Source organism: Rhizobium album, assembly GCF_003122325.1.
Classification (GTDB): domain Bacteria; phylum Pseudomonadota; class Alphaproteobacteria; order Rhizobiales; family Rhizobiaceae; genus Metarhizobium; species Metarhizobium album.
Genome location: NZ_QFBC01000016.1, coordinates 1 through 115,343, shown reverse-complemented (window position 1 = coordinate 115,343; position 115,343 = coordinate 1). Strand labels below are relative to the sequence as shown.

General features: G+C 57.4%; 94 protein-coding genes and 4 pseudogenes (1 of these 98 running past the window's edge). 47 read left to right on the top strand and 51 right to left on the bottom strand.

Annotation, left to right across the window (positions count from 1 at the left end; genetic code table 11):
* Positions 1 to 1,588, bottom strand: the 5' portion of a protein-coding gene (locus DEM27_RS26060; protein ID WP_109461164.1) for a methyl-accepting chemotaxis protein. Its footprint begins 86 nt before the window's first position; 1,588 of the gene's 1,674 nt are visible here — the first part of the coding sequence; its start codon is at positions 1,586 to 1,588; its stop codon lies beyond the left edge, outside the window.
* A gap of 351 nt (positions 1,589 to 1,939) precedes the next feature.
* Between DEM27_RS26060 and DEM27_RS26055 the strand changes: the two genes are divergently transcribed.
* The 3 genes from DEM27_RS26055 (at position 1,940) to DEM27_RS26045 (ending at position 4,256) form a co-directional block, all read left to right on the top strand.
* Entirely contained in the window at positions 1,940 to 2,386 is a 447-nt protein-coding gene (locus DEM27_RS26055; protein WP_109461163.1) for an ester cyclase, read from the top strand.
* Between the two features lie 10 nt (positions 2,387 to 2,396).
* Positions 2,397 to 3,320, top strand: a complete 924-nt coding sequence (locus DEM27_RS26050; protein ID WP_109461162.1) for an NADP-dependent oxidoreductase — start codon at positions 2,397 to 2,399, stop codon at positions 3,318 to 3,320.
* Positions 3,321 to 3,479: 159 nt separating this feature from the next.
* The gene (locus DEM27_RS26045; RefSeq protein WP_109461219.1) at positions 3,480 to 4,256 is read left to right on the top strand and encodes a siderophore-interacting protein; all 777 of its coding nucleotides are present in this window, start codon (positions 3,480 to 3,482) and stop codon (positions 4,254 to 4,256) included.
* A gap of 275 nt (positions 4,257 to 4,531) precedes the next feature.
* On the opposite strand, the gene DEM27_RS26040 is transcribed toward DEM27_RS26045, so the two are convergent.
* The 4 genes from DEM27_RS26040 to DEM27_RS26025 form a co-directional block, all read right to left on the bottom strand.
* Complete coding sequence (locus DEM27_RS26040) at positions 4,532 to 5,566, bottom strand: IS110 family RNA-guided transposase (protein WP_109461161.1); 1,035 nt, start codon at positions 5,564 to 5,566, stop codon at positions 4,532 to 4,534.
* Between the two features lie 473 nt (positions 5,567 to 6,039).
* On the bottom strand, positions 6,040 to 7,209 hold the full coding sequence (locus tag DEM27_RS26035) for a M20 aminoacylase family protein (RefSeq protein ID WP_109461160.1): 1,170 nt from the start codon (positions 7,207 to 7,209) through the stop codon (positions 6,040 to 6,042).
* A gap of 2 nt (positions 7,210 to 7,211) precedes the next feature.
* Positions 7,212 to 7,850: a GntR family transcriptional regulator gene (locus DEM27_RS26030; RefSeq protein WP_109461159.1), complete on the bottom strand. Its 639-nt coding sequence runs from the start codon at positions 7,848 to 7,850 to the stop codon at positions 7,212 to 7,214.
* A 190-nt stretch (positions 7,851 to 8,040) separates the two neighbouring features.
* A complete protein-coding gene (locus tag DEM27_RS26025) occupies positions 8,041 to 8,871 on the bottom strand; it encodes a helix-turn-helix transcriptional regulator (RefSeq protein ID WP_109461158.1) in 831 nt (276 codons plus the stop codon).
* Between the two features lie 95 nt (positions 8,872 to 8,966).
* Between DEM27_RS26025 and DEM27_RS26020 the strand changes: the two genes are divergently transcribed.
* Positions 8,967 to 9,866, top strand: a complete 900-nt coding sequence (locus tag DEM27_RS26020; protein ID WP_109461157.1) for an SDR family oxidoreductase — start codon at positions 8,967 to 8,969, stop codon at positions 9,864 to 9,866.
* Positions 9,867 to 10,444: 578 nt separating this feature from the next.
* Here the strand turns inward: DEM27_RS26020 and DEM27_RS26015 are convergent.
* Positions 10,445 to 11,473, bottom strand: coding sequence for a Glu/Leu/Phe/Val dehydrogenase family protein (locus DEM27_RS26015; protein WP_109461156.1), 1,029 nt, complete (start codon positions 11,471 to 11,473; stop codon positions 10,445 to 10,447).
* A gap of 83 nt (positions 11,474 to 11,556) precedes the next feature.
* Between DEM27_RS26015 and DEM27_RS26010 the strand changes: the two genes are divergently transcribed.
* Positions 11,557 to 12,048 carry an Lrp/AsnC family transcriptional regulator gene (locus DEM27_RS26010; protein ID WP_109461155.1) on the top strand — a complete coding sequence of 164 codons (492 nt, stop codon included), beginning with the start codon at positions 11,557 to 11,559 and terminating at the stop codon, positions 12,046 to 12,048.
* Between the two features lie 292 nt (positions 12,049 to 12,340).
* Here the strand turns inward: DEM27_RS26010 and DEM27_RS26005 are convergent, their stop codons facing one another.
* Positions 12,341 to 13,348: a zinc-dependent alcohol dehydrogenase family protein gene (locus DEM27_RS26005; protein WP_109461154.1), complete on the bottom strand. Its 1,008-nt coding sequence runs from the start codon at positions 13,346 to 13,348 to the stop codon at positions 12,341 to 12,343.
* A gap of 503 nt (positions 13,349 to 13,851) precedes the next feature.
* On the opposite strand from DEM27_RS26005, the gene DEM27_RS26000 reads away from it, so the two are divergent.
* Entirely contained in the window at positions 13,852 to 14,754 is a 903-nt protein-coding gene (locus tag DEM27_RS26000; RefSeq protein ID WP_109461153.1) for an AraC family transcriptional regulator, read from the top strand.
* Positions 14,755 to 14,893: 139 nt separating this feature from the next.
* On the opposite strand, the gene tnpC is transcribed toward DEM27_RS26000, so the two are convergent.
* The 4 genes and pseudogenes from tnpC to DEM27_RS25980 all read right to left on the bottom strand — a co-directional run bounded on the left by tnpC (position 14,894) and on the right by DEM27_RS25980 (position 18,454).
* Entirely contained in the window at positions 14,894 to 16,474 is a 1,581-nt protein-coding gene (gene tnpC / locus DEM27_RS25995) for an IS66 family transposase (RefSeq protein WP_109461218.1), read from the bottom strand.
* A gap of 66 nt (positions 16,475 to 16,540) precedes the next feature.
* A complete protein-coding gene (gene tnpB / locus DEM27_RS25990; protein WP_109461152.1) occupies positions 16,541 to 16,888 on the bottom strand; it encodes an IS66 family insertion sequence element accessory protein TnpB in 348 nt (115 codons plus the stop codon).
* A gap of 214 nt (positions 16,889 to 17,102) precedes the next feature.
* Positions 17,103 to 17,237 (bottom strand): annotated as a pseudogene (locus tag DEM27_RS35290) (transposase); the annotation flags it as partial.
* Between the two features lie 305 nt (positions 17,238 to 17,542).
* Entirely contained in the window at positions 17,543 to 18,454 is a 912-nt protein-coding gene (locus DEM27_RS25980) for an NmrA/HSCARG family protein (RefSeq protein WP_109461150.1), read from the bottom strand.
* Positions 18,455 to 18,571: 117 nt separating this feature from the next.
* Here DEM27_RS25980 and DEM27_RS25975 point away from each other — a divergent pair, with 117 nt between their 5' ends.
* Positions 18,572 to 18,994: a winged helix-turn-helix transcriptional regulator gene (locus DEM27_RS25975; RefSeq protein ID WP_109461149.1), complete on the top strand. Its 423-nt coding sequence runs from the start codon at positions 18,572 to 18,574 to the stop codon at positions 18,992 to 18,994.
* Between the two features lie 162 nt (positions 18,995 to 19,156).
* On the opposite strand, the gene DEM27_RS25970 is transcribed toward DEM27_RS25975, so the two are convergent.
* Positions 19,157 to 20,287 carry an FAD-dependent monooxygenase gene (locus DEM27_RS25970; protein WP_109461148.1) on the bottom strand — a complete coding sequence of 377 codons (1,131 nt, stop codon included), beginning with the start codon at positions 20,285 to 20,287 and terminating at the stop codon, positions 19,157 to 19,159.
* Between the two features lie 82 nt (positions 20,288 to 20,369).
* Here DEM27_RS25970 and DEM27_RS25965 point away from each other — a divergent pair, with 82 nt between their 5' ends.
* Positions 20,370 to 21,011 (top strand): TetR/AcrR family transcriptional regulator, encoded by a 642-nt coding sequence (locus DEM27_RS25965; protein WP_109461147.1) that lies wholly within the window; start codon positions 20,370 to 20,372, stop codon positions 21,009 to 21,011.
* Positions 21,012 to 21,095: 84 nt separating this feature from the next.
* Here the strand turns inward: DEM27_RS25965 and DEM27_RS25960 are convergent, their stop codons facing one another.
* A complete protein-coding gene (locus DEM27_RS25960; RefSeq protein ID WP_109461146.1) occupies positions 21,096 to 22,031 on the bottom strand; it encodes an NmrA family NAD(P)-binding protein in 936 nt (311 codons plus the stop codon).
* A 73-nt stretch (positions 22,032 to 22,104) separates the two neighbouring features.
* Between DEM27_RS25960 and DEM27_RS25955 the strand changes: the two genes are divergently transcribed.
* Positions 22,105 to 22,929: an AraC family transcriptional regulator gene (locus tag DEM27_RS25955; RefSeq protein ID WP_109461145.1), complete on the top strand. Its 825-nt coding sequence runs from the start codon at positions 22,105 to 22,107 to the stop codon at positions 22,927 to 22,929.
* A 500-nt stretch (positions 22,930 to 23,429) separates the two neighbouring features.
* Here DEM27_RS25955 and DEM27_RS25950 read toward each other — a convergent pair whose 3' ends face one another.
* Complete coding sequence (locus DEM27_RS25950; RefSeq protein WP_109461144.1) at positions 23,430 to 24,368, bottom strand: LysR family transcriptional regulator; 939 nt, start codon at positions 24,366 to 24,368, stop codon at positions 23,430 to 23,432.
* A 77-nt stretch (positions 24,369 to 24,445) separates the two neighbouring features.
* Between DEM27_RS25950 and DEM27_RS25945 the strand changes: the two genes are divergently transcribed.
* From DEM27_RS25945 to DEM27_RS25935, 3 genes and pseudogenes are all read left to right on the top strand, one after another.
* The gene (locus tag DEM27_RS25945) at positions 24,446 to 25,342 is read left to right on the top strand and encodes an MBL fold metallo-hydrolase (protein ID WP_109461143.1); all 897 of its coding nucleotides are present in this window, start codon (positions 24,446 to 24,448) and stop codon (positions 25,340 to 25,342) included.
* 12 nt (positions 25,343 to 25,354) lie between these two features.
* A complete protein-coding gene (locus DEM27_RS25940; protein WP_109461142.1) occupies positions 25,355 to 26,347 on the top strand; it encodes an alpha/beta hydrolase in 993 nt (330 codons plus the stop codon).
* 199 nt (positions 26,348 to 26,546) lie between these two features.
* Positions 26,547 to 27,693 (top strand): annotated as a pseudogene (locus tag DEM27_RS25935) (IS3 family transposase).
* A 512-nt stretch (positions 27,694 to 28,205) separates the two neighbouring features.
* Here the strand turns inward: DEM27_RS25935 and pyc are convergent.
* The 5 genes from pyc to DEM27_RS25910 form a co-directional block, all read right to left on the bottom strand.
* Positions 28,206 to 31,670 (bottom strand): pyruvate carboxylase, encoded by a 3,465-nt coding sequence (gene pyc, locus DEM27_RS25930; RefSeq protein ID WP_109461217.1) that lies wholly within the window; start codon positions 31,668 to 31,670, stop codon positions 28,206 to 28,208.
* Positions 31,671 to 31,798: 128 nt separating this feature from the next.
* Positions 31,799 to 33,334 carry an amidase gene (locus DEM27_RS25925; protein ID WP_109461141.1) on the bottom strand — a complete coding sequence of 512 codons (1,536 nt, stop codon included), beginning with the start codon at positions 33,332 to 33,334 and terminating at the stop codon, positions 31,799 to 31,801.
* A gap of 63 nt (positions 33,335 to 33,397) precedes the next feature.
* Positions 33,398 to 34,246, bottom strand: coding sequence for an ABC transporter permease (locus DEM27_RS25920; protein WP_109461140.1), 849 nt, complete (start codon positions 34,244 to 34,246; stop codon positions 33,398 to 33,400).
* A complete protein-coding gene (locus DEM27_RS25915) occupies positions 34,243 to 35,079 on the bottom strand; it encodes an ABC transporter ATP-binding protein (protein WP_165823606.1) in 837 nt (278 codons plus the stop codon). The genes DEM27_RS25920 and DEM27_RS25915 overlap by 4 nt, the downstream gene beginning before the upstream one ends.
* 56 nt (positions 35,080 to 35,135) lie before the next feature.
* Positions 35,136 to 36,182 (bottom strand): ABC transporter substrate-binding protein, encoded by a 1,047-nt coding sequence (locus DEM27_RS25910; RefSeq protein WP_109461139.1) that lies wholly within the window; start codon positions 36,180 to 36,182, stop codon positions 35,136 to 35,138.
* A 343-nt stretch (positions 36,183 to 36,525) separates the two neighbouring features.
* Here DEM27_RS25910 and DEM27_RS25905 point away from each other — a divergent pair, with 343 nt between their 5' ends.
* Positions 36,526 to 37,182: a GntR family transcriptional regulator gene (locus DEM27_RS25905; RefSeq protein WP_245446120.1), complete on the top strand. Its 657-nt coding sequence runs from the start codon at positions 36,526 to 36,528 to the stop codon at positions 37,180 to 37,182.
* Between the two features lie 69 nt (positions 37,183 to 37,251).
* On the opposite strand, the gene DEM27_RS25900 is transcribed toward DEM27_RS25905, so the two are convergent.
* From DEM27_RS25900 to DEM27_RS25890, 3 genes are read right to left on the bottom strand one after another with little or no spacing between them, the layout of a single operon-like run.
* A complete protein-coding gene (locus DEM27_RS25900; RefSeq protein ID WP_109461138.1) occupies positions 37,252 to 38,748 on the bottom strand; it encodes an amidase in 1,497 nt (498 codons plus the stop codon).
* A 39-nt stretch (positions 38,749 to 38,787) separates the two neighbouring features.
* Entirely contained in the window at positions 38,788 to 39,531 is a 744-nt protein-coding gene (locus DEM27_RS25895) for an enoyl-CoA hydratase/isomerase family protein (protein ID WP_109461137.1), read from the bottom strand.
* Positions 39,524 to 41,131 carry a CoA-transferase gene (locus DEM27_RS25890; protein WP_109461136.1) on the bottom strand — a complete coding sequence of 536 codons (1,608 nt, stop codon included), beginning with the start codon at positions 41,129 to 41,131 and terminating at the stop codon, positions 39,524 to 39,526. The genes DEM27_RS25895 and DEM27_RS25890 overlap by 8 nt, the downstream gene beginning before the upstream one ends.
* A gap of 303 nt (positions 41,132 to 41,434) precedes the next feature.
* Between DEM27_RS25890 and DEM27_RS25885 the strand changes: the two genes are divergently transcribed.
* The 5 genes from DEM27_RS25885 to DEM27_RS25865 all read left to right on the top strand — a co-directional run bounded on the left by DEM27_RS25885 (position 41,435) and on the right by DEM27_RS25865 (position 46,278).
* On the top strand, positions 41,435 to 42,709 hold the full coding sequence (locus tag DEM27_RS25885; RefSeq protein ID WP_128755572.1) for an urea ABC transporter substrate-binding protein: 1,275 nt from the start codon (positions 41,435 to 41,437) through the stop codon (positions 42,707 to 42,709).
* Between the two features lie 167 nt (positions 42,710 to 42,876).
* The gene (locus tag DEM27_RS25880) at positions 42,877 to 43,740 is read left to right on the top strand and encodes a branched-chain amino acid ABC transporter permease (RefSeq protein WP_165823604.1); all 864 of its coding nucleotides are present in this window, start codon (positions 42,877 to 42,879) and stop codon (positions 43,738 to 43,740) included.
* 9 nt (positions 43,741 to 43,749) lie between these two features.
* Positions 43,750 to 44,838: a branched-chain amino acid ABC transporter permease gene (locus DEM27_RS25875; protein WP_109461133.1), complete on the top strand. Its 1,089-nt coding sequence runs from the start codon at positions 43,750 to 43,752 to the stop codon at positions 44,836 to 44,838.
* Positions 44,838 to 45,563 carry an ABC transporter ATP-binding protein gene (locus DEM27_RS25870; RefSeq protein ID WP_109461132.1) on the top strand — a complete coding sequence of 242 codons (726 nt, stop codon included), beginning with the start codon at positions 44,838 to 44,840 and terminating at the stop codon, positions 45,561 to 45,563. Before DEM27_RS25875 ends, DEM27_RS25870 begins: the two co-directional genes overlap by 1 nt.
* Before the next feature lie 10 nt (positions 45,564 to 45,573).
* On the top strand, positions 45,574 to 46,278 hold the full coding sequence (locus tag DEM27_RS25865) for an ABC transporter ATP-binding protein (protein ID WP_109461131.1): 705 nt from the start codon (positions 45,574 to 45,576) through the stop codon (positions 46,276 to 46,278).
* 199 nt (positions 46,279 to 46,477) lie between these two features.
* Here DEM27_RS25865 and DEM27_RS25860 read toward each other — a convergent pair whose 3' ends face one another.
* The gene (locus DEM27_RS25860; protein WP_109461130.1) at positions 46,478 to 48,046 is read right to left on the bottom strand and encodes an FAD-dependent oxidoreductase; all 1,569 of its coding nucleotides are present in this window, start codon (positions 48,044 to 48,046) and stop codon (positions 46,478 to 46,480) included.
* Positions 48,047 to 48,088: 42 nt separating this feature from the next.
* Between DEM27_RS25860 and DEM27_RS25855 the strand changes: the two genes are divergently transcribed.
* Positions 48,089 to 48,580 (top strand): MarR family winged helix-turn-helix transcriptional regulator, encoded by a 492-nt coding sequence (locus tag DEM27_RS25855; protein ID WP_245446117.1) that lies wholly within the window; start codon positions 48,089 to 48,091, stop codon positions 48,578 to 48,580.
* Positions 48,581 to 49,040: 460 nt separating this feature from the next.
* On the opposite strand, the gene DEM27_RS25850 is transcribed toward DEM27_RS25855, so the two are convergent.
* The 7 genes from DEM27_RS25850 to DEM27_RS25820 form a co-directional block, all read right to left on the bottom strand.
* Positions 49,041 to 49,910: a DUF3313 domain-containing protein gene (locus DEM27_RS25850; protein ID WP_109461128.1), complete on the bottom strand. Its 870-nt coding sequence runs from the start codon at positions 49,908 to 49,910 to the stop codon at positions 49,041 to 49,043.
* An 89-nt stretch (positions 49,911 to 49,999) separates the two neighbouring features.
* Positions 50,000 to 51,325 carry an MFS transporter gene (locus DEM27_RS25845; protein WP_165823602.1) on the bottom strand — a complete coding sequence of 442 codons (1,326 nt, stop codon included), beginning with the start codon at positions 51,323 to 51,325 and terminating at the stop codon, positions 50,000 to 50,002.
* 168 nt (positions 51,326 to 51,493) lie between these two features.
* Positions 51,494 to 52,657, bottom strand: a complete 1,164-nt coding sequence (locus DEM27_RS25840) for a patatin-like phospholipase family protein (RefSeq protein WP_109461214.1) — start codon at positions 52,655 to 52,657, stop codon at positions 51,494 to 51,496.
* A gap of 200 nt (positions 52,658 to 52,857) precedes the next feature.
* Positions 52,858 to 54,117, bottom strand: a complete 1,260-nt coding sequence (locus DEM27_RS25835; protein WP_109461126.1) for an MFS transporter — start codon at positions 54,115 to 54,117, stop codon at positions 52,858 to 52,860.
* 703 nt (positions 54,118 to 54,820) lie between these two features.
* The gene (locus DEM27_RS25830; protein WP_109461125.1) at positions 54,821 to 55,573 is read right to left on the bottom strand and encodes an SDR family NAD(P)-dependent oxidoreductase; all 753 of its coding nucleotides are present in this window, start codon (positions 55,571 to 55,573) and stop codon (positions 54,821 to 54,823) included.
* Positions 55,574 to 55,768: 195 nt separating this feature from the next.
* Positions 55,769 to 57,112, bottom strand: coding sequence for a 3-carboxy-cis,cis-muconate cycloisomerase (gene pcaB / locus DEM27_RS25825; protein WP_109461124.1), 1,344 nt, complete (start codon positions 57,110 to 57,112; stop codon positions 55,769 to 55,771).
* 185 nt (positions 57,113 to 57,297) lie between these two features.
* Complete coding sequence (locus tag DEM27_RS25820) at positions 57,298 to 57,858, bottom strand: type 1 glutamine amidotransferase domain-containing protein (protein ID WP_109461123.1); 561 nt, start codon at positions 57,856 to 57,858, stop codon at positions 57,298 to 57,300.
* Positions 57,859 to 58,047: 189 nt separating this feature from the next.
* Between DEM27_RS25820 and DEM27_RS25815 the strand changes: the two genes are divergently transcribed.
* A complete protein-coding gene (locus DEM27_RS25815; RefSeq protein WP_109461122.1) occupies positions 58,048 to 58,941 on the top strand; it encodes an AraC family transcriptional regulator in 894 nt (297 codons plus the stop codon).
* A gap of 349 nt (positions 58,942 to 59,290) precedes the next feature.
* Here DEM27_RS25815 and DEM27_RS25810 read toward each other — a convergent pair whose 3' ends face one another.
* The 17 genes from DEM27_RS25810 to DEM27_RS25735 all read right to left on the bottom strand — a co-directional run bounded on the left by DEM27_RS25810 (position 59,291) and on the right by DEM27_RS25735 (position 78,388).
* Positions 59,291 to 59,827, bottom strand: coding sequence for a methyl-accepting chemotaxis protein (locus DEM27_RS25810; protein WP_280954537.1), 537 nt, complete (start codon positions 59,825 to 59,827; stop codon positions 59,291 to 59,293).
* On the bottom strand, positions 59,740 to 61,101 hold the full coding sequence (locus DEM27_RS25805) for a methyl-accepting chemotaxis protein (RefSeq protein ID WP_109461121.1): 1,362 nt from the start codon (positions 61,099 to 61,101) through the stop codon (positions 59,740 to 59,742). Before DEM27_RS25805 ends, DEM27_RS25810 begins: the two co-directional genes overlap by 88 nt.
* Before the next feature lie 241 nt (positions 61,102 to 61,342).
* Positions 61,343 to 61,564: a hypothetical protein gene (locus DEM27_RS33685; RefSeq protein ID WP_128755571.1), complete on the bottom strand. Its 222-nt coding sequence runs from the start codon at positions 61,562 to 61,564 to the stop codon at positions 61,343 to 61,345.
* A 123-nt stretch (positions 61,565 to 61,687) separates the two neighbouring features.
* Positions 61,688 to 63,403: a GMC family oxidoreductase gene (locus DEM27_RS25800; protein WP_205908963.1), complete on the bottom strand. Its 1,716-nt coding sequence runs from the start codon at positions 63,401 to 63,403 to the stop codon at positions 61,688 to 61,690.
* Between the two features lie 84 nt (positions 63,404 to 63,487).
* Positions 63,488 to 64,507, bottom strand: a complete 1,020-nt coding sequence (locus DEM27_RS25795; RefSeq protein WP_109461120.1) for an ABC transporter permease — start codon at positions 64,505 to 64,507, stop codon at positions 63,488 to 63,490.
* A complete protein-coding gene (locus DEM27_RS25790) occupies positions 64,494 to 65,486 on the bottom strand; it encodes an ABC transporter permease (RefSeq protein WP_109461119.1) in 993 nt (330 codons plus the stop codon). The genes DEM27_RS25795 and DEM27_RS25790 overlap by 14 nt, the downstream gene beginning before the upstream one ends.
* The gene (locus DEM27_RS25785; protein ID WP_109461118.1) at positions 65,483 to 67,024 is read right to left on the bottom strand and encodes a sugar ABC transporter ATP-binding protein; all 1,542 of its coding nucleotides are present in this window, start codon (positions 67,022 to 67,024) and stop codon (positions 65,483 to 65,485) included. Before DEM27_RS25785 ends, DEM27_RS25790 begins: the two co-directional genes overlap by 4 nt.
* Positions 67,025 to 67,078: 54 nt before the next feature.
* Positions 67,079 to 68,245 (bottom strand): ABC transporter substrate-binding protein, encoded by a 1,167-nt coding sequence (locus DEM27_RS25780; RefSeq protein ID WP_109461117.1) that lies wholly within the window; start codon positions 68,243 to 68,245, stop codon positions 67,079 to 67,081.
* Positions 68,246 to 68,353: 108 nt separating this feature from the next.
* Positions 68,354 to 69,802 (bottom strand): aldehyde dehydrogenase family protein, encoded by a 1,449-nt coding sequence (locus tag DEM27_RS25775; protein WP_109461116.1) that lies wholly within the window; start codon positions 69,800 to 69,802, stop codon positions 68,354 to 68,356.
* 81 nt (positions 69,803 to 69,883) lie between these two features.
* The gene (locus DEM27_RS25770) at positions 69,884 to 70,633 is read right to left on the bottom strand and encodes an SDR family oxidoreductase (protein WP_109461115.1); all 750 of its coding nucleotides are present in this window, start codon (positions 70,631 to 70,633) and stop codon (positions 69,884 to 69,886) included.
* A 108-nt stretch (positions 70,634 to 70,741) separates the two neighbouring features.
* On the bottom strand, positions 70,742 to 71,455 hold the full coding sequence (locus DEM27_RS25765; RefSeq protein ID WP_109461114.1) for an ABC transporter ATP-binding protein: 714 nt from the start codon (positions 71,453 to 71,455) through the stop codon (positions 70,742 to 70,744).
* 26 nt (positions 71,456 to 71,481) lie between these two features.
* Entirely contained in the window at positions 71,482 to 72,648 is a 1,167-nt protein-coding gene (locus tag DEM27_RS25760; protein ID WP_245446116.1) for an ABC transporter substrate-binding protein, read from the bottom strand.
* Between the two features lie 28 nt (positions 72,649 to 72,676).
* On the bottom strand, positions 72,677 to 73,705 hold the full coding sequence (locus tag DEM27_RS25755) for a branched-chain amino acid ABC transporter permease (protein ID WP_109461113.1): 1,029 nt from the start codon (positions 73,703 to 73,705) through the stop codon (positions 72,677 to 72,679).
* 2 nt (positions 73,706 to 73,707) lie between these two features.
* Positions 73,708 to 74,622, bottom strand: coding sequence for a branched-chain amino acid ABC transporter permease (locus tag DEM27_RS25750; RefSeq protein WP_109461112.1), 915 nt, complete (start codon positions 74,620 to 74,622; stop codon positions 73,708 to 73,710).
* Positions 74,622 to 75,362, bottom strand: coding sequence for an ABC transporter ATP-binding protein (locus tag DEM27_RS25745; RefSeq protein WP_245446113.1), 741 nt, complete (start codon positions 75,360 to 75,362; stop codon positions 74,622 to 74,624). Before DEM27_RS25745 ends, DEM27_RS25750 begins: the two co-directional genes overlap by 1 nt.
* 141 nt (positions 75,363 to 75,503) lie before the next feature.
* Entirely contained in the window at positions 75,504 to 76,928 is a 1,425-nt protein-coding gene (locus DEM27_RS25740; protein ID WP_109461111.1) for an NAD-dependent succinate-semialdehyde dehydrogenase, read from the bottom strand.
* 11 nt (positions 76,929 to 76,939) lie between these two features.
* Positions 76,940 to 78,388, bottom strand: a complete 1,449-nt coding sequence (locus tag DEM27_RS25735; protein ID WP_109461110.1) for a class II fumarate hydratase — start codon at positions 78,386 to 78,388, stop codon at positions 76,940 to 76,942.
* A gap of 299 nt (positions 78,389 to 78,687) precedes the next feature.
* On the opposite strand from DEM27_RS25735, the gene DEM27_RS25730 reads away from it, so the two are divergent.
* Positions 78,688 to 79,428 (top strand): GntR family transcriptional regulator, encoded by a 741-nt coding sequence (locus DEM27_RS25730; protein ID WP_109461109.1) that lies wholly within the window; start codon positions 78,688 to 78,690, stop codon positions 79,426 to 79,428.
* 42 nt (positions 79,429 to 79,470) lie between these two features.
* Positions 79,471 to 79,895, top strand: a pseudogene (locus DEM27_RS35350) (transposase); the annotation flags it as partial.
* A 150-nt stretch (positions 79,896 to 80,045) separates the two neighbouring features.
* On the opposite strand, the gene DEM27_RS25720 reads toward DEM27_RS35350, so the two are convergent.
* Positions 80,046 to 80,465, bottom strand: a complete 420-nt coding sequence (locus DEM27_RS25720) for an Rrf2 family transcriptional regulator (protein WP_109461108.1) — start codon at positions 80,463 to 80,465, stop codon at positions 80,046 to 80,048.
* A gap of 162 nt (positions 80,466 to 80,627) precedes the next feature.
* Here DEM27_RS25720 and DEM27_RS25715 point away from each other — a divergent pair, with 162 nt between their 5' ends.
* From DEM27_RS25715 to DEM27_RS25635, 17 genes are all read left to right on the top strand, one after another.
* A complete protein-coding gene (locus tag DEM27_RS25715; RefSeq protein ID WP_109461107.1) occupies positions 80,628 to 81,530 on the top strand; it encodes an NAD(P)/FAD-dependent oxidoreductase in 903 nt (300 codons plus the stop codon).
* The gene (locus DEM27_RS25710) at positions 81,527 to 82,237 is read left to right on the top strand and encodes a class I SAM-dependent methyltransferase (RefSeq protein ID WP_205908962.1); all 711 of its coding nucleotides are present in this window, start codon (positions 81,527 to 81,529) and stop codon (positions 82,235 to 82,237) included. The genes DEM27_RS25715 and DEM27_RS25710 overlap by 4 nt, the downstream gene beginning before the upstream one ends.
* A gap of 600 nt (positions 82,238 to 82,837) precedes the next feature.
* Positions 82,838 to 83,881 carry an amino acid ABC transporter substrate-binding protein gene (locus tag DEM27_RS25705; protein ID WP_109461106.1) on the top strand — a complete coding sequence of 348 codons (1,044 nt, stop codon included), beginning with the start codon at positions 82,838 to 82,840 and terminating at the stop codon, positions 83,879 to 83,881.
* A 16-nt stretch (positions 83,882 to 83,897) separates the two neighbouring features.
* Positions 83,898 to 85,148 (top strand): amino acid ABC transporter permease, encoded by a 1,251-nt coding sequence (locus tag DEM27_RS25700; RefSeq protein WP_245446111.1) that lies wholly within the window; start codon positions 83,898 to 83,900, stop codon positions 85,146 to 85,148.
* On the top strand, positions 85,148 to 86,314 hold the full coding sequence (locus DEM27_RS25695; RefSeq protein ID WP_109461105.1) for an amino acid ABC transporter permease: 1,167 nt from the start codon (positions 85,148 to 85,150) through the stop codon (positions 86,312 to 86,314). The genes DEM27_RS25700 and DEM27_RS25695 overlap by 1 nt, the downstream gene beginning before the upstream one ends.
* A 4-nt stretch (positions 86,315 to 86,318) precedes the next feature.
* Positions 86,319 to 87,083 carry an amino acid ABC transporter ATP-binding protein gene (locus DEM27_RS25690; RefSeq protein WP_109461104.1) on the top strand — a complete coding sequence of 255 codons (765 nt, stop codon included), beginning with the start codon at positions 86,319 to 86,321 and terminating at the stop codon, positions 87,081 to 87,083.
* A 147-nt stretch (positions 87,084 to 87,230) separates the two neighbouring features.
* Positions 87,231 to 88,739 carry a M81 family metallopeptidase gene (locus DEM27_RS25685; RefSeq protein WP_205908966.1) on the top strand — a complete coding sequence of 503 codons (1,509 nt, stop codon included), beginning with the start codon at positions 87,231 to 87,233 and terminating at the stop codon, positions 88,737 to 88,739.
* Between the two features lie 4 nt (positions 88,740 to 88,743).
* Entirely contained in the window at positions 88,744 to 89,958 is a 1,215-nt protein-coding gene (locus DEM27_RS25680; protein WP_109461102.1) for a MalY/PatB family protein, read from the top strand.
* A 104-nt stretch (positions 89,959 to 90,062) separates the two neighbouring features.
* On the top strand, positions 90,063 to 91,445 hold the full coding sequence (locus DEM27_RS25675; protein WP_109461207.1) for an amidohydrolase: 1,383 nt from the start codon (positions 90,063 to 90,065) through the stop codon (positions 91,443 to 91,445).
* A gap of 155 nt (positions 91,446 to 91,600) precedes the next feature.
* Positions 91,601 to 93,187, top strand: a complete 1,587-nt coding sequence (locus tag DEM27_RS25670; RefSeq protein WP_109461101.1) for an ABC transporter substrate-binding protein — start codon at positions 91,601 to 91,603, stop codon at positions 93,185 to 93,187.
* A 62-nt stretch (positions 93,188 to 93,249) separates the two neighbouring features.
* Positions 93,250 to 95,112, top strand: a complete 1,863-nt coding sequence (locus DEM27_RS25665; protein ID WP_109461100.1) for an ABC transporter ATP-binding protein — start codon at positions 93,250 to 93,252, stop codon at positions 95,110 to 95,112.
* A gap of 53 nt (positions 95,113 to 95,165) precedes the next feature.
* Positions 95,166 to 96,656, top strand: a complete 1,491-nt coding sequence (locus tag DEM27_RS25660; RefSeq protein WP_109461099.1) for a M81 family metallopeptidase — start codon at positions 95,166 to 95,168, stop codon at positions 96,654 to 96,656.
* Between the two features lie 39 nt (positions 96,657 to 96,695).
* Positions 96,696 to 97,637, top strand: coding sequence for an ABC transporter permease (locus DEM27_RS25655; RefSeq protein ID WP_109461098.1), 942 nt, complete (start codon positions 96,696 to 96,698; stop codon positions 97,635 to 97,637).
* On the top strand, positions 97,606 to 98,508 hold the full coding sequence (locus DEM27_RS25650; RefSeq protein ID WP_109461097.1) for an ABC transporter permease: 903 nt from the start codon (positions 97,606 to 97,608) through the stop codon (positions 98,506 to 98,508). The genes DEM27_RS25655 and DEM27_RS25650 overlap by 32 nt, the downstream gene beginning before the upstream one ends.
* A gap of 61 nt (positions 98,509 to 98,569) precedes the next feature.
* Positions 98,570 to 99,484 (top strand): LysR family transcriptional regulator, encoded by a 915-nt coding sequence (locus DEM27_RS25645; protein ID WP_109461096.1) that lies wholly within the window; start codon positions 98,570 to 98,572, stop codon positions 99,482 to 99,484.
* Between the two features lie 136 nt (positions 99,485 to 99,620).
* Positions 99,621 to 100,139, top strand: a complete 519-nt coding sequence (locus tag DEM27_RS25640; RefSeq protein ID WP_165823600.1) for an ureidoglycolate lyase — start codon at positions 99,621 to 99,623, stop codon at positions 100,137 to 100,139.
* A 1-nt stretch (position 100,140) separates the two neighbouring features.
* Complete coding sequence (locus tag DEM27_RS25635) at positions 100,141 to 101,337, top strand: pyridoxal phosphate-dependent aminotransferase (RefSeq protein WP_109461094.1); 1,197 nt, start codon at positions 100,141 to 100,143, stop codon at positions 101,335 to 101,337.
* Positions 101,338 to 101,413: 76 nt separating this feature from the next.
* Here DEM27_RS25635 and DEM27_RS25630 read toward each other — a convergent pair whose 3' ends face one another.
* Complete coding sequence (locus tag DEM27_RS25630) at positions 101,414 to 101,800, bottom strand: Rid family detoxifying hydrolase (protein WP_109461093.1); 387 nt, start codon at positions 101,798 to 101,800, stop codon at positions 101,414 to 101,416.
* Between the two features lie 108 nt (positions 101,801 to 101,908).
* Positions 101,909 to 103,489 carry an ABC transporter substrate-binding protein gene (locus DEM27_RS25625; RefSeq protein WP_165823616.1) on the bottom strand — a complete coding sequence of 527 codons (1,581 nt, stop codon included), beginning with the start codon at positions 103,487 to 103,489 and terminating at the stop codon, positions 101,909 to 101,911.
* 177 nt (positions 103,490 to 103,666) lie between these two features.
* Here DEM27_RS25625 and DEM27_RS25620 point away from each other — a divergent pair, with 177 nt between their 5' ends.
* From DEM27_RS25620 to DEM27_RS25600, 5 genes and pseudogenes are all read left to right on the top strand, one after another.
* The gene (locus DEM27_RS25620; protein WP_165823598.1) at positions 103,667 to 104,581 is read left to right on the top strand and encodes a LysR family transcriptional regulator; all 915 of its coding nucleotides are present in this window, start codon (positions 103,667 to 103,669) and stop codon (positions 104,579 to 104,581) included.
* A 120-nt stretch (positions 104,582 to 104,701) separates the two neighbouring features.
* Positions 104,702 to 105,757 (top strand): dipeptidase, encoded by a 1,056-nt coding sequence (locus DEM27_RS25615; protein WP_109461091.1) that lies wholly within the window; start codon positions 104,702 to 104,704, stop codon positions 105,755 to 105,757.
* A 23-nt stretch (positions 105,758 to 105,780) separates the two neighbouring features.
* A pseudogene (locus DEM27_RS25610) lies at positions 105,781 to 107,040 on the top strand (D-amino acid dehydrogenase); the annotation flags it as partial.
* A 363-nt stretch (positions 107,041 to 107,403) separates the two neighbouring features.
* A complete protein-coding gene (locus DEM27_RS25605; protein WP_245446110.1) occupies positions 107,404 to 108,321 on the top strand; it encodes a LysR family transcriptional regulator in 918 nt (305 codons plus the stop codon).
* A 209-nt stretch (positions 108,322 to 108,530) separates the two neighbouring features.
* Positions 108,531 to 109,511 carry an MBL fold metallo-hydrolase gene (locus DEM27_RS25600; RefSeq protein ID WP_109461088.1) on the top strand — a complete coding sequence of 327 codons (981 nt, stop codon included), beginning with the start codon at positions 108,531 to 108,533 and terminating at the stop codon, positions 109,509 to 109,511.
* A 357-nt stretch (positions 109,512 to 109,868) separates the two neighbouring features.
* Here the strand turns inward: DEM27_RS25600 and DEM27_RS25595 are convergent, their stop codons facing one another.
* Positions 109,869 to 110,528: a GntR family transcriptional regulator gene (locus DEM27_RS25595; protein ID WP_109461087.1), complete on the bottom strand. Its 660-nt coding sequence runs from the start codon at positions 110,526 to 110,528 to the stop codon at positions 109,869 to 109,871.
* A 189-nt stretch (positions 110,529 to 110,717) separates the two neighbouring features.
* On the opposite strand from DEM27_RS25595, the gene DEM27_RS25590 reads away from it, so the two are divergent.
* From DEM27_RS25590 to DEM27_RS25580, 3 genes are all read left to right on the top strand, one after another.
* Positions 110,718 to 112,073, top strand: coding sequence for an FAD-dependent oxidoreductase (locus DEM27_RS25590; RefSeq protein ID WP_109461086.1), 1,356 nt, complete (start codon positions 110,718 to 110,720; stop codon positions 112,071 to 112,073).
* A 113-nt stretch (positions 112,074 to 112,186) separates the two neighbouring features.
* Positions 112,187 to 113,509: an MFS transporter gene (locus DEM27_RS25585; protein ID WP_109461085.1), complete on the top strand. Its 1,323-nt coding sequence runs from the start codon at positions 112,187 to 112,189 to the stop codon at positions 113,507 to 113,509.
* A gap of 120 nt (positions 113,510 to 113,629) precedes the next feature.
* Positions 113,630 to 115,171 (top strand): IS3 family transposase, encoded by a 1,542-nt coding sequence (locus DEM27_RS25580; protein WP_109461084.1) that lies wholly within the window; start codon positions 113,630 to 113,632, stop codon positions 115,169 to 115,171.
* The last annotated feature ends 172 nt before the right edge of the window (positions 115,172 to 115,343 follow it).

Sequence of the window (115,343 nt, the reverse complement as noted above, 5' to 3'; positions counted from 1 at the left end):
TCGCTTCCGTTGCGAGCGTCTGACTAGCAATACTTGTGTCGCGGGCCATGGCTCTATTTAATTGCGTTCCCGCGCCAACCGAAGTCATCGCGCTATTGACACTTCTCAGGCTTTCCGACTGCGTTCCAGAAGATGTATCGAGCGCAGCGACGTTTTCCCCAATCTGTTCGATCTGGACAAGAATGCTCTGAAGCGAGGCGCCTGACTGTTCAATGAGGTCTACCCCCTGTGCGACCTCGCCGCCTGAAGAGGTGATCAGTTGCTTGATCTCCCTGGCCGCACTGGCGCACCGTTGGGCGAGTTGCCTGACTTCATTAGCCACGACTGCAAATCCCTTACCTGCGTCGCCGGCACGCGCCGCCTCAACGCCCGCATTCAAAGCGAGCAGGTTGGTCTGAAACGAAATTTCATCGATGACGACGATAATCTGGGCGATTTCTTTTGACGATTTAGCGATAGAGTGCATAGCGCGGATGGTGTCATGCAGAATCCTATGCGATGCGGCGGTGTCTTCTCGTGTCTGTTCAACAAGATTGCGCGCTTCTGACGTTCTGTGGCTCTGCTCGGCCAAACTGCCCGTGACACTTCGCAGTGCCGCGACAGCCGATTCCAAGTCGTCCGATTGACTCTCCGTGCGCTGGGCCAGGTTTTTCGACGCTGTCCTTACACTGGATGATGTGTCAGCGATCTGGAGAGCATTCGCGTTGATGAGGCTAAAGGCTTCATGCAGACGGGCCAACGCAGTGTTATAATCGTCTCTCAGCGGCTCGAGAACGGGAAAGAAGGGCGTTTCGATCTTATTCGAAAGATCGCCTTGCGCAAGCGCCCGCATCCCGGCCGCAAGTGTCCGCACGTTCTGAACGCGCCCGGTCACGTCAATTCCGTAAAAGACAATCTTTCCGATTAAGCCAGCCTCGTCTGTCAGAGGATGGTAAGAGCCCAGCATATAGATAGGCTGGCCATCGGGACGGCGGCGTTCGAATTCGTCGAATATTGTTTCCCCTTTCCGGAGTCGCTCCCAGAATACTTGGTAGACCTGGCTTTCAGCTTGACATCGGTCGCACAGGATCTTGTGATTTTTCCCCGAAATATCGGGCCACTCCACGCCATAAGCTTGAAGAAAGTTGGAATTTGCGTCCAAAATTTCACCATCTGGAAGAAATTCTGCAACCGCTTTCACAGCTGAAATTGTGGCCAGCTTCGCTTCCATTTCTTTTACGACTGCCAGTTCCCGTGAGACAACTTTGCCAACCAAAACCATTCTTCGGCACTCGTTTCGAGCGGTGATCGGCACGAGCATTGCTCTTATCCAGACAAAACTCTCCGTTTCTGTCTCACACCTCAATGTCATCTCAGAGACCGTGGCTTCGCTCCAGATCTGCGCAAACGGTGTCGGTGAGGAAACAAATAGGTCATCGAAACAACGGCCCTTCGCTTCTGCTCCCTTCGGTCCAAACAACAGCGCAAAAGCTTGATTGAAGTAGTAAATTTTTCCGGCGGAATCGAACTCCGCATGCAATGCCGAACCGAAGAGAGCTCGCAGAGCGAGTGCTTGAGAACTTACAGATTTTCCGATGCCAAGAACCATTTCCTATCTCCAGTGAATGCCGTCCGCCCTAAACGATTGATGTCGCGCCCAAGAGCCTGCTAGACGCCCAATCATTTTGAAAAATATTGTTCTCGATTTATCGTTTACAAACTCATAATATTTAGAATTATCTAAGTATAAACTTCTTTTCGGACGATATAACCTTTAGTTATACATAATCGACCACTCCAGACCCCAATTGATGGTTAGTCTGAATGACGAAGCTCCGGATGCTCGCTCGCTCCCATCGCATCACCTTGGTGAATGGCGCCATATATTAGATATCGATTTTTCAAATGAATGTATGGAAGGTAGTTTCATGGGGTCGCACTGGCACGAAAGGAAAACGCCATGACAACCACTACTCCAGCACCGCTCGTCACCGGTGTCGCACCGGAAGATCAGCGGGCGGTCGAAACGCTTTATGCTGCATTCCAAGGAAATCCTCATCTGCTGGATGAAGCTGTAGTCCCCGATTGGGAAGACATCCCACTCGCGCCGCATCAGGCTCCAGGCCGTGACGGCATGAAGCCTCTGATCGGAGAGTTCAACGCGGCATTCCCCGATTTGAAGATCACCATCCGCGAGATGATCGGGGTTCCGGGAAAGGTCGCCGTTCGCGCCCTAATCACTGGAACACACAAGGGCGACTGGTTCGGTGTTCCGGCGACAGGGAAGCGTTTCGAGATGGCGATCCACGAATTCCACTACGTGACGGCCGGCAAAGTGACTCACACCTGGCACCTCGAGGACTGGTTTGGATGGTTCTTCCAAGTCGGCGCCTGGCCGAACAAATAAGGAGCAGAAGATGAAAGCCGTTAGAATCTCTGGCTACAATGAGCCTCTCGTCCTGGAAGACGTCGATATCCCGCAGCCCGGCCCAAGCGAGGTATTGGTGCGTGTTCATGCAGCAGCCCTCAATCCGCTCGACTTCAAGCTTCAGCGCGGCTACATGCATGCGTTTTTCCCTCTAACATTTCCCTACACAATCGGCACGGATTATGCCGGGGTCGTTGAGAAAACTGGCTCGCTGTCCAGCCATTGGCGGGTCGGTGATAGGGTCGTTGTCGGTTCGCAGGCGACGCAAGGCGGAGCTATCGCCGAGTTTGCCATTGCGGATTCAAGCAATCTCGTCCGCCTGCCAGACAGCATTTCCTTCGCTGACGCTGCAGGCATTCCGGTCGCCGCTGGCACGGCATGGCAGGCGCTGTTTGAAATGGCTAACCTTAGCAAGGGCCAGACGGTTCTGATCCACGCCGGCGCCGGCGGGGTTGGTAGCTTCGCCATACAATTCGCTCGTCAGGTTGGTGCTCGCGTGATTGCGACGGCATCTGGGTCGGGCTTGGAAATCGTTCGTAAACTGGGCGCCGATCAAGTTATTGATTACAAGAGCCAAGACTTCCAGGGCATGGTTTCTGACGTCGACGTCGTTCTTGATACTATTGGCGGTGAAACACAGCAGAAGTCTTACGGCGTTCTGCGCACTGGCGGGTCCTTGTTGGCAACGTCAGCACCTCCCGATGAGGCTTTGGCGAAGGCACATAAGGTTTCTGCAACTTTCGTCTTCCATGAGCCCGTTGCTTCTCGCCTTTCAAAGATCGTTAGAAAGGTGGAGGATGGCAGCGCCAAGGTTCTGGTGGATTGCCAGCAAAATCTCGCGGATTTTCAGGCTGCATTCGACCATCAGGCCTCTGGCCGAGCAAAAGGCAAAATTATACTTGCCATCGCCTGATAGCGAGAGCTTGCAGCAGCTGGTTGGCCGAAGGTGTTTGGCCAACCCCTCGTCGCTTGCCTGTTGTAGGCAACATCTGCTGAGGGAGGACAAGGTTGCCGGAACTCTATCAGACGTCAAACCACATTCAGCTTCAACACGTGTCGCAGGAGCATTATGGTGGACAATAAGCAATCTGAACATACTGACGCGCCGTCGATCGTGCGGGTTCATCATGACCTGAATCGCCGCAAGTTGACAGTGGAAAGCGTAAACAACATTACTCCGAACATGCGCCGCATTGTGTTGAACGGTGACGATCTCGCCGATTTTGTCAGCCTGGCGCCTGACGATCACATCAAAGTCATAGTGCTCGATCCATCCGGGGTGGAACAGCGTCGCGATTACACTCCACGGAGTTTTGACAGGTCGGCACGACGCTTGGTGATCGATTTTGCTTTGCATGAAAGTGGCCTTGTCACTCAATGGGCAATTAACGCTCGGCCCGGTTCTACTTTAGAGATTTTGGGCCCGCGCGGTTCTGCGGTTGTTTCCACCGCGGTGAAGCGATGGTTGCTCATCGGTGACGAAACAGCGCTCCCTGCAATCGGCAGACGAATTGAGGAGAGCGACCAAGAGGCGGAGATCGACGTTATTGCCGCTGTTGCCGGAGCGCAGGAGGAACAATCGTTCGCAACAACAGCCTCGTTAGAGGTTCGTTGGATCCACAGGGCCGCTAACGAGGCGACAAATCCCTCATCGCTGATCTCGGCTCTTCGCCACATCGACATTATGCCTCAGACATTTGTTTGGGTTGCAGCTGAAGCGTCGGTGGCGCGAGCAGTCCGAGCTTACCTCTTAGATCACAAAAACTGTCCCCTAAGCTGGATCAAGGCATCAGGTTACTGGATAAACGGCAAAGCGGGAAAAACAGAGTCCGCCGCACTGGAATGTTGACTGCCGCTGAGTACTGAGCCGGGTTAGTTCTCAACGTATGGCCCGCCCTGTTCGCAAGTAGAATTTTAGATCCCTGTACAGTCTGCTTCAACGTATTCGGTCTCACGGTCACGCCGTGGCCAAGATGGATATCCGCACGTCCGGAGCCTCAATAATCAACACGGCTTCAATGAGCCATTGCCACTGCTGGGCTTTCCGCTCGCCGGTCAACTGTCAGGCCATCTACGGTCCTTCTCGCAAACATCATGGGCTGCAGCTGGACGCAGCCAATCTTGTTACGCCGCGGTGGCGCCGTACGCTCGCTCGAATGGGCAGTCCTTTCGTAGTACCGCCCAGGCAATGCGGGCGAGCTTGTTTGCCAGCGCCACGATCACGACATTGCGGTGCATACCCCGGGAAAGCAGACCTCGGAGCCATTGCCCGAGAGGGGTATCACTCCGACTGAGCGTCGGCATGGCCGCTCGCGCGCCGTGCACAAGCAGAGTTCGGAGGTAGACGTTACCACGCTTTGTGATGCCCAGCAGCCGTGGCTTGCCTCCGGTCGTAAACTGTCGTGGTACGAGCCCCAACCAAGCGCCGAGATCTCTGGCACGATCAAAGCCGCTGGCATTTCCAATAGCGGCGATCAGCGCTGTAGCACTCAGCACCCCAATGCCTGGAATAGTTGTCAGCCTGCGCACTGCGAGATTATCTCGGGCCAGCGACAAGAACTCGGCATTGAGAGCTGCAATCTTGGTGTCGAGTACCTTCCATTCGTCTCGAAGCTCGGCAACCAGCCGGTGAACGCGCTCCGATAAGCCACTGGCCCGCTCTTCCAGCAGCGTGTCGACAGCACGCTCAAATTTGCAGCGGCCAGCGGCGAAGACCAGGCCGCGTTCCAGCAGGATCGCGCGCATCTGATTGATCAGTGTCGTTCTTTCCGCAACGAGGCGGGATCGAACCCTGTGCAATGTCTGGATATCTAGCTGCTCCTGGCTCTTCAGTTCAACAAACCGCATCGTCGGGCGAGATGCCGCCTCGGCAATGCCTTCGGCATCTCTGTCATCATTCTTCTGCGCCTTTACATATGGGCGGACATATTCCGGCGACATCAGCCGGATCTCATGACCTCTCGCGGTAAAGAGCCGACTAAGATGGTGAGCACCACAACAGGCCTCCATCGCGATAACACAGGTTGGCAGCTTCTCGACGAATTCGATCAATGTCTCTCGCCGCATCGTTCGACGGACAACCACAGCGGCGCGCTTATCTACCCCAACAACGCTGCAACTGTTCTTCCCGATGTCGATACCCAGTATGGAAATCTGCATGACACGGCTCCCTTCCATTCAAGAGAAGGACATCATACTCGATGTCCTCGGAAGGGCGGGCCATCCCATAATCAACACATCCGTGTCTTCATGACAAAAATCAACTGAATTTGTTATGTTATACCATCTTCCGCAGGATTCTTTTTGGAACTTTCGGGCGGTTCTGGACAGGTAAAGCTTTGCGGGAATGAGATAATGACACTTAGGCCCCATGCCCGGCGATATCGAGTTAAACGTGGTCCCACAGAACAATGCTCTCGTTTGAATCGATGCGCCCTCCCCGCGGGCCAGCGCGGGTCTTCAGCTAGCCTCAGCAATATAGCTGCCCCGACAGTTTCTCAAACGAGAGAAGAAGGCGGCCGTGTGGTGTGATCGAATCCATGGAACTCCAAAAGTTCAAGCGGGCGCAGACCTTAACATGGCCTCTTAAACCACCCGCGCGCCGGTTCCATTAAGACCGTCAGGCGTAAAAACTATTGCGTTCTCGCCTCAACGAGTGAGGCGAAGTAAGAGGCCCCGAACGGAAGCGCTTCGTCATTGAAATCGAACCACGCGCTATGGAGGATGCGACCGTTGCCATCAGAGCCGTTGCCGATCCAGCCATAGCACCCGCGCCGGTCTTCGAGCATGAAGGCGAAGTCTTCGACGATCATCGTCTGCGGCGGATTCGTCTCGACCTTGTTAAACACCAACGATCCGGCCGCTATCGCGGACAGGGTTGCAGCCGTCGAATTGATGAGGGTTGGATATTGCTGGGCGTACGTAATCTTGCATTCAGCGCCAGTCGACAGTGCAATGCCTTTGACGATACGCCGCAGCGCCGGCTCCGCTGCTGTGCGCGCGGCCGGAGAGAACGCTCTCACGGTGCCCCGGATCGTGATCATGTTCGGCAAGACATTATAGGCGTCGCCGCCATGAATCTGCGTGGCGCTGACGACGATAGCGTCCAGCGGGTCGGTGTTTCGGGCCGATATCTGCTGGAGGGCGACAAGGATGTGCCCCGCCGTCAGAACGACGTCGGCTCCCTTGTGTGGCTGTGCTGCGTGCATTCCGGTCGACGTGACCTCGATCTCGAAAGCATCGCCCGACGCCATCATCGGCCCTGCCTTAACGGCGAAGGTTCCGACCTCCATGCCCGGCCAGTTGTGCAAGCCGTAGATCTCGTCGCAGCGAAAATTCTCGAAAAGTCCTTCACGGATCATGCGTGCGGCGCCGCCGTCTTCCCCACCCATCTCCTCGGCTGGCTGGAAGATGAAAACGACACGGCCTGAGAAATTCCGGGTCTCAGCAAGATAGCGAGCGGCGCCGAGAAGCATCGTCGTGTGCCCATCATGACCGCAGGCGTGCATGACGCCCGTGTTTGTCGAGCGATGGGCGAAATCATTGCGTTCCTCGATCGCAAGCGCATCCATGTCAGCCCTGAGCCCGATGGAGCGCTCGCTTTCGTGGTTTCCGTGAAGCACGCCGACAACGCCGGTTCCGCCCACGCCTTCGGTCACGTCGATGCCGTAGGAGCGAAGCTTTTCCGCGACGAACCTGGCAGTTTCATATTCCTGGTAGGAAAGCTCCGGATTGGCGTGAAGATGTTGCCGCCACCGGGTCATTTCGTCGTGGAATTCTGCGATCCTGTTCGTGACGGGCATCTTCAATCTTTCCCTGTTCGTATGTCGTGGTGAGCAAGCTGCAAATGCTCGCCTAGCGCTGCAATCGCACCGGCCTCGTCGCCATTCCGGCAGGCCTGAAGCAACTTTCGGTGCTCGGAAGCAGACTTTTTGGGGCGGACGACAATGGAGCTCGCGATCACCTCGGCGAGAGCCGATGCCTTGTTCAATTGCTCGATGGTCCGCAGTAACATCTGCCGGTTTGACGGACGATAGAGAGCATGGTGAAAATCCCAGTTCAGTGCGGAAAGCCTCGAAAGCTCTTCTTCTGAGTCTGCGGCGTCGAGTGCCATCTCGGCTCTTGCAAGATCGAGCTTCGTAATCTGTGGAAGGGCGGATCGGAGTGCCAGCGGTTCCAAGACTAGCCGCATCTCGAACAGGTCATCGACCATTCCCCGGTCCAGCTCAGCGACCCTCGCCCCCTTATAGCCGATGGTCTCGACCAGCCCCTCTTCGGCAAGCGATTGGAGGGCGTGCCGCAGCGGTGTGCGGCTTACGCTCAACTGTTCGGAAAGCGCTTCCTGTCGCAGCGGCTGGCCAGGCCGAAGCGCGCCATTCAAGATCAGCGTCCTGATCCTGACGGCAATCGTTTCCGACTGCGTCTTGTTGGTATCCGAAATCATGATTGTATCCAATACCGACTTTGTCTCACATTGTCAACTTGGAATGAGCACCGGCAACCCAATAGGTTGCAACGTAATCATAGTGCCGATGGGAGAACCAACATGAGCAACGCGCGCCTTAGTGAGCACCGCAGTCCCCAGCCCCTAGAGTCCGGAATGCTCCAGCCCGCGTGACCTCTTTCGGCCAAGCTCAACAAGCGCCGGTAATCAGTAGGCGAAACTGTTCCATCACCTCGGAGTTTGCCGGACTGTAGATCATCATGTTTAGATCGGACCGGCCTTCGACCGAGAAGGTCGAAAATTCCAGATCGATCAATCCGAGGACGGGATGATGAAGGCGCTTGATGCCTTCGCGTGTACTTGTGATTTCGTTGTCGTCCCACATTACCTTGAATTCCGGGCTGCTGGCGGAGAGTTCGTCGACCAACTTTCGGATTTCCACACCCGCCCCAGCGCGCGCGGCGTCGGCCCGAAATGCGCCAACGAGATAACGAGCGACGGTGCGCCATTCGTCCTGCGCGGCGCGCATGCGCTCGTCGGAGAACATCATGCGAAGAATGTTGCGACGCTCCTTAGGCAACTTGGCATAGTCCGTCAGGATAACGACCGCAGCCTTGTTCCACGCGACCACATCCCATGTGGCCGTTCTGATGATCGCCGGACTGAAAGGCATCGAGTCCAGCACACGCTGCAGCCTGGGAGTAATGCCATCGTATTGGCGGTAGTGGGGCTCGGGCGGATGGCCGAAAGCGAGAATATGCAGATGATCACGCTCAGGCTCGGTCAGCATCAGGCCTTTTGCGATGCGATCGAGCACATGGGCGGAGGGCGCTCCGCCGCGTCCCTGTTCCAACCAGGTGTACCAGGTTGGGCTTATATTGGCGCGCTGGGCGACTTCCTCGCGACGCAGGCCCGGCGTGCGGCGCCGTCCTCTCTGAAAGCCGAATGAAGCCGGGTCGAGGCGCATGCGCCGGTCGCGGAGAAATATGCCAAGAGCATTTTCGGAAGCGTTGTCGCTCATGCGAACCTATTAACAATTATACCATGATAAAGTTACTACTTTAACAGGACAATTTTTCATGAGATCACTTGGCACGTCAATGCAGGAGATTTCATATGCGTGTTTTTCTGACAGGTGCCACCGGTTTCATCGGATCCCGTGTCCTTCGCGAACTGTTGGCCGCTGGCCATGAGGTGATAGGCCTCACCCGGTCCGACTCCGGCGCGAAAGAACTGGCAAGTGCCGGCGCATCCGCTTATCGCGGAACACTGGAGGACCCCGCAGGCCTGGCGAAAGGAGCCGAGAATGCCGACGCCGTCATTCATACGGCGTTCGATCATGACTTCTCCAATTTCGTCGCCAACTGCGAAAAGGATCGCCGTGTCATTGCCGCGCTCGGGTCAGTTTTGAAAGGATCGGACCGGCCGATGTTCGTTACTTCGGGTGTCGGCATCGGCGATCCTGGGGATGGTGAACCCGCTCGCGAGGATGTGTTCGACGCCAGTCATTTCAATCCGCGGATAGCCTCGGAACTTGCTGGCCAGGAACAGCTCGAAGCGGGCGTCAACCTCGGTGTCGTTCGGCTTCCGCAGGTGCACGACACCTTCAGGCAGGGCCTCATCTCGCTCTACATCGACATGGCTCGCGACAAGGGCGTCGTTGCCTATGTCGACCAGGGCGCCAATCGCTGGGCTGCAGGCCATGTGAACGATGTGGCGAAGCTCTATGTCCAGGCGCTTGGTCGCGCCGAGCCTGGCGCCCGCTATCATGCTGTGGCCGAAGAGGGTGTTGCAGCGCGTGATATCGCCGAAGCGGTCGCGATAGGGCTCGGGTTCCCGGCAGTCTCACTCCCGAAAGAAGAGGCGGAAGCCCATTTCGGCTGGTTCACCATGTTCGCTGCGGCGGACATCCCGGCTTCGAGCGCACTGACCCGGGAAAAACTTGGCTGGCTGCCGACAGGACCAAGCTTGCTCGAAGACCTGAAAAACATGGACTATTCGGCGGCACGTGCTTGAAGTCGGGAAATCCTAACTATTGAAGCGAAAGGATGGACCGCGTGCGGCCGACCGCGCCCGGAGGTCTCACTTCAGGCCCGCGGATAAATTTCGGCGGCTAAACTAGAAGTTCGAAACGTATCTGGCGCTGCTCGCAATAAAAGCCGAGTTGCATGTGGTTGGGCAGACGAGGACGCGGCTACACAGGTTGCAACGAACATCACTGCGGCGGGCGCACGCGGCCTCCGCATCGCTGGGAAGCTTTACTCTTCATCGCAAGGCTATAGGCGCAAAAATCTCCCGATTGGGAGTGTAGTCGATGGACATGCCTGATCGAGGAAGACGGTTCAATTGTCCTCGTCTCGGCATCCTTAAAATGCGAGTGCCCTTCCGACTGAGCTCTCGCTCTCATGCGGGAGGCAGTAATGATGGGTTGAATAGCGGCGAGTTTAAGACACCCGCGGGTCAGATTCTCTGCCGCTTCTCGAACTCGACGGGAGCCTGCGGGCCATGTGGGAGCGGCTCACCGGTCATCGTTCGGCTGGTGTCGCTCGCAACAGTCGCCAAGGTCCTTGCTTGCTTTCCGCCGATATCAATAGCTATCCTTGCAGACGTCTACGCGCGAGGCGGTCAGCAGCCACTCCCGTGGGAATGCCCTCGGCTTTTGACATGGCCAAAACTTTGTGCGTCGTCTCGTGGATTGCTGCCACGCGGGACAAGCCTTCTGCCAGCTTGAACTGAACGCCCTTGCGCGCCACCGACAGAACACCACCGGCGTTTACGACATAGTCGGGGCAATAGGTAATACCACGCTCCCAGAGCAGCTTATCCTGGGACGGGGCGCTCAATTGATTGTTCGCAGCACCGGCGATAATCTTGGCCTGGATTTCCGGAATAGTCTTTTGGTTGAGCGTCCCTCCCAGCGCGCAGGGCGAATAAACGTCGGCGTCAGCCAGATGAATTTGTCCTGACGCCACAGCCGTTGCACCAAAGTTTTGCTGGGCGGCTCGAACTTTCTGCTCGTCGAGATCATAAACGATCAAATGAGCACCAGCGTTCTTGAGCAATTCACAAAGCGCCATGCCGACCTTACCCAATCCCTCAACCGCCACCGCGCGGTCGGACAGGTCAGAGAACCCGCGGAACTCAAGAGCAGCCTGGATACCGTGAAAAACGCCCCAAGCGGTACAAAGAGCGCCTTCGCCTCCATCTTCCAAAGGAAGGTTTCGAATATGCTCAGTGACCGAGCTCATCAAACGAACGTCAGCAGTAGAAATGCCGGCATCTTCCGCAGTCGTGTAAAGGCCGCCAAGCCTTTCGATGATGCGTCCGAACGCTAGGAGACGTTCCGTACGTCTGCTGGCATCTAAATCGTCAATGATCACGGCTTTAGCTCCGCCATGCTCCAATCCACTCGCAGCATACTTGTAGGACATCCCCCGCGACAGGCGTAAGACGTCGCTTAAAGCGTCTGCATCACTTCCATAGGCTCTCATCCGACATCCGCCCATGCCAAGGCCTAGGGTCGTGTCGTGGATCGCAATGAACGCGCGAAGCCCTGTAGTCTTGTCCGTGCAATACAGAACCATCTCGTGATCGTCGAAATCAGGGTGTGTCGCGATCTCCACTCAAGTTACTCCTTTGCCGAATAATGTTCGTTACAGTAAAATATTAACAGCAGAATATTCGGAGAAAATGCGGAGACAAGCCTATGGAAAAAGTTACGAAGCACGTTCGGCGAAAAAGGCATCTTGATGATGGGTTAGACGCAATGGACCGAAAACTGTTAAGTCTGTTGGCTGAGAACGCGGAGTTAAGCTACGGCGAACTCGGCAATAAGATCCATCTTTCGCCACCGGCCGTTCATGAGCGCGTAAAGCGGCTCCGAACTGGCGGCTTTATCCGCGCAACGGTGGCGCTGCTTGATGGGCCAAAGATCGGCAAAAACCTTCTCGCATTTGTTCATTTAGAAACTAGCAACTGGGAGACGACGCGCAGGGTTCTAGAAATGACGAGCTCCAGCGCAATCGAAGAGATCCACACTGTCGCCGGTGACACAGCCATGATTCTGAAGGTCAGAACCGAAGATCCTGCATCCCTCGAAAAACTCCTTGGTACGTTTCATCGTCTAGAGGGCTTTAAGAGCGTCAAAACATTTGTGGCTCTTGGTACCTATCTCGAGCGCGGGCCGCAAATCGAGTGATCTCGCCTGCTTCCCGAGGCACAAACGACAGTGGAGCAGGCTCAGCAAAAGGCACGTGGAGAACCTCAAACATGCACGTTTCGGCGATGGGGGGCTCCCTGAGTAGCTCGAACTGTACAGCGGCTTACGGCGGCAATGGCTGCTGCGAGACCAGCCGTCGGGCCAGGACATTGCTCCCTCCCCTACTCAGCTCATCGTAGAAGCGCCGTCGCTGCCATTTGACAATCCCGGGACGTACAGTCCTCAGGTGAAAAGGCGGGCAAATGCATGCCCGCCGTTGGCCAGCATTTGATTAAATATCGATGACGATCTTACCAAAGTGCTGTCCCGACTCCTCGTATCGAAAGGCCTCCGCCAGTTCCTCAAGCCTGAAACTGCGGTCGAGGACCGGCCTGATTTCGTGCGTGGCTAAAAATTCCACTAGGTCAGCTTGGTCTTGCCAACTGCCATTGAGGCAACCTTGGAACCGGATCTGCTTGGCGAACACTGGGATCATCGGGATCTTGGCTTCCAGGCCGCCGAGGAGGCCGATCATCGCTATATGACCGCCGATCTTCACGGCCTCAATCGACTGCGGTAGGGTTGTCGGCCCGCCGACGTCGATAACGTGGTCGACGCCCTTGCCGCCGGTCCATTCGTGCGCAAGGCGACCCCATTCCGGCTCGTCACGATAGTTGATGACATGATCCGCGCCGAGCGCGCGCAGCCGCGCGAGCTTGTGCGAGGAGGAGGATGTAGCGATCACCCTGGCACCGAGCGCCTTGGCGATCTGAAGCGCGTAGAGCGACACGCCGCCCGAGCCTTGCACGAGCACTGTTTCACCGGCCTGAAGAGGGCCATTTACTAGCAACGCGCGCCAAGCGGTCACGCCGGCGGTCGTGATCGTCGCCGCCTCCGCCATGCTGTAGCCGCGCGGTATCGGTGTAAACAGGCCAACTGGCCCTGTGAACGTCTCGCATGCGACCCCGTCTACTCCATCGCCCGGTGTCTGCGAAAAGTCGGAGACTTGCGGCGGCCCCGAACGCCATTGCGGAAAGATGCAGGTCAGCACAGCGTCGCCGGGCAGGAAGTCTGTTACTTCGCTCCCGACCTGTTCGACGATCCCCGCGCCGTCTGCCAGCAGGATGCGACCGTCTTCTGTCGGCGCCCTGCCGCTGGCGACTCCATAATCGTGATAATTGATACAGCCAGCCTTCATGCGGACGCGTATCTCATTGGCGGCCGGTGCACGCGCATCGTCGATGTCTGCAAGACGAATACGATCAAGGCCGCCAGGCGCGTCAAGGATCATGGCTTTCATCTAGTTTTCTCCTGGGATTGGTTGATGGTGTGTCGAACGTCGAGGCGACGTCGGGGATTGTACGTTCGGTGGTCTTTCAACTACGCGACCGGGCAAATGCACTCGTGGACGAGTACGTTGGAGCGGCCGAATCCGACGTTTGCGCGTTGCCGCTTTGGGTTACTACAACCCGACGTAGCGAGGTGCTGTATTCAAACTGGATGCTTCACCATGATCGCCGATGCGGGCTGTTTGGTCGATCGGATGATGACGTTGCGCGGCCCTCGCCGCGACCCCGGGGGGTATTGATGAAATTTTCGAGTTATTGAGCGTGATCATCTCATTCCATGAGCGTGTGGATGAAGGTTAGTCTGTGCAACGGTGGCCCTTCGCATGTCGTCTCAAGCTGTTCCCTCCAAATGTCGTTCCTACCCTGCAATTAAACAACGCCGGATTCGATCCAATTTTTGCCTAATCGGATCATTTGGCTTGTTCACGTCCACGCGTCGAGTTAGATTTGATCGATGCAAGACTTACTCAAAAAAATGCGCGATCGCGTACTGGCCCATTTCGCCGGACCGCAGATGACGACTCCTGTTCCGCGGTTGAGCGTTGCGATATCGCATGGCGTTTGTGATCCAGAAACCACGCTGTGCGGACCGGGTTTCTGCTTGGTGCTTCAGGGGACCAAGCAACTTGTAATCGGGAACGAAACACTGAACCAGGGACCCGGACGATCGTTCGCTTCGCTAATCGAACTACCCGCCACACGGTGCCTATTCGAAACAGCAAACCACGAGCCGTATGTGGCAGTCGGATTTACCGTCGATCCTCTGCTGCTCGGGGAACTGCTTGCGGATCTGCCTCCCCCGGCGCCGAGCCTTCCTGAACCGTCAAGTTTCAGCGTGGCGGAAGGAACGGCGGAACTGCTCGAGGCTTGGAGCCAGCATCTGAGGCTGCTGGATGCCCCAGGAGATATCGCCGCGCTGGCGAGACCAAGGGAGCGTGAACTGCTGTACCGCCTGCTGCAGAGTGCGCATGGTTTAGTGCTGCGGCAGTTTGTCCGCGAGGAAGGCAGTCGGGCGCAAATACGCAAAGCCATCGCTTGGATGCGGTCCCACTTCGATCAGCCTGTCACCGTTAGGACCATCGCCGAAGTCGCCGGTATGAGCGTTCCGGCCTTTAACCGGCATTTCAGATCGGCTACCGCGACAAGCCCGATCCAATATCAGAAAGCGCTGCGACTGCAGGCTGCGCGACAGTTTCTTTCCAAGGGCAATGACGTGACGCGGACGGCGCAAGCTGTTGGTTACGACAGTGTCTCCCAGTTCAGTCGCGAGTATTCGCGCAGGTTCGAGCGTTCGCCCAAACAGGATTCGTTGGCGATGCTGGACAAGCGGGCCCAGCCCCCGGCTGCCATGATCTGACGATAATTTGGTTGCAGCTCTCCGATGAGGAGAACGAGCGCGGACTGAAGCAATACATGGTGATGAGGCCGCCATCACATGACAGCTTTATCGACCTGTTTGCACTGCTGAGACTGGCTGCTTTTCCGTAAGCGTCCGGTCAGGCCATTTCTGACAGAACTTGCAGGTTCCACGGCAGGAGTTCGTCTATCCGGTTGATGGGATGATCGGCGATGCGGGTGAGTACCTCCCGCAGGTAGGCTTCTGGATCGAGGTCGTTGAGCTTTGCGGTCTCGATCAGCGACAGGACTGCAGCGGCGCGTTCGCCGCCCTTGTCTGATCCCGCAAATAGCCAGTTCTTGCGGCCGAGCGCAATTGGCCGGATCGCCCGTTCGGCCGCATTGTTGTCGATCTCGATGGTGCCGTCTTCAAGAAAGCGGCACAGCGATTTCCAGCGGGAAAGCGCGTATCGGATCGCTTCCGCTATTCCGGATTTTTGCGGCAGGCGTTTGAGATTGTCGTCCAGCCATAGCCGCAAGGCTTCGACCTTGGGAGTGCCACTATGTTGCTGTGCAGCTTTCCGCACATCTGGCGGTTCACCACGAATGGCCTTTTCGATGTCGTAGAGTTTGCCAATCCGACGCAGCGCTTCCTCCGCAATCGGTGCTTTGCCCGACTTTGTCAGATCGAAGAACTTGCGTCTTGCATGCGCCCAGCAGGCGGCTTCCAGGATGGTCGGTGGGCCGCCTGGCTTGTGTGGTTCGTAGAGATCACGGAAGCCTGCATAACCGTCGGCATGCAGCACGCCGGAGAAAGTGGCCAGATGCTGCCCGGGATGCAATCCCCTGCGATCCGGACTGAAGAAGTAGCAGACTGCAGGTGGGATCGTGTCACCCCAGGGACGTCCGTCGCGAACATAGGTCCACAAGCGCCCGGTCCTGGTCTTGCCCTTGCCTGGCTCTAGAACCGGAACGGGCGTGTCGTCACCATGAAGTCGACGGCCAGCGAACACATGGTCTCGAAGCTTCGCTAGCAGCGGCTCCAGCAATGTGCTGGCCTTGCCGATCCAGTCGGCCATGGTCGAGCGGTACAGATCGACGCCTTCCCGCGCATAAATCTCGGATTGGCGATAAAGAGGCAGGTGATCGCAATATTTGGCGATCAGCACATGGGCAACCAGCCCCGGTCCCGACTTGCCGCGTTCGATGGGCAGCGACGGCATCTCGGCCTTAACCTGCGTATCGCAACCCTTGCAGGTGAAGCGGGGCTGGATATGACGCACGACACGGAACGAGGCCGGGACATAGTCGAGAACCTCGCTGACGGTCTCGCCTGAACGGATGAAGTCGGAGCTGCCGCAGACTGGGCATGAGCAGCTTGCCTGGTGCGTCACGTCATGGCGTGGCAGATGATCTGGCAATGGCTGGCGGCTCGGCTTGGCCTTTGCTGGACCGGCAGTCGACGACGATGCCTGGACCCCGGAGACTGCCATGGCTTCCGCCTCGGCCGCCTCGATATCTTCCAGCGCCAGTTCGAGCTGTTCAATGGCGCGGTCCATCTTCTCGGACGACGAGCCGAACCGTGCCCGTTTGAGAACCGCAAGCTGCACCTTCAGTTTGTCGATCAGGGTGTCGCGGGATTGAAGCTTTCGAGCCTGTTCAGCCAGCCTATCGGCCTGCGCGGCGATAATGGCTCGCAACGCATCGACGTCATCCGGCAGATTCGAATGGCCTTCTTCCATGCCAAAATCCATACCCGATTTGGCGTCAGAATGCCACCTATCTAACTGTAAAGATTGGCCTCTACTCTACGCAACCCGTATCGGCGCAGATGTCCAAGCGGTTCGCCGCCAGTCGATACCTTCCCACAACATCGACAACTGCGCTGCCATCAGCCGGGCAGTGCCATCGGTCGCGGAGGGCCAGGGAAAGCGGCCCTTCTCTAGGACCTTGTAGTAGAGGCAAAATCCCTGCCCATCCCAAAACAGCAGCTTGATGCGATCACCACGACGGCCTCGAAACGCAGACACCGAGCCGGACGCGGGCTTCTGGCGGAGCGACGATTGCACCAGCGACATCAGGCCGTCGATCCCCTTGCGCATGTCCGTCACACCGCAGGCGAGATAGACGCACACATTTGCGCCTGGCGCAATCATGCGTCTTCAACGAGCGGATCAGTGCCTTTAGGACATCAGGCTCAATGTTGGCTTCCACCTTCAATACACGGCCGCCCTTGCAACCGATCTTGATCCGTATGGGCCGTGCCGAGCGCTTTGTGGTAGGCTTGTCCACTGGTGCCGGACGCTCGGCCTCGTCGCTCGATGGCGTCGCGATCAATGCGACCGGCAGGAAAGATACCACTGGCTCAGCCTGCTCCGCTGCAAACTTCCGTCGCCAAGTGTAAATCTGCTGCGGTTTGATATCGTGACGCCGAGCGACGTCGGCGATCCTGACATCCGGGTCGCCGCCTCTTGCAGTATCGAAAGCTTCTCGTCGTCGGACCAATCACGCCGACGCTCGACGCCTGTCAAAATCTCCATGCGGCCCATAGTTCATCCCTGATGACGTCGCTAATGACGGAATTAGTGACGTAACTTCAGGTGTTCGTGGGAAATCTCAAAGCCTGACTCACCGGGCGCTTACGCTTTTCCTCGTAAACACTGGACCCGATACGCGGTCGCGATGTCATTCTGCCCGCGTCCCCAACCCCAGTTCGCAACATCGCAGCGCGGGACTCAATCTGTCGCGGACATGACGTCAGCGATCAAAGTTCGATACGAAGGCCTATTTGCATCGCTCGCGTTGGCCTCTTAGCGAAGGGCCACCTCAGCCTTGTCGTCCTTGAGGGCGTTTTCAAAGTGCGGTTTTCCAGGCCCGTCGAGCCATTCCTCAAGCGAAGTCAGATGACCAAATTCCCGCTCGATGGCCGGTATATCCGCGGCGCCTGCGAGCAAACCATTTTCCAGAAGTTCCGTCAGACGATTGAGGAAAGGGTTCTTCGTAAGCAATTCTTCAGGAAAGCGCTTGTAAACGATCGGTTTGCCGGCAGCTTTTGTGAATGCCTGTTCAACCTCCTTGCCGGTCACCGATGCACTCGCAAGCTCGATCGCCCTCCCGGCAAAACGATCCGGGTTAGAGAGAATTTCGGCGTTGATCCGGCCGAGGTCGTCCACCGCGATCATCTGCATGGACTGCTCTGGGCGCATGAAGAAGGTGAATTCGCCCTGAGGCAGTCCCATACCGGGCAGAAGCATCATCTCCATAAAGCTTGCCGGACGGGTGATCGTACTCTTGATCGGGAGGCTTCGCACATAAGCTTCAATTTCGGACTTGCTGTCGAAATGACCCATTCCCGTCGGACCTTTTCCCGCTGCCCCGCCGGAAGAATAGAGGAGATGTCCAACGCCCTGCCGAAGTGCGCTGTCCGCAATCGCCTTGCCTTGCCAGACTTCCTGTTCGTCCGTGATTTCACCTGCGGGTGAACTGGTCTGGACACTGAACACGCCGACGATGCCGGCCATCGCCCGATCGATCGAGACAGGATCGAACAGATCGCCAACTGCCAGGGAAATACCTTGGGCAGCCAGAGCCTTGGCCTTGCCGCTTTCCGGATCGCGGACAAAAGCTCGAACCTGTCTCCCCTTCGCTTTCAATGCGCGTGCAACCGCCCCGCCTTGTTGTCCGGTCGCGCCAAACACGAGAAATTCTGCAGTGTGATCCATATTGGTTACCATCCGTAATTAATGACGGTTATCAAATGATACCGATTGCAAATCGGCGCAAGACGGCACATTTTTGATCGTCGGTTACATCATCATAACCATTGAAGGAGTTCATTCGTGCAGCGTGAAATCAATGGCCGCCCCGTTATCGAAACCGCACGGGGCCCCGTCTTGACCCCATGCGCACCCGGCAGCGTGCTGGGCCGTCTCGGCGACAAATGGACTATTCTGGTCGTATCGATGCTCGCCCTGTCACCTGATACACCCATGCGGTTCGGCGCGATCCGACGCGGCATTCCGGACATTTCGCAAAGGATGCTGACCCTCACGCTTCGCAGTCTCGAGCGTGACGGTCTTGTGGCGCGTCATTATTATCCTGAAGTGCCGCCGCGGGTTGAGTATGAATTAACGTCCCGCGGCAGGTCCATGCTGGATCCGTTGGCTGCCTTCACAGGCTGGATCAGGGATACCTGGCAAGATATTGAAGCCTCGCGGAAGGAATTCGATGATGTTGAACGAAGCGGAACAAGCGCGAATTAGTCTTCGAAGTAAAGATCAAAACCGTTTCCGTTCCAAAGCGATCGAAACGCAATAGCCCGCCGCCTCGGCTTGGCTGAGCGCGTGTGTCGCGGGGGGGTGAAGAGGGTTCTGCCCGCTTTGCAGCGTCCACAAGAGCTCGATCGTTTCGCCTAGCGTCACCGGTTATGTCACGGGTAGCTGTTCCATCCTGCGCCGGATGGATTCTTCCGTCTTTGGAAAGAAAATCTCCAGTCCGAAATCGACGGCTTGCATCTGCGTTTCGTCGATAAATGTGCGCAGGCCGTCGTTGTACGCCTCGAAGGCGGATGCGAAGTTGCCGGGGTGCATCTCGAAGGCGTCAGCTAATGCCGCCGCGCCAATTATTGCCAATGATCCGCCCATTCCCGCTGCCGGGGAGGCGCAATAGGCCGCGTCGCCAACGAGTGCGATCCTGCCGCTTGTCCAGCACGGCATTCTGATCTGGCAGAGTTTGTCGAAATAAAAATTATCCGCGGCCTCGATCTCCGCTAAGAGCGCAGGGACCTTCCACCCGAGCCCGCTGAACTGCTCCTTGATGATGCGTTTCTGTTGCGCTTGGTCGCGACGATCGTAATCAAGCTCATTATCGGAACGGAAACCAAGGACAATGTCGGTCTTGCTATCGTAGGCGTTCAATATGACCGACTTGCCAGGCATGCTGAAAACCTGCGTCGTATCCTGCCCGATCATCAGCCTGTCGACGACCGAGATGGAGAAATATGCGCCCAGAAAGTGGCTATAGGTTGCCTCGTCCCCAAAGCTCATCTTCCTGACGACCGAGTGATTGCCGTCGCAGCCGATGACGAGTGAGAATGCGCGTTCCGACCCATCCGCAAACGACGCTCGCACCCCCTGCTGCGTCTCGGTTAAGTTAACGATTGAATTGCCAAAGAGGATCTCGACACGTCCCTCGATCGCCTTGAGCAGCATACCGAGGAGCACGTCCCTTTCTATCTCATATTCCTCCTCGTCCGCTGACTGAGGAGGGAGGCGGCCTTCGATCTCATCGTCGGCATTCTTGAAGATGGTCGGTCTGGGCGGAAGGCGCCGCGATCTGATCTCGTCAAGAAGGCCCATGCGTGCCACGATGCCGATCGTGCGGTCGCGAATATCGACAGGCGTGCCACCTTTCCTGAGGCCTTGAGCGACCTCCACGACGGTGACTTGATATCCGAGCCGGTTCATCCAGTAGGCCGTCGAAAGCCCGGCAAAGCTCGCGCCCGAGACGAGCAGGCTCATCTGCCGGATGCCGGTATCGTCAATTTTCTCTTGCATCAACCACCGCCGATCAGACATAAGGAAAAAGGAGACTCAATCAATATTTATACTCAATACAGATAAGGGGCCGTAGTTTCCAATGTCAATAGTCCCAATCGATCGACGGACCCGCAAGCGGCTCGCCACCCGCCAAGCTATCTCCGATGCGGCCGCGCGCCTGTTCGACGCTCATGGCTTCGATCGCGTGACTGTCGATGAGATTGCCGAAGCCGCGGATGTCGGGCGAATGACAGTGTTCAATCATTTCCCCCGGAAAGAGGACATGTTCTTTGACCTCGACGATGCGGCGCGCGAGCAGGTGCGAGCGGTGTTGCGCCAAAGCGACCCTGAGATTGGTCCGATCGAGACGCTGCGCTTGTTTGCGCATCAGGTCGTGGCGGAGCAGCGCGATTATGTCCGCTTCTTCGACGCGAGCCCGCGCTTCATGCAGACGATCGCTGAGAGCGAGACGCTGAAGGCCCGTGCCAGGGCGATCCGCGATGAGCTTGCTGCCGTGGTCCAGGAAGGACTCGCGGAAAGGGCAGGCCAAGATCGCAGTGATGCAGATGCGCAGTTGGCTGCGAATTTGCTGCTGGCGACTTGGGGCGTCGCGTTCGTCCAGGCCTATCAGACCTTCGAACGCAATCGTGATGAGGCCGAGGCGCAACGGATTCTACTCGCCCTCATCGACCAGGGAAGCATCGGGATCAAGGCCGCGATGGCGGGTTCGCCTTACGCCTGATCGATGCGATCAGCCTGACTAGCTGCCGACCGATGAATCGACGTGCTTATCGAGCCCGTATGACTCGGAATGATCGAAACCGGTCTATCGTCGCGAGCTCCACGTCAGGAAGGTCTCCGGTTTGACGCCATCCGTCCGCGCCTTCTCGATCAGAGGTCTGAGAGTGAACCTGACGAAGTCTGCCATCGTCGTTGGAAGTGCCGGACGATCATCGTGGAACTTTACACGACCGTCGTTAAGAGCCGCCGCGGTGTTTTTGTCATAAACCCACCGATCGAGCGTTCCGAACCTCTCCCGGAATGCCGTTTCAACCTCGCGATCGCTCGGATCGACGAAGCGATAATCCACCTCTCGACCGACTGCCTGACCGATCATCGCGGCGATTTCGGTCATCATGTAATCAATGCCAAGTTGCTTCACCGACCGGTACTGGTCAGGCGGCGTATCGAACTCCTTGGCCGCAAAATCCGCGATGTCTTGGATAGAAACCCAAGGCGCTTTGACATCGGGGGCAAGCGTAAAGCCAATCCTATCGTGCTGCGCGATTGCATCCGCCCACCTGGACAGGTCCTCCATGAACCAACCACCCTGCAGGTGCACCAGATTGATATCGCGTAGCCGGTTGAGAATCTGGTCCAGGATATGAAAGCCCTGGAAATGGCCGGTGTTTCCACTGAGTTCCGACCCCATTGCGGTCAAGCTCACGGCCAATTTGACCGGGGAATCCCGGAGTGCGTCGAAAAACCGAAGGGCTACCGCAGGGTAGTGCCCATGAAAGTCCTCCGCCCCCCAAAGGGTTTTGACCATCAGGAACGCAGCGTCAGCGTCTTCGAAGAACCTGCCAAGCTCACCATCGCCCGTGTCGAAGCTACCGAGAAACGGCTCCGCGCCTTTCGCGACAAGTGCGTTAAGGGCAGGCCCTCCTCTTGAAAGAGCTTTGACTGAATGGCCTTTGGCCAAGAGGTTCTCGGTAAGTCTGGCGCCGATCCTGCCGGTCGCGCCAACCACGGCTATACGCATGGCTATCTCCTAGAGTTGCTAAACTAGGATCCTAAAGGATTGCGGCGCGACCCGGAATTGGAGATAATGCCATATGATCTCGAAATCGGGCCAACCTTCAAATAAGCCACTCTGCAGTACCGCTTGCGATCTCAGCCTCTCGCGTGGGCCGGCGATGGCCATGAGAGTGGACTTCGCCGACTATGAAGCCGAGGGACACCAGCACCAGCACCCGCAGGGTCAGCTGATCCTGGCGCTCCATGGCGCGGTGACATGCACAGCGGAAAGCGGGGTCTGGATTGTTCCGCCCGACTGCGGACTTTGGGTGCCCGGTGGCGTTCCTCACAGCAATCGGGTCACATCCAATGCTCGTCTGACTTACCTGTTCGTCGAGCCCGGTGCGGCCATGCTCCCGGCTGAATGCTGCACGCTTTCGGTATCGCCGATGCTTCGGGAGATGATCCATCGGTTAGCGGACCTGCCAGAACGGGATAGGCGCGACGCGCATGTCGATCGCCTCATGCGGGTCATGCTCGATGAACTCGCGCTGATGCCGCGTGAGAGGTTGGAGCTGCCCGTCTCTGATCATCCAAAGATCGCCCTGATCGCTGCTGCGCTTTTGTCAGACCCGAGCGACCGCCGTACGCTTGGCCAATGGGCCGAGCATGTCGCCGTCAGTGAGCGATCGCTGAAGAGGCTTATGGTCCAGGAGACGGGATTGAGCTTCGGCCGTTGGCGGCGCCAGCTCCATCTCGTCATAGCCCTGCGGGAACTTGCCGGTGGTGCGACAGTCCAGAAGGTAGCAGGCGACTTAGGGTACGAAACCACGACCGCTTTCATCGTCATGTTCAGGAAGGCGCTTGGGACCACGCCATCACGCTACTTTGCTGATCGGCTTTTGAGCGCCGCGCGCGCGTGAGGCGCGTTTCCCATCCGAAGGCACTGGCAGTAGTCTTCGCGATCTCGGCCTGGCGTACAGCAAGTGGCTGGATCCAAGTTTATCCAGTTTGGAGTTCGCTCCAGCGGTTTTGGGCTGATCTAGTCGGGCGGTAGCGGGGAGTTGCGCGGAAAGCCATTCCGGCTGCACAGCACCCATGATGTCGCGGGTTGATTGCCTGAGCGAACCCGGCAGGGGGCATCCGGCGCGGCAATCTGCGCGACGAGGGCATGGTCGCGCCCCCTCTGAGCAAAGACGATCGGCTGATGCCTGTTGCGACCGATACTATCTTGCTCACGCCTGGTTCTTAAGCATCCTCGTGTTGGGCCGAGCACGGCATCCTGATCCCGAGCCGCGCTGCCGCCGTCACTTGGTCGCAACCGTGAAATCGTGCGGATCGACGGACAGGCCAGCCTCGTCCTTGAAATCACCACGGAGGTAAATTCGGCGGTGGCATTACCCCTTAAGCCGGGGAATCACATTCAATCAGCAATTCCGTCAATCAGCGTCGCAACCTGTGAACGAAGCCATTCTGCAGCCGGCTCGCGGTCTGAATGAGCCGACCAGACCATCGCGATGGGATTGACTGTGAGGTCCAGTGGTACGGGGCTTTCTGTCAATCCGAACGTGGACGCGAAACGCCTGATAATACGAGTCGGTAGAGTAGCCAGCAGCGGCGCCATCCGTGCCGTAGCCAGCACGGTCAGGAACTCAGGTGCTGCCATAGCCACGTTGAGCTTCACGCCGAGCTTGTCGAGCGCGTCGTCAAGGCATCCTTCAATGGCGTCTTTTTGGGATACCAGAACGTGCTCTGCATTGAGATATGTCTTCCGGTCGACTGGCCCATCCATATCCAGCAGGTCTTTATTGTAACAACACATCAAAGACTGTTCGAAGAGCTGCCGGTGGCGATGGCGATTGTTGCCCGGGCCATAGCAGCCAACCCCGAGGTCGATCACGCCTTCGTCGAGCATACGGTGAACCTGCTCGGGACTTGCCGCCCGCGCCAGCAATTTAATTCCTGGAGCTGTTTTCCTCAGGATCGCGGTCAACTCCGGCATCAAGATGACTTCCAACTCACTCGAGAAGCCGATGCGAAACGTGTGTGACTCCTGCGACGGATCAAACGCTACTTCCGATATCAGCGCGTTGTGAGCTTGCGTGAGTATCTGCTGGACCACGGGAGCAAGCGAATGTGCTCTCAACGTCGGCTGCATGATTTGGCCAGTTCTGACGAACAGTTCATCTTGAAACAAAAGGCGCAGCGTTGCGAGATTGTGGCTCATCGCCGGCTGTTGAAGCTTCAGGCGCGCGGCGGCTTTCGTCACGCTTCTGTCCCGCATCAGGGCATCGAAGGCGACAAGCAGATTGAGGTCAAAAGACCACAAATTGAAATGATCGATAGAGGTTATTTCATTCATCGATTTGATTGCTAACCTTTTCCGACATTAAAGTCCAGCTTCTGCGGCGACAAACACGCCAGTCAATTGGAGGTAATATGACGCTCCTGCGTAAGGTCCACCGTATCGGTGAAGTGACGATCCAGAAGGTCCTGGAGCAACCGCTTAAAAATGTTCCAAAAAGCTTCGTTTACCCAACGGCAAAACCAGAAGATTTCGAAGGTATCGCGGCACGCCTCGCCACGGTAGACTTGGAGGACAACCGAGATGATCTGGTCCAAAGCGTCCATACTTGGGTGGTTCGCACTCCCCGCCACCTTGTGCTAATCGATACCGGTTCCGGCAATCACAAGCAACGCCCGCTCAACCCTCTTTTTCACGAGCAGGATATACCGTTTTTGGAACGGCTCCGTGACGAGGCCGGCGTGAACCCAGCTGACGTTGACTACGTGTTCAACACACATCTCCACGTAGACCACTCGGGGTGGAACACAGTGCTGGAAAACGGAAGCTGGGTACCAACGTTCCCGAACGCACGTTATGTGTTTCCACGAAAAGAAGCCGAGTACTACGGCAGCCCCGCCAGTCATAACGACGTAAATATTCCAAGCCGTGGCGTGTTTGAAGACAGCGTTCTTCCGGTGATCGAGGCTGGCCTCGTGGACTTCATTGGACCGGATGGCGGAGATTATCTTGATAACTTCAAGTTTATCCCGACCCGCGGCCATAGCATCGGGCATATGTCAATCCAACTGACATCGGGAAATGAAACGGCGATCTTTGGGGGCGATGTGCTCCACCACCCTATCCAGGTCCTCAGGCCACACCTCAACACGGTCTTCTGCGAGTTCCCCGAGGATGCGGCCGCCTCACGAGAGAAGATCCTCCGCACGCTCGCAGACGATCACGCGCTCTACTGTGCAACTCATTTTGCGGGTTCCTCCGCTGGTTACGTGACGCGTGCGGATCACGGTTACACCTGGTCCTACGCTTGAAAGGAAGCGATCATGTCACACAACACAATCGACCTCGAAGAAATCCTATTCGAGGACCATCACATCGCCTGCGATACACCCGGCATCACGCTATACTTGCGCAATAAGCGGCGTCGCGGGGTTGAACGGTTCGGTCCCGAAAGAACCATCGTCATGGTGCACGGTGCGACCTTTTCCTCAGGCAGTCTGTATGACGTCCGACTTGGGGGTATGTCCTACATGGACTTTCTCGCGGCTCGCGGTTTTGACGTCTTTGCGGTTGACGTGCGAGGCTATGGACATTCCACCCGACCGCCTGAGATGGAGCAGGACGGAGCCCTCTCGCCACCTGTGGTTAAAACTGAAACCGGGGTCGTTGATCTCGGTCACGCGGTTGATTTCGTCCTGCGACATCGCGGGCTGGACCGTGTGAACATTTTTGGTATGTCTTGGGGCGGTACCGTCGCTGGTGCGTTTTCTGCGGATAACCCCGAGAAAGTCGTCAAGCTCGCGCTCCTCGCGCCGCAATGGCTCAGCGACAAGCCTATTCCAATCGACACGGGCGGAGAACTGGACGCCTACCGACTTGTTCCGGTCCGCGAATCGAAAACGCGCTGGCTTTCGACTGCACCTGAATATGCGCGGGACAGCTTGGTGCCCGAGGGATGGTTTGAGACTTGGGCTGAGGCGACGCTCGCAGAGGATCCGTGGAGTGGTGGAAATTCGCCGGATCGTCTTCGAGCCTCCAACGGCCCCATCCAGGACATCCGGGACTACTGGCGTCAGGGCCGCGCTTTTTATGACCCGGCTCGAATTGCCGCACCAACTCTTCTGGTGCATGGTGAATGGGATGTCGATGTCACGATCGATCTTGCACTTGCCATCTTTCAAAAGCTGACGGCAGCGTCATACCGGCGTTGGGTCGAGATTGGCGAAGCCACACATCTCGTGCTGATGGAGAAAAACAGAATGCAGGCCTTCGAGGCCATCGCATCGTTCTTCTCAGAACGCTACGCTCCGGAATGAGAGTTGGGGGCGCTGTTAGAGTCGGCTGCCGCTACTTCTACAAATTGATAGGGGCATCTGGGCACCCGGTAGGCTAATTCTGTTGAGAAATCATTCAGCCACATGAGGCCGCGACCATCGCGGCTTCGTCGCTTTTTGGCCTGCTGCCGGTTTCATGGACATCGAGTTAAGATGTTCCTCCTGAAACCGGAGAGCATGAATGCAAAGACGAATATTCAGCCGCGAGTATAAGCTTGACGCAGTGAAGTTGGTCAGGGAACGTGGGGTCACTGTTGCGCAGGCTGCTCGTGATCTTGATGTCCACGAGAATGTCTTGCGCAAATGGGTTCGTGAATACGGCGACGATCCCAGCCAGTCGTTTCCTGGAAAAGGCCAGATGAAGCCGGAGCAGCTTGAGATCGAGCGGCTGCGTCGTGAAGTCGCCAAGCTGAAAGCGGAGCGCGATATCCTAAAAAAGGCCGCAGCCTACTTTGCCAGGGACGCGATATGAAGTTCGCATTCATTGCAAAGCACCGTTCTATCTGGCCGATGGCATGGCTCTGCGAAGCGCTGGGAGTTCTCGTTCAGGTTTCCATGCCTGGCTCAATCGTTCTCCGAGCGAACACGCCCTTTATGATGAGGTCCTGCTGGACAGGATCACGCAGAGCTTCAAATCCAGCGACCGCACATACGGTGCTCGTCGCGTGTGGCACGACGTGTTGGAAGAAGGATTGTCGTGTGGTCTCCATCGTATCGAGCGATTGATGCGCTTGAATGCGCTCAGGGCCAGGCCAAGACGGCGTGGTTGCCAAAGGATGCCGGTGACCGTGCAGTCATCATGCCGAACGTCCTCGGCCGCCAGTTCGTGGCAGACCGTCCGAACCAGAAATGGGTGGCCGACTTCACCTACATTTGGACCGCAGAAGGCTGGCTGTATGTCGCGGTCGTCATTGACCTGTTCTCACGCCGTGTCGTCGGGTGGTCTATGAATGCCAACATGACGGCCCAACTCGTCACAGATGCGCTGACCATGGCGATATGGCGTCGAGGAAAACCAGATGCGCTCCTGCATCATTCCGATCAGGGAAGCCCAATATACGAGCGAGCAGTTCCAGCGCCTCATGGGCGACCACGGCATCACTTGTTCGATGAGCCGCTCTGGAAATGTCTGGGACAACGCCGCAATGGAGAGCTTCTTCTCATCACTGAAAACGGAGAGAACGGCACGCAAGGTATATCGCACGAGAAACGACGCCAGAGCGGACGTGTTCGATTACATCGAGCGCTTCTACAACCCGAAACGTCGACACTCAACACTGGGGTATCTCAGCCCCAATGACTTTGAAACCAAGGTGGGATTAGCTTAACCTCGTGTCCGATAAACCGGCAGCAGGCCATTGCGCGACATGTAGTTCAGCAGATGCTGCACGGATCGATCCATGTCTGACGACCGAGATGAAATAGCGTAGCGAGTTTTTCAGCATTTTCCCGTCGCTGTTTTTACCCAAGGATCCCGGAGCCAGCACCCACTGAGACCTGACGCATGAATGTGCATCTGCCACCTTATCCCCACCTAAGCTACAGGCATACCGGTGGCGAAGTCCATGAAGTAGCGCAAATTCTCGGCCGCTGTATCGTCGCCAACGATGGAGGGTTTCCGATGGAAGCGGTTCATCCTCTCTACTCGTCGCGCCAAAATCTGGAATTCTCTTCGTCACCCCGCATCACAGATGATCTGGCTTGGCCGCGAAACACCAATCGTCGCCGGACGGTCTCGAAGCGGCGAGCAGGCAGCGCTAGCGGGCGCGTGTCACCGCCTGATGTTCCAAATATGGCAACGACAATGCCACGGCTGTCGCGGTTACGAGATAGCGTTCCCCTACCCCTGATAAACGACGAGCAGATCCTTGGCGTCGATCTGGTCGCCGGCCTTGACGAGAACTTCGGCGATCGTACCTTCCTTCTCCGCGTGGATCGCCGTTTCCATCTTCATCGCCTCGATCGACACCAGCACATCTCCGGCATTGATGCCCTGCCCCGGCGAGACGAAGACGCGGGAGATGACACCCGGCATCGGCGCGCCGACATGGGTAGCATCTCCCGGCTCCGCTTTTCGGCGAGCCGCCGCAGTTTGGGCACCCTGGACGCGATCAGGCACCTTGATGCGGCGGGGCTGGCCGTTGAGCTCGAAGAACACCGTGACCATGCCCTGGCTGTCGGTGGCGCTCATCGCCTGGTTGACGATAACGAGCGTCTTGCCCTTTTCGATATCGACAAACAGCTCCTCGCCGTCGCCAAGACCATAGAAATAGGCCGGCGTCGGCAGAACAGAGACCGGGCCGTAGGTATCGGATGTCAGCGCGAAGTCGGTAAAGACCTTCGGATACATCAGGTAGGAGGCGAACTCGAAGTCGTTGACCTCGCGCTCCAGCTTGGTCTCGATCGTCTTGCGCTCCGCATCGAGATCAGCTTCCGCGAGCAATGAGCCCGGACGAACAGTGTAAGGTTTGTCGCCCTTCAGCGCCTTCTTCTGCAGCGCCTCCGGCCAACCGGACGGCGGCTGGCCGAGATCGCCCTTCAGCATCGAGACAACCGATTCCGGGAAGGAGACCTCCTTGTCCGGGCTGACGAAATCGGCAACCGTCAGATCCTGGGAGACCATCATCAGCGCCATGTCGCCGACCACCTTGGAGGACGGCGTCACCTTGACGATATCGCCGAACATCTGGTTGGCGTCGGCATAGGCCTGCGCCACGCGATGCCAGCGGGTCTCAAGCCCGAGCGAGCGGGCCTGTTCCTTGAGATTGGTGAACTGGCCACCCGGCATCTCGTGGAGATAGACTTCAGAAGCCGGTCCCTTGAGATCGCTCTCGAAAGCCGCGTATTGATGACGCACCGCTTCCCAGTAGAAAGAGATGCGGCGGATCCATTCGGGATCGAGGCCCGGATCGCGCTCTGAACCACGTAGCGCTTCGACGATCGAACCGAGGCAGGGCTGCGAGGTATTGCCCGACAGCGCATCCATCGCCGCGTCGACGGCGTCGACGCCGGCATCGACGGCCGCAAGAACGGTCGCAGCAGCGATGCCCGACGTATCATGCGTGTGGAAATGGATCGGCAGGCTGGTTGCCTCGCGCAGCGCCTTGAACAGCACCTTGGCAGCAGCAGGCTTCAGCAGACCTGCCATGTCCTTCAGCGCGATGATATGCGCGCCGGCCTTTTCCAGCTCGACGGCCAGATTTGTATAGTATTTCAGGTCGTACTTCGGGCGCGCCGAGTTCAGGATGTCGCCCGTATAGCAGATCGCCGCTTCGCAGAGCTTGTTCTCCTCGGCAACGGCGTCCATCGACACGCGCATGTTCTCCACCCAGTTCAGGCAGTCGAAGACGCGGAACAGATCGATACCGCCCTTGGCCGCCTGACGGACGAAGTATTTGACGACATTGTCAGGGTAATTCGTATAGCCGACGCCGTTGGCGCCGCGCAGCAGCATCTGCAGCAAAAGGTTCGGCGCCGCTTCGCGCACTTGCGAGAGCCGCTCCCAGGGATCTTCGGTCAGGAAGCGCATGGAAACGTCGAAGGTCGCGCCACCCCAGCACTCCAGCGACAAGAGGTTTGGCAGCGCATGCGCATAGGTGCCGGCAATGCGGGCGATGTCATAGGTCCGCATGCGGGTGGCGAGCAGCGACTGATGACCGTCGCGCATCGTCGTGTCGGTCAGCAACACGCGCTTTTCATTGCGCATCCATTGGCCGAACTTCTTCGGACCGAGCTTGTCGAGCAGCTGCTTGGTGCCATCAGGAATGCCACCACCATTCGTGTAGGGCACGATGGGTTCGGCAATGTCGGCGGATGGCTTCGGCCGGTCCTTGGCTTCCGGGTGACCGTTAACGGTGACATCCGCCAGGTAGGTGAGCAGCTTGGTGGCGCGGTCCTGACGCTTGACCTGCTGGAAGAGTTCCGGGGTTGAGTCGATGAAGCGCGTCGTGTAGCTGTTATCCTTGAAGCTCGGATGCGTGATGATCGCTTCGAGGAAGGTCAGGTTGGTGGCAACGCCGCGGATACGGAATTCGCGCAGCGCGCGGTCCATGCGGGAAATCGCTTCCGAAGGGTTCGGAGCCCAGGCCGTGACCTTCACCAGCAGCGGATCGTAATAGCGGGTGATGATGGCGCCCGAATAGGACGTGCCGCCATCGAGACGGATACCGAAGCCCGATGCCGAGCGGTAGGCGGTGATACGGCCGTAGTCCGGAATGAAGTTATGCTCCGGATCCTCGGTCGTGATACGGCACTGCAGCGCGTGGCCGTTGAGCTTGATGTCTTCCTGCTTGGGAACGCCCGATTCAGGCGTGCCGATCGCGAAGCCGTCGAGGATATGGATCTGTGCCTTGACGATATCGATGCCGGTGACGACTTCGGTGACGGTGTGCTCGACCTGAATGCGCGGATTGACTTCGATGAAGTAAAATTTGCCGGTATCGGCATCCATCAGGTACTCGACGGTACCGGCGCCGACGTAGTTGGTTGCCTTGGCGATCTTCAGCGAGTGGGCGGCCAGTTCCTGGCGCTGCACTTCGCTGAGATAAGGTGCCGGCGCACGCTCGACGACTTTCTGGTTACGGCGTTGAATGGAGCAGTCGCGCTCGAAGAGGTGCACGACATTGCCATGGGTATCGCCGAGAATCTGGCTTTCGACGTGACGGGCGCGCTCAACGAGCTTTTCGAGATAGACTTCATCCTTGCCGAAAGCCGCCATCGCCTCGCGCTTGGCTTCCGTCACTTCGCGAGCAAGATCCTTCGGATCGCGAATGGCGCGCATGCCGCGACCGCCACCGCCCCAGGAGGCCTTGAGCATCACGGGATAGCCGATCTCCTCGGCCATTTTGGCGACGACCTTCATGTCGTCAGGCAGCGGTTCGGTTGCCGGGACGACGGGAACACCGACCGAGATCGCCAGATTGCGCGCCGCGACCTTGTTGCCGAGTTGGCGCATCGTGTCCGGCTTGGGACCGATGAAAATGATGCCGGCCGCGTTGCAGGCATCGACGAATTCAGGGCTTTCCGCCAGCAGGCCATAGCCCGGATGGATCGCATCGGCGCCGGACAGCTTGGCGACACGGATCACTTCGTCGATCGACAGGTAGCTCTCGATCGGCCCGAGGTCGCGGGCAAGATGCGGCCCGCGGCCGACCTGATAGCTTTCGTCCGCCTTGAAGCGGTGCAGAGCCAGTTTGTCTTCCTCTGCCCATATTGCGACCGTTTTTATCCCGAGTTCGTTGGCCGCGCGGAATACGCGGATGGCAATTTCGGAGCGGTTGGCGACAAGAATCTTCGATATGGGCAAGTTGAACTCCAAACTTGGGCACACCGTAGCAAGCAAATTTCCGCCGGATCGCATGCTGAGTGCGGCGAGCCGGCGAAGGAAAACGGTGGCGCGATTTAACGGTAGCTTCTTGGCAGGACGGGAGGATTTTAGGCCTCGTCAGACTGTCTACCCGATTGAGAAATGCCTTGTGTCTCGAAGGCCTTTGCGACGGCTAAAATTGTCTGCTCTTCAAAATGCCGACCGACAATCATCATGCCGACAGGCATGCCTCCAACCGTTGCGCAAGGAATGGACAGGGCAGGATGGCCTGTCGCGTCGAAGGTCGCAGTGTTGGGCATCATGTTAAGCGCAATCTCCATGGTCCGTCCAAGCGAAGCCTCCGGCTCGTGACGTGGCGCGGTGGTGGGTGTCGTCGGCATGACGAGAATATCGACTTCGCTGAGCGCTTGGTCGTAGGCTGCACGGAGCTTTCGCCGAAGATTTTGCGCCTTCGCATAGAACACACCGCCGGTCTGCTCGGCGAGATAGTGCCCGAGTAGAATGACGCCCTTGACGGTAGGCGAAAAGAGCTGTGCTTTCTCAAGCTTGGCTTTTCGATAGAAATCGATGAGTCCGATATCCTGGAGTGCTTGCGAGCCGTAGGCTATGACGTTGTCGCGAACCATGACGCTCCAAGCGCCCTCGGTGGCTATTCCCGTCCAGACATCGAGACCGTGAAGGTGCATCGGGACGGAAACCTGTTTCACTGTCATTCCCAACTTTCGAAAGGTCTCGGTGGCCTGCCGAACGGCGTCGTCGACATCGGGATCCGAGAGCCCTTCCCATCCGAAACCCTCCTTGAGAATGCCGACACGCAAGCCTGCGATATTGGCTTCGAGCGCGGTGCTGTATGAGGGAAGTGCATGGGGTACCTCGATCTGACGGGCATCCAGACCATCCCGCCCGGCGATCACGTCAAGCATCAGGGCGATGTCGTCAACCGTTCGCGCCATAGGTCCGAGGTGATCGAGACTGGGCTCGATGGGAAATGCGCCGGTATAGGGAACCAGCCCCCAGCTCGGCTTCAGTCCGACGACGCCGCACCACGATGCTGGAATGCGAACGGAACCGCCCTGATCCCCTCCTATCGCGATATCACATTCATTCGCAGCGAGAAGCGCGCCGTTTCCGCTCGATGAACCGCCGGACATCCGCTTTGTGTCCAACGGATTGAGTACCGGTCCGGGATATGAGGTATGTGAGCCTCCGGAGAAGCAGAGATTTTCGGAGACTGCCTTGCCTGCGATCTCGGCACCCGCTGCCAGTATGCGGGCGACGACGGTGGCATCCGCTTCGGAAACATAGCCTTCCATTATCTCGGATCCGTTCAGAAGCGGAACGCCTGCAACCGAGATATTGTCCTTGATCGCAATCCGTTTGCCATGCAACGCCCCATCTTCTCGGGTCCGGATCGATGTTTTCCATGCCCATGCGCCATATGCGTTTTTTTCTGGAAGGGGAGCATGCCCATGGTCCCGATCACGCGTTCGGACGGTAGAGTCCGAAAGATTCTCTATCGTTGTGTAAGATGCCAGCGATTTTGCTATCGACTGCTGGAAGGCTCCAATTTCTGCATCGTTCAGAACGAAATGATTTGCTTCCGCAATGCGGTGAAGATCTTGATCGGTCGGTTGTTTCAGCATCGTGCTCCCCATCAACTGGTTATGTCTCGGCCAGCCGCCAGAAGGGTGGCTGGCCGTAGTTTTCTAGCGGCTGCCGGCGCTCTTCCACTTCAGCAGGAAGCGCTCCAAGACACCCACGGCCATGCTCAGGACAAAGGCAAGAATCATCAGGCTGAAGATGCCCAAAAGAACGAGCGGAATGTTGTAGTTCGCGCCTGCAATGAGGATGATGTTGCCGAGGCCTGCCTCAGAGGAAATGTATTCGCCGATCACAGCGCCGATGAGGGCGAAACCTACATTCAGCTTTGCGGCAGCGACGACCCACCCATAAGATGACGGGATGACAACCTTGGTAAAGATCTGGATCTTGGTTGCGCCGAAAGACCTCAGAAGTTTGATGAGATCCTTGTCGACCTGCTGAGCTCCTTCATAGGCCTGAAGAAGCGCGACGATGACGCAGGAGACGGTCGCCAGGATGATCTTGGATTCGATTCCAACTCCAAACCAGATGATGATCAGCGGGCCCAGGGCAAGCACCGGAACCGAGCCAAGAGCGAGAATGTAGACGCCCATAACGCGCGCAACGAAGCGTGAGTACCAGAGACCAAGCCCGATAGCGGTGCCGATCACGCTCCCGAGAAGAAAACCGATGATTGTCTCAAGTCCGGTCACGTAGGCTCCATACAGGAGAGAGCCGTTCTCTATTCGGGCCATCGCCAGTTTTAGAACCTGTGAGGGCGAGCCAAACAGAAACGTGCTTATGCTGCCCGTTCTCGCCCCCCATTCCCAGGCGCCGAAAAGCAAGACCGCGATCAACAATTGAACAACACGAACGAGGACACTTTCACGCCGCTCGCGGCGCTCAATCTCACGGGCCGCATTTCGTTCATCAGTGGCTTTGACGGGGAATTGATTTTGAACAGCGTCCGTCATTGTGCACGCTCCTTCCTCAGATCTGTGACGACCTCGAGCTGATTCCAGATGGCAGCGTAGTGCGTATGGAATTCAGGGTTCTTGCGGGCGTCGATGGGGGATTCACGCTTCATGTTGAGGCGAATGGTTCGCAGATCTCGAACGGTACCGGGACCCTTACTCAAAATGTAGACCTTGTCAGCGATGGACACGGCTTCTTCAATATCGTGGGTGATAAACAGAACCGTGCGCTTCAGTTCCCGCACCATCTCGAGCAGATCGGCCTCAAGGGCGACACGCGTCGGATAATCCAGTGACTGAAAGGGCTCATCCATGAGGATGATGTCCTGCCCCATGACCAGCGTCCGCATGAGCGCGACCCGCTGGCGCATACCGCCCGATAGAGCTGCTGGATAGCTGTCGCGATATTTTTCCAGCCCGAAGAGTTTCAGATAGGCAATCGCTTTCTCCCGGGCTTCCACAGAAGGTTGTCGCTGGATCTCAAGCCCAATAGTGACGTTTTGCAAGATCGTTCGCCATGGAATGAGCAGGTCCTTTTGCTGCATGTATCCCATGCGACCGGCAATGCCTGCTTGGACAGGCGTGCCGTCAACCAGAACCTCGCCAGAGGTCGGATCGAGCAAGCCGGCGATAATATTGAAAAGTGTGCTCTTTCCACACCCGCTGGGACCGACGATGCAGGTGAATTCCTGGTCGCGTGCGACGAGGTCGATATGGCGCAAAGCTTGAACCGTGCCTTCCTTCGTAGCAAATGATTTGGAAACGGATTTGACCTCTACGCGGGCTCGAGGTTCGGTTGACCCGAGAGCCTCAGATTTGTTTTCTGCACTCATGATATTCCCCTCCGAAAGGGCATGTGGGTGCTTTCCCACATGCCTGATCACCGCTGTTACTGGGTTACAGTCTTGGCGATCGGACGGGGCTCGGACCATTCGATCCGCCCCAGCGTGCGATAGGCAGACAAAGCAGCCGTATTATCGAGGCCATCTTCCACCGTTGCTGCCTTTTTGATCGTACCGACGAAGACGTGCATCTTCTGATTGGCCGTGAAGGCGTTGTATTCTGCAAAAGCATGTTCGGGATAAGCCAGTTCGGAGATCATCCGTTCGACTGCTTTACGGACGATTTTCTCGTCAAGGTCGGGAAACTCGCGGATGGCGATTTTAACGGCCTCCTCGGGGTAACGATAAATATACTGGCTCGCCTTCTCAAAGGCGTTCATTACCTTTTGGTGCGTCTGCGGATTTTTCTCAATGAAAGCCTGTGTCGTGTTGAGGCTCGAAAAAAGATACGGCCTGGAAGCTGCAGCAAACGAGAACGCAACGTGCAAGCCTTGGTCCTCCGCCTGCTCTACCACTGGCGGATAGGACAGCCCAATGTCCGTTTGGCCTGCAAATACCGACGCCATTTCGCTGCCGATCGGGACCTGCACGTTCGTGTATGTGCTACCCGACGGCTTGATATCAAGGCGCTGCGCCAGGTCTGTTAGACGAGCCCAGCCGGAGTCCGGCTGTGGTTGTGTCGAAATTTTGTAGCCCTTAGATAGAAGGTCAGAGAAATTAGCGGTCAGCTTGATGTCTGAGTTCTTGGCAAGCGCGTAGATGGTCTCAGCGTTGCAAATGGTGCCGACCACAACACCAGGCCCACCTTGTTCTCGGCTAATAGTCGGGAAAACCGGGTCTTGAATTGAGTAATCAGCACTGCCGCCCAGGACGGCAGACCAGGCCTGCGAGCCGCCGCCACCCGTTGTAACCTTGACATCGACACCCTCCTCTTCGAAGAACCCGGCGTCATGTGCCACGTAGAGGCTGAGGTAGAGCAACGACTGGAAGGCCTGATTGATGCGTACTGACTTGGCTTCCTCTGCCATGGCCGGACTGACAAATACTAGCGCTGCCGACATTGTTGCAGCTGTACATATGGTTCGAATGTTCATAGTTCCCGCTCCGTTTCTTTGTTGATTTCTGCTGAGCTTTTTTCTCGGCGTAAAGGATGCAGCTTGGCCATCTTACGGCCTTCTGAGCAGCGATTTAGACTGAGTGCCTCACTGGGCGACCATTAGTATGTCAGATGATTTTTTGGGCGCAAGGTCTTTTTTAACCTTCGCTGCTGATCTCGCCGCTCCGGGGAGGAGATTTGCCTCTTTCGCGGCGGTCGTCGTGGCAAATGACTAAAAATATTGTCGGTCACTGGACGCCACTGATATACAACTGATAAGCAAAGTTGAGCGATGGCCAACTTGTCATCGGGAAGAAGACGGTGTGAAATTGGAGATGAAGTTGAAAGCAAAGATCGACCAGGAATCGATGGCGGAGAAAGCGTATCGTCGCATCGAAGAAATGATCGTGATGCAGGACCTCTCGCCCGGCTCAATGATTTCAGAAGCGCAACTCGGCCAGGAACTCGGTTGCGGGAGGACTCCCGTTCGGGAAGCTTTGCAGCGGCTGAAGCTTGAGGGATATATTGATGTTCATCCTCGGCGGGGAGCGCTGGTCACCCCGGTCGACGTCTTGAAGCAATTGGAGCTTTTGGAGGTACGACGCTCGTTGGAAGACCTCGGCGCCCGCCTTGCCTCGGTGCGTGCAACTGGTGCAGAGAGGCGCAGGTTGATCGAACTAGCAGACGAGATCGACGCCGCGGCGAGCACTGGCGACCGCGCAAAGTTCTACGAAGCGAACAAAGCCATTCACGAGATGGTGGCAGCGGCGACCCACAACGAGACGTTCGAGAAAACGATCAGGGCCGTCCACGGCCTCTCCCGGCGTTTTTGGTATGCCTATATTGGGGAGGAGCAGATGAAGGGCGCCGCCAAGCTTCATGCCAAAGTCGTCACGTCCATTGCCCACAACGCTCCCGCTGACGCTGCCGAACAAGTTGTCCAACTCATGGACTATCTTGAAAGCCTAACCAGAATGGCAATCGAGCGACGCATCTAAAGCAACCAAGCCCGGGCCGCCGGATGAGGCCTGGGCTTGGTCGTGGAACGCGGTAAGACTGCGGGCGGCCTAAGCTGAGGCCCTCTCAAACACATCGGCGACAGCAAGCAGCTTTTCGTCTTCGAATTTCCTGCCGACGAGCATCATGCCCACCGGTAGTCCAGCGGATGTCCCGCAGGGGACGCTCAGCGCAGGATGTCCCGTCATGTTGAAGGGTGCGGTGTTCGCCACCATGTTCCATCCCGCAAGCACAAGTTCTTCCGGAGACTGGTCCGGATTGTAAATGTGCGCCTTCATTGGCGTTGTCGGCATCAGCAAAATATCGACTTGTTCCAACAACATATCGTACCCTGCCCGCAGCGCGGCTCGCATATTCTGTGCCTTGGCGTAGAAGCGCCCTTGATAGTCTTCACGCAGATAAGTTCCAAGCATCAGATTGAATTTCGCTTGCAGGGGCATTCGATCGCCCCTTTCCTGCATGCCGGTGCCGAAAGCCTGAGAGAGTTCCGGATTGTAGGCACCATCCCAATGGTGCCCATGACCATTGCCCTGGAAGGTCGCCGTCACGCCTTCGGCAAACACCCCCCAAACAATCGGCCCAGCCTTTGCGTGGCCGGGATAGGAAACTTCGATGATCGTCGCTCCAAGCGTTTCAAGCGCTTTTGCTGCGCCTAGCACGGTTGCATCAACGTCTGGCTCGGAGCCGGCCGTGCCAAAACCTTCGCGTAGGATGCCTATCCTGATGCCGCTCAGGTTCTTCCGGTCAAGCGCGCCGACATAGTCGACAACAGTAACCTCCCGCTGTCGCGGATCAAGCGGGTCCTTGCCCGCGATCGCGGCAAGCGTCTCAGCCACCTCTCGCGCCGTTCGGGCCATTGGACCGGTGTGGTCGAAGGTGAGATCGTATCCGAGAATGCCAGTATACGGCACAAGCCCGTAGGTTGGCTTCAATCCGACCACACCGCACCAGGACGCGGGAATCCGGATCGATCCCGCTTGGTCTCCACCGATGGTAATATCGACCTCGCCGGAGAGCAAGGCTGCCGCCGAGCCACCCGATGAGCCACCTGCGAGCCTCGTCTCGTCGTGTGGATTGCGTGTGGGTCCATGTGCGCTGGTATCACCCGCGCCAGAGAAGGCAAGATTATCCATATTTACAACGGCAACGATCTCGGCGCCTGCGGAAAGCAGGCGCGATACGATCGTTGCATCCTGTTGCGGGGTGAACTCGAGAACATCCGAACCGCACGTCATCGGCACGCCAGCGATGCTGATGTTGTCCTTGATGCCGATCCGCTTGCCGTGAAGCGGACCCTCGCTCGCGCCGCGTATGGACAGCTTGCGGACAAAGGAGTTGCAAAAATTCTCATGCGGCGCGGGTCGATGGCCTGGATCTCGCGTCGGCGGGACGCTTTGGGAAACTGGGCTCGCTTCTAGAGCGTCGTACTGCTCGAGAATATGGTCGAACAGCGCCGTATATGAACCCTCCTCTTCCGAACCGATGGAGAAATGGTTGGCGCTTGCAAGTTTGTGAAGCCGGTCGATGCTGGGGCGACGGATGCTCATTGACTATTCTCCCTTTGTCTGTCTGCCGTGCGGTGCCGGCTATTTCTTGACGGCAAATTTTTTCAGCGTAGCTGCGGCCGCCTCATGGGCACAGTTTTCTGCAAATATCTCCCCGGCCTGCGCGTCCCACACTTCTGCCGCCCCCAGTACTTCCGCCTGGAAATAGCGCTTGGTGGATTTTACCGCCACGCGCGGCAGGGCAGCGAGGCGGGCGGCAATCTCCCGCGCCTTTTCAAGGGCCCCATCCGGCGGGGTCAAGTAGTCAGCAACGCCCAATTTGCATGCTGTGGCGCCGTCCAGAACCTCATAACCCCAGACGAGCTGACGAGCTGTCGTCATTCCGACGCGGCTTGCAAGCGCCTTCAGTCCCCAAGGCGGCAGCCATCCGTTGGGGACCTCTGGCAGGCTCCACTTTGCAGTCTCGGCCGTGACGACAAGATCGCATGACATCGCTAGGATAAACCCTCCACCCAGGGCGTGCCCCTCGACGGCCGCGATGACAGGAAGATCGAGAAGCCCGATCGCGCGAGCCATGCGTGCGGTATGGGCTTCGTGGCGAACCATCCCGCTGACGTCCATGGTGCCGAGTTCTTTGAGGTCACTTCCCGCGCAGAAGCTTGGGGCGGCGCCCGTCAGGACGACTGCGCCGATATCGGCATCTCCGCCTAGTTGGAGGAACTTTTCTTCGAGCATCTCGACTAGTTCCGTGCCCAGAGCGTTGCGGCGTGTCGGGCGGTTGATCGTCAGGATGGCGACGCGGTTTTCGATGGCCAGATCAAGCATTGGCTACCTCCTCCGTTTGGGCTACTGCAGCCGTCTGCAGGAAAAGCGAGCGGTCCATAAGTGGCAGCGGATCGGCAATTTCCGCCGGGGCGTAATCCATCCGTTCCAACACATCACGCCTTACATCGACACCAGGCGCGATCTCCGACAATCTTAGCCCGCGCGGCGTGACATCGAACACGGCGCGTTCCGTGACGATCTTTGCGGTCTGCCCTCTGTCGCGTACGCCGTCCAGCACACGATAGGTGACACTTTCAGCCTGTTTCGCAAACTTCGAGATCCGGCCGTCCTGCAGAATCTTGAGTTTTCCGTCCTCGAAGACTGTTTCCAAGCCGCCGGTCGTGAACGTCCCTGTGAAAACAAGTCGTTCAGCATTGTGAGCGATGTCGATAAAACCGCCAGCGCCAGGATTCGCGGCGCCGAATTTCGATACATTCACGACTCCCTCAGCGTCGAACTGGGCAAACGCGAGGGCGGCAAAACGGCATAAGCCGCCATCGATGGCATCGAACTGATAAAGGCCATCCATGATCGCGTCCGGATTGATGTTCGCAGAGAATTGCCATCCGGACATCACGACGCCACCATAGGATCCGTGCTCGGTCGTAAACCAGTAGTCATGGCCTGATGGATCGTCAAGCATGCCTTCTTCAGCCATTACCAGAGGGATGTCCGCAGAAGCGCCGAACCCAAAAATTGATAGCTCCCGCTTGCGCACCTCATGAGCGGCGCGGCGCGCGATTACCTTGTCTGCGGACATGGCCGGTATTGGCAACTCGCTGATCGGGCGCCGGCTACCTGAAAAGTAGGCGGAATCAAACGGAGTGTGTGACGTCATCATCATGTCCGGAACAACGACGACGTCGTCGACGAAATAACCCGGAACGGAGGTTTGTGAGGCGAGCCGTTTACCGGTCGGAACGATCCGCCGGACCTGTGCAATGACCCGCCCCCCCGACGCCTTGGCCGCCAGGACCAAACCGATGTTCGCCGAAACCAAAGCTTCGTCTTCCCATGACAGGTTGCCGTATTCATCGGCGGACGACGCCCTGACGATCGCGACGTCGATCGGCCATGTCGGATAATAAAGCATCGTGCGACCCTCAAAATCGACCTTCCGGATGAGTTCCTCTGTCGCAAGTGAAGTAAACCGACCGCCGCCAAGTTCCGGATCTGCATAGGTGCCAAGACCAACGTCCGTTAGGTATCCGGGACTCTTGCGTGCCACCTCACGCAACCAGTGCATCGACGCACCGATCGGCCATGAATAGGCTTCGATCTTGTTTTCGCGAATGAGCCGCATCAGTTCCGGCCGCTTCCCGGTCACCGGGTCAACCGGATTGATGTAGGATCCAGCGACTATGCGCTTCATTAAGCCTTCCTTGGCGACGTGGTCCATTCCCCTGATGCCCTGCGCATCACCGGTCCCGCATGGGAAGTAAAACGTCAGGCCGTGCGGCGAACCTGTTTCGGCGAACCGATCACCAAGAGCCTTTAAAACTGCGTCCGGCGTTACCCACCCTATTACGCCGACCGAAGCTACTGTTGCGCCGTCGGCTATGCCGGACACGGCTTCCTGTGAGGAAACAAATCTCATCATCTTTACCTTCCAATGAGGACCGAAACAGTCGCGCGAACCGAAATGCACCGCCTTATCCGGTGCGCGCCCCGCGAAACATGCTACTGACATATCAGTGGTGGACAAGGAAAACAATGTCAGACTGCCTAATTTTTAGCTTATTTGCCTCCGAACTTCGGTAATCGCGTGTGTTGCCTGCAGTTCAACCTACCGGAATTTCGACAGCGATCCGTAATGCGTTGACAGCTGATATGTTAACGGGTTATCAAGGGAGGCTTGGCCATTTGGCCGATCGAGCTTCTTCATAACAAAAAGGGGAATGCCATGAACAACGATGAGAATAGGATGGGAATTACGCGCAAGCAGTTCCTCAGGGGGGTAACGGCAATCGCTGCGGGAAGCTTTGCCGCACCCGCCATCCTGAGCGTGACCTCGCCTGCGCAGGCCGCCGGAGAAGGACCAGTCAAGCTAGGCTTCCTGTTCGATCAATCCGGTGGGTTTGGTGAATACGGCCTTCCTGCCGTGCACGCGGCCGAATTAGCGATCGAGGAAATTAACGCGTCTGGCGGCATCAACGGGCGGGAGGTCGAGGCCGTGATCGTCGATACCCAGTCCGATACCTCCCGGTACGTGTCAATGGCGCGGATGTTGATCGGACGCGATAAGGTCGATGCCATCTTCGGTGCCATTGGTAGCCAGGACCGCGAAGCCATTCGACCGATCGCTCATGCAGCGAAAATCCCCTACTTTTACCCTACCTGTTATGAAGGCGGTGTCGCGGACAATTGGACCTTCTGCACAGGCGTGGTTCCGGAGCAGGGCTTTGCCACGCTCATTCCCTACATGGTCGAGCAGTATGGTGCGAATGTCTATGATCTCGCTGCAGACTACGTTTGGGGTCAACTTTCCACGCTCTGGCTGAATAAATATGTCGGCACGGCCAAGGGTAAGTTGGTCGGTTCGGAGGCCGTCCCGCTCAATGTTTCCGACTTCAACTCGACACTTGGTCGCGTCCAGGCAGCAAAGCCGAACTGGATCTACTCATCGCTGACGGGCAAGGAGCAGAGCGCGTTTTTCACCCAGCGCGCGTCTCTCGGCGTCAACATTCCTCTCTCGGATTTTGTCATCACGCTTGCACAGGCTGGCGGCCATCGCCGCATGAAGTCGCCGGTACTCGCGGGCCTGCATGAGACTTTCAGTTACCTGGAGGAATTGCCAGGCGAGCGTAACGCGGATTTCGTAAAACGTTTCCGAGCAAAGTTCCCCGACGAAGTATTCATTAGTCAACCTGCGCAAAACACCTACGTCGCCGTCCAGCTCTATGCGAAGGCTGCTGCTCTCGCCGGCAACGTTACCCCTATCGAGATCGTCAAGGCGCTTGAAACCGGTATCTCCTATGATGCGCCGGAGGGTACGGTCCGTGTGGATCCGAAGTCCCATCACGTCTCCCACAATGTCCATCTGGGGAAGGTCGCTCAGGATCACACGCTCGAAATTGTCAAGAGCTGGGAAAACATCGAGCCTTTCTGGCTTGGCAGCATCGGCGTTGATCTGACGAAGAAGTCGGAAAGCCGCCAGTACTCTCCCCTGGACGCGTAACGCAACTCAGCAACCGGTGTGAATGCGCGCTCGGGATTTTCTGAGCGGGCATCGCCAGGGCGCTTCAGCTCGCAGCTTGGCGGAGCGTCCCTGTTATGTGGCTGCCCACTCGTTTGAGGCCTGCCATTGGACCGACTGCCCCCGCAGGCCCCGACATTGGAGAGATCATGTTTGGACTTTTCTATCAAATACTGGCCACTTTCAGCTTTCTCGTTCTGTCGACGACTGGCCTGGCGATTATTTTCGGCGTGATGAACATCATCAATTTCGCTCACGCGTCGTTCATCATGCTGGGTGCCGTGGTGACCGTCTATCTTGTCAGCGCAGCCAATCTGTCAGTCTTCCTTGCTATACCTCTGGCCGCTTTGATTGCGGCAGCGGTAGGCGCATTCCTGGAAATGACGCTGATCCGCAGGCTGTACAATCGAAAGCTCGACTGCCTGCTTGCGACATGGGCCATCAATATCATCATCGTACAAGCTGTCTTCCTGTGGCTGGGAACCAGCCAGCCAGGCATCGATCAACCCTTTGGCTCCTTTACGGTAGGAGACGCCGCCTATAACTATTATGAGCTTTTCCTTTTCGGATGCGCAGCTCTCGTGCTTGTGGCGGTATTTCTTCTGTTCCGGTTTACACGCTTTGGCCTGAATGTTCGGGCCGCGATGCAAAACAGGGATATGGCGGAGGGGCTCGGCACCAATACGACAGCGATGTATCTAAAAACATTCGCACTCGGCGCGGGGCTGGCCGGTCTGACTGGTGCCCTATACGCCCCTCTCATGCCGGTCTCGCCGTATTTCGGCGACCGCTTCCTGTGGCGAGCATTCACGGTCTTGATCGTTGGGGGGGCGGATCCACTGATTGGGCCCCTGATGTCGAGCGTAGCGCTCGGCAGTGTGTATGGGGGCCTGACGTGGCTTTGGGACTCCGTTGCCGGTTCGATCGGCATTCTTCTGATCACGATGATCTTCATCCGGGTTCTGCCCCAAGGTTTTACCGGCCTCTGGGACATCCTGCGGGCAAAAAAGTGAAATAACGCCATGCGCTCGAAGTTTTTCGACTTTATTACTGCCTTGAATGGCCCCCAAACCGTAGGCTCCTCGCCTCTTTACTGGAGGAGCTTTGCCATTGTCTGTGCCCTGTTGCTCCTGTACCCGATCATTGGCGAGGACTATGCTGTCTCGAACAACGGCTTCCTCATGGTTTGGGTTTTCCTCGGATTGAGCGTGTGTATCCTCTGGGGTTACACCGGGATATTCAGCTTCGGGCAAACAGCCTTTTTCGGCCTGGCTGGCTATGTCTATGGGGTGGTGAGTATCAACATCCCACCCGAATACAGCATGCTTGCGGCCGTTTGCGGCATCGCCCTGATTATGTTGCTGTCCGCGATCGTCGGCTATGTCATCTTTTATGGCGGAATTTCATCGCTCTACATCGCGATCTTTACTCTAATGCTGACGCTGCTTGCCGAAACTCTGCTCAGCCGAACGTCCGGCCCGCAGTTTCGCATTGGATCAGCTTTGCTGGGTGGCTCCAATGGAATGGTCGGCATTCCGCCGCTACAGATCGGCAGTGGAGATTTCGCCATCGTGTTCGTCGATAAACCGTTCTTCTGGCTGGTCGCGGCCCTGCTCATTCTTGTCTTTCTCGGGCTGCGCTTCTTGCTGAATTCCAACTGGGGTTATCTTATGGTTGCCACCCGCGAAGATCCCCTGCGCACCCAGCTGTTCGGTTATGATATTCGTCGAATACAATTGATGACCTATATCATTGCCGGAGGCATTGCCGCTCTGGGTGGCGTACTCTTTGCATCCTGGAATAATTTTATCGCACCATCGTCGATGGGCATGACGGCGGCGACCCTGCCGATCATCTGGGTTGCAGCTGGTGGGCGTGCGAGTATTCAGGCTGTCACGATTTCCACGTTCACCCTTCAATGGATCAATCAGCAACTCGCCTATGGCGGCGGAGAGTATTCGCTGATGTTCTTTGCTATCCTGTTGCTCTGCACTGTCATGCTCTTCCCTCAGGGAATCGTGACGACCATCGAGATGGCACTGGAAGAATACCTTGAACGACGGCGGGTCGCGCGCCTGGAAAAAAGCCCCCTGCTTGGAGGTCGTCTTTAATGTCCGATCTGGTAACAGTCGAAAATCTTCACAAATCTTTCGGTGGCCTGCAAGTGCTACGCGGAATGAGCTTCGGTGTTCCCGAGGGGGAGATGCGTGTTCTCCTTGGTCCGAACGGATGCGGCAAGTCGACATTTCTCAAAACGATGATCGGTCTGCATCGCCCGAGCGCCGGCGAGATAAGGTTAGCGGGCGAGCGCATCGACGGTTTGCACCCGCATGAGATAGCTCGGCTTGGCGTCAGCACCAAGCTTCAGGTTCCGAGCGTTTTCCGGGAACTCAGCGTCTACCAAAACATCCGCATCGCAGTTCAACGCGAGACAGGTCGAGATGCCCGTTCACGCAACATGGTGATCGATGAGACCCTAGATATGATTGGCCTGATAACGCAGGCTGGAAATCGGGCTGGAAATCTTTCTCACGGACACCAGCAATGGCTCGAGATCGGTATGGCGATTGCCAGTCAACCACGCATCTTGTTGTTGGACGAGCCGACGGCGGGAATGACACCCGAAGAAACGCAGCAGACCGCCCAGATCGTGTTGCGCTTGAATAGGCAGAAAGGCATGACCGTCATCATTGTCGAGCATGATATGGCCTTTGTATCCGCACTCGACGCTCCGATCTTGGTACTCAATCAGGGCTCAATCTTTTTTGAGGGAACGCTTCGGCAGGTCAGAACCCACCAAGGTGTGAAAGAAATCTATTTTGGATCCAGAGCATAGGACAGTGGCCATGTTGCAGATGAACGACATTACCAGTGGCTATGGTAGAACAAAGGTTCTGCACAATCTCAGCCTCAGCATTCCTACGGGAAAGGTGACCGCGATTGTAGGGAGAAACGGGTCGGGTAAAACAACGTTGATCCGGACCATAATGGGCTACAACAAACTCCATTCGGGCACCATCAGCATCGAAGGTAAATCGATCGAGCGCCAGGTGACTGCAGCTCGCGCGCGCGCCGGCCTGGGTTATGTTCCCCAAGGGCGGCACATATTTCCTGACCTGACAGTTGCTGAGAATCTCGAAATGGGAATGAATGTCTCGTCCGACGTTCCCAACCGGAAGCTGCTCATGAAGGAGATCCATGCGATGTTCCCGATTCTTGATGAGCGTCGACGGCAAAAAGGTGGCACCATGTCGGGCGGCCAGCAGCAGATGGTCGCGATAGGTCGCGCTTTGGTTGGCAATCCCAAACTTCTTCTGCTGGACGAACCTTCAGAAGGAATCCAGCCGTCCATCGTCGGGGAAATTGAACAACATATTGTCCGGCTGCGCGATCGGATGGGATTGACGATTCTCGTAGCTGAGCAAGATGTGACCCTGATTAAGACCGTTGCCGATATCTGCCACGTGCTTGATATGGGGCGGATCATAGCCACCTTGAAAAGAGAGGAATTTGCTGGGACCGATGCACTCGAGCAGCATCTTGCGCTTTGAGCGAAATTGGTACTGGTCCGCATCAAGGCTTCCTACAAAACCTATGACGTGAAGGCGGATACTCTATCGAGCCGTCGGCCGCCATCAAAATCAGATGGCTCACTAGGCCGGCTCACGTCCTTGTCGCTCAGTGTGGTTATTGTCGCAGGACTAGACAGTCACCACGGTTCATCGGACTCCGCGTGTTCAAGCGGTGGCTTCACCCAATATCGCAATCGCTGAGGGAGCAAGGGGCTTTGGTCGGCGGGTCTTTCAGGTCGGGCGCAAAACAGTCCGCCCTTGTCAGCACTTCTTTAAAGAGCCACTGCAGTTTTGCAGTATCGCTGGAAGCCACGATCGCCCCGACATATCCATCAGGCCGAACGAGCACCCATTCGCCCGATGAGAGTCCGTACGCCTCACGGAAGTGGGCCTTGTCATCTTCAAGTTCGCATCCGTTACCGATCCGATGGATGCGAAGGCCCTTCTGACCGGTTATCACATCACCCACCGTTTCATAGCCAATCAGGGTCCAGTGGGGCCCTTGAAACAGGTCGAAGAGGCGACGGGTAGATCCTGCGGCACCCCGCACCGGCGCATCGGGCGCCCGATCTCCTGCGAGCAGAAGTGCGTCTCTGCCGGGTGGATTGAGCGACAGTGATGACCCTCGATATCCTATATCAAGTTGGCGCACCTCTCGGCCCCGCTGCATTCCGCCTCGTTTCGCTGCCTCGAGCAAACCTGTCGCGAGCCCGAGCATCGCTTCAGCGACGGGGCGACGCTCTTCCTCATAGGTATCAAGCAATTGGTCCGCCGCGCCGCCCAGCACTGCCGCTATCTTCCACCCGAGATTATAAGCGTCTTGTACGCTTGTGTTGAGGCCCTGGCCCCCAGTCGGCGGATGGACATGGGCAGAATCGCCAACAAGGAACACCCGCCCAACCCGGTAACGCTCTGCAAGGCGAGCATTCATCGTATAGGCGGACGCCCAGGATACCGACTGCACCTTAATGTCGCTTCGGCCCGTCTTTTCGGTGATCATTTGTTGCAGCGCTTGGGCGGACAGGTTTACATCGCCCTCCGGCGGAATCGGTGCCTGGATCTGAAAAAGTTCAGTTCCCGCGAGCGGGCAAACTGAAACCATTCGTTGCATATCTCCGCTGTTGAACTGGTGCCAAGCCTGACGGTCAAGCCCCGATAGCGAGACATCTGCTACCAGCGCACGTACACCAAGTGTTCTCCCAGGGAAGTCCACGCCAAGCGAACGTCTTACGAAACTTCCGCCGCCGTCTGCTCCGACAAGATATTCGCAGCGAACGACCTCGTGACCGGATGGTCCAGCAAGGCGGGCGATTACACATTCCTCGTCCTGTTCAAAGGCAACAAGCTCAAGTCCGAACTCGACGTGATGTCCGAGTTCGGCGAGCCGATCACGCATCACCTTTTCCGTGAGAAATTGCGGCACCATCAGAGCGATTTGATAGGGCTCCGCTGGTGTCGGTTCAAATTGCTCGCCCATGTCCTTATCCGAGAACGTGCCATCGTCCCGATACTCGCGCATCCGCGGATAGGTTCCACCTGCCGCGACAATACGATCGATGATTGCCAAGTCCTCGAAGACTTCCTGCGTCCTCGGTTGAATACCTTTGCCGCGCGAGCCCGGGAATGGCTGGTTCATTTTCTCGACGAGGCGGAACGTCACGCCGCGCCGAGCGAGGTCAATGGCAAGCGTGAGGCCGGCAGCGCCCGCACCGCAGATCAAGACGCCGATTACGTTATCAACTTTCATTTTCGCCTCCAATGTGTATGATGCACATATCATCAGGAGGCGTTGCTTGTGTCAACAAAGAAAGTGCAGAATACACATATATTGAAGTCCCTGCCCGAGCTTCATCGTTCTCTCATGGATATTGCCGGGCTGATGAACCGCCCGGAACGGGATGCGCAATTGCTGGAATTGGCAGGCCTTACTCTGGAGCGGGCTTTGTTTCCGCTCCTCGTCGGTATAGAGCGACGCGGACCGATTGGCGTTGTTGAACTTGCCGATGGCATAGGGCGTGACTATACGACCGTCAGTCGCCAAGTAGCGCGTCTCGAGCAACTCGGGCTCGTCGAACGCCGTCCCCTTCCAACCGACAAAAGAGTGCGTGAAGCGATCATAACGGCAAAGGGAAAAGCCGCGACTGACGCTCTCGACAAAGCGCGAGAGAAAATGGCGGTATCCCTCCTGAAGGACTGGACGCGTGAAGACTTCGACCAACTGGTTCGCCTTATGCGGATGTTCGCCGACAGCATCGCCGCCGCGCCCGCGCAAGAAGGTTAGAAGCGACGCCATGTTTGGCAAGTTATCCGAGCCCGCCAGCCCCAGGCCAGTGGGTCAAATCGGTCGGGCGGAGGGTACCGCAAGATTGAACAAGATGGGAAGAGCGGCTAATAAAGATCGGTTCTTTGCATGCCCAAAGGTCGACACGAACGTCGAAGATAAGCTGCCAGTGTCGGCGTGACGGGTCAGGAAGCTCTTGATCGAAGTTCTCCCGCGAGCTCAAAAGCATCGGGCATCGGTCAGTTGGGAGCTTAGTTCATGACAAGGTGGTTCTTGATGATTGATGGCCGTCAGTGAGCGTGCGTTCGTCGCGCGACGGTCGACGCTGCCAGCCTCGCGGTATCGAGTGAAACTTATAGCACTCTGCTGCACAACGGATTGAATGCTGGCCTGGCGCTCCCATGAGAGCCACCAAATGTCACTGCAAGCGTCAGACCACGCGATGCTCGTGCGTTGCCTTCTATTGCGCTTCTGTCGGACGCTGTTTGTCAGTCCAAGACGGCGGCATCCCGACCTGTGAGCCTGCCAAGTCCTTCAGTCCGGGTGACCGGCCAAAAATTTCGCAAGCAGGGTATTTTGGCTTCCCGCCAAGACCCGACTTTATTCGTTGCCCCGACGGGATCTTGGGCAGCCCCTTGAATGGGGTCTTGCCCGTGACCAGCATCTTGGAAAAATCTCCTGCGAAGCTCGCCGCAAGTGAATAAGCGTCGCCAATCTGCGACACTCGCGCATTGGTGGTCACGAAGTTAGCTCCTTTAGCCCATACCATCGCTCCGACCTGCTTGCCTTCTCTCGTCGTGGCTTCTGCCTCGACGGAAAGGCCTCCAAGCCCGAAGGGCAACCTCGGAACAGGCACGCTGGAAAAGACGCTAGCTCCGAGCGACGTCGCTGTAGAGAGACCGGCCACTGTGGGATTGGTTGGGACGATTTGCGTAATGGTTGCGTGAACAATAAGGTCGGCATCGTCCTTCCTACTTACAACCTCGAAACGGTCGCTGACACCGACGCAGAGGGCACGGCTTATCACATTCGCCACCAGCGCTCGATCGGAAGATTTCTTAGCGGATTGAATTGCTGCGCCTGACACCATCGTGGGCTCTATGTAGATTGTTTTAGCGGCGCCGAGATCCCCTGAAGAGACTATATAGTTCGCTTTGGTCGACCGCCCGTTGTTTGGTATCAAGCCTTCGTAGGACGTCAGAGAATTTGCCTGTTCAAGCGGTACAGCCGCGCACCCAACAATCGATAACAGCGACAACGAAAGGATGGCAGACACGATCGGTCGATAATCTGGTGGGATGGTTGCCAAGCCGAGGCAGGGATGTGACATTTCGTTCTCCTGTTGTAATGGTGAAGCTGATGCAACATGGTCGTGCTCAGCGAATGGTCAGCACGCTCGTCTTGAGCCGGCCGTCAACGTCATCTTTCTTCTGGATCGGACTTCTTTGGAAAAAGAGAAAGCAGTCCGACTGCGGCGAGACCCGTTAACGCGAGCGCGACCAGGACCAGGGTCCAGCCGATGTAACTTTGTTGCTTGATCAAAAGTCCGCCGACGATCGGCCCGATGATGTTGATGAGAGAAGCAAGCGATTGGGCGATACCCATGGCGACACCCTGAGAACTGGCGGGCACGATCAGGGTCAGTGCGGCGCCGAGTGTTGGCCTTGCCAGCGCCAGACCCGACGCGGCCGTAAACACGCCCATGGCCAGGCCAGGGATCGTATCGCCGAAACCTATGAGGGCGAAACCGATCGCGAGCAACGCGAATGACGCAGTAGCCAGCGTTCGCTCGTGGAACGTCTTCCTGATGGCGCGCACTAGCACAACCTGAACCAAAATGTTTGTCGCGCCTGCCGCGGTGAACAGGAGCCCGATTTCGGTCGGGCCGAATGGCTCGCCACCCCACTGGTATCGCGCTTGAAGCACGAGCGCGAGTTGTGAAGCGAACAGGCTGAACGCAAGATACAGTATGGCAAGCGCTGTCAGGAGCGCCTTGGCATTGGGAAGCGCGATTAAATCAGCGATCTCACGACAAAATTTCGTCACGCAAAACGGCGCCGCACCAATCGCATCGTCATCCCGATCTTCTCTGCCAAACCAACCTTGGTTGGTCCGACGTTTTCCGTTCGTGTAGGCATACCTATCCAGTCGGCTGAGGGAAGCTTGATCATCCGCGGGAAGGAGAGTTGAAGTCGCTACAATGCTGGCAAGGGAGAGCCCCGCAGCAACCAAGAATGGAATCGCCAGCCCTATCGGGGCGAGTGCGCCACCAAGAGCTGGACCGACCATGGTCCCCAATCCCATCGCCGCGCTTACAAACCCGATTGCTTGTCGGCGGTTCTTTGCTTCGCTCCTATCTGCGACGTAAGCGATAGCTATGGCAACGTTACCCGCCGACAAACCGCCGAGGATGCGGGCCAGGAAAACAACAAGGAGGTTGGGCGACACGGCAAGTAAAAGGAAGCTCGCGCATGTCCCGATCTGACTGACCATAAGTAACCGTTTGCGCCCCGATCTGTCGGAGGCGTTGCCGAGAATGGGCCCAGCAAGAAACTCGCAGATGGCAAAGCTTGCGAATAGAAATCCGATCGTCAGCGGTGTTGCACCGAAATCCTGTGCGTAAAATGGTAGAAGAGGCAGAATGAGACCTGCACTCGCGGTATCCACGACAACGATTGCGAAAATCGGGAGCAAACTCCGCAATTTCTTTCCTGTTGGGCGCTGGACATCAGGTTCGTCTGTCATCGGAGGCTCGCTTTTGATGTAAATCATGCACCGCCTAAGCAGGCATGCACGTGTCAGAGCTAAAGGGCGCGGAACGCACATTTTTGTTGCCGCCTCAGTGTGCGGTTCATTTGATAAGGCACTATCCGAGAACCTTACGAGAGGCGGCCCGCGCTGCGGGTGACGAACTCATTGTGAAACAGGCTGTAATAATTTCAGCGGAAAGATTGGCGTATCCTTCCACAATGCCCCGGAGGTAGTCTGCTCGTAGCCAAGCCTGTACACGGCCTGCATGTAGTTCCTGTCGAGCGGATTAAGCATTGAATAGGGAATCTGCACGTCGATTGATGCTAAATTGAAATTCGCTCCTGTGCGGCGGGCGTGGTTGTATAGCGCGGTCAATTCGCTCTGCGCCTGAGACTTCAGGAAGGTCGCGTATGCTCGGCCCAGAGACGGCACTGTCCTGTTAGGCGTAACGTTGAACTCAGGGATGAGCGCGTTGTTGACGATCACGTACAGATTGACTTTTTGCTGAACGGGCGTCTTGGAAAACAGCGCGTTTTCGACAAGAAGAGGTGGTGTCAAAATCTGGGACGTTGATCCTCCGTCGGAGTGCAGTTCCTGAAACTGCCGTCCGTTTGACGTTGCCTGGATCATGACTGGAGGAAAGACGCCGGGGACACTTGCCGAAGCGACGATAACATCTCGAAACAGCTTCAGGGCGTCCGGGTTCCCGCTTGCAGCAATGGCACCCATGTTCCAGATCACGCCGCGTTGGGTATCGAGGTTTGTCGTGAGAACAAGCAGCCGTCGACCGTTGCGGTGTTCGGCGGCAATCTGGTTAAGAATAGTTGGTGTGATCGAGCGTTCAACATGTTTTTTGAGCGGCTCGGGCTTAAGCAGACTTGAACCTAATACCCCGAATGGCCCATTGATCGCGACAAGCTCCTGGGCAACGCCGCTGGTAAATAGGTGCACCAGCGTCTTGTCGTAAGCCGAACCTAGAAAGGCGTATGGCGCGATCAAGGCGCCTGTACTGACGCCGGTTACGACATCAAAGCGCGGGCGCGTGTTCGTGGCGCTCCATCCAGCGAGCACGCCGACACCGAAAGCGCCGCTGGCGCCACCACCGGAGATCATCAGTATATTTTTGTCATTGGGATGGGTCTTGACCATCCAGTCGCGATGGCTTGCAAGCACTTCATTGCGCGGCGAATAGCGGTAGGCTCGGATTTCACCATATCCCGCGATCGAGGCATTGTCGGCCTCAAGGGCGTTGAGAGCGCGCTCTGGCGTGTGCGTGCAGCCGAAAAGAAACAACGTGGCGAACAAAAGGAGTATCAATGTCCGCATCCACGAGGTGATCGCGAAGCGAGCAGCCAGCGTCCGGGAATAGCTACGAAAGAGCGCATCATACGCGGCGGAAGTCTTCAAGATTTCTCCCGCAGACCCCAAATCGATTCTGTCTTCCAAGATGTTCTGGCTTGTCATTAAGTGGTTACTCTCGAGCCGAATTCGATGAGGAGCGCTGCCATTGACCGAAAACAGGATGTTTATTCATTCGCCTGTCCCTCTGCCTCAGGGTCAGTGAGCGGCAGTCTTGTCCACGCGACTGCTGCGGCAAGCGCAACGAACGCGATGATCGCGCCGGTCCAGACACCATAGAGTGCCTGGGCTATAAGAAAGCCGGCTATTACGGGGGAGACGGTCTCCGTAGCTGCAAGCAGCGATTGCGCGGTTCCCAGCACGATTCCTTGACGTTCGCGTGGAGCATGGACGGAGAGCGCCGAGATGAAGGTGGGGCGCGCCAAGGCGTCACCGACACTTACGCAAAGCAGGGCAAAGACAAGAACCGGAAGCGTCATCGCAAAGGCCACAGTGATGTAGCCGACAGCCACAATGGCGCATATGAGGAGAATCAGCCGGCGTTCCGTGAAGTATCGCCCGAGCCATTGCAGCAGGAATAACTGGACAAGGATGTTGATCGCACCGTCCGCGGCCATTATGTAGCCTAGCTCGCGCGGTCCAAACGAATTGCCTTCACTGGTGAAAGTCGCTTGAAGATAGTTGGCGATCTGGGAGCCATACATACCATAGGCAAAAAAGTAGCAGAGCAGTACGATCACAAGCACTCTGATCAAGGGAGAGCTGATGATCGACCTGATTGAAGCCTTATCGGACGCAGCCCGGCTCTTGACGGTCTCATCGAAGCCGTGGGATGCTACATGACCCTTGATTAAGGCAGCTGTCACGACGAAGCTGGTCGCGGAGAAGCCCATTGCGGCGTAAATTGGAACAGTTAGCGAGATGCCGGACAGGTAACCCGACAGTCCCGCTCCGGCGATACCTCCAAGCCCAACAGCGGCATTTAGGATGCCTATGGCCTGCCGACGGTTTGCCGGGGAACTGTGGTCCGCGGCGTACGCGGCGGCAGCGGTGAATGTCCCGCCCGTAAAGCCGAATAGAACGCGCGCCAACAGAGCGGGAAATACCGCGTTTGCCAGAGCGAGCATGAGGAAGCTGGTAAAAGCAGTCACCTGCGTTGCCAGCAGAATTTTTTTACGTCCCACGCGATCTGAAAGCTGGCCGACCACTGGTCCCGCCACAAATTGAGTTAGCGCTTCAGTGGCGATAACGATACCGAAAACGAGCGGCGTTCCGCCCATCTCTTTGAGATAAAATGGCAGAATTGGCAAGGCTGCGGCCGCACTCGCCGCATAGAGGCTTACGCTGAGAAAGACCGGCAGCATCACGCGCCATTCAAGCTTTGGCGCTGCTGTGTCGTTCTCTGCTGTAGATGCGTCGATGTCCATCTTTCGCGGCTCCCTGCTATTGACCGCACATGAATCGCGGACGCCCAAATACGCTGCGCAGGGATTTTTACATCACCTGATCAATGTGTAATATGCACATAACCGGAAGTAGGAAGCGCGTCAACATGAAAGTGTATAATACACGCTTTCTATGTCTGCGCGATCATGTCTCACGGTGTGATCACGCGAGCCAGAGCCTCAACGCCAGTAGACGAACCAAGCACCTTGAAAGATACCAGTGAAATCGTCCGCTCCAGGGTCCCACTGGGCTGAAGTACAACAGGGATTGGTCGCGGCTGTCCTCAATAATGATCAGAAGCTATAAAGCGAACTGCGTCTGGCTCGCGGCACCTTCTAAATAAGAAATGGTAGATGTGCGGGCCGACTTTCATTCGGAAAGAGCGGATGCAGCAAGTTTCCGATAAATAACTTCAGACCATTTTGGCACCAGAACTGGCGCCGTTGCCTTGGTGAAGGACCCGAAAGCGGCTGGCGACAACACAGGTAATGCCTGATGTTTAGCGCCACGCCAATATTCCGGTCCCGCTTTGCCTATCGCCGCGACAGCGGCAATGGCCTTGGTCCGCGAAGGTTAAAGCTGGCGGCGAATTGCCCTGAGCGAGGCGCTGGAGCCCTGGTGAAAATGCCGTCACCCCCTCAGGGTGGCGGCACCTCGAATTTGCGTCCTTCGAACCCTTGGAGATCAGATGACCTGTCCTCCGGACACCTCGATGCGCTGCGCGGTGATCCAGCGGTTTTCGGGACCGAGCAGGGTTGCGATCATTGGCCCGATGTCCTCGGGAACGCCGACACGGCCAAGAGCTGTCATGCCGGCGAACTGTTTGTTCAGATCAGGCATATCACGTACGGCGCCTCCGAGGAAATCGGTCTCGATCGCACCAGGCGCGACCGTATTTGCCGTGATCCCCCGGCTGGCAAGTTCCTTCGCCATATAGAGAGTGAGAACCTCCACGGCGCCCTTGGCGGCGGAATAGGCTGAAAAGCCTGGGTAGGAAACCCGCGTAAGGCCGGACGAGAAATTGACGATGCGGCCGCCGTCGACCAACAGCGGAAGCAGCGCCTGTGTGAGGAAGAAGACGCCCTTGACGTGGGTGTCAAACAATGTGTCGAACTGTGCCTCCGTCGTTTCCGCCAGGCTGGCCATCTCGCCGTGTCCGGCATTGTTGACCAGATGGTCGAACGTCTCTCTGCCCCACGTAGCGGAGAGGGCCGAGCGGACGCTTTCGGCAAATGCGCCGAAGGATGCAACGTTGGTGACGTCGAGTTGAAGGGCAACGGCCTTTCGGCCAAGCGCCTCGATTTCCGCCACGACGGCTTTCGCCTCTTCCGCACCGTTACGATAGGTCACGATGACGTCGCCGCTGCGCGCGATGCTGATGGCGGTGTTACGGCCGAGGCCACGACTTGCGCCGGTGATGATAGAAATGCTGTTCATGTCGATCTCCTGTTTCTAAAAAAATCTCTTGCCAACACGATCGTTATGCCACCCGCACGCTGAGGCCCGTTGCCGTATCCTCCTCAAGACTTGCCTAATCCGCCGAAGCGAAGCACATCAGGCAATCGAATCACAACGACAGAAAGCATCCGGCAAAACCGGGCGCTTTCCCTAGACATCTCTCGTAAAGAACATTTATCGCCGGGCGAGCACGCGATCGACCATCGCCGGCGCGGCGCCGAGATAGTTGGAGGGGTCCACCAGGTGTCGTAGCTGTTCAAGGCCAAGCGGCATTACGACATCCTGCATTTGGGCCAGAACCTCGAACAGGGGCGTACCGCTCTCGATTGCCTGGCGGCATCCGGTGTAGACGAGGTCATGTGCGCTTTGCCGGCCCGTGATCGGTGCAAGCGCCATCATCACCGCCTCCGCGACGATGAGCCCTTTCGAGGCGTCCAGATTCCTCAGCATTCGGTCTGGATACACTTGGAGGCCTTGCAACATGAAAGCCGCTTGAGTGAGCGCGCCGGAGGTCAGGGCAAAACTTTCAGGTACTGCGGACCATTCCAGGTGCCACGGTCCCGTCGCCCGCTCGAAGTCATGCGCCATGGCGTCGAGCATCAGGCCTGCATGCTGGCGCACCATCTTTGCAGCCGCGGCGATCAGTTCGCAGGAGACCGGATTCCTCTTTTGCGGCATGGTGCTGGACGCTCCGCGATGTCGCGCGAAAGGCTCCGCGATCTCCCCCAATTCCGTCGTCATCATGATCGAGGCATCGAGCGCGATCTTGGCGAGGCTGCCGCAGATGAGCGCTAGCAACTGCACCACTTCGGCCATACCATCGCGGGTGGAATGCCACGTAATGGCAGGGACGGCGAGGCCTAGTATATTCGCCAGCTCCGCCTGAACCGCGAGACCCTCTATACCGAGAGAAGCCAGCGTGCCGGAAGCGCCAGAAAATTGGACGACGAGGACACGTGGACGCACCTGTACAAGGCGCTCGCGATGTCGCTCCAGCGCACTCAGCCAAACCGCCGCCTTATAGCCAAAGGTAATCGGCAAGGCATGCTGGAGATGGGTCCGCCCGGCCATCGGCGTGTCCCGGTGATCGGCGGCGAGCTGGCGAAGGGCCTCGATCGTATCCGCCAACCGTTGTTCTATGAGAAAAAACGCGCTGCGGATCTGCAGAACGGTGGCCGTATCCATGATGTCCTGCGTCGTTGCTCCCCAGTGCAAATAGCGCCCGGCGTCACCGCAGGCATCGGAAAGCTGCTCGACGATAGGCAGGATCGGGTAACCGACGAGTTCTGTTTCCCGACGGAGCCTGTCGTGGTCAAAGTGGGCCGTTTCGGCGGCCTCCGCAATGCCGGCCGCCGCCGCATTGGGGATCAGACCAAGCCGAGCCTCGGCTCTGGCGAGCGCAACTTCCGTTTCAACGCAGCGCCGCACGAAAGCATCGCTTCCAAACACGTCACGCATTTCGTCATCGACGAAGCTTCCCCCGAACAGCGGGGAATCAAGGAGGGAAAGATTGCTCATGGACTGTCCTCAAGTACCGGTTTCGAAGAAACAACCGCCTCTACTTTCCCCGGTGGCGGGGTTAGTCACGTCGACGGCGACATTGTCCGACCCTTCTCGACTGACGCCGTCGACTAGAAGTTGAAACGTGCTGGTCATGGACGTATACTTTCCCGCAATGGCTTATCGCGTTGCGCACGTGCGGCTCAATGCCGGACGAGAGAGGCGACGATCGCCTGCGTGAAGGCTGGAATGTCGGAAGGCATCCGGCTGGTGATGATGTTGCCGTCGACCACCACCTCCTCGTCGACAACCGTCGATCCGGCGTTCCTAAGGTCGGTGAGGATCGAGTACCAGCCTGTGGTTTTTCGGCCGCGGACAACGTCTGCTTCGATCAATAGCCACGGGGCGTGGCAGATGGCCGCCACCGGCTTGCCCGCCTCGACGAAATCCTTGATCAGCGCAATGGCCAACGGCTCCATCCGGAGCTTGTCGGGATTAACCACGCCGCCGGGAAGAATTAGCGCGTCGAATTCCGTGACGTTGATGTCATCGAGCACCATGTCCGGAGTGATTGCCACCTCGGACACGTCAGAGTTTCCTGTCTTGGAATCGTAGTTTACGCCACGGATTTCCGTGAGTGTTGGGGCCGCAAGAACGACCTGCGCAGCAGCATCAAGCAGCGTCTGGCGCGGAATGTACAGTTCGGCGTCCTCGAAGCCGAAGGTGGACATGATCAGAATGCGACGACCGGAAAGCGTGTTCATTAAGTATCTTCTTGGTTTGCCAGGGGCAGCCACCACGGCACCTGCTGCGATTAGGACTATCATTGAACATGAAGATCGAAGGTTGCCGGATTCTCCCAAGAATTTGCCTAATCATCCAGACAGACTTGCGAGAGCCGCCGTGAAGTGGTTTGCTACTTTTCGACAGTTCATCACTGGAGAGTTTTGCAAATGTCCAGCACCCTGCTCGATTGCGTCCGCCGTTTCGCGGATGCCAATGCCGATCGGTTCGGTGTTGCGCGAACGCCCATCCCCGGCGTCTGTGCAATCCGCGCCACGACGCCCAGTGAATTGCAGTATTCAATTTCCCGGCCGCTGGTCGCCCTGATCCTCCAGGGAACCAAGCGCGTGACGATCGCCAACAAGACCTTCGATTTCGGTGCAGGGGAGTCTTTGCTCATTGCCGCGGATGTGCCGAATGCCAGCCAGATCACAAGAGCCAACTTCGGTGTGCCCTACTACTCGCTGGTTCTCGACATTGACCACGCGGTAACGGAATCCCTCGTCTTGGAGATGGGGATTGCCAGCGCTGAATCCGGCGAGCCAGTCCAGGTCGATCCGACGGAGACAGAGGTGGCTGACTCGGCACTTCGGCTCATGCGCCTCCTCGACCGGCCGAGTTCGGTTCCACTGCTTCAATCGCAGTTGATCCGTGAGATGCACTACTGGCTGCTCGCGGGACGGCATGGTTCGATCATCCGCTCGCTCGGCGTTGCGGACAGCCACGCAAACCGGATTGCGCGCGCCGTCGCGGTCATTAGAAGCGACTATGCGCAGACATTGCCCGTCGAGCGCCTGGCGGGGGTTGCGGGCATGAGCAATTCGTCGTTCCACCAGCATTTCCGTGCAATCACATCCCTCTCCCCAATTCAGTTCCAGAAGCAGCTTCGCCTCATTGAAGCGAGGCGAATGATGATCTCGGAAGGCAGCGCGCTTTCGAATGCCGCCTACGCAGTCGGCTACGAGAGCGTGCCGCAGTTCACGCGCGAGTACGGACGCATGTTCGGAATGCCGCCGGCCAGAGACGTGAAGGAAACACGAAACAGGCTTCAGGCCGCCGCGTAGCGGAAAGTGTTTTGGCACAGCATATCGTTCGAAACCAAGCGCACATCTCAGGCTCCGGCCCTCAGATCGTCCGGCCGCCATTGGTAGGGAACCCGACGCCGGTTATTAGTTCGGCTTCATCGGCGGTAAGCTAAAGTCCCGCGGCGGCGAGATCGGTGGGCCGGCACAATCGGTTGAGTGGGCCGGCACAATCGGGTGAGCGGAATGCTGGAGATAAATTTCTGCCGGCTCTCCGGCGTATCCTGAACACCTATCAGAGCGGCGTGGAACACACGATCAAAGTACGCCGCGTCCGCTTCCAGCAGTGGCTGATTGCGACGGGTGATGTTATTCGCCAATGCAGTATCAATCATGCTGATGCACGAATGGTGTCCTGCGGAGCATTCGCGTGATTGCTACCTAACCGAAACTTGGCCACAAGTGCATCGAGGCCTGCAGCTTCGTTGGCCAATGAAGCGATCGAGGCATTCGTCTCCTCTACCATCGCGGCGTTTTGTTGGGTCATATTACCCATTTGAGAAACGGCTCTGTTGACCTCGATCAAAGCGCCAGCCTGAGACTTTACCGACCCTGCTATCGTCGAAATATGTTGATGGATCATTCCCATCTGGGCTTCAATTAATCGCAAGGCATCCCCAGTTTCACCGACGAGTATCACGCCGCCCTGAACTTGTTTCTCCGAGTTTCCGATCAGTTGCTCAATTTCCTTGGCGGCGGATGCCGAACGCTGCGCAAGTTCTCGCACTTCGTGCGCCACGACTGCAAAACCCTTCCCGGCGTCTCCCGCTCGCGCTGCTTCTACGCCCGCGTTAAGGGCAAGGAGATTGGTCTGAAACGCGATCTGGTCGATGACCGTTGCAATACCCGAAATCTGTTTTGAGGACACTTCGTCTTGAAAGTGGATTTGGCGTCAGAGGCCGCGGCCGCAACAATGCGTTCGATTTCCATTGTTCGATCAGAATCGCTGCGAACGGTGTCCGTGATCTCGTTCAAAGCGCGCGACGTTTCCTCTAGCGACCCTGCCTGTCTCTCGGTCCTTATCGATAGGCTCGATATACCGTCACGAAGAGTTGTTGCTCCAGCTGCAATCTGTTCGGTTGAGATGGCAACCGAAGTGAGCGCCGCACAGAGACTTTCGACGGCTGCATTCAGGTCTTCTCTCAGTGCATCAAACTCAGCTGAAAACGGCTCGACGAGCTGGAAATCGAGGAAACCAGCAGCCAGACTTCTCAACCCTGCGGCCAGGCCAGATGTAGCCTTTGCCAGTTTCTCATTGGCAGAACGCTCAGCTTCCGCAGCGAGCTTTACGCGCTCCGACTCCAACGAGTTGCGCGCTTGTTCAGCTTGCTGTTCTATATCCAGCCGCTTGATTGCGGCTTTGCGGAAAATCTCGACAGCACCCGCAATCAAACCGATCTCATCTGCTCTCGCAACATAGGGAATTGGTCGATGCACATCGCCTGCTACAAGATCGTTCATCGACCGAATTATTCGCCTGACCGGGCGCGCTATCTGCAGCAAAACATAGATGGAAGCCGCGATAACAATTCCCATCAAAACGCCGATCATCGCAAGCACAAGTAATTTAGCCTCGGCCGCCGATTTGTTTGCTTGCTCGGCCATTGTTGTCGCACGGTCTTGCACCAGCCGTACGAGTTCTTCCGTCGCCTTGAAACCCGCCTGACCGGCCTCGACCGCATTTGCAAGCATTCCAGTGGCGGCATCCTGCATATTCATATGCGCAAAATTCAATATGCTCCCATCCAATTTCTCGAAGCCCTCAAATCCACTTCGAACGACAACAACGAGCTCCTTTTCCTGCTCACCGCTTATGCCCTTTTCGATGTCACCCAACGCACTTGTAGAATACGTCCTTATTTCCTCGACCTGCTTTTCGGCCACCAGGCGGACTTCGTCCGAAGTACCAGTGATCGACGTAAAATAGGCTGCCTGCAACTGAAGGAATTGAAGTTGAATGTTTTTCGCCGCCGCGAACCGAGGCATCATGTCATTGACCAATGCCTCTGAATTTCTCTGTGCTGCGTTGAGTGCAAGGCTAACCGTCATTGCCACGGCGCCAGAGACAGCAAGAATAATTCCGAATGCGCAAAACAAAGCGATTACAACACCGGATTGTTTTACTCGCCGCCAATACTTCATTTTGAGCCCCTAGATCTGGAAATAATAGGTATGCGCTGACATGGACAGCGACCATTGGTGCGATCATCAAGCCAAATGCGACCTGCGGACCAACGAAGTTCAGGCCAAATACAACAAACAAAGAGGCGAAGGATCTGCACGGCCATGAAGCCGATGACGGTCTGTGTACATCCACCGACGCCGCCAAGCAGTGACGCCCCCCCCCAAGTGCCACCGCCGAGAAGCGTCACGAGTGCCTGGCCTATGGTCGCCATTCCGAAGAACGACGCACTTGTTTTCCGGTTGCGATGCGGCGCGGAGCAATGCCGCATGGGCCGCAAGGGATTAACCAGACGTCACCGGAAGTTCCTTCCTGAGTTTTCTTCGAGAAGCGGATCCGGCTCGAACGCACTGTCAGGACCAGCACCAGGTCTGTCATCGCCCCGAAATTCAATGCCGACAGCAGGTTCGAGATCGGGAACATGGCCCCCGATGAAATCCGGAGCCGCGGGTCCCCGGTTCGAAGCTGGATACGCGATATCAAATCGTCGCTAGTGATGCGACGACTTGATCGGTCATATACCCGCTCGGTCAGGAGCCCCTGAGCCTAAACCGTCTTCGTGATCATATCTCCGCATTTCCAGCCGATCATCATTGACGGAACGTTTGTGTTGGAGGTTGTGATCGACGGCATGATCGACGCATCCGCCACCCGCAGCCCTTCGACACCGTGAACCTTCAATTCCGGATCGACGACCGCCTCCTCGCCGACACCCATCCGGCACGTCGATGTGGGATGAAAGTATGTGGCAAGCGACTTCGCCAGGAAGGCGCGCCATTCGGCATCGTTAAGCTCGCCGTCCTTGCCCGGAAGGCTTTCTCTTTTCCGAAAGGGGTCATAGGTCTTTGCCGCGCCGATCTCCCGGCAGATTTCCGTCGCGCGCTTGTAGGCGACCCAATCCTGATCCTCCTTCAGGTAGTTAGGTTCAACGATAGGCGCAGCCCTGGGATCGGATGAGGCGAGCTTCAGATAGCCGCGCGAATGCGGTCGTGAAACACCGGACAGGATGCAGTACCCATCCTCATAGTCGAGCTTGTGGCCAGACGATGCAAAGGGAAGCGACACATAGAGCATGATCATGTCGGGCGCGGGAAGACGGCTGTCCGAACGCTCCCACATATAGACTTCGGAATGGTTGTAGTGGGAGACCGGAACGGGCGCCTTGGCCTCGTAGTTGACGCCCGCACCCAGCACATGGTCCTGCAGCCCCTGGCCGACAGGCAGATCCACGTGCGGCTTGATGCCGATGGTCTTCAGATCCGCCGCAATGCCGATTCCGGACAGCATCAGAAGCCTGGGGCTATCGATGGCGCCGGCCGACAGAATCACCTCGCGCGCCGCCCTAATCGACACAGCCTCGCCATTGTGAAGATATGTTACACCCCTGCAACGCGTGCCTTCGAGATCAAGCTTCACTACCGGCGCATCCGTCAGGAGCGTGATGTTCCCACCCCTCATGGCAGGACGCAGAAATGCCGTGGCGGACGACTGTCGGCGCTGGTCCTTGATATTGAAGTCAACCCAGGCCTGGCCTTCCATACGGTCGGAGTTGAAGGACGGGGTTTCCTGGTAGCCAAGCGACGTGCAGGCGTCCATGAAGGCGACAGCGCCTTCATGCTTCTTGTCTCCGTTGGGCTGGCTGACAAGGATTGGACCGGAGGTGCCGCGGTTCCGCCCGCCGGGCTCATAAGTTTCCATTGCGATGAAGTGCGGAAGAACCTCATCGAACGACCAACCTGTGTTTCCGGCATAGGCCCAGCTGTCATAGTCGCTTCGGTGCCCGCGCGCGTATATCATGGCGTTGAGCGCCGAGGTTCCGCCGACGACATTGCCGCGCGGCCACCGGATTTGCCGGCTATCAGCGTAGTTTTGCGGCGTCGTATCGAACCACTTCGTGGCATCCGTGCCGAGAGAGTGGGTCCAAAGGCGCGCGTCATGCACCTCATCGAGGTCGTCCTCCCGGCCCGCTTCGAGCACCAGAATACTGGCGCCGGTCTTGGCAAGTTGATACACGACGGCAGATCCTGCAGATCCAGTGCCGATTACGATGTAGTCAAATGAATCTGCCGGCTTCGTGGCGACCTTTGTCGAGGCAGCCAAGGCGGTGCCTGACCACGATGTGGCCAATGCACCCGCCATGCCGGCGCTGGCGCCAAGTGCAAGAGCCCCTCGGACGAAGCCGCGCCGCGTCATCGCGCCCCTTCTATAGGCATCGACCAGCTGATCGAGATCGGACGGTTTGCCGCTACTGAAATACCCCATAGTTTTCTCCTCCCTTTGATACTTGATTGTCGCCAGCGTTCCGGATGTCGTGTCGCAGCCGAAATCACCAGTCGGCGATCGGCGTCAGATCTGCAGCCTTATCTCCGGGCTGCGGGCGTAGATCGCGACCATGGGTACGATCATCAGACCGAAGACCACCTGTTGCGCCGCGAAGCTGAAGCCGAGTCCCACGAGCAGAGACGTCAGCACCTGCAACACCAGAACTCCGATGACGGTTTGCGTGCTTCCTCCCGCCCCACCCAGCAACGAGGTGCCTCCCAGAACGACCGCAGCGATGGTGGTGAACAGATAGGAGTCGCCCACACCGACGAAGCCGCCGCCGGAAAAACCCAGCAAAAGGATTCCCGTCGTTGCGGCGAGAGCGCCGGAAAGGCAGTAGGCGTAGATCCAGTATCGGAATGCCGATATCGACAGTCGTGCCGCGGCGATGCGGTTGCCGCCGACCGCGTAGAAGCCGCGCCCGATCCGTGATCGTCTCATCAGGAAGGAGACCGCAATAGTGGCGCACACCCAGATCAGCACGACCGGCGGGACCGGCAGGCCGAATGTGGTTCCATTGGCGGCCGATATGTGCGCAAGAAGTGCGGGAACAGCTCCCATGACATTGCCGCCATAGGCGTTTCCGATGCTCGTGAGCACCTGGGAAAGCCCCACCAGTGTAAAGCCCACGCCAAGGCTGACAATAAGCGCTTGATTCTGCAGGCTGAAACTCAGAAGCGCGTTCAGCAGGCCGACGCCGGCGCCAACGAGAACGATCAGAACGATGGCGGGGAGTGCGGGAACTCCTGCCCCAAGAAGAGCCGCAAGTCCGATGTTGGCCGAACCGATAACGAACGGAATCGAGAGATCCAGTCCTCCTAACAGCGCCACGAAGGTCTGCCCCATCGCTGCCAGGCCGAGAAAGGCCGCGAGCAGAAGGATCGAGCGGATGTTCGAGCCCGAGAGGAAGCCCGGCACCAGCACGGCGCCGGCAAGGCATAAAGCTATCAGAATGGCAGCGCCAAAGACGACACCTTTGTGCTCTAGATTCCAGGCAAGTGGAAAAGGCCGCGTAACGCCAGGTATGGTTTCATGAACGGCCATCTGAGGCTCCTTTGACAGGTTTCGACCGAAAACGGATCAAGGTTGCAAGGAGGGTCAGCACCAGCACAAGGCCATACACCGCCTGGGTAATGAAGCCGGACATTGCACCGAAATTGAATGAGGACAGGAGGTTGGAGATCAGGAACATGGCGATGGCGCCCAGCGCGCTGCCGGTGGCGCTGCCCCTGCCGCCGGAAAGCGCGGTCCCTCCAAGTACAAGCGCCGTGATGGCCTGCAGCGTTATGCGATTGCCCTGGGTTGGATCGCCCGAACCGATGACTGCCGTCTGGCAGATCGCCGCCATCGCCGCGAGCAGGCCGCCGACGACATAGGCGGCAAGCCGCACACGGTCTGTCGCAAGGCCCGCCGTGTACGCGGTCCTTTCGTCGGCACCAAGCAACTCGATGTTGTCGAACAGGGCCGTGGAACGAAGCAGACCCCAGGCGAACCCCGAGATAAGCAGGATCGCCAGCACCGGCGAGAAGATCTCCGTGCCGAAGCCCCAATCTCCCAGCCATTCCGGCGCGCTGCCGGAGGGTCGAGGCAGAATGACCAGATCAAGCCCCGCGAGCACCATATAGCCCGCAAGCATGACGATGATCGGGCTTACACGGACGATCGTGATGACGGTGGCAAGCAAGGCATACCAGGCGCAGGCGGCAAGCATCGCGTAGGCAAAGACCATGACCGGGGTGCCGAAGCCATGCGGCTGCAGCCACGCGACGATCGTCACATTGATGAAGCCGATCAGCGGGCCGATCGAGAGATCGACACCGCCGCGTCCCGCCATCGCAATCGGCGTGATCGCCATGGCGGCGACAATCAGCGGAGCGCTGACAAGGATCGCGCCGGCTATGCCGTCGATCGTGAAAAGTTGCGGGCTGAAGACAGCCGACAGCAGAAGCAATAGCGCAACCAGACCGAGGGGCATGGCCAGACTCGTCCCCGCTGGCAGGCGTTTGAGAATGTCCGTCATCATGCCATCTCCTCAACCGTTATGGGCGAAACCGCGTCCGCCAGGCGCCCGAACATGGCGTAAAGCAGGGCCTCTTCACTGAGATCGCGGGATGGCAGGCTCCTGTGAAGAGTGGTCTGTACGAACACGTCCACCCGATCGGCGAAGTCGAAGAACTCCTCGATTTCCGAAGAGAGATAGATCACAGCTCCACCTGTCTGGGAGAACGCGACGAGCTGGCGGTAGAGCTCTTGTTTGGTGCCGATATCGACACCTCTTGCCGGATCGTTGAGTACGATCACTTTCGGCTGCGCCGCGAAGGCCCTGGCAATCAGGACCTTTTGCTGATTGCCCCCGGACAGCGAAGTGATTCTGTCGTTCGGCGGTCCCACCTTGATGCCAAGGCGGGCGACCTCTCGGGCGAACGATCCACGCAGCGAACCGGCATCTATCAATCCGGTCCTGTCCCGGTGACACCCATAGGGAGCCATAGCGAAGTTCTCGAAAGTCGAAAGCGCGGGGAAGATGCCTTCCTTCTTCCTGTCACCCGAAACATAGCTCAGCCCGGCGGCGCCAGCCTCTTCGATCGACCGGATTTCAATGGACTGGCCGTGGCTTCCGAAGATAGTGACCGAACCGCTGGAAGGAAGGTCGATACCGGCGACTGTGCGAATGAATTCGGCATGCCCGGCACCATCCAGGCCCGCGACCCCGACGATCTCGCCTTCCCGCAATTCGAAACCGAAAGGCGTCGTCTCGCGGGCCAATTGAAGGGCTTCGCAACGGAGCACAAGCGCAGAGGACGAACGCGCCGTTTTCGACGGATCGAGCTGCACCTTTGCCGGCGGTTTCTCCGCCGACATCAGCTTCAACAGATTCTGTTCGGTGATTTCGAATTTGGACAGCGTTCCCACCGTCCGGCCATCCCTGAGCACAGTCGCCTTGTCGGCGATCCTGACGAGTTCGGCGATGCGATGCGTGACAATCAGGATGCAGGCGCCGCCGTCGCGTAATCGGCGAATTTCCGCGTGAAGTCGCTCCGTTCCAGCGAGATCGAGAGCCGCCGAGGATTCATCCAGTATGAGCACCCTGGGCTGGATGCAAATGGCGCGGGCAAGCACGACCCATTGTTTTAGATGAAGCGGAAGATCTGAAACCCTCGCCGTCGGATCGACCGCCTGGCCGCTCAGCCGCTCCAGCAACGCCTTCGCTTCGGCGTTTCTTGCCTTCGCGGAAAGGGTGCGGCAAAGCAGGCCGTCGCTTCCTGCGAAGACGTTTTCAGCGATCGACAGCTGTTCGGCGAGCATCATTTCCTGAAAAATGGGAGCGACGCCGAGCCGCCGCGCATGGCATGGGTTACCAGGCGTCTCACCCAGCACGTCCACCGTCCCTCCATCGGGTGCGAGAACGCCGGATATTATCTTTGCGAGCGTGCTCTTACCGCTGCCGTTCTCTCCCACGATAGCGTGCACCTCGCCCATGTCAGCCGCGAGGCTTGCATCGGTGAGTGCGCGCGTCTCGCCAAACGACTTGCTGACACCCTGCACGAGAATGCCCGTCATGATCGATTCCTCCATAAAACTGGCGAGCGGGCTGAGACCCGCTCGCGAAAACCCTCAGTTGGTCGGCTTCCAGGTCAAGGGATCGCTGGGGTGCAGGAAATAGTCGGCGGCACGCTCATCGGGGAACCACCTCGAAATGCCGGGTTCGACGAAGGAGGGATCATCGATCGAGCAATCATCCGAAACCTTGGCCGTGTATTCGGCTGCGCTGACCCGGTAGACCGAGCGGATGATCGACTGCACCTTCGGTCCCTGACCCTGTAGGGTTCTCATCAGAACGTTGAAACCTAGTTCCATCTCGTCTGCCGGCGGCCACATGTGGAAGGCGTATTTCAGCCATTCAGGGTTCTTTTTCATGTAGCAGGCCGGTCCTGCCGCGCCCGTCTGCGACATGGGCATAACCTTGCGTCCAGACTGGAGAACCGCTTTGAGGACGCCGGTTTCCTGCGCGCCCTGAGTGATGATGCCGGCAAGCTCGACCGAATTCGTCGCAAGCCATTTCTGGACTTCCGTCTGGGCGATCTGGTCCGTCCAGTTGCCGGCGACCTGGCCGACAAGCTTGACTTCAGGAAACTCCGCGAGCGCTTTGCGGGCGCCATTGTCGAAGGATTCGGATGATGCCGCCCCGGGAATGCCGGAAACCAGCAGGAAATTGCCCTTGCCTCCAGTTTCCTCGATCAGTTGCTTGGCGACCTGGTATCCGCCGTCGGTATAGTTCGCGGAGGCGTTTATCGAATAAGGAGACGTCAGATATCCTGACCAGTTGATAACAGGGACGCCTTTTCTATAGGCATATTCGACAGCCCTGTTCAGTGCGACCGGATTCGAGCAGCATAGGATTATGGCATCCGCGCCTTGATCGACAAGCTGCCGGATTTGCTGGATCTGCGTGGCGTCGTTGAGATTGGACTGCGTCACGATGACGTCGTTGACGAGACCCGCTTCTTTGTATTTTGGGAGAAGCTCCTTCATCAAGCGATCCATGGCGGCGGCGCGATAGGTATTGCCCGCGTACGAGCTCGCATATCCGATGGTCCAAGGCGGCCCCTTGCGCGGTTTGAAGTCGCGATAGGCCGAAGCCCCCGTTGGTTGTTCCGGATCAAGCCCCTGGTAGTAGGCCGCGACATCCGGCGACAGTTCGTCGAGTCCTTCAGCCGCTACCTGACCTGTGACGGAGACTGCGGCAAAGATAGCCAATGCCGAGCGCAAAAGTACTTTCATGGTATTCTCCTCCCCAATGAAACGCGCCGGAGCGCAGACAAAAGTCTCCCCTGAGGCGCCGCATGCCTGCGGCGCCTCTTCCTTGATCGCATCGATGAACCGAATGGATTACTTCTTGAACATCAATGTCTTGGTGTTGGTGAATTCACACAACCCCTCCTCTCCGTTCTCCGCTCCCATGCCAGATTGCTTGTGCCCGGCGAGCGGCAGGGTGACGCCGTGGACCTGGATCTCGTTGACCCAGACGGTGCCTGTTTCCAACTGGTTGGCCACTTCGATCGCTTTCGCACGATCCCGGCCCCAGACGGATCCCCCCAGCCCGTAGTCCGTATCGTTGGCGCGTTCGATCACCTCGTCGAAGGTTTCGTAGGACAGCAGCGGCACGACGGGTCCAAATGGCTCCTCCCGCACGATCCGGCTGTCATCCGGCGGATTGTCAACGATTGTGACGGGGACGAAATTGCCCGCCAGGCTCTCGTCGATCTGGCCACCCAGCAAGACCTCGTAGCCCTTCGCGCGAATGTCAGCGAACATGTCGAGCAGTTTCCCGTACTGCATCTTGTTTTGAATGGGGCCGAGGTCGGTATCCGGCAACATGCCGTCGCCGACCTTCTTTTCCTTGGCAAAGGCAACGAATTTGTCGGCGAACTGACGATAGACCGACGAATGGATGAAAATCCGCTTCGGCGCGATGCACCATTGGCCGGAATTGCCGAACGCGGCCCAGAACAGTTGCGGGACCACTTCATCGAGATCGGCATCGGGCATGACGATGGCAGCGTCGTTGCCGCCCAGTTCGAGCGTGATCCTCTTGAGGTTAACGGAAGACGACGCCATCACCTTCTTGCCCGTCGCCGACGACCCGGTGAAGCTGATCTTGTTGATGCCGGGATGCTCGGTGATCCACTGGCCGAGATCGTTGCCGCCGGACACGAAATTCAAGACGCCCGGCGGGAAAATGTCCTTTGCTATCTCCCCGAACCAGAGTGTGCACATCGGCGTATAGGGAGACGGCTTCAAAACCATCGTGTTGCCTGTCACGAGGCACGGCGCGATCTTCCAGAGGCTCAGGAGAACCGGAAAATTCCACGGCGTTATCGCGCCGACGACGCCCAGCGGAGCGTGCTGCACTTCGACCGTATGCTGTTCGTTGTCTTCCAGAATCTCATTGTGCAGGCGCTGCTTGGCCATTCCCTTCAGCCAATGGATAGCGAGATCGACCTCTCGCGTCGCCAATGTATGCCGCGGCTTGCCCTGCTCGAGCGTGAGCATCGTGGTCAGTTCTTCGCGACGCTGCTCGATGACGTCGGCGAACCGGGTGATGTAGTCGCCCCGTTCGTCCCAACTCAGGCGCGACCAGGACTTGAAGGCTCTCCGGGCGGCGGCAACCGCAGTTTCAAGGTCCTGTCTGGTCGCATCCGGGGCGTGGGCAATGACCGTATTGGTCGCGGGATTGTAGATTTCAAAAAGGTTGTCAGAACCCTTAAGCTCGCCATCGATCAACATGCGGAAATCGTCCGCAATCACGGCTTCGGGCATTTTCGTCGCTACGTTCATTGTTTTCTCCTGTCGTTCACATGAATCGTCATGGATGTATTTCAGTCAGGCTTTCCCTACCGACATGATGGCTTTCCACCCTCAGATCGTCCTGCCGCCATCGATCGGGAACTCCACACCCGTAATGAACTCCGCCTCGTCGGACGCGAGGTAGAGCGCCGCGGCGGCGACATCCGACGGCCGGCACAACCGGCTGAGCGGAATGCTGGAGATGAATTTCTGCCGGTTCTCCGGCGTATCCGGCACCCCCATCAGAGCGGCGAGCAGCGGCGTATCGCCAGCAACGGGGCAAAGGGCGTTCACACGGATTTTCCAAGGCGCGAGTTCGGCCGCAAGCGATCGCGACATCAGGTTCACTGCACCTTTGGAGGCATTGTACCACGTCAGGCCCGGCCGCGGCCTGATCCCGGCCGTCGATCCGACATTGAGAATGACCCCTCCCCCGGCATCCCGCATAAGCGGCACGACCGCCTGCACGAAATGATAGATCGACTTCACATTGACCCTGAACACACGGTCGAAGGACGCCTCGTCCGTTTCCAGCAGTGGCTGGTTGGGATGGGTGGTGCCTGCATTGTTCACGAGGATGTCGGGTGTCCCGAAATGCCTGCTGGTTTCCGACACGACATTGGCGACATCGTCAGCCACGCCAACATCGGCGGCAACGGCAAGGGCGGCTCCACCGATCTCAGAAGCGACGCGCTGTGCTGCCTCCAGCCGCAAATCCGCGATCACGACACGTGCGCCTTCGGCAGCAAAACGGCGGGCCGTCGCTTCGCCGAAACCGCTTGCCCCGCCAGTTACGATCGCAATTTTGTCTTTCAATCTCATCACAGTTTTCCTTTCTCAAAACTTGGCGCTCGCCGGCGAGCGCCGCAGAACAGCGACGGTCCAGCCTCCGGCGAGGCATGATTGCTGGCATTTTTTCGGGATCGACCTTCAGCTCAGATAAAGCCGCTGCAGCCGTTCCTCGTTGATGTCGCCCGGCGGCGCGTGCAGGGCGACACGCCCCCGGGACAGGACGTAGACGTCATCCGCAATCTGCATCAGACGCGGCACGGTCTGTTCGGCAACGATGACCGTCATCCCGAGATCGCGATGCAGCCTCTCCACAATTTCGAAGACGGACTGGACCATCACCGGCGAGAGACCGAGACTGGGCTCGTCCAGCATCAGGAGTCGTGGTTGCAGCATAAGTGCCATACCAATCACCAGCATCTGCAACTGTCCACCGGACAGAAGACCTGCCTGCCGGTCGAGGAATTCCTCGAGGATCGGAAAGTATGACAGGACCAGATCGAGCCGCGCCGAGCTACCATTCGGATGACGAAAGGACGCGGCCCTGAGGTTCTCACCGACGGTGAGATTGCGGAAGCATTGCCGGCCATCCTGCACCAGGGCGATACCCGACCGCGTGATTGCCGCAGGGGGTTTGCCGCTCAGGGACGCGCCGTTGAACGCGACGCGTCCGTCCGAGATATCTCCCTGTTCAAAAGGGAGCATGCCCGCCACCGCTTTCAGCAGGGTGGATTTGCCCGCCCCGTTCGGCCCGAGCAAAGCCACGACGCGGCCTTCCGCAGCCTCGAAATCTATCCCATTCAGGGCAACGATGACGGAATCATAGCGAACGCTCATGCCGCTGACTTTAAGCATTGCGGGACGTCCCTTCCTTGAGATGCTTAATGGGCACCGATCCAGTCGCTTACGGGAACATAGGCACCATCCTTGATCTCCGTGATGCGCGCCTGGGTCGTGCCTTGGTGATTGGCGTAGGAGACGGGAGGGGTAATGCCGCCGGTATCGAGGCCTGTCAGCCCTTCCATCTCGTCGCGCACCGACTTGCGGAAAGCGACGATATCGTCCGGCACGCCGCCGGCCTTTTCGACAGCCTTGCGGATGGCTGCAACCATGGCGATGCCCTCGTACCAGCCCTTCATATAGAAGGGGTCCCGCTTCTCGATCTTGTTGTTTTCTTCGAACTTCTTCATGTCGGCCGTCGCCGGGATATCGGAGCCGAAATCGGAATAGATCTGGATGGCGCGAAAACCCTCGGCTGCCGGGCCAAGCTGTTCGATGATGGCCGGTGCGATGTTGTAGATGTTGCCGGTGAACAGGCTTGCCGGCAAACCGACCTTGGCGGCATCTCGCAGGATCACGAGAACCTGCGGGGTCGATGCCTGGATATAGACCGCATCGGGATTAAGGTTTTTGAGACGCAGGATCTGGCCGGTCAGGTCTTGGGTGTCGAACGGAAATTCGATCTGGTCCACCAGTTCCAGCCCGAGTTTCTCGATCTCACCCGATTTGCGAACGACTTCGACGGGCGCACGGCCGTATTCATTGTTGGCGTGCATGACCACAACCCGCTTGCCACCAGCCTCAGCGGCGGCCCGCAGGCCGATCAGCAATTGCTGCTCATAGGTCGGGCCTGCCATAAAGATGTAGGGCAGTTTGGCCGGGTCCAGCACCTCGCTGGCATGGGAATCCGTCATGAAGGGCACGGCATCGCTCTGGATCTGGTCACGCAATGCCTTGACGGCGCCTGTCGACCAGCCCTTGACGTAAACAGCGTTCTCCTCCCCCACGCAACGGCGATAGTTCTTCTGTTCCTCATCCAGCTTGTAGCGGCCGTCGAGAAGCAGCGTCTTGATCTTGTTGCCGGCGATGCCGCCCTGTGTCTGGTTGATGTACTCGATGTAGTCGCGGGTTCCGTAGGACATGCCGTTCAGCAGGGCGTCCGGCCCGGTGATGGTGCCCCACATGCAGACAGTGATATCGGCAGCGGATGCGCTGGATGCACCGGCCAGAAAAGTGCCGAGCATAAGGCTGTAGATGGTTTTCCTCATTGTATTCCTCCTCCTTGTGTTACTTATCTCATTCAGCCGGTTCGCTTGAGGGACGCAGGTCCATTGCTCCGGATGGGGTTTTCGCGGGTTTCGTGCCAGCGCCCCGCCAGCGCCGCCAGAGGCGGCTGGCCAGTGAATTGAGGCCACGGGGCTCGTAGATCATGAACAGGATGATCAGGAGGCCGAAGATCATCTCGCGAATGGCGGATGTCTGCGTGGCAGCGTTGAAGTACTCTCCCAGGCGCTGCACGACCTCCGGCAACAGCACCACGAAGAAGGCGCCGATCACCGCCCCCGGCAGGGAACCTAGCCCGCCGACTATGATCATCGCGACGTAGTCCACCGACAGCGCGATCTCGAATGCCTCCGGAGCCGCGATCCGTGTCGTGAAAGCCAGAAGTCCACCGGCAATACCGGCCAAAAAACCAGAGATAGCAAAGGCCCAGAACTTCGTGCGGGCCACATTGATACCCATGCCGCGAGCGACCATTTCGCTGTCACGGATCAGGATGAAGCGGCGGCCGAGATCCGTGCGCAACAGCCGGGAAACACCAATCAACGACAGAACGAGCAGGATGATTGAGACGGCCGCATAGCCGCGGTCGGTCGAGACGCCGAACCCCAGGAAAGGCGCGGGTTCGATGAGGAGACCAGAGACCCCATGGGTCAGCGGCTCCAGCAGCCGGAAGAGATATTCCAGAATGAACTGGGCTGCGAGGGTTGCGATGGCGAAGTAGAGACCGCGCAGCCGAAGCGCCGGCAGCCCGATCATGACGCTGATCAGCGCCGTGACGAAACCCGCACCGGCGAGCGCCACGACCATATCCTGACCGGCATTGCCGAAATTTCCGGCAGCATAGGCGCCAACGCCCAACAGTCCGCCATGAGCAAAGGAAATCTGGCCGCAATAGCCGATCAGGAGATTAAGGGCGAGCGCACCGATCGATGCGATCGCAACCACGTATACGATGTAGGCACTATAGCGGCCCAGGCCGGGAAGCAGCAGCAGAATGCATGCCGCGACCGCCAGCAGGATAAGGATTTGCCGTAGAGTCATGACTACACCCGTTCCGATTCTCTAGTGCCAAAGATGCCCTGCGGACGAACCAGCAGAACGAGGACAAGCAACGCATAGGGAATGACCTGCTGAAGCGCGCCGACAGAGTAGATTTCCGTGTACTCACGCAGCACGCGTTCGATAGCCGGCGTCAGCATGCCGTCAGTCAAAGCCTGCAATACGCCGAGCACGACGCCGCCGACCACAGCCCCCACGAGGCTGGTCATGCCGCCAAGTACGATGACCGGGAAGGCGACGAGGCCGATATTCGACAGGTTTACGGAGAGGCCGTTGAGCGATGCGAGGAGCGCTCCGCCCAACCCCGCCAGCATTGCCGATGCGACCCAGGCAATTGTCACCTGCCTGCTCACATCGATGCCGATCGCAAGTGCAGCACGGGTATTGTCCGCCGTGCAACGCTGCATGAGGCCAAGCGGCGTATAGCGATAGAACGCCAGAAATGCCGCACAAAGAACCGACGATAGCAGGACTGCCGCTATATAATTATAGGTCATGAAGATGCCGCCCAGTTCGATCACACCGGCCGGGAACAATTGCGGAAAGGCAAGCTGGTCCGGTCCCCAGATGAACAAGCACACGGCCCGGAAGGTGATGAGGATGCCGAGCGTCACCATCATGACCGCAACGACCGGCGCCTTCAGCATGGGCCTCAAGATCAGGATCTGAGTCAGCGCACCCACCGCGCCCATCAGCACCACCGCAATCAGCAGACCGAGCGCGGGATGAAGGCCGGCCTGAGCAAGGGCATAGGTGAAGAACGCCCCCAGCATGGCGTACCCGCCCTGGGCGAAATTGACGACACCGGAGCATTTGTAGATCAGCACGATACCGAGCGCGATCAGCGCGTAGACGCTTCCAACAGCAACGCCGGCGATAACGAGTTGCAGGGTAAACATCACGCATCTCCCAGATATACGCGACGGACCTCGGGATCCGACTGGACACCTGCGCCTGACCCTTCGAAAATCTTGGCGCCTGCCGCCATCACGACGATGCGATCACAGGTGCTCATGACCACGTCCATCTTGTGCTCCACCATCACGACGGCGCAGCCCAGTTGATCACGAATGCGCTTGACGAAGCCCGCCAGCGCGAAGGCCTCGGCCGGCGCGACGCCCGCCACCGGCTCGTCAAGAAGAAGCAGGTCCGGCTCTCCGGCCAGTGCGCGGGCAATATCCACAGCCTTGCGATGCCCGTAGGAGAGCACCTGCAACGGGCTGTCGCGGTGATCCGCAAGTCCGAGTGGCTCCAGGAATTTGTCGGTCAGATCATTGTCCTGGCGACGGTTGCCGAAAAAGAACTGACGCAACCCACCGCTCGGCTTGCGAACCGAGCGACCGACCTTGACTATATCGAGCACCGTCAGATCGTTGAGCGAGGCAACATTCTGGAACGTTCGACCGACGCCAATGCGGGCGAGGTAACTGGGGGATCGGCCGACGATCTCCTCGTCATGCCACCGGATCGAACCTTCGGCAGGAATGTAGGTTCCGGAAATCGCGTTGACGAACGTTGTCTTGCCCGCTCCGTTCGGCCCGATCAGGCCAACGATTTCACCGGGGCGGACATCAATCTCCATTTTGTTTACGGCTACGACGCCCCCGAAGCGGATCGTCACGTCACGAGCGGTCAGCATGGCCTGTCTCCTTCCATGTTCCCGACTGCCAGCCACCCGTTCCTTTGAGAACAGGCACGAACCGGCAAACAAGGTCCTCGCAGGTTCTTCATTTCATCTCCTCCCAAAAACAGTGCCGCGGCCTCCAGCCGGCAGATACAGTCAGCGGTAGCTGACGAACTTCGTCTTCTGGTACGGCGTGAGAATCTGCTGGCCCCCTTCCGTCCCGTAGCCGCTCTCCTTCCAGCCGCCCAAAGGTACCTCCGGCAGATGGGTGGGAACGTCATTTACGCCCACCGTTCCGACCTTCATCGCATCGGCAAGACGGCGCTGGCGGGCCGCGTCGTTTGTGAAGAGATAGGCTGAAAGACCGAACTCGAGACTGTTTGCCTGGTGCACCATCTCGGCCTCGTCATCGAAGCGGAGGATGGCAGCAACCGGTCCGAAGGGCTCTTCGTGCAGGATCCTGGCCTCGGGCGGAATATCGGTCAGCACGGTCGGCGCGTAGAAGTATCCGCTATTGCCCATGTGCTGCCCGCCGGTGGCGATTGTCGCTCCTTTCGCACGAGCATCCTCGACCAGATCGGAGATTGCCTGAACACGGCGCACACTCGCCAATGGCCCCATCTGGCTTTCTTCCGCCGTTCCGGCACCAACGCGAATCTTCGCGGCGCGGGCAACGAAGCGCTCGACAAACCTATCGTGGACCTCGCTCTCAACAAAAAACCGGGTCGGGGACAGGCAGATTTGCCCGGCATTGGTGAATTTCTTCGTCACCAGGAAATCCGCGGTCGCTTCGGGGTCCATGTCCTTGCAGACAATGACCGGTGCATGCCCGCCCAGTTCCATGGTGACAGGCTTCATGACCTTGCCGGCCTCGGCAGCCAGCATCTTACCGACCGGAATGGAGCCGGTGAACGTGATCTTGGAAATCTGCGATGCGTTGATCATGTGCGATGACACATCGGCCGGGGCACCGAACACGACACCGACCGCAGCCGGGTGAACACCGGCATCCAGCAGGGCCTGGACCAGGCCGAGAACCGAGCCGGGTGTTTCTTGTGAAGGTTTGCAGATGATGGAGCAACCTGCGCCGAGCGCGCCAGCAAATTTCTTTGCCGCCAGAGCCATCGGGAAGTTCCAGGGTGTGAAGGCCGCCACGACGCCAATCGGATGCGTCTCGATGACGATGCGGTTGGCTAGGTCGCGACCGGTCAGCACGTCGCCCGTGATACGCCGCGCCTGTTCAGCGCCCCACTCCATAAAATCGGCCGAACGATCGACCTCGGCAATTGCCTCCCGCAGCGGCTTGCCCTGCTCCCTGGTCATCGCCAGCCCGAGAGTTTCCTTGCGCTCGCGCAGGATGGCCGCCGAGCGGTGCAGGATGGTGCCACGTTCCCACGTCGGAACCGCGCTCCATTCCGCCAGACCGCGCACGGCGATATTCATGGCATCATCGAGATCCTGTTTGCCGGCGTGGGTCACCCTACCGAAAGCCTGCCCTGTCGCAGGATCGAAGACGTCTTCCCAGACCCCCTCGTTTCCTGCCCTTTCCTTGCCGTCGATCAAAAGCTTAAACTCGGACATGCGTCGAACTCCTATTTACTGTTGTTTGCAGCAACCGGCCTCAAAGGCGACGGGACCGCGGTCGAGTTGTGTTTGCTCAGCCGGTTCGGATCGAGCGCCTGGGCGAGATAGGCATCATAGTCGGCAACACTCATTGCACCTTCGCGTACGATCACATCACGCATCGAAAGCTCTTTCGTGGATGCCTCCCGCGTGAGATGTGCAGCAGCGTCGTATCCAATGACGGGCGCCAGCACGGCACCCAGGACCGGGGACCGGTCGAGCGCCAGCCGCAGCCGGTCGCGATTTGCCTGCAACCCTTTGATGCAGCCCGAAGCAAGAACACGTTGCGCATCGGCGAGAAGGTAGACGGAATTGAGCACTTCGTTCAGGATCAGCGGCTTAGTGGTATTCAACTGCAGCGTGCTTGCACTGTTTGCAGCGATGACAGCGGCGGAATTTCCGATCACACGCAGGCAGACCTGGATAACCGCCTCGCAGACCGTGGCATTGCGTTTTGCCGGCATGATGGAAGATGACAACCCCTCATCCGGCAAAGACATGGACGGTGACCCGCCAAGACTGGAGGTCAGAAGCCGTATATCATTGCAGATTTTCAAGAGAGCGGTGGCAAGGACGTTCAGGGCTCCGCAAAGCCCGACGAAAGCATCGTGCGACGCCATGAACTGTGAGGGCGTCGGGCTTGCGCGCAGGGGTCTTCCGACAAATGCGCCAAGGCCATCGGCGACTAACCCCGCGAAATCGGAATGGCTGTTTATCCCACTACCGCTGGCGGTCCCGCCTTGCGGCAGTTCGCACAGGCTGACGGTATGAAACTCCAGCGCAACCCAGCTGGACGCAACCTGTTTCTCCCACGTGTAAAACTCGCTTCCGAGCGTCACGGGAAGGGCGTCCTGCAGGTGGGTCATCCCGAGCTTGACGTGGTCGCGGAATTCAACGGCCTGCTCGGCGAGCGCCGATTGCAATACCGCCATCGCCGGCGCCAACACTCCGAAAACGGCCCTGATCGCACAAACGTGCATGATCGTCGGAAACGTATCGTTTGAGGACTGACCCAGGTTGACATGGTCGTTGGGGTGGATCGGGGACCGGTTGCCAAGAGGCTCGCCCAGCAGCTCATTGGCGCGGTTGGCGATGACCTCATTCGCATTCATATTGGTTTGCGTACCGGAGCCGGTCTGCCAGACGCCAATCGGGAACTGATCGTTGAAAGCGCCGTCACGCATTTCCAATGCGGCCCGGATGATCACCGTCGCAAGCCTCTCCGGGAGCAGGCCTAGGGAGAGGTTTGCCTGGGCAGCAGCGGCCTTCTGCGCTCCGAAAGAGTGAATGACATCTACGGGCAGGCGCTCGCTGCCAATAGCAAAAAGGCGACGCGCGCGTTCTGTCTGCGGCCCCCAGTAAGCGGAAGCCGAGATTTCGATTTCTCCGTAGGCGTCGATCTCTTTGCGACTTTTCATGTGTCGAACCTCTTGATTAACGGCAATTTGTTCTATTGTTCGTACAATGTCAATCGGAAATGAAAAATCTGTTTCGCCGCCGCCTAATTTCATCTCAACAACAACTTACCTGCATGATTTAACGGGCTTTATTCGCTCTCCATCAAACCCATGGATAGGTTTGAAGGGTCGGTTCCTGCGACACCAATTGAAAAAAACAGGGCTGATTGCCATTATATAGGATTGTGCGTACAATGGACTGAGGCATATCGGAATGCCTAAGAACGAAGTTTCCGCGTACCGCATGAGGTCAGTGAGTCTTGGGCCGAAATCAGAGCCAACCCAAATATCGGATTGTCGAGGAATATCTGAGGTCTCAGATTTTATCCGGGCAAATACCCGTCGATTCCCTTCTGCCGACGGAGGAAATGCTCTGCGCACGCTTCGGCGTAAGCCGCGCAACGGTTCGCACGGCACTGAGCAATTTGCAGGCGGACGGTCTTATCGTACGAAGCGCTGCAATCGGATCACGCGTTGTAGCCTCGGTCAAGCGACAAGCGTTTCAAGCTGGCTGGAACTCAGTCGAAGATCTGCTGCAGCATACGACAGCCATCCGACTGCATGTAAAGACGATAAGCGAGATCATCCTGGACAGGGAAACCGCAGATGACATCGGATTCGGCGTCGGTCGCAGCGTCGTGCGAGTGGAGGGCATTCGCTGGAACGAAGTGGAGACGGCAGCCCCCATCTGCCTTGTCGAGATTTTTTTCGACGCCCTCTTTAGGGGGATCGTTGACGAGATCGGCGTTCATAACCGACCAGTCGCCGACCTTATCAACGAGAAGTATAACGTCCGGATTGAAAAAATCCGCCAAGAGATATCCGCCTCACAGCTCCCGCTGCAGACCGCCCGTGCACTGTCCGCGATCGAAGGCTCCCCCGCACTTGTCATCAAACGTTGGTATTTTGACGCCAACAATCGAATGTTTCAGGTTACACGCAGCTTATATCCTTCCGATCGGTTTCAATACGTCGTCGATTTTGGCAGAGCACATGACTGAGGCTATCGCCATCTTCACCGAAAAAGAATGGCATTGGGTCGCCACGTCCGACAGACGGCCCGAGCAGACGACACAACCAAGCGGCTTATGACCGTGCCGGGCATCGGTGTGGAAACAGCACTGACCTTCCGCCACACCATCGATGATCCGTCTAGCCTCTGAAATGCAGCATCCGTAGGTGCTGACCTGGGCCTAACCCCGCGACGAAAACAATCCGGCGAAACGGACATAATCGGCCAAGTCTCCTGATGGGGCGATCGCCTGCGAACTTATCTCTTCGAGGCGGCCAGCCTGTTGCTCTATCGGACTCGGCGCTGGTGCGCGCTGAAAGCGTGGGCTGCGGTGGCGAAACGCAAGGAATGAAAAAGCACAGGTCGCAGTCGCGTTAAAATTTGCCGTCGTCCTGCACTGCCTGGATCGACCGCACGGCGCTCGACACGTTTAGGCATCCGACCCGAACATCATGATGAGGCCATGACCTCGAAAAGGACCCCAACCCCGGCACGAACAAACAGGCTTGACTAAGTCCCGCAGTTAAAGGGCCGAAACACAGCCGGCTTCAAATCGGAGTGCCGGGCGAAATGGAGTCAGAATGGGCGGGCAGATCTGCGTCGGAATCAGTGGCCGAATTCATGGGAACCCGCAATGTTGTCCAGGGTGATCTCGCCAAAACGTCTGTAGAATAGTGTTGACGCCTCTGCCATGGTGTCCGCCAGAACGGCATTGACGTTCCTCTCGACGAGGCATTCCGGATGGCGGCTGCGGTTGCCGATCGCGAACAGGTTCGGACGGCCAAGGGCTTCGTAGACGGCGAGGAGGGTGATTTTGTTGAGCGGACGCGTCAGCCGCCATCCTCCGCCATGCCCCTTGTCCGAGCTAACGATGCCAGTTTCACGCAAACCTGCCATCGTGCGCCTGAACACCGCCGGGTTGGTACCCATGCTGCGTGCAAGCACCTCCGATGTCAGCGGTCCATCCACCATGGCCATGTGCAGGAGGACGTGAAGCACGTCTGAAAGCCGGGTGTCCCTGTTCATCGTCTGACCTCGCCGTTTGACGCAGCCCGCTACAGGCCATTGCTTTACGTATCATTCACTGCTACATAATCCCCGCGATCATGTAACATGAACTGATACGTCGACAGCCGCCCGATGTCCACCACTGCGACCCGCCATCGCGAGAACGAAGGGGATATTTAAATGCAGTATGACGCAATCATCATCGGCGGCAGCTTCGCCGGCCTGTCGGCCGCCCTCTATCTCGCGCGGGCCCGCCGCTCCGTGTGCGTCCTCGACACGCGTAAACCTCGCAACCGCTTTGCCCGCGCCTCGCACGGTTTCTTTGCGCAGGACGGGAGCGATCCGCTGATCATGCTCGACAATATGCGCAGGCAGGTCGAGACCTACCCGACATTGCGTATCCTGGAAGAAGCGGCCACGGATGCGCGGAGGGAAGACGGTCGCTTTAGCGTCAATCTGGCGAATGGCGAGACCGTGATCGGAATAAACCTTCTGCTTGCATTCGGAATCAGGGACCTTCTCCCTGAGCTGCCCGGACTCGCCGAACGCTGGGGCCACTCCGTCCTCCATTGTCCCTACTGTCACGGCTACGAGTTCAGCGGGAGGCGGCTTGGCGTGCTGAACATGTCGCCGATGTCGGTGCACCAGGCCTGCCTCATTCCGGAATGGGGACCGACCACCTTCTTTCTCAATGGCGGGACCCTCAACGCTCAGGCGACTGCCGATCTTGAGCAGCGCGGCGTCACCATAGAGACCGTTGCCGTGGAAGGACTTGTCGGTGAAGGACGAAACCTCTCCGCGATCCGGCTTGCGGACGGGCGCGAGAAGCCGCTGGACGCGCTATTCATCGGCCCTTCCTACCGTTTCAACAGCGATCTCGCCGAACGGCTCGGCTGCGCGACGGAGGCCGGCCCGCTAGGATCGATGATTACAGTCGACGAGATGAAGGCGACGAACGTCCGCGAGGTCTATGCCGCCGGAGATGTCACTCGCATGGGCCATACTGTCACCTTCGCCTGTGCCGACGGAGTCATGGCCGCTCTAGCGATCCATCGCTCGCTCGTATTCGGATCGGGTGAATGATGCAGGACAGCCACTCTCATTTCGCCAATCCGGCCGCTATCGAATCCTACGCAAGGGATGTTCCGCTGAGGGTGCCGGGCCTCCACGACCTCCATCGCATGACGATGCTTCTCCTTGCCGAGGAGGCATCCGAGACGGCTCACATCCTTGTCGTCGGCGCCGGGGGCGGGATGGAGACGAAGTCGCTTGCCGAGGCGCAGCCCGGCTGGCGCTTCGTCGGAGTCGATCCGTCCCCCGCCATGCTGAACCTGGCACGCCAGACTGTGATGCCGTTCGCAGACCGCGTCGACCTCTTGGAGGGCACGGTTGACCGGGCTCCGGACGGCCCTTTCGACGGTGCGACCTGCCTTCTGACGCTGCATCACATGAACCGCAGCGAGCAGATGCATACGCTGCGGGGCATCCACCGCCGCCTCCGCCCCGGCGCCCGGCTAGTGATAGCGAACCATTCTGCCCCCGGACCTGATCCGGATTGCTGGATGACGCGCACCGCCGCCTTCGCCCTACGTGATCGCCCGGACTGGGCGAAAGCTGCGGCCGCCGCTAAGACGATCGGCCAGCGCCTGACGCTACTAACCCCGCCCGAAGAAGAAGACATGCTCCGGGAGGTGGGTTTCGTCAATATAGGCCTGTTCTATGCCGCGTTCTCGTTTCGGGGTTGGGTTGCCACTGCCAATAACGGCAATGAAACTCCCACACAAGGTTAAGGGCCGGCCACAGCAGGTGCTATCGACGCCAATCTGCCGTGGCAACCAGTAACCAGCCCGCTTGCCCTGGATGTCCTCGACGACCTCGTTGTCGCTGAGATCCAAAGCGTAGGCCATCGATCGGTAGTAGCAAGTGCTCCTTCGTTACGATTACGCCTTCTTCAGGTCGTCAGGCAAGCCGTCCTTGCCCAAAACCTCCGATAGATCACGACCCGTTCTTCGTGCAGGAGCGTCAGTTGGCCAAAGCCGCCTCGATCACGCGTACGATCACTGAGGCGACTCCGCAATGTTGAAGTCACACTTGCGACTGACGGGGTGACGAGCATGGCCGTCACCGCCGCGGCCAGCGGACTTGGGTTCAAGATTGGTAGTTGCCGCTGGTCAAGCATCTTGAGAATGCCTTCCGCGCGCTGAAGGCCTTATCTGCAGACCGAAATCCTCCGCTGGCTACCACTTGCGTTACCTTCAGGGCAACACCCGTACCGACTCTTTGCGTCTTCCTTAGGCGGCAGGTTTGAATACCTTCAAAGCATCGTCTGCCAATCGCGCATCATTATTGGAAAAAGCGACAGGCGCGCCAGTCCGGGAGAGCCGGCGCAAATGGAGGGGAATACTGTGAAAGTACGAATTTATAGCGCGGCATTGGCCGCGCTGACAATGGCGATCACCCCAAATTGGGGAAGCGCTCATGAGAGTTCCACGCTCGCCAAGGTGAGAGCGCGGGGCGAACTTATCTGTGGTGTCGGCACCGGCCTAGCAGGATTTGCACTGCCGGATTCGGACGGCAACTGGCAGGGCCTGGACACCGACTACTGTCGTGCGTTGGCGGCCGCGGCGATCGGCGACGCCAGGAAGGTCAAATTTGTGCCCTTGACGGCTAAGGACCGCTTCGCAGCAATTCAGGCCGGGCAGGTCGACGTACTCGCGAGGACCACAACCTGGACACTCTCTCGCGACACAGCCAACGGTCTCGATTTTCGCGCTGTCGATTTTTACGACGGACAGGGATTTCTTGTCAGAGCCGACAGTGGCTTGACATCTGCAGCTGAACTTGACGGTGCCAGTATATGCCTAACGCAGGGATCGACGGCCGAACTTAACACTTCCGACTACTTCCGAGCGAAAGGCATGAAATACAAGCCGGTGACCTTTGCCACGAGCAGCGAAACGGTAAAGGCATATGAAAGCGGACGCTGCGACAGCTATTCGAACGATTCCTCGGCGCTTTATGGTGAACGTCGCAGAATGGCCGAACCGGACAAACATGTCGTTCTCCCGGAGATCGTCTCGCGGGAGCCTTTAGCCATCGGCGTCCTGCAGGGCGACAGCCAGTGGTCAGATCTTACAGCCTGGCTACATTTCGCGCTGCTTATCGCAGAGGACAACGGCATCACCCGCGACAATGTTGAAACCTACCTGACGAGCGAAAATCCGGAGATCCGGCGCCTTCTTGGCGTCGAAGGCAATGTTGGCGAACTTCTGGGCGTGAACAAGGACTGGGCGCTACGCGCTATCCGTGCCGTGGGCAATTACGGCGAAATGTACGACCGAAATCTCGGTTCCGGGTCGCCCTTGAAAATTCCGCGAGGCCTGAATGCTCTCTGGAGCAAGGGAGGCCTGCAATACGCTCCCCCGCTTCGATGACAGCGAAGGCCGGCAAATGACCGATGACGCCCACAAGCGGTGGGCTCGCAACAGTAAGACGATGGGAAATCACATGTTCTCGCGGACATCCACGAAGTCCCGGCGGGGCCAATCGGCCACCGCGAAGGAAATATTGTGGCAGGCGATTCTGCTTATTGCGATTGCCGGGCTGGTTGGGGGCGCGTTATGGAATGCTAGCGGCAGCCTTGCGGAGCAGGGGGTCGCCTCTGGATTCGGGTTTCTCGGCCATACCGCCGGCTTCGACGTCAGTCAGAGCCTGATCCCTTTCAGCGCAGTTTCGACCTATGGACGCGCCTTTTTAGTTGGTCTGCTGAACACGGTCGAAGTCACCGTGATTGCCATTCCTCTTGCAACTATTTTGGGTTTCATCATCGGCATTTCCCGGCGATCGTCCAATTGGTTGCTGAACCGTGTGGCTGCCGCCTATGTGGAAGTCTTCAGAAACACGCCATTACTTCTCCAGCTTCTGTTCTGGTACAATGCCGTATTGGCGGCTCTCCCGGCGAAAGCCTTGGAAAGTCTGCACCTCGGCAACATTATCTATCTGAACCGTCGCGGACTTGCTCTTCCACAGCCGGTCGTTCAGGATTTCGGCGGCGCCTGGCTCTTGGTCGCTGCAGCAATCGCGGGGTTGTTTATTTTGACCGCACGTCTTGCTCCATTATGGCGGGCAAGAACAGGGCACTTCTTTCCGCATCGTTCCGCGAACCTGTTGATCCTCTTCAGCCTACCTATGGCTTTCTGCCTTGCTATCTACCTGACGACTGGCCGCTCACCGATCCTATTCAATATTCCCGTGATGGGACGGTTCAGCGTGGATGGAGGATGGCAGCTTTTGCCTGAGTTGGTGGCGCTTCTCATAGGCCTGATCTTCTATACGGCTTCATCGATTGCCGAAGTGGTCCGGTCCGGCTTGGCCGCTGTACCCAAGGGTCAGTATGAGGCCGCCCGCTCGCTTCATCTTCCACCGGGAAAGATAATGCGTGAAGTGATCTTGCCGCAGGCCATACGTGTCATCATTCCACCCCTTACCAACCAGTATCTCAATCTCCTCAAGAACTCTTCACTGGCGGTGGCAATCGGCTATCCCGACCTCGTGCAGATTTTCGCCGGGACCGTGTTGAACCAAACTGGTCAGGCAGTTGAGATCGTCTTCATGACCATGGCGGTCTATCTCACCATCTCGCTTCTTACGGCACTCGGGATGAACGTCTATAACCGCCGCATCGCTACGGTGGAAAACTGATGTCATCCGGTACCTATCGACCCGAGCCCTTGCTGCCCTTGACCTACTGTCAGAGCGAACCTCACCCGCCTGCCCCGCCGCCGCTTGTTGATCGAGGCTGTTTCAATTGGCTTCGCCGCAATCTCTTTCCCAACTGGCGGCAGTCCCTCCTGTCGATTTTGATCTTCTCCCTTCTCGCAGGCACAGCTTGGCACCTGGCCAGGTTCCTGTTGGTGGACGCGGTATGGTGGGGTGACACTGGCGAGGCATGCCGACCCTCGGATGGGCGCCCTGTGGGTGCGTGCTGGGCGTTCATTGCTGATCGCTACAAATACTTTATCTACGGGTCCTACCCGCTCGATCAGCGATGGCGTGTGAACACGTTCTTTATCGCCGGCGGCCTTGGCCTCGCTTATCTGCTGTGGCCGCGTGCTCCGTTCCGGCGATTGGGCCTAACTCTCGTTATTGTTGCCCTTCCGTTAACCGGCTTTATCTTTCTAAGCGGCTGGGACGCGGTGGGGCTGCCGGATGTTCCTACAAATCTGTGGGGCGGACTGATGGTTACTATCGTGGTCGCCGCCGTCGGTATCGCCACCGCCTTGCCGGTCGGGATATTGCTTGCTCTCGGGCGTCGCTCACATTTGGTGATCGTGCGGTGGTTGAGCATCGGATTGATCGAGTTGCCACGCGGCGTCCCTTTGGTAACCGTGCTTTTCATGGCGAACACGATGCTTCCGCTTTTCCTCCCGACCGGCCTCAACCCTGACAAGCTGGTGCGGGCTCTGGTCGGTATCACGTTCTTTGCGGCGGCTTATCTTGCGGAAATCATTCGTGGTGGACTGCAAGCCATCCCGCGAGGGCAATATGAAGCGGCATCGGCATTAGGCTTAGGCTACTGGAAGACCATGGTTCTCATCATTCTCCCGCAAGCCCTCAAGGTCGCCGTTCCGAATATCGTCAGCATTAATATTGGCCTCTTCAAGGACACGTCGCTCCTTTTGATCGTCGGGATATTCGACTTCCTGTCGACCATTGAAACGGCGCGCATCGATCCCCGATGGGCCGCGCCCACGATCAGCACGACCGGTTATGCATTTGCCGCTGTTGTATATTTTAGTTTCTGTTTCGGCATGTCGCGTTATGGCGCTCTGATCGAACGCCGATTGTCTCGTGATCACGGAAGGTAAGAGAATGGCCGTGACCAAAACGCCTATCCCAGCCAATTCTTTCGCGGTGCAGGTTCGTGAACTCTCCAAATGGTTTGGAAACTTTCAGGTTCTGAACCGTATCGACCTCGATATTTCCGTTGGTGAGAAGGTCGTTATTTGTGGCCCGTCCGGATCAGGCAAGTCCACGCTCATTCGTTGCATAAATCAGCTCGAACCTTTCGAGAGCGGTCGGCTTCATGTCCATGGCGTTGAGATGTCGGGAGCGCGAAAGGACGTGCAAATGGTAAAGCAACAGATCGGCATGGTATTTCAGCACTTTAACCTGTTTCCTCATCTGAGCGTCATGGAAAACTGCGTTCTGGGACCGATGACAGTCAGGGGATTGTCGCGGCGGCAGGCAGAGGATGTTGCCGATCATTATCTCGCGCGTGTCCGAATTTCCGAACAGGCATCTAAATTTCCGGGTCAGCTTTCGGGCGGCCAGCAACAGCGTGTGGCCATCGCCAGAGCCCTCTGCATGGAGCCAAAAATTCTGCTCTTCGACGAACCGACCTCCGCGCTCGATCCGGAGATGGTGAAAGAAATCCTGGATACAATGACAGATTTGGCAAGAGACGGCATTACGATGATCTGCGTTACCCACGAGATGGGCTTTGCGCGGCAAGTCGCTGATAGAGTAATCTTCATGGACAAAGGGCAGATCGTGGAGGTTAACAGGCCGGATGTATTTTTCAAAATCCAGTCCAATGAACGCACCCGGCAGTTTCTCGCGAACCTCGTTCGCTGACCGTCCATCACAATTATAATCCCCTGATGCGTGCTATTGTGTTGGGGTGTTGCTTTCAAGGCAATGCATGCATTCACAAGCTGCTGCTTCCGCGAAAACCCATCGCCCGATACAGGCCATATCTTGTTTGGCGCAAAGTGGGGGTGGATCGTGCGAATACTTGTAGCGGGGTTTGAACATGAGACAAACACGTTCGCGCCTTCAAAGGCCCACTACCGGAACTTCCTCAACGGAGAAGGGTATCCGGCGCTGAGGCGGGGAGCCGAACTTTATGAGTTGCAAGAGATCAACCTCGGCGCCGGTGGCTTCATCAAAGCAGCGTTGTCAGCCGGACACGAGCTCATCCCCGTCGTCTGGGGTGGCGCGAGCGCCTCGGCCCATGTGACGACTGCTGCTTTCGAGCAGATTCTCGGCGAGATTGCCGAAGCGGCAAGGAAGCACTCCTATGACAGTGTTTTCATCAATCTCCATGGTGCCATGGTCACAGAGGCACATGACGACGGGGAAGGTGAAATACTGGCAAGGCTGCGTTCGATCATAGGTTCGGATGTTCCTCTAGTCGCGTCGTTGGACCTGCACGCCAATGTGACTGCAAGAATGATCGATCTTGCGGACGGCCTGATCGCCTACCAAACTTATCCGCATCTCGACATGGCGGATACCGGAGCCAAGGTGCTTGAACTGCTCCATGAATACCGAGCATCGCCGACGCCCTGGTTCAAGTCATTTAGCAGGCTCCCCTTTCTCATTCCGATCAACGGGATGTGCACGTTGGTCGATCCGGCCCGTCGCGTTTACGAAAGGCTGCGTGAACTTCAGAAAGGCGACGTGATTTCCCTGTCTTTCGCCCCGGGCTTTCCCGCCGCCGATTTTCCCGAATGCGGACCCACCGTCTGGGGCTACGGGCGCGATCGGCACGCCGTTGAAGACGCCGTTTCAACGCTTGTCGATTTGATCGTTGCCGAAGAGGAGAATTGGCGGGTGGATTTTCTCTCCCCACGCGACGCCGTGGAGCAGGCCATGAGAATTACTGCGGACGCTCGAAAGCCGGTGGTCATCTCCGATACGCAAGACAATCCCGGTGCGGGTGGTGACGGAAACACGACCGGCATGCTGAAGGCATTGTTGGACTGTGGAGCGGCCAATGCTGCAATCGGCGTGTTTTACGATCCTGCGGCATTCGAGGCTGCACGCACGGCCGGCGTCGGCACTGACATAACCATAGCGCTCGGCGGCACATCGGATGTAGAGGGCGATTCGCCTCTCTGTGGCACGTTCCATGTCGATTTTATCGGCGATGGGACCTGCACGTTCGAGGGGCCGATGTTCCACGGCAACAAAGTCGACCTGGGAGGTGTCGCCTGCCTTCGCATGGCAGGTGTCAGCATCGTCGTCAGTCCGACCAAGGCGCAGATGTTCGATAGGGTGCTTTATCGCATCGCCGGCATCGAACCCGAAACGAAATCCATACTCGTCAACAAGAGCTCCGTTCATTTTCGGGCTGATTTCACAGAAGTAGCGGCAGCCATTATCGTAGCCAAGGCGCCAGGGCCGATGAAGGCCGATCCCGATGATCTGCCCTGGACGCGGCTGGCAGAAGGGATGCGCACTTCGCCCATGGGACCGGCGTTTTCCAGTTTGATTTCAGAGGATTGATCGGATGCGGAATGTCGAAGCTGCTCCGCGGAAACGCAATCCGGACAGTACCTATTTTCTGATGGACGAAGCGGCGCTGCGGCGTCGCGGCAATCTCAAGTGGTCCAGCTATGGGGAAGATGTCCTTCCGGCATTTGTCGCCGAGATGGACTATGCGGTGGCGCCGGCCATCGCCGATGCTCTGTCACGAATAGCGACCGATCAACAATACGGCTACCCCACAAGAAACGGATCTCGCACGCCAGCCTCCGTGGCAAAGCTCTATGCAGAACGCATGAGCAGGATTTTCGATTGGCGTCCGGACCCGGAAAACGTTGTCGTCGTTTCCGATCTCGTGCAAGCAATTTTCACAACCGTGCTGGCGTTTTCGCAAGAAGGCGATGGCGCTGCCATCCAGGAGCCTTGCTATCCGCCATTTCGAGAGGCGATAGTCTCGACCGGGCGCGTTTTTACCCCGGTCGAAACCGTGGACGACGGCAATCGTTTGTCCATCGATTTCGACAACCTCGCCAATACCATCGGACCCCAGACACGCCTGCTTATGCTGTGCAATCCCCACAATCCGACAGGAGGCGTGCTCGATCGCCAGGACCTGGAAAAACTGGCGGAGCTCGCTCTGGCTCGCGATCTGCTCATCATTTCGGACGAGGTGCACTGCGAGATTACTTTCGATCAGTTCCGGCATATTCCCATCGCCTCCCTTGGCGAGGAAATAGCAAGGCGAACGATCACTCTGGGTTCGGCGGCGAAATCGTTCAATACGGCGGGCCTGAAATGCGCGTTTGTTCACTTTGGCACTGCGGAGTTACGCGATCGCTATCTCAAGGCCTTCCCGCGCAGGGTGATTGTCCCGGGACATGCCATGGGTATCGATGCGACGATCGCTGCATGGGAGAGCAGCCATCAATGGCAGCATGACGTACTGTCATATCTGGCCGACATGCGCGGCCTGCTTATGCAAAGGTTGAAAAAGGAACTGCCGGAAATCCGGGTCTATGCCCCCGAAGGCACCTACATGGCATGGCTCGACTGCAGCGCACTTGGATTACCCTTGCCGGCTTACGATTTCTTTCTGGGCGAAGCGCATGTAGTCCTAAGCGCCGGGCAGACGTTTGTGACAGGCGGTGAGGCCTTTGCAAGGCTGAATTTTGCGACATCGGAAACGATACTCAGCGAGATTCTGGAGCGCATGACGCATGCAGTGCGCACTCGCGCCTAAGTCCGTGTGCCAAGGCCGCATGGCTGGGCGCCCCTTGCCCGATTGGCAAACGCCGGGCGATTGCGGTCGCGCCATTTAATTCGCCTTGAGAAGGAGACATGGCAATGAATGATATCACAATCGATCTTGCAGGTATTCATGCGGCCGTGAACACGAGAGCGGGTCGTTATACCCGGCTGGCCGATGAGATCTGGGAATTTGCCGAATTGGGGTTCGCCGAAAGCCGCTCCAGCAAAGCCCAGATGGACGTGCTGGCGGCTGAAGGCTTCAAGGTCACTGCAGGCATCGCCGGATTGCCCACCGCCTTTGTCGCGGAACGTGGTAAGGGCAAGCCGGTGATAGGTCTCCTGGGCGAATTCGATGCTCTGGCGGGGATGAGCCAGCTCGCGGGCTCGGCGAAAGAGGAGGTTCTTCATCCAGGCATGCCCGGCCACGGTTGCGGGCACAACCTGCTTGGCACGGGCTCGGCACTTGCCGCGGTGGCCGCAGCGGAAATGCTTGAAGCCATGGGCATCCCAGGCACCATTCGCTACTACGCCTGCCCGGCGGAAGAGGGTGGCGGCGGAAAGGCTTTTATGGCTCGCGCCGGGGTCTTCGACGATCTCGATGCCGCCTTTTCGTGGCATCCTGGCCCAACGTCCTCCGCCCATATGAGCCGGACCAACGCCTTTTTGCAAATACGGGTCATTTTTCGCGGACATGCTTCGCATGCGGCCCTAACGCCGCATCTCGGACGAAGTGCTCTTGATGCAGCCGAACTGATGAATGTCGGCTGCAACTACCTGCGCGAACACATCGAGGATGGCGAGCGTATCCATTACGCCTATCGCGATGCTGGAGGAATTGCTGCAAACGTCGTCCAGTCTAGAATAGAGCTCACCTACATCGTTAGGTCGCGTACCATCGAAGGTTTGAATGCCTTGGCGGCGCGCGTCGAACAGGTTGCACGCGGGGCAGCGATGATGAGCGGAACCCAAGTCGAATTCTCGATCGAATCGGGAATGTCGCCGTATCAACCTAATCTGGCTCTGACCAGGATGATGCATGAGCAGTTCATCGCGCTTGGCGCACCTGACTTCGATGAGAACGATTTGGCAGCGGCAGTCGCGTTCAACGATCCGAACTATCAAGGCAACCGCGCGCTGGACGGCGATATAGCTCCGCTTGCGGATCACGTCGGCAATTCGCTCGGGTCGACGGACGTGGGCGATGTTTCAGTTGTGATCCCGCTGGCGCAGATTTGGGTCGCCAGTTTCGCGCGCAGCACGGCATTTCATTCGTGGCAACTCGTCTCACAGGGGAAGTTGCCGGCTGCGCATAAGGGGATGTTGCAGGCTGCGAAGGTTATGACTGCTTCCGTCTTACGCGCAATCAAAGATACTGATTTGCTTGAACAGGCGAAACAGGAACATCGGAACCGCAACGCCGGGGCGGGATACGTCTGCCCGATCCCTGACGAGGTCCTGCCACCACTGCCGCAGGGTTGATAGCAGTTTTTACGATAGGATTGGTGTTGCCCAGCAGGCAACACCAATGTGTTCCGTTTACGGTTTTACGTCGCAGGCCTTTGTGCTTACGTTAGCTCCCAAGAATAGGCGTCGCCCCTATCGAGAGCGATAAGCCAACAACGGGTGGAGCGACGATGACAGGGACGAGACGTGAATTCCTGCAGTACACGGCGGCGTTCGCACTACTTGCAGCAAGCGCAAATCGAGCGTCGGCCCAATCCACGCCCAATGTGCTGCGGTTTGTCCCTGCCGGAAATCTCTCGTCGATAGATCCGATCGTCACAAGCGGATATCCAATCCGCAATCATGGCTATTTGGTTTATGACACCTTGTTTGCGGAAGACGAAAACTTTGAAATTCAGCCGCAGATGGTGGATAGGGCGGAGGAAGGCGACGACGGCCTCGTCTACACGTTCTCGTTGCGGCCCGGATTGAAATTTCATGACGGCGCACCGGTGCGCGCACAGGATTGCATCGCGAGCATCAAACGGTGGGGCGGTAAGGATGGCCTCGGGCAATCCCTGCTCGACGCTACGGACAAGCTCGAAGCCGTAGATGACAACACGATCCGCTTCACGTTGAAATCCTCCTTCCCGCTCATCTACGTTGCACTCGGTAAATCTTCCACGCCGGTGTGTTTTATCATGCCCGAGCGCATCGCCGGTGCAACGGACAGCAAAACGCAGATCACGGACGCCACCGGATCCGGCCCGTATCGCTTTCTACCGAACGAGTGGGTACCGGGCAGCAAGGCCGCCTATGAAAAATTCGACGGTTATATTCCTCGCAAGGAAACGCCGAGCGGCATTGCTGGCGGCAAGCAGGTCAATTTCGATCGTGTCGAGTGGCTGATTATCCCCGATCAATCGACCGCGGTCGCGGCGCTGAAGCGTGGCGAAATCGATTGGTTCGAAAAACCCGATCTCAACCTTGTCGAGCTTCTGAGAGGCGATCCCAGTGTCGTGGTCGGCGACTATGATCCCTACCAGGGGACATTGTTGCGCTTCAACCAACAGCAAAAACCCTTCAACAATGTGAAGGTTCGGCAGGCGGTGATGGCCACTATCAACCAGGAAGACGTACTCGTCGCCATGGTCGGAGAAGGCAATTACGAAGTTTGCAAGTCGTTCTTCTTTTGCGGCACCCCGATGTCTTCGGGCACCGGATCGAGCGTGATGAAAGGGGATCTGGAACTGGGCAAGGCCCTGTTGAAGGACGCTGGTTATGCCGGCGAGAAAGTGGTCCTCATTTCGGCCACCGACATCCCCTGGATTTATTCAGCCAGCCTCGTCGTCGAGCAGCTTCTGCGCAATATGGGCATGACGGTCGAAGTCCAAACCATGGATCTTGGTACCTATTTCACTCGTCGAAATTCGACGGAGCCGGTTGAAAAAGGCGGCTGGAGCGCTCTCGTCTCGGGTGCTGGGTCGGTTGATTTCCTCAGCCCGGCGCAACATCTCGCTCTACGCGGCAACGGTCTTGCCGCATGGCCTGGCTGGCCGGATGATGCCAAGCTGGAATCCCTTCGGGCGGATTGGATGAAGGCGACATCCCAAGACCAGCGAAAGAAGATAGCAAGTGATGTCGAAGCGCATGCATTTCAGTCGGTCCCCTATGTACCACTTGGCCAGCGTTCCCAGATTACCGCTTATCGCAAGACCGTAAGCGGGATTGTAAAGTCGCCTGCCCCGCTCTTTTGGAACGTCCGGAAGACCGCCTGAGGCGGGAGGGTTCTCTGCGATACAGGACCGGCGGCGCCCTGCGCGGCCATCCCGGCTTATCTATGAAAATTGAGAGGGTATCCGTGGTCGAAACTGTATTATCCGTTCGGAATCTGGAAGTCGCATTTCTGTCGGGGCACGGCCGATCGCAGGTGGTTAACGGCATTTCGTTCGACGTCAATCCGGGTGAAACGCTCGCCATCGTCGGCGAAAGCGGCTCCGGAAAAAGCGTAACGAGCCTCGCCATCACACGCCTGCTCGATGCCCGATCAAGCGAGGTTAAGGGCCAGATCCTACTTAACGGGCGCGATCTCACCGTGCTGCCGGAGCGGGAGATGCGCAAGGTACGCGGCGGTGAGATCGGGATGATCTTCCAGGAACCGATGACGAGTCTCAACCCCGTCCTCCCGGTGGGCAAGCAACTGTCGGAAACGCTCGTCTTGCACCGCAAGATGTCGGTCTCCGAAGCACGAGCAGAAACAGTGCGGCTCTTCGACCGCGTCAGCATACCGGCGGCCGCCACTCGTCTGGATGATTTTCCTCACCAGTTTTCAGGCGGCATGCGCCAGCGCGTCATGATCGCCATGGCGCTTGCTTGTCGGCCTAAATTGCTGATTGCCGATGAACCGACCACGGCGTTGGATGTGACGATCCAGGCGGAAATATTGCAATTGCTGCGCCAGTTGCAGGCAGAAGAACAGATGTCCATCCTGTTCATCACCCATGACATGGGAGTGGTTGCAGAGATTGCGCATCGAACACTCGTCATGTTTCGAGGCAATTTGGTTGAACACGGGGACACCGTGGATATTTTCCACGAACCGAAGAACAATTATACGCGTACACTGTTGGCGGCAGTGCCGAGGCTCGGATCGATGACGGGCACATCGGAGCCTGCCCATTTCGTACTTCCTTTCCAGGATCAGCAGCCCCTCCCCCCGCAAAAGGCGGAGACTTCAAGTACACGCAAGCCGACAACCGAGAAGGCTCCGACCGTTCTGGAGGTTAGAGACCTGGTCACCCGCTTCGACATCAACAATGGTTTCATGGGCAGGCTCGGCGGGCGGGTCCACGCAGTCGAAAACATCTCCTTCAACCTGAAGGCTGGCGAAACCTTATCCGTTGTTGGGGAATCCGGATGCGGCAAATCCACGACCGGTCGGTCGATCATGCGGCTTGAGCACCCACTGAGCGGCGAAATCGTCGTCGATGGCCAGGATCTCATGAAATGCTCGGCGGCCGAACTGCGCAAGGCTCGGACGAAGATGCAGATGATCTTCCAGGATCCTTATGCAAGCCTCAATCCTCGAATCCGAATAGGCGATGCCATCGCTGAGCCGATGCTTCTGCACGGAATGACAAACAGACGCGAATCGAAGGATCGCGTCGCGCAGTTGCTCCGCGAGGTGGGGCTTCTGCCGGATATGATGAGACGGTTCCCACATGAATTCTCAGGCGGCCAGCGTCAACGCATTTCGATCGCACGCGCTCTGGCTGTCCGACCGAAACTCATCATCGCGGATGAGGCGGTGTCGGCGCTTGACGTATCGGTCAAGGCGCAGGTGGTGAACCTCATGCTCGACCTCCAGAAGGGAATGAATTTATCCTATCTCTTCATTTCCCACGATATGGCGGTGGTAGAACGGATCAGTCATCGCGTTGCGGTGATGTATCTCGGAGAGATCGTCGAAATTGGCCCTCGAGCCTCGATCTTCGGCAACCCGATGCATCCCTATACGAAGCGTCTATTGTCCGCGGTCCCGGTACCGGAGCCACGCGAGCGCGGGAAGCGTCCCGCCCCTCCGATCCGCGAACTGCCCTCGCCGATCAGGCCGCCAAACTACATTGCCCCCAAACGCGAGTATCGGGAAGTGTCGGCCGGCCATATCTGCCAGGAGTGGGATCGATCTGAGTGGGCACAGTGATTGATGCCTCCTGAGGCAAATCGTTTAAATTTCAGGTTTTGGGAGAGATCCGTTTGAAAGTCTTTATTTCCACTCTCGCGACAGAAACCAACACGTTTTCGCCTATCCCATCCGTCCGGGAATCGTTCACGACCCGCGAATATTTCCGCGGCGACGGGGGGCTGCGCCCGCCGGTGCTGGGCAACATTCCGTTGATCGAATGGCGCCGTCTGGCGACCTCCGACGGGGATCAGGTGGTAGAAAGCATATGCGCTTTCGCGGCTCCTGCGGGCAAGACGCAAAGAACCGCTTATGAAGGATTGAGGGACGAAATTCTGGAGGATCTGCAGAAAGCGTTGCCGGTGGATAAGGTGTTGCTCTTCCTACATGGCGCCATGGTGGCTGAAGGCTATGACGATTGCGAGGGCGATATCATCGCAAGGGTCCGAGAGATCGTCGGACCTTCCGTGCCGATCGGCGTAGAGATAGACCTCCATTGCCACTTAACGGAGTTGATGCGCAGCAAGGCGGATATCATTGTGGCCTTCAAGGAATATCCCCATACGGATATCGCCGAAAGGGCAAGAGAGGTCTACGACCTCGTGGGCCGCACTCTGGCCGGAGAGATAAGGCCCGTAATGGCGCTGGAAGACTGCCGGATGATCGGCGTCTGGCGTCCGCCGACAGAACCAATGCGATCCTTCGTTACACGCATGTCCGAGGCGGAGGGCCACGACGGAATACTCTCGGTCTCTTTCGGTCACGGCTTTCCTTGGGCTGACGTACCGGACGTTGGGGCGAAAATGCTCGTCGTGGCCGACAACGATATGACAGCTGCGGTAAAGATGGCCGAGCGGTTTCGTCGAGAGTTGTGGGATATGCGGGATTTAGCTGCCCAGCGCTACGATACAGTCGAAGAGGCGATCAGCGCCGCCCTCTCGTCCTCTGCGGCGCCAATCGTGATTGCCGATGTCGCGGACAATGCGGGCGCCGGCGCGGCCGCAGACAACACTAATATTCTGCGCGGCTTGATTGATGGAAAAGTGGAAAACGCGGCTATCGGGTGCTTTTGGGACCCCATTGCTGTCCAGATGTGCCTGGAGACTGGTGTTGGCGGAGAACTTGACCTTCGCGTCGGTGGCAAGATGGGGCCGCAATCCGGAAATCCGGTGGACTTGCGCGTCACCATCATGGGCATCAAGCGGGATCATTCGCAGCCCGCGCTGAGCGGCGGGCGCATGAGCCTCGGGACCGGGGTGTGGGTAAAGGGCGCGGAAATTGACATCGTTCTTACCTCGACCAGACTTCAGACTCATTCGCCCGAGGCCTTCACGGCCCTCGGATGTAAATTGACTGACAAGAAGATAATCGTGGTCAAGTCGATGCAGCATTTCCTGACTGGCTTTGGGCCTCTGGCTGCGGAGGTGCGTTACGTGGATGCCGGCGGATCGGCCTCGACAAAGTTCGCAACCCTACCTTACTCGAAGAAACGCCAGCCCTACTGGCCAGCCTCTCTCGACCCGTTTCAGGCAAACACCGGCTATTTCCAAGAGGAGGTTAGATAAAATGGTTGATGTAAGCGAGCCGAACTCAGGAGCGGGCCGATGATATCCTTCCTTGCACGGCGGATTTTCGCCGCACTTCCGGTCATGTTTCTCGTTGCGCTAATCGCATTTTCTTTGCTTTATTTCGCTCCCGGCGATCCGGCGGCGGTTATCGCGGGGGACATGGCGCAGCCCGCCGACATCGCGGCAATTCGGGAAACAATCGGTCTCAACCAACCTTTCCACGTGCGGCTGGGGATCTTTCTCTGGAATACTTTCCGAGGAGATCTGGGAATTTCAATTTTCTCCCACAAACCGGTGACCGCGTTGATTGCGCAGCGCCTTGAGCCGACCTTGTCGTTGGCAGTCCTGACGATCATCATATCGATAGCGGTCGCGGTTCCGCTCGGCACGCTTGCCGCATGGCGGGCCAGAGGCCTAATTGACCGGATAGCGATGGCAATTGGCATTTTGGGATTTTCGGTTCCGGTCTTCGTCATCGCCTATCTGATGATCTGGTTTCTCTCGGTCAAACTCGCCTGGTTTCCGGTTCAAGGCTATACGCCGTTGGCAACGAACTGGTCGGGATGGTTTTACAATCTTATCCTTCCGGCCCTTTCGCTGAGCACGGTCTATATCGCTCTGATCACGCGCATCACGCGGGCGAGCGTTATTGAGGTGCTTTCGCAGGATTATATTCGCACCGCCCGTTCCAAAGGACTGAGTGAACATGTCGTGTTATTGCGCCATGCCTTGAGGAATGCTGCAGTCCCCATCGCCACGATCGTGGGAATTGGTGTTGCGCTCCTAATGGGCGGCGTGGTTGTCACCGAGACAGTGTTCGCTATTCCCGGTCTCGGCCGATTACTGGTCGATGCAATCCTGCAACGCGATTATCCGGTTATCCAGGGCGTGCTCATTCTGCTGTCGGCGATCTACGTAGCGGTAAATCTCCTGGTGGACATCAGCTATGCCATTTTCGATCCCAGAATCAGAAACTGATCCCATGACTGTAATCCTAGAAACCACACCCTCACGCTATGCGCTCTGGCATCGTTTTGTGCACCAGAATCTGTCCGTGGTCGTCGGCGGCGTCTTGCTTTTGAGCGTAATCCTGATCGCTCTTGTCGGACCGATTATTTACTCGGTTGACCCAAATGCTATTTCTCCGCTGAGGAGATTGAAGCCCCCGTCCACACTTTATTGGTTCGGCACCGATGCGCTTGGTCGCGATCTTTTCGCCCGCGTGATTGCAGGCGGTCGTATTTCCCTGCTGGTCGGGGTGTCCGTATCCGTGTTGTCGCTCGCATGCGGAATCCTTCTCGGCCTCGTATCGGGTTTCTTCAGGTCGGTGGATGCCATTATGAGTCGTGTCCTCGAAGCCTTCATGGCAATACCGGCCGTTCTCTTGGCCATCGCCCTGATGGCGCTGACCACAGCCAGCGTCGGCAACGTCATCATCGCATTGACGATTTCGGAGATACCGCGGGTTACTCGTCTGATGCGCTCCGTCGTCTTCACTTTGCGCGGCCAGCCTTTCGTCGAGGCGGCAATAGCATCCGGTGCTCCGATCCACCACGTCCTTTTCAGGCATATCCTGCCCAACACGCTGGCACCGCTCATCGTGCAAGGAACATTCATATGCGGTTCCGCCATCATTGTGGAGTCCATCCTGAGCTTCATCGGTGCAGGCACGCCGTCGTCCATTCCGACCTGGGGCAATATCATCGCCGACGGACGAACCTTCTTCCAGATCTATCCCCATATGATCTTCTTCCCCGCCGTGTTCCTTTCGATCACCGTGCTTAGCATCAATCTCATCGGCGACGGATTGCGGGATTATTTGGATCCGCGCATGTCGCGGAATATGTAAACGGACTGGACGGCCCCGGAGAAGAGTCGGTGCTTTGTCTCGAAAGGATGTTGGCGAGAGAATGCGGGAACTCAATGAGCGCCGACTACGCTATTTCTACAATGTTGCTCTGCATGGCTCCATCCGCCGAGCAGCCGACGAGTTGAACACCGCCCCTTCGGTCGTGACGCGGCAGTTAAAACTGCTTGAGGAGGAGATGGGCGTTAAACTGTTTGAGCGCGACGTCTCTGGCAGTAAGCCGACTGATGCCGCACAGTTCCTGCTCGACTACTGGCATTCTTCCCGCTCGCTTATGGAGATCCTTGAAGAGCGTATCGCTGAGACCCGGGCGCTTAAGCGCGGAAAGGTTTATATCTCGGTTTCTGAGGGGTTCTTGGTCGATTTCGTCGACAATGTCGTCAAGCCATTCAACAGGGACTTTCCCAAAATAGAGCTTTCAGTGAACGTGCTATCGGTCGGTGACATCGTAGATCAGGTCGCGTCTGATATCGCGCATCTCGGCATTGTCTATAACCCTCCGAAGGTCAGCTATATCCGCTCGTTCCTGCATGTCGATGTGCCGATCAAGCTTTTTGTCAGCAAGGATCATGAACTCGCCAAAACAACCGAGCCAATGACGCTGGCCCGCGCACTGTCGTACCCAATCGCTAAGATGCCGAACAATTTCGGGCTCGGTCGCACCACCGAACTTCTGGCCGATTCCAAGCGCATTCCTCTGAACGTCGTGTTCTCCTCGAATTCCTCCCGAGCCATCGCCCACTTCATCTGCAACGGCACGGCCGTGGCGTTTCTCGGCCCGCGCTATGTCGCGGCCGAGTTCGGTAGTGGTGAATTGAAAGCGCTCGAGATTGACCATCCGCTGCTGACCGAAAACCAGGCGAATGTCATTGCGCGATCCGGCCGGACGCCGACAAAGGCGATGACCACGATGATCGACTATATTCGACGACATTCCAAAATCTTCGGTCAATGTTGAACCCGCCGGAGGCAGTGCCCATAGGGCAACATGCTGGCGTAACGTTTGCGCATATCGTCGCCACCTGCCGCTTGCTACCTTCCCTGATGGGACCGGCCCCATCCGGGAACCCGATACAATTCGAGGAGGCAAACACGTGACGTCAGGGCATGGCATTGAAATCGAAACGTTGACACCAGAGGCATTCGCGCCTTACGGGCGTGTCTTTCAGCCGCACGAGATCCCGGACTTCGACTTGCCGACGAAAAGTGTTCACAGATTCCCTTGGCAGTGCGACGCGCCGCTCATCCTGCAACTCATCAGCTTCAAGCCGCAGCCCTTCAAGGTCCATAAGATCGAGAGACACTTCCATGTAACAGAATCCCGCATGCATATCGGTGGATCTCCCACGGTGATCGTTGTAAGCGAGCCGGCGGAAGAGGTGCCTACGCCGGCGAAGTTGCGGGCATTTCGTCTTGATCGCCAAGGCGTAATGTTCAAGCTGGGCACCTGGCATGCGGTCGATGCCTACCCCCTCGGAAACGAACCGGGACTATTCCTCTTCCTTTCGGATAAGGAGACGCAGAGCGAGCTCTTCGACAAACCAGTTGCCGAACCGAAGCGAAGCATCATCCGAACATATGACGAAAATCCGCCGGAAATTTTGGTGGACTGATATGAACGACCGCTATCCATTTTCCCGTGCAGACCGGCTCCAAGGGATCGAGGTGTCGGGCATCGTGCGGATTTCGGAAGCCGCCGCGCTGTTGAGAGCAGAAGGAAAATACGTCATTGATCTTGGGGTCGGCGAGCCTGACTTCCCCACTCCTGAACATGTCGTAGATGCAGCCTTTCAAGCGGCACGAAACGGCAAGACGCGTTACACCGCCAATTCGGGCACCCCAGAATTGCGCGCCGCTATCGGAAAGCGCCACGACGCAACCGAAAAGGAAGTGCTCGTCAGCACGGGAGCGAAGCAGGTCATTTTCAATGCCTTAATGGCAACGTTGAATGTTGGTGACGAGGTTATTTTCGCTGCGCCTTTTTGGACCACGTACATGGATATGGTACAGATCGTCGGGGGCCGCGCGGTTGTGGTGCAGACAGCAGACACGGGATTGAAGATCACCCCGGAACAGCTCGAGAACGCGATTACGAAACGAACTCGTTGGTTGCTGCTCAACAATCCCGGCAATCCCTCAGGAGCCGTTTATCGGCGGGAGGAACTGGTTGGGCTGGCGGATGTCTTGAGACGCCATCCGCAGATCGCCGTTATGAGTGACGAAATCTATCGCGAAATCAGCTACGCTCCTTTTGTCAGCTTGCGCGACGCAGCTCCCGACCTCAGGGGAAGGATGCTCGTCGTTGATGGAGCATCAAAAGCCTATGCCATGACCGGCTGGCGTATCGGTTGGGGCGTCGGTCCGCAGTCCCTGATCGGAAACATGGCGATCGTTCAGGGCCAATCGACATCATGTGCATCGTCGATCTCGCAGGCGGCCGTGCTCGCGGCTCTGATAGGCCCGGACGATTACCTTGCCGAGCGGTGTCGTTCGTTTCGGGATCGCTCGCTGTTTCTCATCGAGAAGCTGCGGGCTACCCGACTATTTGACTGCGCTACGCCGGACGGCGCCTTTTATCTTTTCCCGCGCTGCACACGTGCTTTGGGTATGAAGCAGCCTGATGGCAAGGTCATCGGAACCGACGACGATGTCAGCCACTACCTGATGCAGGAGGCGCACGTCGCCGTCGTGCCGGGTGGGTTGTTCGGCAGTCCCGGACATTTGAGGATGTCCTACGCGTTAAAACAGGATGAATTGGCGGATGCCTGCCGGCGGATTGCCGAGGCGTGCGGAAGGCTTACGCCCGCTTAATAAGGTGCCTTGCGGTGATGGTGGTCCGATCTGAGGGCGCCGGGATTGGAGATTCCGGCGCCCTCATTTGCATCGTTCAGATGATTGCGATGACGGCCTCGACCTCGATTTGGGCATTCAATGGCAAGGCGGCCACCTGATAGGTCGCCCGGGCAGGATAAGGTGCGGTAAACATCTGGCCATATGCGGCATTTATGTCCGGAAATCGCGAAAGATCCGTCACGAGCACCGTCGTCTTGAGGCAATGTGCCATCGATGTGCCGGCAACTTCTGCGATCGCCTGGATGTTTGTGAGGCATTGCTTGATCTGTTTGGCAGGATCATCGGAGGAAATCTTGCTGGTCAATGGATCGATCGGTAACTGCCCAGACACAAAGAGCAGCCCGCCGTGAACTCTCGCTTGTGAATAGGGACCAATGGCGGCAGGCGCCCGATCCGTTGTAATGACGTTTGAATTGGACAACGATGGCTCCCATGCAAATTATGCGTATGCAGCTTGGAACACGAACGAAATGAAGGATGGCCGGGCTCTGCTTTCCTGCCTGGCCATCCTGAAGAACTGCTATCGGCCTCAAGCTTTCTGCAAGTTCCACGCGATCGGGATCGGCGCTTTTAACATGCCCGTAATCGTTTTGCGTCTGGCTGAAGGCGTTTTGAACTGGCCGAGCGGCACGAATGGCACGGTCGTGAAGGTCCGCATCTCGATCTTTCGAGCGATGGAAGCCCTCATATCGTCAGTTCCTGCCTGAATCCAGTCGAAGCGCAATGCTTCAAGATCCGGATCGGTCGGCCAGCCCGGCCAAGTCGTCTTGCCGGTAGCCTGAAGTCCGAGATGGGTAGACGGATCGAGAATATCCGTGACATTCCAGCCGGCGTGGAAGATCGACCAGCCGCCCTTGTCGACCGTATCCATATTGGTTCGCCGAGTATAAAACGTGCCCAGATCCATCGTCTGGAGCTCGACATTCATACCGAGGCTCTTGAGAAGAGCTTCGGTGACCAGATTAGCGTTGTACAGCCACACAAGGTCGGTGGGTGCGAGCAACACGATCTTCTCGCCGTTATAACCGGCCTCCTTTATCAACTGAGCCGCTTTCTCGACATTGCCGGTCATTACCTCACCACCGACGCCGGTGGATGACGGCGTGCCGCAGAAGAACATCGACTTGCATTCGTTGTAGAGAGCCGGATCACCTGCTTCCGCCGCAAGATAATCCAGTTGACTGACCGCCATCATGATCGCCTGGCGTATCTTCACGTTGTCGAAGGGGGGATGAAGATGGTTGAAGCGGATGCAGGTTACGTAGCCGAAGTCATCGAAGGGCGTCAGGTCGATCTGCGATTCATTCTGAAGCAGTGGAAGGAGATTGGTGTCCGGGTTGTGATACCAGTCTATCTCGCCGCGAACGGCCGCGGCCGTGGCGGTCGCGGCATCTGGAATGATGTGCCACTCATATCGGTCGATATAGACTTTCTTGCCGCCGGTCGTGCCGCTTGGTTCCTCGTTGCGCGGGACGTAGCCGTCGAATTTCGCATAGACGGCGCGGTTGCCAGGCACCCACTCATCTGCCACGAACCGGAAGGGACCGGACCCGATTGCTTCGGTGATCGACGTGTTCGCATCCGTGTTGGCAATCCGCTCGGGCATAATGAAAGGCGCAGGCCCTCCAACCTTGCCGAGTGCTTCCGGCACGAGACCGAAGGATGACTTGAAGCGAAACCGCATCGTCTTGTCGTCCACCGCCGATACCTCGTCGGCGAGCGTGAACATCCGCTGGCCCAAAGGGTCTTTCTGGCCCCAGCGGCGCAGGCTTGCAACGCAATCCGTCGCACGAACGGGCTCGCCATCGTGAAACTTTAGGCCGTCCCTTAGCTTGATCGTCCAGTCTTTCTTGTCCGCCGAAGCTTCAAAGCCGTCCGCCATTTGTGGCTTAGCTTTAAGATTGGCATCTAGGCCGAATAGGGTATCGTAGATCTGATAACCGTGATTGCGGATTGGTTGTCCCGAAGTCACGATTGGGTCGATACCCGACAGATTGGAAATTGGGATAACCTTGATAACCCGTCCTTCCGCGCGGGAAATCGATGGCGCGCCCAGCACTGCGGCACTTGCTGTGCCGGCGGCGGCTTTCAGAAACGTTCTTCTCTTCATGTCGTCCTCCCCATTGCATCCTCGCCTCTTGCAGCGAACCGCTGCTCTTGCGTGTCCGATCCCGTCTCTGCGGGAACGACAATTGACACGGGTGGCAGACTGCATCTTCTTTAGCGTACGAAAAAGATGCAATGCATCTTTCGCATCGTTGCTTTCAGAGCAACAAGGGGAGCGACAATGAGAGATATTCATCCGCAGCGTCTTCGATATTTTTACGAGGTGACCGTCAGTGGCTCGATCAGGGGCGCGGCTGAACGCTTGAATACGGCGCCCTCAGTGATCACACGCCAAATCCGGCTTCTGGAAGACGAGCTCGGAGCCAAGCTCTTTGAGCGTAGCATTGCGGGCAGTGTTCCGACGGAAGCCGCGCTCGAAGTGCTCAGATATTGGAAGGCGTCACGGCTGCAACTCGAGGACCTCGAGCAGAAAATCAGCGAAATTGGTAATCTTAGTCGCGGTCACGTCCGAATTGCCGTCGGCGAAGGGTTTGCGCCCGGCTTGCAGCAGGAGGTCATCCTTCCGTTTACGGCATTGCACCCCAATATACATTTCACAGTCGAGGCTCTTGGGGTCGCAGACATTCTAGAGGCGGTCGCGGACGGCATCTGTCATCTAGGGATAGCATTCAATGCTCCCGCATCTCATCGGGTGACCTCACTTGCAGAGGTAGACGTGCCGCTACGGCTGCTGGTAAGGCCTCAGCATCCGCTTGCGGCAGCACGAGGACCGCTGACAGTTCGCAAAGCATTTTCCTATCCTCTCGCGCTTCTCACGACATCCTACGGTATCCGAAAGATCCTCGATCACATCGCTTATTCAGAAGAAGAGCAAATGATCGCTTCTATGACCACCAATAATCTGCGAATGCTGATTGACCATGCCTTGCAAACGAACGTCGGAACGTTTCTGGACCCCTTTCATGTCGCGGAGTATCTGGACGACGGCCGACTGGTCGCGCTCAAGGTCGACCATCCGTTGCTGGAATCCGGCAAAGCCTCAATGCTAGTACGCTCCGGCCAGGTTCTTCCGAGACCGGCAAAGGAGGTGATCGACTGGATCCTGGGCAGATCTCGAGTTTTCGCTCAACGCTAACCCGTTCTAATTCGAGCAACAACCCGCAGCTCCTTTTACCGCTATGACAAAAGAACGCTTTGGCGAACTTACCGGCAGTCGGCGCCGTGATCGTATTGCGCCTGTATTGGAGGCAATGACATGTCCGGTGATATCCCCGTTTTCGACGGTCATAACGACATTCTGCTGAAGCTCTATCGCAACCGGCAGGACGATCCCGTCAATGCCTTCATCCAGGGCCGTGACAGTTTTCATATTGACCTGCCCAAGGCTCGTGCCGGCGGACTGTTGGGAGGGCTTTTTGCGCTCTATTCGCCATCCAGCGACAACATCTCATTCGACGGGATGAAGGATGGACGGTATCAACTCCCGATGCCCACGCCCATGGACGCTAGCGAGGCGCGACCGCCAATCCTTGCGAAACTAGCCATTCTTCTTCGTATCGAACGCGAATCGAACGGTGCTGTCGTCCGTTGCACCTCCACCCAGGATATTCATGCGGCCCGCGATCGAGGCGCGCTGGCGGTCGTCGTCCACCTTGAGGGAGCCGAAGCGATCGACCCCGACCTCGAGTTCCTGGAGGTCCTCTATGCCTGCGGCCTGCGTTCGCTCGGGCCCGTCTGGAGCCGCAACAACATATTCGGTCATGGCGTGCCGTTCCACTTTCCGGCCTCACCGGATCTAGGCCCCGGCTTGACGGATAATGGCAAGCGCTTGATCGAAGCCTGCAACCGGATGAAAATTGTCGTCGATCTCTCGCATATCACGGAAAAGGGGTTCTGGGATGTGGCGCGCCTATCAACTGCGCCCCTGGTCGCGACCCATTCAAATGCTCACGCGCTTTGTCCTTCGCCGCGTAACCTCACAGACAGACAGTTGGATGCCATCCGCGACACCGGCGGAATGGTCGGACTGAATTTTGCGACCTGTTTCCTGCGTGCCGATGGCGAAATGCGCAGCGATACTCCGGTGGATTTGATGGTTGAGCAACTGGATTACCTGATCGAGCGGCTCGGCGAGGATCATGTCGGCCTTGGTTCAGACTTCGACGGTGCGGCGATACCCGAGGCGGTCGGCTCCAGCGCCGGACTGCCGGTGCTGATCGATGCATTACGCACCAGGGGGTACTCGGACGCTCTCTTGCGCAAAATCGGCTCGGAGAACTGGCTGTCGGTTTTGGCGCGCACCATCGATTGAAACCCGGCCGGAGGATCAACACAATGAAGGTCGTTGTTTTGGGCGCCGGAATTATCGGCGTGACATCGGCGTACGAGCTGGCCAAAGCCGGGCACGAGGTCACGGTCATCGATCGGCAGAAAGGCCCAGCGCTGGAAACAAGTTTCGCAAATGCCGGCGAGATTTCGTTCGGTTACTGCTCGCCATGGGCTGCGCCCGGAATCCCCTTAAAGGCCATGAAATGGCTCTTCATGAAACATGCGCCACTGATCCTTCGCCCAAAACTCGACACGGCAATGCTCTCGTGGATGGCCCGGATGCTAACGAACTGCACGGCCGATCGCTACGCGTTGAACAAGAGCCGCATGCTGCAGCTTTCCGACTACAGCCGAAAAGCCCTAGCCGCAATTCGCCAGGAAACCGGAATAGCCTACGATGAGCGAATGCGGGGCACGCTGCAGCTTTTTCGTACGCAACAGCAGTTGGACGCGTCGGGAAAGGACGCCGAAGCCTTGGCCGCCGACGGTATACCCTTTGAAATGGTCGACCCCGACGGCTGTGTTCGGGCCGAGCCTGCTCTTGCAAGGGTCAGAGAGAAGTTCGTAGGTGGCCTTCTGACGCCGAACGACGAGACGGGCGATTGTTTCAAATTCACAAATGCGCTTTCCGCCAAATGCCGGGAACTTGGCGTTAATTTCAGCTTTGACACGACCGTAACGGGGCTGCATATCGAGGCGGGCCGAGCAAGGGGCGTGTTTTTGGCGGGACAAGAGCGTGTCGATGCAGATGCTGTGATTGTTGCGTTGGGCAGTTACTCGCCGCTCCTGCTTCGGCCTTATGGCATCGACTTACCCGTCTATCCGGTAAAAGGCTATTCGCTTACCGTTCCGATCGTCGATCCGCTCCGATCTCCGGAATCGACTGTTATGGACGAGACCTACAAGATTGCCATCACCCGTCTAGGGGACCGCATACGGGTCGGCGGCATGGCCGAGATTTCCGGCTATAACAGCACTTTGGCACCGGCGCGTCGCTTAACTCTGGAGCATTCTGTCACAGACCTGTTCCCTGGCGGCAACATTGGCAAAGCAACGTTCTGGTCGGGGCTGAGACCTATGACCCCCGACGGCACACCAATAATTGGCGCGACAAATATCGCCGGCCTTTTTTTGAACACCGGTCATGGCACCCTTGGCTGGACGATGAGCTCCGGCTCCGCGCGATTGATCGCCTCGATCGTTCACGGCCGCGAACCGGAGATTGCTGCGGCAGAATTCGGTTTGAACCGCTATGCCACGTTAACGTCAGCGCATTTCAATAAAAACGTCCGCCGCCGTCTTTCCAGGGGACACAAGCATAGAAGATGCGCACCTAATAGCGCACGTGACCAAAGAAGCTAGTTTGCCTGCGTGCTTCTCCACCTTGAACGGATCAGACGGCGGACACGCCGGACTTAGCAAGGTCGTCGTCGCCGTGACAAGCCACGCGAACTCTGATCTTGGCGCCGCTCGTCATCGTTGTGAATGACATATTAGGTGGTGATCGCGCTTTCGGGAGATCGCGTGTAATCCCCGAAAGTCTAACTACCGCGGCATCTTTCATCTTGGAAGCGAACCACACAATCCGCTACGATGGTCGTGATCAGAGTGGGATGTCGGAGAATAAATTTGCTTGAGCGTGTGGGAGAGCTGGATGTTGGTCTTTTGCTCGCACTTGACGCATTATTGCGAGACGGAAACGTCACTCATGCGGCGGCTAGGTTGAATATTACTCAGTCTGCATTGTCGGGCCGGCTGAACAAGCTCCGGCAGATCCTGAATGATCCACTTTTTCTTCCAGCGTCGACAGGACGGGGCGTGACAGCGACGCCGCATGCTTTTGCATTAAAGCCCGAGTTGGATCAGATTATCGATCGTTTAAAGCAGTTTGCTCAAAAAGCTTACGTATTCGACCCCTCTTCAAGCGACCGGACGTTCAAAATCGCGGCTTCGGATAATCCTGCGGGAATTATCGCTCCTGACCTGCTCCCCCTCATTCACAAAAGAGCGCCCGGCATCAAGATTGCCTTCATCTTTCCGGACACTGCGATGATTGGCGAGCATCTGGAGCGCGGTGACGTCGATCTTTACATAGGCGCGGCGAATGATGCGCCGCAAGACCTGATCGGCCGCAAGCTGTTCGATGACGAGCTAGTAACGGCTCAACGGATCGGCCACCCTCGTGGGGACGGCTCTCTCTCCCTCGACGAATTCTGTTCCCTCGACCATCTGTTGATTTCGTCTCGTGGCGGTATGTTCGAGGGGGTCATCGATGGTGTTCTGGCTGAGCAAGGTCGAAGGCGACGGGTCGCGGTGTCCGTTCAAAGCTATGCGCTGGCTCCTCTGATCGTCGCTTCGACCGACTGCCTTTGCACGCTGCCTAAACGTTTGCTAGGGCGCTTCGTCCACAGCCTCGACCTTTTCGAGCCACCGATCGAGCTGGGGACGTTCGCCTTGAAATACTTTTCGCATCCGAGGATGTCAGCGGACCCCGCTCATCAATGGCTGCGTTCCATGGTCGTGGAAGCCGCCCTCGGCAATGCCTGACCGCACTTTGACATCGGCGGTAACGATACGTCGCATTGTTCATGACGATTGGTCTTCCAGATCCTGAAATGGCACTTTCCGGACGGCCCGCGGGGTCGACCTGTTCACACTGACGCAAATCGCTCGCGCTGCACTCCATCAAACGGTGCGGCGCGTCGCGGGCCGCCGGATCCAACTTAGGATCTCTCGTCTACAAAAGGATAAGAATCTTGACAAATACACGACCTCTCCTGCTTTCGACCGCTGTTGCGCTCTCAGTAGGCATATCGGCACCTACATTCGCGGCGAGCGACGCGCCTGCCGTTGCAAGCTATCAGCAAGTCACTGGAAGCTACTCTTTTCCTCTCGGCGATCTCCGGATCACAGCCCTATCGGATGGAACCGTTCCTCAGGATCTTTACAAACTCCTGATTGGAACATCTCACTCGCATACCGACCATTTGCTCGACAAGGAATTCCTGAAAAATCCAGTCGAGGCGTCGATCAACGCATTTCTAGTCCAAAGCGCCGACCGCACCGTCCTTGTCGATACTGGCTCCGGTGAGCTCTTTGGGCCGGGATATGGTGGCAAGCTTTTAGACAGCCTCGCGAGCGTCGGCGTGAAGCCTCAGGACGTCACCGAGATTCTCATCACGCATATCCACACGGACCACACCGGTGGTCTCGTTCGCGATGGTCGGCCAGCATTTCCGAACGCCACGGTGTACGTGGGCGCCCCGGATTTGAAATTCTTTCTTGATCCATCAAATGCCCGGACGACAGGGTATGCGGAACAGTATTTTGACGAGGCCGCGAAAACCATCGGTGTCTACGAAAAGCTTGGGAAAGTGAAAGCGTTCGGCGAAGGTGAAATCATTCTGCCCGGTATTAAGACTTCGCTGCACCCGGGTCACACTCCGGGCAGCGCTTTCTTCACCGTTAGCAGCAGGGACAAGTCGATGACTTTCATCGGTGACGTGATTCACGTTGCAGCGGTCCAGTTTCCTGACCCGAACGTGACAATCGTCTACGACGTGAAGCCGGAAGACGCCGCGTCGGTCCGCAAGGAGACATTCGCCGATCTGGCAAGAAGCCGCGAGCTCGTCGCGGCGCCTCATCTGCCGTTCCCTGGCGTCGGCTACGTGCGCGCTGAAGGAGCGGGATCGTTTTCTTGGCACCCACTTGAATATCGGAACCGCGCGACTCGATAGGCTGAAAGCGTTCCGCCAAGTTCGTCAGCTGTGCCTCAACCTGTGACATCATCGTAGCGATAAGATAGTGTGGAACGGCGTAGGAGTAGCAGCCCTGCGCCGCCTCCAATGGGCCCGTAAGGATGGACATGAGGAGGCCAGAAAAAAGGGCCGACCGGCCGCAATGTGGCCCACTCCGACCTGATCGTCGACAACCTTGAATCGCGTTTACGCGAGTTGTCTTTTCGGGAACATTAGACCCGTATTCATTCGAAGGTCGTTTGAGCCGCGAAAGACCTGAATGGCCACTCGGACGGCGTCGCGAACACGAAGTCCCCGATGGAAAAAGCAACGATCCTCCGAAGACCAAGTTGGAAACTACAAAGCAACGTTAGTTCGCAACGTCTTGTATGTGAACTCAGTCAGGTAGTCATTGAGTGCCAAGGACGCCGTAACTGCAGCTTGCTCGTCTCCGGCCGCGACAGCGAGGAGCGTTGTCCGATGAAGAGTCGAAGCTCGTTTTAGCTCCACGTCTGGATCATTGATGTTGGCAAACCAAAACCGTCTCGACAAACCCTGCAATGGGGCCATTGAGAGTTGAAGGTATTCATTCTGCGCCGCCTCAACGATAATTTTATGGACTTGCTTTAATTGGCCACCGAATGCGACCATGTCCCCGGCCCCAGTCAACCGCTCCAGCTCAACTGAAAGAGCCGACATAGCCTCTTTTTGCCCCGGAGTGGCCAGGAGGCAGGCCCATTTCACGGCAAGTTCCTCCACCGTCCGACGCACGGCTAACAGCTTAAATTGAGCTTCGACAGATATGGGCGGGACAATGATACCACGTCGCGGGTGAACCTCGACCATCCTCTCCCATGACAAGCGCTGCAGTGCAGACCTGACGGGATGCCGGCCCAGAGCGGTCAACTCCATGAGAGTACCTTCTGAAACCATACTGCCGGGTTTGAGCTCCTGAAATGTGATCATCCGCTCAAGTAGATCATATGCGTGGTCCGCTTTGCTGATGTCATTGGTCATTCACTTCTCCGGATTCACGTCTCGTTACATTGTTGTGGACGTAACAGATTCGGCATTCTTGCTCCATCTCACCACCGCAACCAACTGGTCCGGCTAAAAAGCCCTAGCCAATCTAGACAAACAAAATGCGAGGGCTTATCGTGACATGCAATTGATCGACAACTGAGTATATCAGCAGGAAATCTAGACATGTTTGAAGGATGGAAAATCGAGTGCACTGCCGACGCGGGCATAGACCTGCCCCAACTCGCTGACGTCGATGTCCTGGTGGTCGGAGGCGGTGCGGCGGGAGTTGCAGCGGCGACCGTGGCGGCAGAAAAAGGAAAATCGGTAGTGCTCGTCGAGCGATACGGCTTCTGCGGTGGTGCCGCCGTGGCCGGCATGTCTGGGACGATTTGCGGGCTCTACATGGCAAGCGAGAAAAGCGACCAACCTGAGCAGGTTGTCTTTGGCTTTGCCGAGCGCTTCAGGAAGGCATTGGCTGAGCGCGGCGGTTTAACGGCTCCGCAAATATACGGAAAAACTTATACAGTGACACATGATCCTCTGATGTGGCGCGAGACTGCCGACCAGTTCCTGGAAGCAGCCGGTGTTAAGGTTCTCTTCCACACCGTAGTCACTGGCGTGATCATGAAAGGCGAGACCTTTCTTGGAATTGTCGCCGAGTCCAATGCAGGTCGTACCGTAATTCGCGCCAAACGTATTATTGACGCTTCAGGCGATGCGGCGGTTGTTGCGCGGGCAGGCCATTCATACACGTTCGGCGATGATGGCCGCATTCAAAACCCAACAATGTTTTTCAGGCTGGGAAATGTGGACATGGACGCGTTCTCCGCATTTTGGGGGGAGGACACTATATGTCCACCAAAGGTCATCGATGCTATTTCTTCCGCTCATCAGAGCGGGAAATACATCCTTCCCCGCAATAAAATCTGGATCTTTCCAACGACCCGACCGAATGAACTGATGGTCAACGCCACCCGGCTGTCTGGAAGAGATGGACGCATGTTGAACGTGATTGATCCGGCAGATTTCACCGAAGCCGAGATTGAAGGGCGTCGTCAGGTAAGAGAGTATGCACGGTTTCTCGCCGAAGCTATCCCTGGCTGCGAAAACAGCTTCGTCGTAGATACGGGTGTCGAGGCGGGCATAAGACAAACTCGCTCGATCGTCGGCAGAGACACGCTCCGCAACGATGATGTGCTCACATGCCGTAAACGACCTGACGGCATTTGTCGCGTGCCATGGCCGATCGAGCTCCATAGCGGGGATAAGCCCAAGCTTCATTGGCTGTTAGACGATTACTATGAGGTGCCCTACGGCGCCCTCGTCCCTGAGCATGGCGAAAACATCATCGTAGCGGGTCGTTCGTTGAGTGCGGAGCATGAGGCTCTCGCCTCGGCACGAGTTACTGCACAGTGTTTTGAATATGGGAACGCCGCTGCTACCGCCGCCGTCATGTCGATCGAAGACGGCAGATCCTTTTCCAGTATCACTGGCGAGGAGGTTCGCGCAGAAATGGCTCGGCTCGGCAGCGCGCTCTAAAGCCACCGATACCGGTTCGCACAACTCTCGGTCTCAGAAAAAATTCAATGGAATCTTCGTCCCAGTAGCTCTTGGACGACGAAGGCCCGTGTTTGCAATTGTGGAGGAAGAAAATGAAGTCAATACCTTACCGCTGGGTGATCGCGATCACTCTATTCGCAGCCTACAGTATACAATACTTGGACCGGGTTAAAACGAACGTCCTGAACCCCGTTATCGCCCATGACGTGGGTCTCTCAGTAAGTGATCTTGGAACGGGAGCATTTTTGATGCTTTTGTTTTATGGGCCTTCGCAATATGTCTCCGGGATTTTAACCGACAAGTTTGGGGCCAAGCGCATTTTGATTTTCTCGGTTATCGCCTGGTCAGTGATGACGGCGTGGATGGCACACATTCAATCGAGAGATGAGTATTTTTTCCGAATGGCTTTGTTTGGCGCTCTCGTGGGAACCGAATATGTGCCTTCGGCGCGAATCCTCATGCGATGGTTCAATAAAGAGGGACGGGCCCGTGCTCAAGCACTTCTCTCCTGGGCATGGATTTTGACGCCTGCATGGGCGAGCGTTTTCGCAACGCAGTTCGCACATGCGGCTGGCGATTGGCGAATTGTTTTCTATGTGACCGCGGCATTCGGGGTTGTTCCCCTCGTCATGATTGCGCTCTTGGTTTTTGACAGGCCGGAGCACTATAAAAAGGCGACGCCAGCGGATTTGGAATACGCCTACCGCGACGAGATTGAGCGCGGCGATATCCGTGAAGGTTCTTACGGAGACGCTCAGAAGCAAATCCTTGAAAAGCACGACATCAAGTTCTTGGACCTGTTCAAAAATAGAAGCTACGTGGCGGTGATCTTCGTGGATATCGTCATGCAGATCACACTCTACGGAGCTTTGACGTGGATACCGCTCTACCTCTCCGACGTTTTCCATTTTAAGCTTCAGGAAATGGGACTGTGGAGCGCGCTTTATTTTGGTGCAGGTGCAATTGGAAGTTTCTCATCCTCGTACCTTTCCGACAAAGTCTTCAGCGGCAATCGCAGGATTATGATTCTAACCTGCTTCATCGGACTCGCACCGTTTGTCTTTTTGCTTGCTACTCTCAACGAGGCTCATCCCGGAATGCTCGCCTTCTGCCTTTGCGGCATGGGATTCTTCGGCAACATGGCATGGGGGCCCTTCCTTGCTGTCCCTGCAGAAATTTTCACCCCCGAAGTGTACGGAAAAGCTATGGGATTCGTGAATGGCGCCGCCTACACGGTTGCGGCATTCAGTGCAAAAATATTTGCGGCATTGGTTGTGGTCAACGAGGCCGGCAAGGACTACTCGATGGGCTGGGTGTTCATCGGAGCATGTGTGGTGATGGGCATAATTGCCGCAAGTTTTATCCACACAGGATCCGGCAAAACGCAGGCTGTTGGTCGGACCGCAAGGGCCTAAAGACCGCTGAACAAACCTTAGATTTCGGCCTTCAGCTTCTGTTGGATGTGTTTCGGCGTGGAAGATTGGACGCCGATAAGGGAGGTGCGGACGAATTCTTGGACTAACAGGAGATAGTTCATGTATTCGTACGAAGACCGCATGAGGGCCGTGCAGCTCTACATCAAGCTCGGCAAACGCGTGAAGGCCACGATCCGTCAGTTGGGCTACCCGACGAAGAATGCTCTCAAGCATTGGTGTCGCGAGTACGAACGTGGTCACGTCTTGGCGGCGGGCTATGTACGCACCAAACAACGGTATTCGGATGAGCAGAAGCGGATTGCCGTCGAGCACTATCTGAGCCATGGCCGTTGCCTGGCATGGACGATGAGGGCGCTTGGCTACCCTTGCCGTCAAAAGCTCTCGGCCTGGATCGATGAATATGATCCCGACGCCAAGCGGCGGGTCGTTGGCAACATCGTAACCATTACGCCTCGATCGGACCAACAGAAGCGAACGGCCGCGATTGATTTGTGCTCTCGTCGTGAGAGTGCACGCTCGTTGGCTCAGGAGGTAGGCGTCAGCCGGCAGACGCTGTACAACTGGAAAAACCAGCAACTCGGTCGTGAGGTTCCTGCATCCATGACACGCCGCCGCGATTTACCACCGACAGCCAGCCGTGACGAACTGGAGCGCGAACTCGAGGCGCTGCGCAGAGATGTGCAGCGCCTGCAACTCGAACATGACCTGCTTACGAAGGCCAACGAACTCATAAAAAAAGATCTGGGCATCGACCTGCGGCTCCTGGCAAATCGGGAAAAGACACTGCTGGTTGATGCCCTGCGACCAACATATGCATTACCCGAACTCCTCACGCGGCTTGAGTTTGCCCGCAGCTCCTATTTCTATCACCGGTCTCTGCTTTCCCTCGATGACCGATACGCAGAGCTTCGCCAGACCATTATGACGCTCTTCGAAACCAATCGTAATTGCTATGGCTACAGACGCATTCACGCGGCACTGGTCAGGAGAGGAGAACAGGTTTCCGAAAAGGTCGTACGCCGCCTGATGAAGCAGGAACAGCTTGTCGTGGCTACGGTGAAGCGGCGTCGGTACACCTCTTATCAAGGCGAACTGGACGCCGCGCCGGAAAATCTGGTCAATCGTGATTTCCACGCTGCGGTGCCAAACGAGAAATGGCTCACCGATATCACCGAATTCCAGTTGCCGGCGGGTAAAGTGTATCTGTCGCCGATGATCGACTGCTTCGACGGGTTGGTGGTCAGTTGGTCTGTTAGCACGCGTCCGGACGCCGAACTCGTCAATACCATGCTTGATGCCGCAATCGAAACGATCAGCGATAGTTCCGAGCGTCCCGTCGTGCATTCTGATCGGGGTGCCCATTATCGCTGGCCTGGCTGGCTGTCGCGCATGCACAATGCTCAGCTTGCCCGGTCCATGTCACGCAAAGGATGCTCACCTGACAACGCGGCCTGCGAGGGCTTCTTCGGACGGCTCAAAAATGAGATGTACTACTATCGCGACTGGATCAACACGACGCTTGAAGACTTCATGCAGCAGTTAGATTCCTATATCCGGTGGTACAATCACCATCGCATCAAAATCTCACTCGGTGGCCTGAGCCCCTCGGAATACCGCCGGAACCTCGGAATTGTAGCATAGGCAGTCCAAGAATTCGTCCGCACCTCCAAGGGGTCAACATTCCGAACGATGACGTAATTGCTGCCGGCATGTCCCAGTCTCCTCGATGGTGGCAGATTGGTCCCAGTGACAACGGGAGGACATCACAGTGAAACAGTATGTCGGATTGGACGTCTCACAGAAGGAAACTGCT

Excerpts from the sequence above, each read along its gene's own strand:
- DEM27_RS26055 (WP_109461163.1), top strand. The coding sequence starts at position 1,940 with ATGACAACCACTACTCCAGCACCGCTCGTCACCGGTGTCGCACCGGAA.
- DEM27_RS26050 (WP_109461162.1), top strand. The coding sequence starts at position 2,397 with ATGAAAGCCGTTAGAATCTCTGGCTACAATGAGCCTCTCGTCCTGGAA.
- DEM27_RS26040 (WP_109461161.1), bottom strand. The coding sequence starts at position 5,566 with ATGCAGATTTCCATACTGGGTATCGACATCGGGAAGAACAGTTGCAGC.
- DEM27_RS26035 (WP_109461160.1), bottom strand. The coding sequence starts at position 7,209 with ATGCCCGTCACGAACAGGATCGCAGAATTCCACGACGAAATGACCCGG.
- DEM27_RS26030 (WP_109461159.1), bottom strand. The coding sequence starts at position 7,850 with ATGATTTCGGATACCAACAAGACGCAGTCGGAAACGATTGCCGTCAGG.
- DEM27_RS26025 (WP_109461158.1), bottom strand. The coding sequence starts at position 8,871 with ATGAGCGACAACGCTTCCGAAAATGCTCTTGGCATATTTCTCCGCGAC.
- DEM27_RS26020 (WP_109461157.1), top strand. The coding sequence starts at position 8,967 with ATGCGTGTTTTTCTGACAGGTGCCACCGGTTTCATCGGATCCCGTGTC.
- DEM27_RS26010 (WP_109461155.1), top strand. The coding sequence starts at position 11,557 with ATGGAAAAAGTTACGAAGCACGTTCGGCGAAAAAGGCATCTTGATGAT.
- DEM27_RS26005 (WP_109461154.1), bottom strand. The coding sequence starts at position 13,348 with ATGAAAGCCATGATCCTTGACGCGCCTGGCGGCCTTGATCGTATTCGT.
- DEM27_RS26000 (WP_109461153.1), top strand. The coding sequence starts at position 13,852 with ATGCAAGACTTACTCAAAAAAATGCGCGATCGCGTACTGGCCCATTTC.
- tnpC (WP_109461218.1), bottom strand. The coding sequence starts at position 16,474 with ATGGAAGAAGGCCATTCGAATCTGCCGGATGACGTCGATGCGTTGCGA.
- tnpB (WP_109461152.1), bottom strand. The coding sequence starts at position 16,888 with ATGATTGCGCCAGGCGCAAATGTGTGCGTCTATCTCGCCTGCGGTGTG.
- DEM27_RS25980 (WP_109461150.1), bottom strand. The coding sequence starts at position 18,454 with ATGGATCACACTGCAGAATTTCTCGTGTTTGGCGCGACCGGACAACAA.
- DEM27_RS25970 (WP_109461148.1), bottom strand. The coding sequence starts at position 20,287 with ATGCAAGAGAAAATTGACGATACCGGCATCCGGCAGATGAGCCTGCTC.
- DEM27_RS25965 (WP_109461147.1), top strand. The coding sequence starts at position 20,370 with ATGTCAATAGTCCCAATCGATCGACGGACCCGCAAGCGGCTCGCCACC.
- DEM27_RS25960 (WP_109461146.1), bottom strand. The coding sequence starts at position 22,031 with ATGCGTATAGCCGTGGTTGGCGCGACCGGCAGGATCGGCGCCAGACTT.
- DEM27_RS25955 (WP_109461145.1), top strand. The coding sequence starts at position 22,105 with ATGATCTCGAAATCGGGCCAACCTTCAAATAAGCCACTCTGCAGTACC.
- DEM27_RS25950 (WP_109461144.1), bottom strand. The coding sequence starts at position 24,368 with ATGAATGAAATAACCTCTATCGATCATTTCAATTTGTGGTCTTTTGAC.
- DEM27_RS25945 (WP_109461143.1), top strand. The coding sequence starts at position 24,446 with ATGACGCTCCTGCGTAAGGTCCACCGTATCGGTGAAGTGACGATCCAG.
- DEM27_RS25940 (WP_109461142.1), top strand. The coding sequence starts at position 25,355 with ATGTCACACAACACAATCGACCTCGAAGAAATCCTATTCGAGGACCAT.
- DEM27_RS25925 (WP_109461141.1), bottom strand. The coding sequence starts at position 33,334 with ATGCTGAAACAACCGACCGATCAAGATCTTCACCGCATTGCGGAAGCA.
- DEM27_RS25920 (WP_109461140.1), bottom strand. The coding sequence starts at position 34,246 with ATGACGGACGCTGTTCAAAATCAATTCCCCGTCAAAGCCACTGATGAA.
- DEM27_RS25915 (WP_165823606.1), bottom strand. The coding sequence starts at position 35,079 with ATGAGTGCAGAAAACAAATCTGAGGCTCTCGGGTCAACCGAACCTCGA.
- DEM27_RS25910 (WP_109461139.1), bottom strand. The coding sequence starts at position 36,182 with ATGAACATTCGAACCATATGTACAGCTGCAACAATGTCGGCAGCGCTA.
- DEM27_RS25900 (WP_109461138.1), bottom strand. The coding sequence starts at position 38,748 with ATGAGCATCCGTCGCCCCAGCATCGACCGGCTTCACAAACTTGCAAGC.
- DEM27_RS25895 (WP_109461137.1), bottom strand. The coding sequence starts at position 39,531 with ATGCTTGATCTGGCCATCGAAAACCGCGTCGCCATCCTGACGATCAAC.
- DEM27_RS25890 (WP_109461136.1), bottom strand. The coding sequence starts at position 41,131 with ATGATGAGATTTGTTTCCTCACAGGAAGCCGTGTCCGGCATAGCCGAC.
- DEM27_RS25885 (WP_128755572.1), top strand. The coding sequence starts at position 41,435 with ATGAACAACGATGAGAATAGGATGGGAATTACGCGCAAGCAGTTCCTC.
- DEM27_RS25880 (WP_165823604.1), top strand. The coding sequence starts at position 42,877 with ATGTTTGGACTTTTCTATCAAATACTGGCCACTTTCAGCTTTCTCGTT.
- DEM27_RS25875 (WP_109461133.1), top strand. The coding sequence starts at position 43,750 with ATGCGCTCGAAGTTTTTCGACTTTATTACTGCCTTGAATGGCCCCCAA.
- DEM27_RS25870 (WP_109461132.1), top strand. The coding sequence starts at position 44,838 with ATGTCCGATCTGGTAACAGTCGAAAATCTTCACAAATCTTTCGGTGGC.
- DEM27_RS25865 (WP_109461131.1), top strand. The coding sequence starts at position 45,574 with ATGTTGCAGATGAACGACATTACCAGTGGCTATGGTAGAACAAAGGTT.
- DEM27_RS25860 (WP_109461130.1), bottom strand. The coding sequence starts at position 48,046 with ATGAAAGTTGATAACGTAATCGGCGTCTTGATCTGCGGTGCGGGCGCT.
- DEM27_RS25850 (WP_109461128.1), bottom strand. The coding sequence starts at position 49,910 with ATGTCACATCCCTGCCTCGGCTTGGCAACCATCCCACCAGATTATCGA.
- DEM27_RS25845 (WP_165823602.1), bottom strand. The coding sequence starts at position 51,325 with ATGACAGACGAACCTGATGTCCAGCGCCCAACAGGAAAGAAATTGCGG.
- DEM27_RS25840 (WP_109461214.1), bottom strand. The coding sequence starts at position 52,657 with ATGCGGACATTGATACTCCTTTTGTTCGCCACGTTGTTTCTTTTCGGC.
- DEM27_RS25835 (WP_109461126.1), bottom strand. The coding sequence starts at position 54,117 with ATGGACATCGACGCATCTACAGCAGAGAACGACACAGCAGCGCCAAAG.
- DEM27_RS25830 (WP_109461125.1), bottom strand. The coding sequence starts at position 55,573 with ATGAACAGCATTTCTATCATCACCGGCGCAAGTCGTGGCCTCGGCCGT.
- pcaB (WP_109461124.1), bottom strand. The coding sequence starts at position 57,112 with ATGAGCAATCTTTCCCTCCTTGATTCCCCGCTGTTCGGGGGAAGCTTC.
- DEM27_RS25820 (WP_109461123.1), bottom strand. The coding sequence starts at position 57,858 with ATGAACACGCTTTCCGGTCGTCGCATTCTGATCATGTCCACCTTCGGC.
- DEM27_RS25815 (WP_109461122.1), top strand. The coding sequence starts at position 58,048 with ATGTCCAGCACCCTGCTCGATTGCGTCCGCCGTTTCGCGGATGCCAAT.
- DEM27_RS25805 (WP_109461121.1), bottom strand. The coding sequence starts at position 61,101 with ATGAAGTATTGGCGGCGAGTAAAACAATCCGGTGTTGTAATCGCTTTG.
- DEM27_RS33685 (WP_128755571.1), bottom strand. The coding sequence starts at position 61,564 with ATGTTCCCGATCTCGAACCTGCTGTCGGCATTGAATTTCGGGGCGATG.
- DEM27_RS25800 (WP_205908963.1), bottom strand. The coding sequence starts at position 63,403 with ATGGGGTATTTCAGTAGCGGCAAACCGTCCGATCTCGATCAGCTGGTC.
- DEM27_RS25795 (WP_109461120.1), bottom strand. The coding sequence starts at position 64,507 with ATGGCCGTTCATGAAACCATACCTGGCGTTACGCGGCCTTTTCCACTT.
- DEM27_RS25790 (WP_109461119.1), bottom strand. The coding sequence starts at position 65,486 with ATGATGACGGACATTCTCAAACGCCTGCCAGCGGGGACGAGTCTGGCC.
- DEM27_RS25785 (WP_109461118.1), bottom strand. The coding sequence starts at position 67,024 with ATGACGGGCATTCTCGTGCAGGGTGTCAGCAAGTCGTTTGGCGAGACG.
- DEM27_RS25780 (WP_109461117.1), bottom strand. The coding sequence starts at position 68,245 with ATGAAAGTACTTTTGCGCTCGGCATTGGCTATCTTTGCCGCAGTCTCC.
- DEM27_RS25775 (WP_109461116.1), bottom strand. The coding sequence starts at position 69,802 with ATGAACGTAGCGACGAAAATGCCCGAAGCCGTGATTGCGGACGATTTC.
- DEM27_RS25770 (WP_109461115.1), bottom strand. The coding sequence starts at position 70,633 with ATGAGATTGAAAGACAAAATTGCGATCGTAACTGGCGGGGCAAGCGGT.
- DEM27_RS25765 (WP_109461114.1), bottom strand. The coding sequence starts at position 71,455 with ATGCTTAAAGTCAGCGGCATGAGCGTTCGCTATGATTCCGTCATCGTT.
- DEM27_RS25760 (WP_245446116.1), bottom strand. The coding sequence starts at position 72,648 with ATGAGGAAAACCATCTACAGCCTTATGCTCGGCACTTTTCTGGCCGGT.
- DEM27_RS25755 (WP_109461113.1), bottom strand. The coding sequence starts at position 73,705 with ATGACTCTACGGCAAATCCTTATCCTGCTGGCGGTCGCGGCATGCATT.
- DEM27_RS25750 (WP_109461112.1), bottom strand. The coding sequence starts at position 74,622 with ATGTTTACCCTGCAACTCGTTATCGCCGGCGTTGCTGTTGGAAGCGTC.
- DEM27_RS25745 (WP_245446113.1), bottom strand. The coding sequence starts at position 75,362 with ATGCTGACCGCTCGTGACGTGACGATCCGCTTCGGGGGCGTCGTAGCC.
- DEM27_RS25740 (WP_109461111.1), bottom strand. The coding sequence starts at position 76,928 with ATGTCCGAGTTTAAGCTTTTGATCGACGGCAAGGAAAGGGCAGGAAAC.
- DEM27_RS25735 (WP_109461110.1), bottom strand. The coding sequence starts at position 78,388 with ATGAAAAGTCGCAAAGAGATCGACGCCTACGGAGAAATCGAAATCTCG.
- DEM27_RS25720 (WP_109461108.1), bottom strand. The coding sequence starts at position 80,465 with ATGAACAGGGACACCCGGCTTTCAGACGTGCTTCACGTCCTCCTGCAC.
- DEM27_RS25715 (WP_109461107.1), top strand. The coding sequence starts at position 80,628 with ATGCAGTATGACGCAATCATCATCGGCGGCAGCTTCGCCGGCCTGTCG.
- DEM27_RS25710 (WP_205908962.1), top strand. The coding sequence starts at position 81,527 with ATGATGCAGGACAGCCACTCTCATTTCGCCAATCCGGCCGCTATCGAA.
- DEM27_RS25705 (WP_109461106.1), top strand. The coding sequence starts at position 82,838 with ATGGAGGGGAATACTGTGAAAGTACGAATTTATAGCGCGGCATTGGCC.
- DEM27_RS25700 (WP_245446111.1), top strand. The coding sequence starts at position 83,898 with ATGACCGATGACGCCCACAAGCGGTGGGCTCGCAACAGTAAGACGATG.
- DEM27_RS25695 (WP_109461105.1), top strand. The coding sequence starts at position 85,148 with ATGTCATCCGGTACCTATCGACCCGAGCCCTTGCTGCCCTTGACCTAC.
- DEM27_RS25690 (WP_109461104.1), top strand. The coding sequence starts at position 86,319 with ATGGCCGTGACCAAAACGCCTATCCCAGCCAATTCTTTCGCGGTGCAG.
- DEM27_RS25680 (WP_109461102.1), top strand. The coding sequence starts at position 88,744 with ATGCGGAATGTCGAAGCTGCTCCGCGGAAACGCAATCCGGACAGTACC.
- DEM27_RS25675 (WP_109461207.1), top strand. The coding sequence starts at position 90,063 with ATGAATGATATCACAATCGATCTTGCAGGTATTCATGCGGCCGTGAAC.
- DEM27_RS25670 (WP_109461101.1), top strand. The coding sequence starts at position 91,601 with ATGACAGGGACGAGACGTGAATTCCTGCAGTACACGGCGGCGTTCGCA.
- DEM27_RS25665 (WP_109461100.1), top strand. The coding sequence starts at position 93,250 with ATGAAAATTGAGAGGGTATCCGTGGTCGAAACTGTATTATCCGTTCGG.
- DEM27_RS25655 (WP_109461098.1), top strand. The coding sequence starts at position 96,696 with ATGATATCCTTCCTTGCACGGCGGATTTTCGCCGCACTTCCGGTCATG.
- DEM27_RS25650 (WP_109461097.1), top strand. The coding sequence starts at position 97,606 with ATGCCATTTTCGATCCCAGAATCAGAAACTGATCCCATGACTGTAATC.
- DEM27_RS25645 (WP_109461096.1), top strand. The coding sequence starts at position 98,570 with ATGCGGGAACTCAATGAGCGCCGACTACGCTATTTCTACAATGTTGCT.
- DEM27_RS25635 (WP_109461094.1), top strand. The coding sequence starts at position 100,141 with ATGAACGACCGCTATCCATTTTCCCGTGCAGACCGGCTCCAAGGGATC.
- DEM27_RS25625 (WP_165823616.1), bottom strand. The coding sequence starts at position 103,489 with ATGAAGAGAAGAACGTTTCTGAAAGCCGCCGCCGGCACAGCAAGTGCC.
- DEM27_RS25620 (WP_165823598.1), top strand. The coding sequence starts at position 103,667 with ATGAGAGATATTCATCCGCAGCGTCTTCGATATTTTTACGAGGTGACC.
- DEM27_RS25615 (WP_109461091.1), top strand. The coding sequence starts at position 104,702 with ATGTCCGGTGATATCCCCGTTTTCGACGGTCATAACGACATTCTGCTG.
- DEM27_RS25595 (WP_109461087.1), bottom strand. The coding sequence starts at position 110,528 with ATGACCAATGACATCAGCAAAGCGGACCACGCATATGATCTACTTGAG.
- DEM27_RS25590 (WP_109461086.1), top strand. The coding sequence starts at position 110,718 with ATGTTTGAAGGATGGAAAATCGAGTGCACTGCCGACGCGGGCATAGAC.
- DEM27_RS25585 (WP_109461085.1), top strand. The coding sequence starts at position 112,187 with ATGAAGTCAATACCTTACCGCTGGGTGATCGCGATCACTCTATTCGCA.
- DEM27_RS25580 (WP_109461084.1), top strand. The coding sequence starts at position 113,630 with ATGTATTCGTACGAAGACCGCATGAGGGCCGTGCAGCTCTACATCAAG.